Annotated in this window: 113 protein-coding genes and 3 tRNA genes (1 of these 116 only partly in view); 16 read left to right on the forward strand and 100 right to left on the reverse strand. The window is 70.0% G+C overall.

Translation table 11 applies throughout. The features are described 5' to 3' along the window. Both guaB and HF995_RS02645 read right to left on the reverse strand, forming a co-directional pair. Positions 1-621: the start of an IMP dehydrogenase gene (gene guaB, locus HF995_RS02640; protein ID WP_168446246.1), read on the reverse strand. 906 nt of this gene lie to the left of the window's left edge; the window shows 621 of its 1,527 coding nt (coding positions 1-621); its start codon is at positions 619-621; its stop codon lies off the left edge, out of view. A gap of 58 nt (positions 622-679) precedes the next feature. Further along, a complete protein-coding gene (locus tag HF995_RS02645; protein WP_210727062.1) occupies positions 680-1,759 on the reverse strand; it encodes a MerR family transcriptional regulator in 1,080 nt (359 codons plus the stop codon). 313 nt (positions 1,760-2,072) lie between these two features. On the opposite strand from HF995_RS02645, the gene HF995_RS02650 reads away from it, so the two are divergent. After that, positions 2,073-2,387, forward strand: coding sequence for a WhiB family transcriptional regulator (locus HF995_RS02650; protein WP_168446247.1), 315 nt, complete (start codon positions 2,073-2,075; stop codon positions 2,385-2,387). 123 nt (positions 2,388-2,510) lie between these two features. On the opposite strand, the gene groES is transcribed toward HF995_RS02650, so the two are convergent. After that, entirely contained in the window at positions 2,511-2,807 is a 297-nt protein-coding gene (gene groES, locus HF995_RS02655; RefSeq protein WP_168446248.1) for a co-chaperone GroES, read from the reverse strand. Between the two features lie 227 nt (positions 2,808-3,034). Here groES and HF995_RS02660 point away from each other — a divergent pair, with 227 nt between their 5' ends. Both HF995_RS02660 and HF995_RS02665 read left to right on the forward strand, forming a co-directional pair. Continuing rightward, on the forward strand, positions 3,035-4,282 hold the full coding sequence (locus HF995_RS02660) for a class I SAM-dependent methyltransferase (protein ID WP_168446249.1): 1,248 nt from the start codon (positions 3,035-3,037) through the stop codon (positions 4,280-4,282). A 2-nt stretch (positions 4,283-4,284) separates the two neighbouring features. Next, entirely contained in the window at positions 4,285-5,421 is a 1,137-nt protein-coding gene (locus HF995_RS02665; protein ID WP_168446250.1) for a glutamate--cysteine ligase, read from the forward strand. A gap of 9 nt (positions 5,422-5,430) precedes the next feature. On the opposite strand, the gene tsaD is transcribed toward HF995_RS02665, so the two are convergent. Then, positions 5,431-6,474 (reverse strand): tRNA (adenosine(37)-N6)-threonylcarbamoyltransferase complex transferase subunit TsaD, encoded by a 1,044-nt coding sequence (gene tsaD, locus HF995_RS02670; protein WP_434060831.1) that lies wholly within the window; start codon positions 6,472-6,474, stop codon positions 5,431-5,433. A gap of 146 nt (positions 6,475-6,620) precedes the next feature. Here tsaD and HF995_RS02675 point away from each other — a divergent pair, with 146 nt between their 5' ends. Then, positions 6,621-7,259, forward strand: coding sequence for a malonic semialdehyde reductase (locus HF995_RS02675; protein ID WP_168446252.1), 639 nt, complete (start codon positions 6,621-6,623; stop codon positions 7,257-7,259). A 58-nt stretch (positions 7,260-7,317) separates the two neighbouring features. On the opposite strand, the gene HF995_RS02680 is transcribed toward HF995_RS02675, so the two are convergent. The 7 genes from HF995_RS02680 to HF995_RS02710 form a co-directional block, all read right to left on the reverse strand. After that, a complete protein-coding gene (locus HF995_RS02680; protein ID WP_210727063.1) occupies positions 7,318-8,187 on the reverse strand; it encodes a sulfurtransferase in 870 nt (289 codons plus the stop codon). Between the two features lie 40 nt (positions 8,188-8,227). Further along, entirely contained in the window at positions 8,228-8,914 is a 687-nt protein-coding gene (rimI, locus tag HF995_RS02685; RefSeq protein ID WP_168446254.1) for a ribosomal protein S18-alanine N-acetyltransferase, read from the reverse strand. After that, positions 8,911-9,627 carry a tRNA (adenosine(37)-N6)-threonylcarbamoyltransferase complex dimerization subunit type 1 TsaB gene (gene tsaB, locus HF995_RS02690; protein ID WP_168446255.1) on the reverse strand — a complete coding sequence of 239 codons (717 nt, stop codon included), beginning with the start codon at positions 9,625-9,627 and terminating at the stop codon, positions 8,911-8,913. Before tsaB ends, rimI begins: the two co-directional genes overlap by 4 nt. 4 nt (positions 9,628-9,631) lie before the next feature. Next, positions 9,632-10,162, reverse strand: coding sequence for a tRNA (adenosine(37)-N6)-threonylcarbamoyltransferase complex ATPase subunit type 1 TsaE (gene tsaE / locus HF995_RS02695; protein ID WP_168446256.1), 531 nt, complete (start codon positions 10,160-10,162; stop codon positions 9,632-9,634). Further along, complete coding sequence (gene alr, locus HF995_RS02700; RefSeq protein ID WP_168446965.1) at positions 10,159-11,331, reverse strand: alanine racemase; 1,173 nt, start codon at positions 11,329-11,331, stop codon at positions 10,159-10,161. The genes tsaE and alr overlap by 4 nt, the downstream gene beginning before the upstream one ends. Before the next feature lie 88 nt (positions 11,332-11,419). Further along, positions 11,420-12,142, reverse strand: a complete 723-nt coding sequence (locus tag HF995_RS02705; RefSeq protein WP_168446257.1) for a sirohydrochlorin chelatase — start codon at positions 12,140-12,142, stop codon at positions 11,420-11,422. 82 nt (positions 12,143-12,224) lie between these two features. Further along, complete coding sequence (locus HF995_RS02710) at positions 12,225-13,805, reverse strand: NAD(P)H-hydrate epimerase (protein ID WP_168446258.1); 1,581 nt, start codon at positions 13,803-13,805, stop codon at positions 12,225-12,227. Between the two features lie 97 nt (positions 13,806-13,902). Here HF995_RS02710 and HF995_RS02715 point away from each other — a divergent pair, with 97 nt between their 5' ends. Continuing rightward, positions 13,903-14,889 carry an LLM class F420-dependent oxidoreductase gene (locus tag HF995_RS02715; protein ID WP_168446259.1) on the forward strand — a complete coding sequence of 329 codons (987 nt, stop codon included), beginning with the start codon at positions 13,903-13,905 and terminating at the stop codon, positions 14,887-14,889. A 24-nt stretch (positions 14,890-14,913) separates the two neighbouring features. Here HF995_RS02715 and HF995_RS02720 read toward each other — a convergent pair whose 3' ends face one another. Beyond that, positions 14,914-15,267 carry a holo-ACP synthase gene (locus tag HF995_RS02720; RefSeq protein WP_168446260.1) on the reverse strand — a complete coding sequence of 118 codons (354 nt, stop codon included), beginning with the start codon at positions 15,265-15,267 and terminating at the stop codon, positions 14,914-14,916. Between the two features lie 19 nt (positions 15,268-15,286). Beyond that, positions 15,287-17,152 (reverse strand): glutamine--fructose-6-phosphate transaminase (isomerizing), encoded by a 1,866-nt coding sequence (gene glmS / locus HF995_RS02725; RefSeq protein ID WP_168446261.1) that lies wholly within the window; start codon positions 17,150-17,152, stop codon positions 15,287-15,289. Positions 17,153-17,263: 111 nt separating this feature from the next. Here glmS and coaA point away from each other — a divergent pair, with 111 nt between their 5' ends. Further along, positions 17,264-18,214 carry a type I pantothenate kinase gene (coaA, locus tag HF995_RS02730; protein ID WP_350308707.1) on the forward strand — a complete coding sequence of 317 codons (951 nt, stop codon included), beginning with the start codon at positions 17,264-17,266 and terminating at the stop codon, positions 18,212-18,214. 47 nt (positions 18,215-18,261) lie between these two features. Here coaA and HF995_RS02735 read toward each other — a convergent pair whose 3' ends face one another. From HF995_RS02735 to HF995_RS02780, 10 genes are all read right to left on the reverse strand, one after another. Beyond that, positions 18,262-18,972, reverse strand: coding sequence for a DedA family protein (locus HF995_RS02735; RefSeq protein ID WP_168446262.1), 711 nt, complete (start codon positions 18,970-18,972; stop codon positions 18,262-18,264). 241 nt (positions 18,973-19,213) lie between these two features. After that, a complete protein-coding gene (locus HF995_RS02740; protein ID WP_434060832.1) occupies positions 19,214-19,891 on the reverse strand; it encodes a peptide deformylase in 678 nt (225 codons plus the stop codon). Further along, entirely contained in the window at positions 19,888-21,252 is a 1,365-nt protein-coding gene (gene glmM / locus HF995_RS02745; RefSeq protein WP_168446263.1) for a phosphoglucosamine mutase, read from the reverse strand. Before glmM ends, HF995_RS02740 begins: the two co-directional genes overlap by 4 nt. 114 nt (positions 21,253-21,366) lie before the next feature. Further along, positions 21,367-23,370 carry an Ig-like domain-containing protein gene (locus tag HF995_RS02750; RefSeq protein WP_168446264.1) on the reverse strand — a complete coding sequence of 668 codons (2,004 nt, stop codon included), beginning with the start codon at positions 23,368-23,370 and terminating at the stop codon, positions 21,367-21,369. A gap of 132 nt (positions 23,371-23,502) precedes the next feature. Beyond that, positions 23,503-24,426: a hypothetical protein gene (locus HF995_RS02755; RefSeq protein ID WP_168446265.1), complete on the reverse strand. Its 924-nt coding sequence runs from the start codon at positions 24,424-24,426 to the stop codon at positions 23,503-23,505. Then, entirely contained in the window at positions 24,423-25,877 is a 1,455-nt protein-coding gene (locus tag HF995_RS02760) for a dicarboxylate/amino acid:cation symporter (RefSeq protein WP_168446266.1), read from the reverse strand. Before HF995_RS02760 ends, HF995_RS02755 begins: the two co-directional genes overlap by 4 nt. Before the next feature lie 198 nt (positions 25,878-26,075). Beyond that, on the reverse strand, positions 26,076-26,564 hold the full coding sequence (gene rpsI, locus HF995_RS02765; protein ID WP_098457524.1) for a 30S ribosomal protein S9: 489 nt from the start codon (positions 26,562-26,564) through the stop codon (positions 26,076-26,078). A 48-nt stretch (positions 26,565-26,612) separates the two neighbouring features. Further along, positions 26,613-27,056: a 50S ribosomal protein L13 gene (rplM, locus tag HF995_RS02770; RefSeq protein WP_168446267.1), complete on the reverse strand. Its 444-nt coding sequence runs from the start codon at positions 27,054-27,056 to the stop codon at positions 26,613-26,615. Positions 27,057-27,251: 195 nt separating this feature from the next. Beyond that, positions 27,252-28,190 (reverse strand): oxygen-dependent tRNA uridine(34) hydroxylase TrhO, encoded by a 939-nt coding sequence (gene trhO / locus HF995_RS02775; protein WP_168446268.1) that lies wholly within the window; start codon positions 28,188-28,190, stop codon positions 27,252-27,254. A 51-nt stretch (positions 28,191-28,241) separates the two neighbouring features. Further along, positions 28,242-29,924, reverse strand: coding sequence for an ABC-F family ATP-binding cassette domain-containing protein (locus HF995_RS02780; protein WP_168446269.1), 1,683 nt, complete (start codon positions 29,922-29,924; stop codon positions 28,242-28,244). 109 nt (positions 29,925-30,033) lie between these two features. On the opposite strand from HF995_RS02780, the gene HF995_RS02785 reads away from it, so the two are divergent. Continuing rightward, the gene (locus tag HF995_RS02785; protein ID WP_286189142.1) at positions 30,034-30,501 is read left to right on the forward strand and encodes a DUF5709 domain-containing protein; all 468 of its coding nucleotides are present in this window, start codon (positions 30,034-30,036) and stop codon (positions 30,499-30,501) included. A 34-nt stretch (positions 30,502-30,535) separates the two neighbouring features. Here HF995_RS02785 and truA read toward each other — a convergent pair whose 3' ends face one another. Then, the gene (truA, locus tag HF995_RS02790; RefSeq protein WP_168446270.1) at positions 30,536-31,405 is read right to left on the reverse strand and encodes a tRNA pseudouridine(38-40) synthase TruA; all 870 of its coding nucleotides are present in this window, start codon (positions 31,403-31,405) and stop codon (positions 30,536-30,538) included. A 42-nt stretch (positions 31,406-31,447) separates the two neighbouring features. Between truA and HF995_RS02795 the strand changes: the two genes are divergently transcribed. After that, positions 31,448-32,227 carry an ROK family protein gene (locus HF995_RS02795; RefSeq protein ID WP_168446271.1) on the forward strand — a complete coding sequence of 260 codons (780 nt, stop codon included), beginning with the start codon at positions 31,448-31,450 and terminating at the stop codon, positions 32,225-32,227. Positions 32,228-32,372: 145 nt separating this feature from the next. Here HF995_RS02795 and rplQ read toward each other — a convergent pair whose 3' ends face one another. The 46 genes from rplQ to HF995_RS03025 all read right to left on the reverse strand — a co-directional run bounded on the left by rplQ (position 32,373) and on the right by HF995_RS03025 (position 74,181). Next, positions 32,373-32,891: a 50S ribosomal protein L17 gene (gene rplQ, locus HF995_RS02800; RefSeq protein WP_168446272.1), complete on the reverse strand. Its 519-nt coding sequence runs from the start codon at positions 32,889-32,891 to the stop codon at positions 32,373-32,375. A gap of 62 nt (positions 32,892-32,953) precedes the next feature. Next, entirely contained in the window at positions 32,954-33,961 is a 1,008-nt protein-coding gene (locus HF995_RS02805; protein WP_168446273.1) for a DNA-directed RNA polymerase subunit alpha, read from the reverse strand. 165 nt (positions 33,962-34,126) lie between these two features. Next, a complete protein-coding gene (gene rpsK / locus HF995_RS02810) occupies positions 34,127-34,534 on the reverse strand; it encodes a 30S ribosomal protein S11 (RefSeq protein ID WP_098457532.1) in 408 nt (135 codons plus the stop codon). Between the two features lie 76 nt (positions 34,535-34,610). Continuing rightward, positions 34,611-34,985, reverse strand: a complete 375-nt coding sequence (gene rpsM, locus HF995_RS02815; RefSeq protein WP_168446274.1) for a 30S ribosomal protein S13 — start codon at positions 34,983-34,985, stop codon at positions 34,611-34,613. Positions 34,986-35,160: 175 nt separating this feature from the next. Further along, complete coding sequence (rpmJ, locus tag HF995_RS02820) at positions 35,161-35,274, reverse strand: 50S ribosomal protein L36 (RefSeq protein ID WP_098457534.1); 114 nt, start codon at positions 35,272-35,274, stop codon at positions 35,161-35,163. Between the two features lie 81 nt (positions 35,275-35,355). Further along, positions 35,356-35,577 (reverse strand): translation initiation factor IF-1, encoded by a 222-nt coding sequence (gene infA, locus HF995_RS02825; protein ID WP_012867920.1) that lies wholly within the window; start codon positions 35,575-35,577, stop codon positions 35,356-35,358. 251 nt (positions 35,578-35,828) lie between these two features. After that, a complete protein-coding gene (locus tag HF995_RS02830; protein ID WP_168446275.1) occupies positions 35,829-38,231 on the reverse strand; it encodes a LuxR C-terminal-related transcriptional regulator in 2,403 nt (800 codons plus the stop codon). A 529-nt stretch (positions 38,232-38,760) separates the two neighbouring features. After that, positions 38,761-39,594: a type I methionyl aminopeptidase gene (map, locus tag HF995_RS02835; RefSeq protein WP_168446276.1), complete on the reverse strand. Its 834-nt coding sequence runs from the start codon at positions 39,592-39,594 to the stop codon at positions 38,761-38,763. An 11-nt stretch (positions 39,595-39,605) separates the two neighbouring features. Then, a complete protein-coding gene (locus HF995_RS02840; RefSeq protein WP_168446277.1) occupies positions 39,606-40,184 on the reverse strand; it encodes an adenylate kinase in 579 nt (192 codons plus the stop codon). Continuing rightward, a complete protein-coding gene (gene secY, locus HF995_RS02845) occupies positions 40,181-41,464 on the reverse strand; it encodes a preprotein translocase subunit SecY (protein ID WP_168446278.1) in 1,284 nt (427 codons plus the stop codon). The genes HF995_RS02840 and secY overlap by 4 nt, the downstream gene beginning before the upstream one ends. Before the next feature lie 183 nt (positions 41,465-41,647). Beyond that, entirely contained in the window at positions 41,648-42,175 is a 528-nt protein-coding gene (rplO, locus tag HF995_RS02850; RefSeq protein ID WP_168446279.1) for a 50S ribosomal protein L15, read from the reverse strand. A 2-nt stretch (positions 42,176-42,177) separates the two neighbouring features. Further along, a complete protein-coding gene (gene rpmD / locus HF995_RS02855) occupies positions 42,178-42,360 on the reverse strand; it encodes a 50S ribosomal protein L30 (protein WP_098457541.1) in 183 nt (60 codons plus the stop codon). Next, a complete protein-coding gene (rpsE, locus tag HF995_RS02860) occupies positions 42,360-43,028 on the reverse strand; it encodes a 30S ribosomal protein S5 (RefSeq protein WP_168446280.1) in 669 nt (222 codons plus the stop codon). Before rpsE ends, rpmD begins: the two co-directional genes overlap by 1 nt. A 40-nt stretch (positions 43,029-43,068) precedes the next feature. Then, on the reverse strand, positions 43,069-43,440 hold the full coding sequence (rplR, locus tag HF995_RS02865) for a 50S ribosomal protein L18 (RefSeq protein WP_168446281.1): 372 nt from the start codon (positions 43,438-43,440) through the stop codon (positions 43,069-43,071). 2 nt (positions 43,441-43,442) lie between these two features. After that, a complete protein-coding gene (gene rplF, locus HF995_RS02870) occupies positions 43,443-43,982 on the reverse strand; it encodes a 50S ribosomal protein L6 (protein WP_168446282.1) in 540 nt (179 codons plus the stop codon). A 24-nt stretch (positions 43,983-44,006) separates the two neighbouring features. Beyond that, positions 44,007-44,405 (reverse strand): 30S ribosomal protein S8, encoded by a 399-nt coding sequence (rpsH, locus tag HF995_RS02875; protein WP_168446283.1) that lies wholly within the window; start codon positions 44,403-44,405, stop codon positions 44,007-44,009. Positions 44,406-44,481: 76 nt separating this feature from the next. After that, positions 44,482-44,667 carry a type Z 30S ribosomal protein S14 gene (locus tag HF995_RS02880; RefSeq protein WP_098457546.1) on the reverse strand — a complete coding sequence of 62 codons (186 nt, stop codon included), beginning with the start codon at positions 44,665-44,667 and terminating at the stop codon, positions 44,482-44,484. 1 nt (position 44,668) lies between these two features. Continuing rightward, positions 44,669-45,229 carry a 50S ribosomal protein L5 gene (gene rplE / locus HF995_RS02885; protein ID WP_168446284.1) on the reverse strand — a complete coding sequence of 187 codons (561 nt, stop codon included), beginning with the start codon at positions 45,227-45,229 and terminating at the stop codon, positions 44,669-44,671. After that, positions 45,229-45,579, reverse strand: coding sequence for a 50S ribosomal protein L24 (gene rplX / locus HF995_RS02890; RefSeq protein WP_168446285.1), 351 nt, complete (start codon positions 45,577-45,579; stop codon positions 45,229-45,231). The genes rplE and rplX overlap by 1 nt, the downstream gene beginning before the upstream one ends. A 1-nt stretch (position 45,580) precedes the next feature. Beyond that, entirely contained in the window at positions 45,581-45,949 is a 369-nt protein-coding gene (gene rplN / locus HF995_RS02895) for a 50S ribosomal protein L14 (RefSeq protein ID WP_098457549.1), read from the reverse strand. 123 nt (positions 45,950-46,072) lie between these two features. Beyond that, positions 46,073-46,360, reverse strand: a complete 288-nt coding sequence (gene rpsQ, locus HF995_RS02900) for a 30S ribosomal protein S17 (RefSeq protein ID WP_098457550.1) — start codon at positions 46,358-46,360, stop codon at positions 46,073-46,075. Positions 46,361-46,367: 7 nt separating this feature from the next. Continuing rightward, on the reverse strand, positions 46,368-46,607 hold the full coding sequence (gene rpmC / locus HF995_RS02905) for a 50S ribosomal protein L29 (protein ID WP_098457551.1): 240 nt from the start codon (positions 46,605-46,607) through the stop codon (positions 46,368-46,370). Then, positions 46,607-47,026, reverse strand: a complete 420-nt coding sequence (rplP, locus tag HF995_RS02910; RefSeq protein WP_168446286.1) for a 50S ribosomal protein L16 — start codon at positions 47,024-47,026, stop codon at positions 46,607-46,609. The genes rpmC and rplP overlap by 1 nt, the downstream gene beginning before the upstream one ends. A gap of 2 nt (positions 47,027-47,028) precedes the next feature. Beyond that, positions 47,029-47,850: a 30S ribosomal protein S3 gene (rpsC, locus tag HF995_RS02915; protein ID WP_168446287.1), complete on the reverse strand. Its 822-nt coding sequence runs from the start codon at positions 47,848-47,850 to the stop codon at positions 47,029-47,031. 2 nt (positions 47,851-47,852) lie between these two features. Beyond that, complete coding sequence (rplV, locus tag HF995_RS02920; protein ID WP_098457554.1) at positions 47,853-48,266, reverse strand: 50S ribosomal protein L22; 414 nt, start codon at positions 48,264-48,266, stop codon at positions 47,853-47,855. Then, complete coding sequence (gene rpsS / locus HF995_RS02925; RefSeq protein WP_098457555.1) at positions 48,263-48,544, reverse strand: 30S ribosomal protein S19; 282 nt, start codon at positions 48,542-48,544, stop codon at positions 48,263-48,265. Before rpsS ends, rplV begins: the two co-directional genes overlap by 4 nt. Before the next feature lie 14 nt (positions 48,545-48,558). Further along, positions 48,559-49,395 carry a 50S ribosomal protein L2 gene (rplB, locus tag HF995_RS02930; protein WP_098457556.1) on the reverse strand — a complete coding sequence of 279 codons (837 nt, stop codon included), beginning with the start codon at positions 49,393-49,395 and terminating at the stop codon, positions 48,559-48,561. A 32-nt stretch (positions 49,396-49,427) separates the two neighbouring features. Next, positions 49,428-49,730 (reverse strand): 50S ribosomal protein L23, encoded by a 303-nt coding sequence (gene rplW, locus HF995_RS02935; protein ID WP_098457557.1) that lies wholly within the window; start codon positions 49,728-49,730, stop codon positions 49,428-49,430. Continuing rightward, the gene (rplD, locus tag HF995_RS02940; protein WP_168446288.1) at positions 49,727-50,422 is read right to left on the reverse strand and encodes a 50S ribosomal protein L4; all 696 of its coding nucleotides are present in this window, start codon (positions 50,420-50,422) and stop codon (positions 49,727-49,729) included. The genes rplW and rplD overlap by 4 nt, the downstream gene beginning before the upstream one ends. Positions 50,423-50,426: 4 nt before the next feature. After that, positions 50,427-51,086 (reverse strand): 50S ribosomal protein L3, encoded by a 660-nt coding sequence (gene rplC, locus HF995_RS02945; RefSeq protein ID WP_168446289.1) that lies wholly within the window; start codon positions 51,084-51,086, stop codon positions 50,427-50,429. A gap of 16 nt (positions 51,087-51,102) precedes the next feature. Continuing rightward, complete coding sequence (rpsJ, locus tag HF995_RS02950; RefSeq protein ID WP_098457560.1) at positions 51,103-51,411, reverse strand: 30S ribosomal protein S10; 309 nt, start codon at positions 51,409-51,411, stop codon at positions 51,103-51,105. A gap of 490 nt (positions 51,412-51,901) precedes the next feature. Continuing rightward, positions 51,902-53,092, reverse strand: coding sequence for an elongation factor Tu (tuf, locus tag HF995_RS02955; protein ID WP_168446290.1), 1,191 nt, complete (start codon positions 53,090-53,092; stop codon positions 51,902-51,904). A gap of 130 nt (positions 53,093-53,222) precedes the next feature. Next, entirely contained in the window at positions 53,223-55,325 is a 2,103-nt protein-coding gene (gene fusA / locus HF995_RS02960; protein WP_168446291.1) for an elongation factor G, read from the reverse strand. A gap of 93 nt (positions 55,326-55,418) precedes the next feature. Then, entirely contained in the window at positions 55,419-55,889 is a 471-nt protein-coding gene (gene rpsG / locus HF995_RS02965; RefSeq protein WP_098457563.1) for a 30S ribosomal protein S7, read from the reverse strand. Next, complete coding sequence (gene rpsL / locus HF995_RS02970) at positions 55,889-56,263, reverse strand: 30S ribosomal protein S12 (RefSeq protein WP_098457564.1); 375 nt, start codon at positions 56,261-56,263, stop codon at positions 55,889-55,891. The genes rpsG and rpsL overlap by 1 nt, the downstream gene beginning before the upstream one ends. 594 nt (positions 56,264-56,857) lie before the next feature. Beyond that, positions 56,858-60,739: a DNA-directed RNA polymerase subunit beta' gene (locus HF995_RS02975; RefSeq protein ID WP_168446292.1), complete on the reverse strand. Its 3,882-nt coding sequence runs from the start codon at positions 60,737-60,739 to the stop codon at positions 56,858-56,860. A gap of 123 nt (positions 60,740-60,862) precedes the next feature. Beyond that, on the reverse strand, positions 60,863-64,372 hold the full coding sequence (gene rpoB, locus HF995_RS02980) for a DNA-directed RNA polymerase subunit beta (RefSeq protein ID WP_168446293.1): 3,510 nt from the start codon (positions 64,370-64,372) through the stop codon (positions 60,863-60,865). Positions 64,373-64,651: 279 nt separating this feature from the next. After that, positions 64,652-65,560, reverse strand: coding sequence for a hypothetical protein (locus HF995_RS02985; RefSeq protein ID WP_168446294.1), 909 nt, complete (start codon positions 65,558-65,560; stop codon positions 64,652-64,654). 83 nt (positions 65,561-65,643) lie between these two features. Continuing rightward, entirely contained in the window at positions 65,644-67,125 is a 1,482-nt protein-coding gene (locus HF995_RS02990) for an FHA domain-containing protein (protein ID WP_168446295.1), read from the reverse strand. Continuing rightward, complete coding sequence (locus tag HF995_RS14035; protein ID WP_168446296.1) at positions 67,125-68,582, reverse strand: WG repeat-containing protein; 1,458 nt, start codon at positions 68,580-68,582, stop codon at positions 67,125-67,127. Before HF995_RS14035 ends, HF995_RS02990 begins: the two co-directional genes overlap by 1 nt. Continuing rightward, positions 68,583-69,269 (reverse strand): prepilin peptidase, encoded by a 687-nt coding sequence (locus tag HF995_RS03000; protein ID WP_168446297.1) that lies wholly within the window; start codon positions 69,267-69,269, stop codon positions 68,583-68,585. It lies immediately after the preceding gene. After that, the gene (locus HF995_RS03005) at positions 69,266-69,832 is read right to left on the reverse strand and encodes a hypothetical protein (protein WP_168446298.1); all 567 of its coding nucleotides are present in this window, start codon (positions 69,830-69,832) and stop codon (positions 69,266-69,268) included. Before HF995_RS03005 ends, HF995_RS03000 begins: the two co-directional genes overlap by 4 nt. A gap of 1 nt (position 69,833) precedes the next feature. After that, positions 69,834-72,272, reverse strand: a complete 2,439-nt coding sequence (locus HF995_RS03010) for a DUF5702 domain-containing protein (protein ID WP_168446299.1) — start codon at positions 72,270-72,272, stop codon at positions 69,834-69,836. Positions 72,273-72,295: 23 nt separating this feature from the next. Then, a complete protein-coding gene (locus HF995_RS03015; protein WP_168446300.1) occupies positions 72,296-72,928 on the reverse strand; it encodes a hypothetical protein in 633 nt (210 codons plus the stop codon). 109 nt (positions 72,929-73,037) lie between these two features. Continuing rightward, entirely contained in the window at positions 73,038-73,256 is a 219-nt protein-coding gene (locus tag HF995_RS03020) for a Flp1 family type IVb pilin (protein ID WP_168446301.1), read from the reverse strand. Between the two features lie 58 nt (positions 73,257-73,314). Next, entirely contained in the window at positions 73,315-74,181 is an 867-nt protein-coding gene (locus tag HF995_RS03025) for a hypothetical protein (protein ID WP_168446302.1), read from the reverse strand. A gap of 182 nt (positions 74,182-74,363) precedes the next feature. On the opposite strand from HF995_RS03025, the gene HF995_RS03030 reads away from it, so the two are divergent. Genes HF995_RS03030 through HF995_RS03045 form a run of 4 tightly spaced genes read left to right on the forward strand, consistent with a single transcriptional unit; the run spans position 74,364 to position 78,437 of the window. Further along, entirely contained in the window at positions 74,364-75,449 is a 1,086-nt protein-coding gene (locus HF995_RS03030) for a P-loop NTPase family protein (protein ID WP_168446303.1), read from the forward strand. Continuing rightward, positions 75,446-76,684: a TadA family conjugal transfer-associated ATPase gene (locus tag HF995_RS03035; RefSeq protein WP_168446304.1), complete on the forward strand. Its 1,239-nt coding sequence runs from the start codon at positions 75,446-75,448 to the stop codon at positions 76,682-76,684. Before HF995_RS03030 ends, HF995_RS03035 begins: the two co-directional genes overlap by 4 nt. A 23-nt stretch (positions 76,685-76,707) precedes the next feature. Then, the gene (locus HF995_RS03040) at positions 76,708-77,568 is read left to right on the forward strand and encodes a type II secretion system F family protein (protein WP_168446305.1); all 861 of its coding nucleotides are present in this window, start codon (positions 76,708-76,710) and stop codon (positions 77,566-77,568) included. Positions 77,569-77,570: 2 nt separating this feature from the next. Then, on the forward strand, positions 77,571-78,437 hold the full coding sequence (locus tag HF995_RS03045; RefSeq protein WP_168446306.1) for a type II secretion system F family protein: 867 nt from the start codon (positions 77,571-77,573) through the stop codon (positions 78,435-78,437). A gap of 216 nt (positions 78,438-78,653) precedes the next feature. On the opposite strand, the gene rplL is transcribed toward HF995_RS03045, so the two are convergent. The 11 genes from rplL to HF995_RS03100 form a co-directional block, all read right to left on the reverse strand. Continuing rightward, entirely contained in the window at positions 78,654-79,040 is a 387-nt protein-coding gene (rplL, locus tag HF995_RS03050) for a 50S ribosomal protein L7/L12 (RefSeq protein ID WP_168446307.1), read from the reverse strand. 84 nt (positions 79,041-79,124) lie between these two features. Beyond that, on the reverse strand, positions 79,125-79,649 hold the full coding sequence (gene rplJ, locus HF995_RS03055) for a 50S ribosomal protein L10 (RefSeq protein ID WP_168446308.1): 525 nt from the start codon (positions 79,647-79,649) through the stop codon (positions 79,125-79,127). A 246-nt stretch (positions 79,650-79,895) separates the two neighbouring features. Next, positions 79,896-82,517, reverse strand: coding sequence for a CHAT domain-containing protein (locus HF995_RS14040; RefSeq protein WP_168446309.1), 2,622 nt, complete (start codon positions 82,515-82,517; stop codon positions 79,896-79,898). A 97-nt stretch (positions 82,518-82,614) separates the two neighbouring features. Beyond that, positions 82,615-84,441: a S8 family peptidase gene (locus HF995_RS14045; protein ID WP_168446310.1), complete on the reverse strand. Its 1,827-nt coding sequence runs from the start codon at positions 84,439-84,441 to the stop codon at positions 82,615-82,617. Positions 84,442-84,451: 10 nt separating this feature from the next. Further along, positions 84,452-84,940: a hypothetical protein gene (locus tag HF995_RS03070; RefSeq protein ID WP_168446311.1), complete on the reverse strand. Its 489-nt coding sequence runs from the start codon at positions 84,938-84,940 to the stop codon at positions 84,452-84,454. Between the two features lie 11 nt (positions 84,941-84,951). Then, on the reverse strand, positions 84,952-85,587 hold the full coding sequence (locus tag HF995_RS03075) for an RNA polymerase sigma factor (protein WP_168446312.1): 636 nt from the start codon (positions 85,585-85,587) through the stop codon (positions 84,952-84,954). Positions 85,588-85,796: 209 nt separating this feature from the next. Then, positions 85,797-86,516 (reverse strand): 50S ribosomal protein L1, encoded by a 720-nt coding sequence (gene rplA, locus HF995_RS03080; RefSeq protein ID WP_168446313.1) that lies wholly within the window; start codon positions 86,514-86,516, stop codon positions 85,797-85,799. Between the two features lie 107 nt (positions 86,517-86,623). Further along, complete coding sequence (rplK, locus tag HF995_RS03085) at positions 86,624-87,055, reverse strand: 50S ribosomal protein L11 (protein ID WP_168446314.1); 432 nt, start codon at positions 87,053-87,055, stop codon at positions 86,624-86,626. Positions 87,056-87,122: 67 nt separating this feature from the next. Then, a complete protein-coding gene (nusG, locus tag HF995_RS03090) occupies positions 87,123-87,881 on the reverse strand; it encodes a transcription termination/antitermination protein NusG (RefSeq protein ID WP_168446315.1) in 759 nt (252 codons plus the stop codon). 91 nt (positions 87,882-87,972) lie between these two features. After that, a complete protein-coding gene (secE, locus tag HF995_RS03095; RefSeq protein WP_168446316.1) occupies positions 87,973-88,251 on the reverse strand; it encodes a preprotein translocase subunit SecE in 279 nt (92 codons plus the stop codon). Between the two features lie 110 nt (positions 88,252-88,361). Continuing rightward, positions 88,362-88,434 (reverse strand) — tRNA-Trp (locus tag HF995_RS03100). Between the two features lie 148 nt (positions 88,435-88,582). Here HF995_RS03100 and HF995_RS03105 point away from each other — a divergent pair. From HF995_RS03105 to HF995_RS03115, 3 genes are read left to right on the forward strand one after another with little or no spacing between them, the layout of a single operon-like run. After that, a complete protein-coding gene (locus HF995_RS03105; protein WP_168446317.1) occupies positions 88,583-89,626 on the forward strand; it encodes an adenosine deaminase in 1,044 nt (347 codons plus the stop codon). Beyond that, entirely contained in the window at positions 89,623-91,230 is a 1,608-nt protein-coding gene (locus tag HF995_RS03110; RefSeq protein ID WP_168446318.1) for a sensor histidine kinase, read from the forward strand. Before HF995_RS03105 ends, HF995_RS03110 begins: the two co-directional genes overlap by 4 nt. Then, positions 91,208-91,870, forward strand: a complete 663-nt coding sequence (locus HF995_RS03115) for a response regulator transcription factor (RefSeq protein ID WP_168446319.1) — start codon at positions 91,208-91,210, stop codon at positions 91,868-91,870. Before HF995_RS03110 ends, HF995_RS03115 begins: the two co-directional genes overlap by 23 nt. A gap of 39 nt (positions 91,871-91,909) precedes the next feature. Here the strand turns inward: HF995_RS03115 and HF995_RS03120 are convergent, their stop codons facing one another. From HF995_RS03120 to pstC, 19 genes are all read right to left on the reverse strand, one after another. Next, the gene (locus tag HF995_RS03120; RefSeq protein WP_168446320.1) at positions 91,910-92,395 is read right to left on the reverse strand and encodes a hypothetical protein; all 486 of its coding nucleotides are present in this window, start codon (positions 92,393-92,395) and stop codon (positions 91,910-91,912) included. 391 nt (positions 92,396-92,786) lie between these two features. Beyond that, the gene (locus tag HF995_RS03125) at positions 92,787-94,043 is read right to left on the reverse strand and encodes a phosphotransferase (protein ID WP_168446321.1); all 1,257 of its coding nucleotides are present in this window, start codon (positions 94,041-94,043) and stop codon (positions 92,787-92,789) included. A 109-nt stretch (positions 94,044-94,152) separates the two neighbouring features. Next, positions 94,153-95,340 (reverse strand): UDP-N-acetylmuramate dehydrogenase, encoded by a 1,188-nt coding sequence (locus HF995_RS03130; RefSeq protein ID WP_168446322.1) that lies wholly within the window; start codon positions 95,338-95,340, stop codon positions 94,153-94,155. Next, positions 95,337-96,587 (reverse strand): MFS transporter, encoded by a 1,251-nt coding sequence (locus tag HF995_RS03135; protein WP_168446323.1) that lies wholly within the window; start codon positions 96,585-96,587, stop codon positions 95,337-95,339. Before HF995_RS03135 ends, HF995_RS03130 begins: the two co-directional genes overlap by 4 nt. Next, a complete protein-coding gene (locus HF995_RS03140; RefSeq protein WP_168446324.1) occupies positions 96,584-97,975 on the reverse strand; it encodes an MFS transporter in 1,392 nt (463 codons plus the stop codon). Before HF995_RS03140 ends, HF995_RS03135 begins: the two co-directional genes overlap by 4 nt. A 144-nt stretch (positions 97,976-98,119) precedes the next feature. Continuing rightward, positions 98,120-99,205 carry a LacI family DNA-binding transcriptional regulator gene (locus HF995_RS03145; protein WP_168446325.1) on the reverse strand — a complete coding sequence of 362 codons (1,086 nt, stop codon included), beginning with the start codon at positions 99,203-99,205 and terminating at the stop codon, positions 98,120-98,122. A 67-nt stretch (positions 99,206-99,272) separates the two neighbouring features. Then, complete coding sequence (locus HF995_RS03150; protein ID WP_168446326.1) at positions 99,273-99,701, reverse strand: MaoC family dehydratase; 429 nt, start codon at positions 99,699-99,701, stop codon at positions 99,273-99,275. Further along, positions 99,698-100,153: an FAS1-like dehydratase domain-containing protein gene (locus HF995_RS03155; protein WP_168446327.1), complete on the reverse strand. Its 456-nt coding sequence runs from the start codon at positions 100,151-100,153 to the stop codon at positions 99,698-99,700. The genes HF995_RS03150 and HF995_RS03155 overlap by 4 nt, the downstream gene beginning before the upstream one ends. 29 nt (positions 100,154-100,182) lie before the next feature. Next, positions 100,183-100,353 carry a 50S ribosomal protein L33 gene (rpmG, locus tag HF995_RS03160; RefSeq protein WP_098457602.1) on the reverse strand — a complete coding sequence of 57 codons (171 nt, stop codon included), beginning with the start codon at positions 100,351-100,353 and terminating at the stop codon, positions 100,183-100,185. 81 nt (positions 100,354-100,434) lie between these two features. After that, a tRNA-Met gene (locus HF995_RS03165) sits at positions 100,435-100,511 on the reverse strand. Between the two features lie 101 nt (positions 100,512-100,612). Continuing rightward, positions 100,613-100,684 (reverse strand) — tRNA-Thr (locus tag HF995_RS03170). Between the two features lie 78 nt (positions 100,685-100,762). Continuing rightward, entirely contained in the window at positions 100,763-101,629 is an 867-nt protein-coding gene (locus HF995_RS03175) for an MYG1 family protein (protein ID WP_168446328.1), read from the reverse strand. A gap of 52 nt (positions 101,630-101,681) precedes the next feature. Next, entirely contained in the window at positions 101,682-102,566 is an 885-nt protein-coding gene (locus HF995_RS03180; RefSeq protein WP_168446968.1) for a phosphate ABC transporter ATP-binding protein, read from the reverse strand. An 80-nt stretch (positions 102,567-102,646) separates the two neighbouring features. After that, a complete protein-coding gene (locus HF995_RS03185) occupies positions 102,647-103,555 on the reverse strand; it encodes a sortase (RefSeq protein ID WP_168446329.1) in 909 nt (302 codons plus the stop codon). Positions 103,556-103,574: 19 nt separating this feature from the next. Further along, positions 103,575-105,611 (reverse strand): Ig-like domain repeat protein, encoded by a 2,037-nt coding sequence (locus tag HF995_RS03190; RefSeq protein WP_168446330.1) that lies wholly within the window; start codon positions 105,609-105,611, stop codon positions 103,575-103,577. A gap of 161 nt (positions 105,612-105,772) precedes the next feature. Then, on the reverse strand, positions 105,773-108,394 hold the full coding sequence (locus HF995_RS03195) for a hypothetical protein (RefSeq protein ID WP_168446331.1): 2,622 nt from the start codon (positions 108,392-108,394) through the stop codon (positions 105,773-105,775). Further along, positions 108,391-110,082, reverse strand: a complete 1,692-nt coding sequence (locus HF995_RS03200) for a phosphate ABC transporter substrate-binding protein PstS (protein ID WP_168446332.1) — start codon at positions 110,080-110,082, stop codon at positions 108,391-108,393. The genes HF995_RS03195 and HF995_RS03200 overlap by 4 nt, the downstream gene beginning before the upstream one ends. Further along, entirely contained in the window at positions 110,079-111,482 is a 1,404-nt protein-coding gene (pstA, locus tag HF995_RS03205) for a phosphate ABC transporter permease PstA (RefSeq protein ID WP_168446333.1), read from the reverse strand. Before pstA ends, HF995_RS03200 begins: the two co-directional genes overlap by 4 nt. Positions 111,483-111,492: 10 nt before the next feature. After that, positions 111,493-112,530 (reverse strand): phosphate ABC transporter permease subunit PstC, encoded by a 1,038-nt coding sequence (pstC, locus tag HF995_RS03210; protein WP_350308709.1) that lies wholly within the window; start codon positions 112,528-112,530, stop codon positions 111,493-111,495. Between the two features lie 223 nt (positions 112,531-112,753). Here pstC and HF995_RS03215 point away from each other — a divergent pair, with 223 nt between their 5' ends. Beyond that, a complete protein-coding gene (locus HF995_RS03215; protein ID WP_210727064.1) occupies positions 112,754-113,680 on the forward strand; it encodes an AEC family transporter in 927 nt (308 codons plus the stop codon). Positions 113,681-113,686: the final 6 nt, after the last annotated feature.

The raw sequence follows: 113,686 nt of genomic DNA on the forward strand, positions 1-113,686 counted from the left end.
GAGGCCCTGGAGGCGGCCGTCGGCGTCGACCAGCGGAAGCTTCTCGATGCGGTTCTTGCCGAGCAGCGCCGCGGCGTCCTCGCGAGAGATGCCGACGGGGCCCGTGATGAGCGGCATCGACGTCATGACCTCGTGGACCTTGCGGTTCGGGAAGTCGGCCGGCGGGACGAACCGCAGGTCGCGGTTCGTGATGATGCCGACCAGGCGCCGGTCAGCGTCGATGACCGGCAGCCCCGACACCCGGTACTGGCCGCACAGCGCGTCGAGCTCCGCGAGCGTCGCGTCCGGCCCTACCGTGACCGGGTCCGTGATCATGCCGGACTCGGAACGCTTGACCAGGTCAGCCTGCTTGGCCTGCGCCTCGATCGACAGGTTGCGGTGCAGGATCCCGATGCCGCCCTGGCGCGCCATGGCGATCGCCATGCGCGCCTCGGTGACGGTGTCCATCGCGGCGGAGAGCAGCGGGACCTTCATCGTGATCTCGCGCGTCAGGCGCGCGGTCGTGTCCACCTCGGAGGGGATCACGTCGGTCTCGTTCGGAAGGAGCAGGACGTCGTCGTACGTCAGTCCTTCGAATCCGAAGGGGTTGTGCGGGGCGGCGGCGGAGAGAGGCTCAGTCACGCGGCCATCCTACGACCGGCGCGTGAGAGCGGGCCGGGCGCCCGAGGACTGGGCACCGTCACGGCTGCGTCGCGACCGCGCACACCTCGTGGAACAGACCGGAGAAGCTGCGCACACGCTGGACCTGCGAGGACCTCGGCAGGTCCTCCGCCGCCGTGTCGTCTGCGACCGCCACGAACACCGGGAGCTCCGGATTGCCGTCGCAGAGCTGGCCCACGACCGCAAGGTCCGGCCGCACCATCTGCGTGATGAGCACGACCGCAGCCGGACGCACCATCGTGACGACCTCCTGGGCGCGGTGCGCGCCCGCGGGACCCATCACGATGCGAGCCATGACGCCCTTGGACATGAGCGCGGCGGCGAGAGCGTGCGCGGCGAGCGGCTGCGGCTCGTCCGGCGGCGTGAAGATCAGGACGATGCGACGCATCTGGCTCGGGTGCGGCGTGCCTGCCTCGTGCTCCTGCGCGGACTGGCGCACGCGGATGGCACGCATCGCGGCGCTCGACAGCACCTGGAGCGGAGCCTCCCCCGGCTTGGCGAGGACGGTGCGCTCCCCGAGCTTCGTGAGGGCAGGGACGACGAGGTGGGTCCACCACGTGAGGATGTCGGAGCCGGGCGAGATCATCAGGAGCTCGGCGGTCGCGTCAGAGTCGTGCGCGAGCGCCGCGTCGACGACGTCGGCGGGCGTGGACGTCCGGGCGGGCGCCGCGGGCCGTGAGAAGTGGACGACCTTGGAGCCCGAGGGGCCCTGCTCCGCCTCGTGCTGCGTCGCTGCGGAGCGTCGGGCCTCGTGCTGCGCAGAGACAGCGCTCGCGCGGCGAGCCCGCTCGACCTCGATGTCGGCCTCGAGAGCGGCCTTCGCCGCATCGGCGGGTGCGACACCCTCGAGCGTCAGACGCCTCATGACCATCAGCCGCAGGACGTCGTCCCGCGTGTAGCGGCGGTGCGAGCCTGCCGAGCGCTCCGACGGGCCCAGCCCGTAGCGCCGGTCCCAGGTCCGCAGGGTGGCCGGAGCGACACCGAGACGCTTCGCCACGACGGCAACCGCGACGCCCGGCTTGGCACGGGCCGCAGCCAGCTCCACAGGCTCGGCAGGGTCTCCGTCGACCGACGTCTCGCCGTACTGCTGGGGTGCCATGCCCCGATTCTGCCCATCTAGGAGCCAAAACTCCACCGGAGCGCCCCGAGACGCGCCGGGAGGCCCGAAGTGAGCGTTTCGTCCCCTGACCTCGCACTCGACCCGGGTGAACAACTCTTGGACATACCTGACGCGATCCTGCCCGCGAGCACGTTCTGACACGTCAAGGGCCATTTTTGGCGGATGTCCGCCAACCAGAGATCACCCGCTCGACACTTGAACAACCTCTGAATCGGTTGGTACGGTTCACGACGTCCGGTGCACGGCCCAACAGGGGGGCCCGCCGCGTTCGTTTCGTAAGGGGAAGATGGGTATGACAGAGGTCGCTCGCCTGCCAGGTCCGGTGATGGAGCTGTGGGAATGGCAGTACGAGGGCTCGTGCCGCGACATCGACGACACGCTCTTCTTCCACCCCGAGGGTGAGCGAGGCGCGGCGCGCCGACGCCGCGCCGACGCCGCCAAGGCGATCTGCGCGGGCTGCCCCGTCCTCATGGAGTGCCGCGAGCAGGCGCTCGCCATCCGCGAGCCGTACGGCGTGTGGGGCGGGCTGAGCGAGGAGGACCGCGCCGCGATCTTCAGCGACCCGCGCCGCACCGAGGCCGCCATCCGCCGCTCGCAGGTCGGCTGAGCGCGCCACCCGACCTGCCTCGCGGCTCGCCGCACGGGCCGCACCGCCCGGCACGACCGTTCAGAGACACGACGAAGCCCCGCAGCCTGAGGCTGCGGGGCTTCGTGCCGTGCGGAGGTCGGGTCAGCCGACCACGACAGCGAGGACGTCACGCGCGGAGAGCACGAGGTACTCCTCGCCCGCGTACTTGACCTCGGTGCCGCCGTACTTGGAGTAGATGACCTTGTCGCCGACAGCGACGTCGAGCGGGACACGGTTGCCGTTGTCGTCGACGCGGCCGGGGCCGACAGCGAGGACCTCGCCCTCCTGCGGCTTCTCCTTGGCGGTGTCCGGGATGACCAGACCGGACGGCGTGGTGAGCTCAGCCTCGATCGCCTTGACGACGATCTTGTCCTCGAGCGGCTTGATGGGGACCGACACTGTGCGGACCTCCCCCTTCGCTAGGGTGCTTCGGATGTGTGAGGGACGAGCGAGCGCCTTCCCGGGCGTCGTCGCGGGTGCCGACCGGGCGCTGTCTCGCTCCACCTCCAGGTGAGAGGTGTTCCACCGCCAAATCTAGGACGCCCTTAGCACTCGGTCAAGGCGAGTGCCAACGCCCTGGGTGAACACGGAGCACGCGCCCGGCGTGCCCGTGGAAAGATCGGTCCATGGATCCTGAGGCGCTCACCCGGCTGCTCCAACCCGACGGGTGGGCCATGCTCAGCGCGATGCCCCCGTACGAGGAGAAGCTGGCGATGGCGATGTCGCAGCGGCTGCGCTCCCAGGGCGTCGACCCGGGCCTCGTGGCCGCCGTCCTCACGCAGTCCCGCCTCCGCACGAAGGCCCGCGACAAGTTCGGCGAGTTCGCCGACGGCATGCTCTTCACCCCCGACGGGCTCGAGCAGGCGACCCGCCTGCCCGTCGCCGCCCGGCACGCCCAGCGGTTCGTCGCCGCGGGCGTCACCAAGGTCGCCGACCTCACGTGCGGCATCGGCGCCGACGCGATGGCGTTCGCCGGCGTCGGCCTGAAGGTCCTCGCGACCGACATCGACGAGGCGACCGCCGCGATCGCGACCGTCAACCTCCGTTTCTTCCCCGAGTCCGAGGTCCGCCTCGGCGACGGCCTCGCGACCGACCTTGCCGCCGAGGGCGTCGAAGGTGTCTGGGCAGACCCGGCCCGTCGCAAGGGTGGCGCCCGCATCTTCGACCCGCGCGCGTACGAGCCCCCGCTCGACGCCGTGTGGGCCCTGCGCTCGCAGGTGCCCGCGATGGGCATCAAGGTGGGCCCGGGCATCCCGCACGCGGGCCTCCCCGACGATGCCGAGACGCAGTGGGTGTCCCTCGACGGGCACGTCCTCGAGGCGACGCTCTGGTTCGGCCCCGTCGCCCCCGCGGGCCCGGGACGTTCCGTCCTCGTCCTCACGTCGCAGCCCGACGGCGGCCTCGCGTCCCGGGAGCTCGCGCCGGTCACGTCCGACGACGACGTCGAGGTCGGCCCCCTCGGCGCCTACCTGTTCGAGCCTGACGGAGCGGTCATCCGCGCCGGTCGTGTCGCGACCGCCGCACGTGAGCTCGGCGGCCGGCTCGTCGACGCGACGATCGCGTACGTCACGACCGACACGCTCCCGCCTGGCTGGTCGGCACCGCTCCCTCGCGGCGACGCCGCCCTCGCGACCGGCTACCGCGTCCTCGACGTCATGCCGTTCCACCTCAAGAAGCTGCGCACCTACCTGCGCGAGCGCGGCGTCGGGCGCCTGACGATCAAGAAGCGCGGCACCGCCGTCGTGCCCGAGCAGCTGCGCAAGCAGCTCGACCTGCGCGGACCGAACGAGGGCCACGTCGTCCTCACCCGCATCGCGGGCGCCCAGCACGTCATCGTCGTCGAGCCGCTCCCGCGGCCGGGCTCGGAGGTCTGAGCATGCACATCCCCTTCGCACGGTCCGAGCGCTCCACGATCGGCATCGAGTGGGAGCTCGCGCTCGTCGACAAGGACTCGGGCGACCTGCGGCAGGTCGCCCAGACCGTCCTCGACGCCGTCGCCCCGCCGGACGGCTCCCAGCACCCGTACATCCGCCAGGAGCTGCTCCTCAACACCGTCGAGGTCGTCTCCGGTGTCGCGACGACCGTGCGCGGCGCAGGCGACGACCTCGAGCGCGCGATCGACGAGATCCGCGACGTCATCGACCCGCTGCGTGCCGAGCTCATGTGCGCGGGCACGCACCCGTTCGCGCGGTGGGCGCAGCAGAAGGTGACGGACAAGGAGCGGTACGCCACCTTGATCGACCGCACCCAGTGGTGGGGCCGGCAGATGCTCATCTACGGCGTCCACGTCCACGTCGGCATCGAGGACCGCGACAAGGTCCTGCCGATCTCGAGAGCGATGCTCGCGTACTTCGGGCACCTGCAGTGCCTCTCGGCGTCGAGCCCGTTCTGGGGCGGCAAGGACACCGGCTACGCCTCGAACCGTGCGCTCATGTTCCAGCAGCTCCCCACGGCCGGGCTGCCGTTCCAGTTCGAGCGGTGGGAAGAGCTCGAGGGCTACGTCGCCGACATGATGCACACGGGCGTGATCGACCAGTTCGACGAGGTGCGCTGGGACCTGCGGCCGTCACCGCGGTTCGGCACGCTCGAGACGCGCATCGCCGACGGCGCCTCGAACATCACCGAGGTCCTCGCCCTCGCGGCGCTCAACCACTGCCTCGTGGAGCACCTGTCGACTCAGCTCGACGAGGGCAAGGAGCTCCCGACGATCCCGCCGTGGTTCGCCCAGGAGAACAAGTGGCGCTCGGCGCGCTACGGCATGGACGCGATCCTCATCCTCGACAAGGAGGGCGACGAGGAGCTCGTGCGGGACTCGGTCACGAAGCTCCTGAAGGAGCTCGAGCCGGTCGCGGCGCGTCTCGGCTGCCTCGACGAGCTCGACGGCGTGCACACGATCTTGCGCAAGGGCGCCGGGTACCAGCGGCAGCGGGCCGTCGCGCGGCGCAACGGGGGGGAGCTCGACGCCGTCGTGCGGTCGCTCGTCGCGGAGATGCGGGCGGGGCGCCCGATCTAGCGCGTCAGGTCAGACGTGCGTGATCGTCAGGGGCATCGACGAGTCGACCGGGATGTCGAGGCTCGACGGCCCGACGCCCGCGCGCACGAGCGCCGAACCGAGCGCGGCGATCATCGCGCCGTTGTCCGTGCAGTAGCGGATGGGCGGGATGCGCAGCTCGATTCCCGCCTCCGCGCACCGCTCGGCCGCCATGTCGCGCAGCTGCGAGTTCGCGGAGAACCCGCCACCGATGACCAGCGTGTCGACGCCGTGGAGCTGGCACGCGCGGATCGTCTTCGCGGTGAGCACGTCGGCGACGGCCGCGGCGAACGACGCCGCGACGTCGTTGAGCGGGATCTCCTCGCCCGCGTCCTGCTTCGCCTCGACCCAGCGGGCGACAGCAGTCTTGAGACCGGAGAACGAGAAGTCGTAGGCGTGCTCCGCCTGGTCCTTCGGGAGCGTCAGCGCCCGCGGGAACCGGATCGCGTCCGGGTTCCCCTCGCGCGCGAGCCTGTCGATGTGGGGGCCGCCGGGGTACGGCAGCCCGAGCAGCCGGCCGACCTTGTCGAATGCCTCGCCCGCGGCGTCGTCGAGAGTCTGGCCGAGCTCCGTGACGTCCGTCGCGATGTCGTCGACGAGCAGGAGCGACGAGTGACCGCCGGAGACGACGAGCGCGAGGGCGCGCTCGGGGAACTCGCCGTGGACCAGCTCGTCGACAGCGGCGTGACCGATCACGTGGTTCACGCCGTACAGGGGCTTGTTCAGCGCGACCGCGAGCGCCTTGGCAGCGGAGGCGCCGATCGTCAGCGGGCCGACGAGGCCAGGGCCCGCCGTCACCGCGATCGCGTCGACCTCGGACAGGTCCACGTCGGCCTCGCCGAGCGCCTTGCTGATCGTGGGGACCATCGCCTCGAGGTGGGCGCGGCTCGCGACCTCCGGGATGATGCCGCCAAAGCGCGCGTGCTCGTCCATCGACGACGCGACGGCGTCGACGAGCAGCTCGCGGCCGCGGACCAGGGCGACGCCGGTCTCGTCGCAGGACGTCTCGATACCAAGGACGAGGGGTTCGCTCACGACGCCCATCCTAAGCGTGGCGCCCGGGCGTCCTCGCGGCGGGCGCGGGGCGCGGACCGTTGACCTGCCGCGCCGTCGGCGCGAATGTGCTGCACGCCACAGGTCGCGCAGGAATGCCCACCCTCACGTTGTCGGTTCAACCAAACATGAGCCTCGACACCGCAGACACCCTGGCCGACGACCTCGTCGCCCCCCGCACGATCGACGACGCCACCGCGGACCTCCTGTTCCGCGAGGCCCGCACCGTCAAGGTCTTCGCCGACGCCCCCGTCACGGACGAGCAGGTGCACGCCGCGTACGAGCTCGCGAAGTGGGGCCCGACAGCCCTCAACACGTCTCCCCTGCGCTACCTGGTCGTGCGCACCCCCGAGGCCCGCGAGCGCCTCGTGCAGCACCTCGCCGAGGGCAACCGTCCGGGCGTCCTCGCCGCGCCGCTCACGCTCGTGCTCGCCGCGGACACGGAGTTCCACACCCTCCTGCCCCGGCTCGCGCCCCACGCGGCCGCGATCGCAGACGGCCTCGCCGGGCAGCCCGACACGCGCGAGGCCATGGCCCGCATGAACGCGACGCTCCAGGCCGGCTACCTCCTCACCGCGCTGCGCGCGACCGGCCTGCACGTCGGGCCGATGGGCATCGCCGACGCCGCAGGCCTCGACGCCGACCTCCTCGCCGGAACCGGCTGGAAGTCCCTCTTCATCGTCAACCTCGGCCAGCCCGCCGCCGAGGGCGCCACGTACCCGCGCGCCGAGCGCCTCGCCCCCACCGAGGTCTCGACGACCCTCTGAGCCAGCAGGAACGACAGACGCCCCGGTCCGCACGGACCGGGGCGTCTGTCATGCCACCTCACGCACCCGTCGCCACCTCGCGCGACGAGTCGTTCGACCACTGCGACCACGACCCCGGGTACAGGGCGGCCGTGACACCGACCGCGGCGAGCGCCGCGATCTCGTGGCTCGCCGTCACACCCGAGCCGCAGTACACCGCGACCTCCTGGTCCGGACCAGGGACGCCCGGCTGGTGCGACGCGACGTCGACCCCCAGCCCCTCGAAGTGCGGGCGCAGCAGGTCGTCCGGCAGGAACGCGCCGTCGACCAGGGCGCTCGACGTCGGGGCGCTCACCGCGCCCGGGACGTGCCCCGCACGCGGGTCGACCGGCTCGACCTCGCCGCGGAACCGCTCGGCAGCCCGTGCGTCGAGCAGGATCCCGTCACCCGCGGCGACCGCGGCCGCGCCGTCGGCATCGACGACAGGCATCTGGTGCCCCACGAGCTCGACGTCACCGCGCACCGGGTCGGGCACGTCCGTCCCGAGCACGCCGCCCGCGGCGAGCCACCCTGCGAGACCACCGTCGAGGATGCGCACGTCCGCGTGCCCACCCCAGCGCAGGAGCCACCACGCCCGAGCCGCGCTCAACCCACCGACGGCGTCGTACACGACGACGGCGCTCTCGGAGCGCACCCCCCAGCGCCGCGCGTGGTCCTCGAGGTCCTCTAGCGTCGGCAACGGGTGGCGCCCCTCCTCCGGCGACGGCGGCCCGGCCAGCTCCGTCTCGAGGTCGACGAAAACCGCCCCAGGAAGGTGCCCGTCCAGGTAGGCGTGCTGGCCGTCCGTGCGTCCCAGCTCCCAGCGCACGTCGAGCAGCACGACGTCGCGCCCCGAGTCCAGGAGCCCGCGCAGCTGCACAGGCGTGATCAGCACGGCGTCACGGTTCATGTCGGTCGACCTCCATCCGGACGACCCCGCGGCCGTCTGGCTAGACGCTATCGCCAGACGCCGCCGTCGGCGCTGCGACATCGTCCAGCAGGTCGTCCTCGTGCGGCGGCACGACGACCGGGTCGAGGACGAGCTGCATCGTGAACGCGTCGACGTCCTCCGGCTGGTAGTACCGCTTTCGCAGGCCGATCTGCGCGAATCCGCGCGAACGGTACATCGCGATCGCCACGTCGTTGTCGACCGCGACCTCGAGGATGAGCGACTCCGCGCCGATCTCGCGGGCGCGCACCACGAGCGCGTCGAGCATCGTCTTGCCGACTCCGTGGCCCTTGACGACCGGGTCGACGCCGATGGTCATGAGGTGGGCGTGCTCGCCGTCGAACCACAGGCCCGCATAGCCGACGAGCGGCGCCGGGACTCCTTCACCGTTCGGCTGCGCCGCGACGTACCAGCGCCCCTGGCCGCGCAGCTCCTCCGTGAGCATGCCCATCGTCCAGGCGCTGCGCCCGAACAGCTGGACCTCGAGGGCCGCCACACGAGTGATGTCCGCCCACGCGAGCGGCCGCAGGTGGTAGCCGAGAGCGATCGGGCTGTCCTCGGGAAGCTCGCTGCCGCGCCGCTCCTCGAGCTCGGCCGCCGCCTCGACGAGCGCGCGGTGCGTCGACAGGTCGAGCGTCTGCTCGAGATCGACGGACGCGTCCTCGACCGGCTGGTCCGCGCCCGTCATCCGGTCGCCCGCTTCCGAGCTGCGGGCGCCTGCGCGTCCGGACGACGCAGGTACAGCGGCGCCGTCGGGAGCTCGTCGCCGTGCGCGAGCCGCGCGGCAGCGATCTCGACGAGGAGCGAAGCGTCCGGCGTCGTCGGGCCGTCGGTCGCGACGCGCGCAGCGGTGGAGGAGAAGACCTCGACGTGAGCCTCGGCAGCCGGACCAGCGACGACCGCGCCGGAGATCGAACCGTCCTCGACGAGCGCGGCAGCCGCCGAGACGCCCGGACCGGCGACGGTGGACACACCGTCGGCCGTGACGCGGTAGCGACCCCAGTAGACCTCGCGACGCTTCGCGTCCGTCACGACGACGACCTCGTCACCGACGGCGAGCGCGAGCGACCGGGCCGCGCCGAGCGCGAGAGCGTCGAGGCTGCACACACCGTGCGCGGGCACGCCGGCGGCGAACGCGATCGTGCGCGCCGTCACGAGCCCGACCCGCAGGCCGGTGAACGGGGCAGGTCCGGTGCCCACGACGACGGAGCCCAGGTCCTGAGCGGTGAGCCCCACCTCGCGGAGCGCGTCCTCGACGAGCGGGGCGAGCTGTTCTGCCTGCTGACGCGGGGCGTCGACCACGTGCGAGACGAGGGTCCCCCCGTCGCTGCCGACGACGCTCACCGCCACCGACACCGAGGTGTCGATCGCCAGGACAGGCGCTTTGTGCGTGTCTGCCATGCCCTCAGCCTACGTGCGGCATCGGGATCGTGACGCCCGCCCAGCGGTCGCCGTGCGTCGTGATCGTCACACGCCGCACCCCCGCCGCCGGGTCCTCGTCGTCGCCCGCAGCCGCCGCGTCGGGGCCCGCCGGGCCAGCGCCGCGCGGGCGGTCGAGCACGATCTCGAGCCGGTCGGCGGCGAGCGACTCGACAAGACCCGAGCCCCACTCGACGATCGTCACCGAGTCCTCGAGGGACTCGTCGAGGTCGAGCGCGTCGACGTCGTCGAGCGACTCGAGCCGGTACGCGTCGACGTGCACGAGCGCAGGCCCGTCGTCCAGCGACGGGTGCACGCGCGCGATCACGAACGTCGGCGACGCGACCTGACCGCGCACACCGAGACCGACCCCGATGCCCTGCGTGAGCGTCGTCTTGCCCGCGCCGAGCTCGCCGGTGAGGACGACGAGGTCGCCCGCGCGCAGCACGGCCGCGAGCTCACGGCCCCACGCGCGGGTGGCCTCGGCGTCAGCCAGCGGGAAGGTGTGGGTGCTCATGCGACCGGGTTCTCCTCGTCGTTCAGGTAGACGCGCGGCACCCGCGCGCCCAGCCGGGTGGTGATCTCGTAGCTGATGGTCCCCGCAGCCTCCGCCCAGTCCTGCGCCGTCGGGACGCCGAGGCGGTGGTCGCCGAACAGGACGACCGTGTCCCCGGCCTGCTCAGCCGCGCCGGGCCCGAGGTCGAGCATGAACTGGTCCATGCAGACGCGCCCGGCGATGCGCAGGACGCGCGCGGCGGACCCGTCCCCGACCCGGACCGGCGCCCCCGGGGCGCCCGCGCCCGACGACGCGTGCCGCGGGATGCCGTCCGCATACCCGAGCGGGACGTCGCCCAGGACGGTCGCGGCGGGCGTCGTGTACTGGTGGCCGTACGACACGCCCTGCCCGGCCGGGACCTCCTTGACGGTCGCGAGGCGCGCCTCGAGCGTCATCGCGGGCCGCAGACCGAAGTCGCCGGGCCCGCCGAGCTGCGGCACGGGCGACAGCCCGTACACCGCGAGGCCGGGACGCACGAGGTCGTAGTGCACGCGCGGGTTGGTGAGCGTCGCCGCCGAGTTCGCGAGGTGCCGCACCTCGAGCGCGCAGCCCAGGCGCTCGGCCGTGCGTACAGCGTCCTCGAACACGCCAGCCTGCGCGAGCACCGTCGGGTGCGTCGGCTCGTCCGCGAGCGCGAAGTGCGACCAGATGCCGACGACGGAGATCGCGCCCTCCGCCTGGAGCCGCACGGCCTCGACGAGGACCTCCTCGAGGTGCTGCGGGAGGATCCCGTTGCGCCCGAGCCCGGTGTCGACCTTGACGTGCACGCGCGCGGTGCGGCCAACGGTACGCGCGGCAGCGGCGACCTCGTCGAGCGCCCACGGCGCCGCGACCGACACGTCGACGTCCGCGCGCACGAGGTCGGCGAGCGGCGCTCCCGGCGCGTAGAGCCACGTGAGGATGCGTCCGCCGATGCCCGCCGCACGCAGCTCGAGGGCCTCGGAGACCTGCGCGGTGCCGAGCCACGTGGCGCCGCCTGCGAGCGCGGCGCGGGCTGCCGGCAGGAGACCGTGCCCGTACGCGTCCGCCTTGACGACGGCCATGACCTCGGCGTGCTGGGCGCGCTCGACGAGGCAGGTGACGTTGCCGCGGATGGCTGCGAGGTCGACGACGGCGCGGGCCGGGTGCATGAGCTCGTCAGGGTTCACGCCGACGATTGTCTCACCGCGCCCCGCCCGAGGGGCGTCGTCACGATGCCGCCGCACGTCGCGCACACGGTCATCGCAGGGTCGCACGCCCCGCGACGGCGTCGTCGTAACGGTCGAGGACGACCTGCGTGAGCCGCGCGTCGGGCGCGAGCGGCGCCGTGACGACGTCGGCCCCCGACTCGTGCAGGCGGTCGAGGAAGAACCCCGGGGCCAGGAGGTACGACGCGACGACGACGCGTCGCGCGCCACCGGCCCGGGCCTGCGCGACGGCATCCGGGACGCGCGGCTGGGCGCCCGCGCCGTAGCCGAGCGTCACCTCGCCGGCCCAGCGCTCCCGCACGAGCGCGAGCATCTCCACGACCGCGGCGGCCGCGCGCGGGTCGCTCGACCCTGCCGCCGCGAGGACGACCGCGTCGTCGGGGGTCGCGCCCGCAGCGCGCAGCCGTTCGACGAGGATGTCCGCGAGGCGCGGGTCGGGCCCGAGCGTGCCTGTCGCGACCGCACCGTCCGGCTCGGCGGCCGCGGCGATGTCGACGTACGTGTGGAACCCCGCAGACAGCAGCAACGGCACGACGACGACCCGGGCACCACCCTGAGCCGCACCCTGCTCGAGCTCCTGCGCGACGACGTCGGCCACCTCGGGCTGCTGGACGTCGACGAACGCCTCCCGCACGGTTAGGCCGGGGCGTGCGGCGCGGACACCGGCGACGATCGAGGCGACGGCGGCGCGGCCGTCCAGGTTGTCGGTGCCGTGGGACGTCGCGACGAGGGCGGGACTGGCGGGAGTGCTCATCCCGCCATTGTCACGGCGCCCGGGCCGACGCCCAAGCGCGTGCCACACCGTGGGCGGCGCAGCCGCGTCGACCGGGGGCCCCTCAGTCGGCAAGGAGCCGCGCGATCGTGCGCGGCAGCGCCTCGACGACCATGCTCGCGCTCACCGGCCCGCCAGGGTTCGCCTGCGTCGCGGCACGCCCGTGGACGAGCGCCGCGAGCGCGGCGAGGCGCGCGACGAGGTCAGGGCTCTGCACGGCCTCGCGCGAGCGTCCGGCGAGCAGCGTGCCGAGCAGGCCCGCCAGCACGTCGCCCGCACCCGCCGTCGCGAGCCACGCGGGTGCCTCTGCCTGGCTGAGGACCTGGCCCGGCCCGACGACGACTGTCGTCGCGCCCTTGAGCAGCACCGTCGCGCCCGTCAGCCGCTGCGCGGTCGCTGCGTGCTCGGCGGGCGCCGACTCGACCTGCTCGCGGTCGACCGCGACCCCGCGCTCCGTCAGCAGCCGCGCGAGCTCGCCCGCGTGCGGTGTCAGCACGATCCACGGCGCGCAGCGTTCCGGGAGCCGCGTGAGCGCCCCCGCGTCGACGACGACAGGGACGATGCCGTCGCTCCCGCCGTCGCCCCACACGCCCGCGCCCGAGAAGTAGGCGCCGGGTCCAAGGCCGGCCTCCGCGAGCGCGACGTCGACCTGCCGCAGCTGGTCCGTGTCCTCGGCGTCGAGCCCGGGCCCGACGACCCACGCCTGCACACGACCCGTGCCGTGCACGACCTCGGGGTGCGCGGCGAGGACCGTCCGCGTCACGTCGCCGGAACCGACGTAGCGGACCATGCCCGCGCCCGAGCGCACGGCGGCGCCCGTGGAGAGCACGGCGGCACCGGGATAGGCACGCGTCCCCGCGACGACGCCGACGACGCCGCGCCGGTACTTGTCGTGCTCCGGCAGCGCGCGAGGCCACAGCGTCGGGACGTCCGTGTCCTCGAGACGCAGCACCTTGCTCGTGGCACCGGACAGGTCGAGGCCCGTGTCGATCACCTCGACGTCCTGCGCGAGGTGCGCTGCCGGCGGCAGGAGGAGGCCCGGCGCGGGCGAGCCGCACGCGAGGGTGAGGTCTGCCCGCAGGACGGGCCCGGGCACCGTGCCGTCGTCGACGCCGATCCCGCTCGGGACGTCGATCGCGACGACGAACGGGCCGCCGCGGCGTGGGCGCTGCCGGTTGACCGCGCGGACGATCGCCGCGCCGGCGCCGCGCAGGGCGTCGCGCGCGCCGATGCCGAGCATCGCATCGACGACGACGTCGGCGGCGAGGGCTTCGCGTGCGGCCGCACCGGGAGACAGGGCGCCCAGACCCGCGCGGCCCGACGAGGCGCTCGACACGAGGACCACGCCCGCCCGACGCGCCGCCTCGAGCCCTTCCGCGTGGATCTTGGGGGTGGTCGTCACCGCGAGCGTCCGCACCCCAGCCCGTGCGAGGTGCGCGGCGGCGAACAGGCCGTCCCCGCCGTTGTTGCCCGGGCCCACGAGGACGACGACGCGTCGCCCCGCGACCGCACCCGCACGGTCGGTCAGCTGCTGGCGGACGCGCTGCGCGACCGCGAACGCGACGTGCGCCATGAGCGGGACGCCTGCGTCCAGGAGAGGTCGTTCGGCATGACGGATGTGCTCGGTCGCGACGGCCTCGATCATCTCTCCATCCTGCCGCAGCACCAGGCCTGCGGCACGGCGTGCAGCGACGGCGGCGCGCGGCGGGCGCCCGAGCGCGGGGCGCGCGTACGTTGGACCTATGCAGATCGGACTCTTCATCCCTCAGGGCTGGCGCCAGGACCTCACGGGCATCGACGCCGCGGACCACTGGGCCGTCATGAACGGCCTCGCCCAGCACGCCGACACGGGCGACGTCTTCGACTCCGTGTGGGTCTACGACCACTTCCACACCGTCCCCGAACCGACGACCGAGGCCACGCACGAGGCGTGGAGCCTCATGGCGGCGTTCGCCGCGTCGACGAGCCGGGTCAAGCTCGGCCAGATGTGCACGTGCATCGCCTACCGCAACCCCGCCTACCTCGCGAAGGTCGCCGCGACCGTCGACATCATCAGCGGCGGACGCGCGCAGATGGGCATCGGCGCGGGCTGGTACGAGCACGAGTGGCGCGCGTACGGCTACGGCTTCCCCCGCGCGGGCGAGCGTCTCGCCGCACTCGACGAGGGCGTGCAGATCATGCGCCAGATGTGGGAGACGGGCTCGGCGACCCTCACCGGCGAGCACTTCCAGGTCGACGGCGCGCTGTGCTACCCGCAGCCGCTCCAGGACGGGGGCGTGCCGCTGTGGATCGCCGGCGGAGGCGAGCGCAAGACGCTGCGGATCGCCGCGCAGCACGCCGCGTACACGAACTTCGACGGCAGCCCCGAAGGGTTCGCGCACAAGTCGCGGGTGCTCGCCGACCACTGCCGCGACCTGGGCCGCGACTTCGCGGAGATCACGCGCTCGGCCAACTACAACGTCGTCATCGGTGCGACGGAGGCCGAGGTCGAGGACCGCTTCGCGTGGATCCACGAGCACCTGAGCCGGACGGTGCCGACCCGCGCCGACGACCAGGTCGCCGACCTGCGCAAGGGCCCGCTCGTCGGGACGCCCGAGCAGATCGTCGACAAGCTGCGCGAGCTCGAAGGCCTCGGCATGACGTACGCGATCACCTACTTCGCCGAGGCGGCCTACGACCGCTCCGGGATCGAGCTGTTCGAGCGCGAGGTCGCGCCCGCGCTCCGCTGAGCCCCCAGCCCACGGTCTTCGTCGTCACGCCTCCGCGACGACGAAGGCCGTGGCGATCCCGCCGTCGTGACTGAGCGACAGGTGCCATCTGACGACGCCCGCCTCGGCGGCTCGGCGCGCGACGGCGCCGCTCACCGTGATGACAGGCGGGTGCCCTGCGACGCGGCGCACCTCGACCTCGTGCCAGCCGAGATCACCGGGCGAGCCGAGCGCCTTCGCGACGGCCTCCTTCGCCGCGACGCGACCCGCGAGCGAGCGCACCGGCAGGCCGCGCTCCGCCTCCGTGAAGAGACGCTCCGCGAGCCGCGGGACGCGCTCGAGGCGCTCCGCGAGCCGGGCGACGTCGACCACGTCGACGCCGATCCCCACGATGCTCATCGCACGACCGGCCGGCCGGTCACTCGACCGTGACGGACTTCGCGAGGTTGCGCGGCTGGTCCACGTCCAACCCCTTCGCCGTGGCGAGCTCGCACGCGAAGATCTGCAGCGGCACGACCGCGAGCAGCGGCGTCAGGAGCGTCGACGACACGGGGATCCGGAAGATCTCGTCGGCGAACGGCACGACCGCGTCGTCGCCGTCCTCCGCGATGACGAGCGTGCGGGCGCCGCGAGCGCGGATCTCCTGGATGTTGGAGACGACCTTCGAGTGCAGCGAGTCGCGCCCACGCGGGGACGGCACGACGACGAAGACCGGCTGCCCCTCCTCGATGAGCGCGATCGGCCCGTGCTTGAGCTCCCCCGCCGCGAAGCCCTCCGCGTGGATGTAGGCGAGCTCCTTGAGCTTGAGCGCGCCCTCCATCGCGACCGGGTACCCGACGTGACGTCCCAGGAACAGGACCGACGTCGCGTCCGCCATCGACACCGCGACGTCACGCACGTGGTCGGCGCGGTCGATGACCTGCTGGATCTTCGCGGGCATCTCGCGCAGGTCGGCGAGGACCTCACGGATCTCGTCGGGGAACTTGTTCCCGCGGAGCTGCGCGAGGTAGAGCCCGAGCAGGTAGGCCGCGGTGATCTGCGACAGGAACGCCTTCGTGGACGCGACCGCGACCTCAGGACCGGCGTGCGTGTACAGGACGGCGTCCGACTCGCGCGGGATCGTCGACCCGTGCGTGTTGACGATCGACAGGACCTTCGCACCCTGCTCCCGCGCGTGGCGCACGGCCATGAGCGTGTCCATGGTCTCGCCCGACTGCGAGACGGCGACGACGAGGGTCTTCTCGTTGACGATCGGGTCGCGGTAGCGGAACTCGTGCGCGAGCTCGACCTCGACCGGGATGCGGCACCAGTGCTCGATCGCGTACTTCGCGACGTGGCCCGCGTACGCGGCCGTGCCGCACGCGATGACGATGATCTTGTCGACGGCGCGCAGCACCGACTCGTCGATGCGCAGGTCGTCGAGCTGGAGGCGGCCCTGCAGGTCGGTGCGACCCAGGAGCGTGTCCGTGATGGCCTGCGGCTGGTCGTGGATCTCCTTGTCCATGAAGGAGCGGAAGCCGCCCTTCTCGGCTGCGGAGGCGTCCCAGTCGACCGAGTACCGGCGCCCCTCGGCGGGGTTGCCGTGGAAGTCGGTGACCGTGACGGACGTCGGCGTGATCGACACGACCTGGTCCTGGCCGAGCTCGAGCGCCTCGCTCGTCTGCGAGATGAACGCGGCGACGTCCGAGCCGAGGAAGTTCTCCCCTTCGCCGAGCCCGACGACGAGCGGGGAGTCGTGACGGGCACCGACGACGAGGTGCGGGTGGTCGGCGTGGACGGCGAGCAGGGTGAACGTGCCCTCGAGGCGGCGCGCGACGGCGCGCATGGCCTCGGCGAGGTCGCCGACCTGGGAGTGCTCGCGTGCGAGGAGGTGGGCCGCGACCTCGGTGTCGGTCTCCGAGAGGAACGTGACGCCGTCGGCCTCGAGCTCGGCGCGCAGCGCCACGAAGTTCTCGACGATGCCGTTGTGGATCAGCGCGAGACGCCCGTCGTCAGCGAGGTGCGGGTGCGCGTTGAGGTCGGTCGGCGCGCCGTGCGTCGCCCACCGGGTGTGCCCGATGCCAGCGGTCGCAGCCGGGAGCGGCTGCTCCTCGAGGGCCGCTCGCAGGTTGCCGAGCTTGCCCGCGCGCTTGGCGCTCGCGACCCGGTCGCCGCCGGTGCCGACGAGGGCGACCCCAGCCGAGTCGTACCCGCGGTACTCGAGACGACCGAGGCCTTCCAGCAGCACGTCGAGCGTGCGCGACGACGGGGCGGCTGACGTGACGTGAGCGACGATTCCACACATAGCCTGGGAGTCTAGTTCGCCGCCTGCGCCGTGGACCGTTCTGGGCGGTGACGTTCACCTCCTCCACACCTCGGTTTCGCCCCGGGCGTGCTCAGGGGGGAGAATCAGCCGGTGACCTCGCAACCACCGGTCCCCCCGTCCCCGTACCGCGAGATGGACCGGGAGACCTGGAGCAGGTTGTCGGCGTCGACGCCGCTCCCGCTCACCGCCGACGACCTCGTGCGCCTGCGCGGGCTCGGCGACCCCATCCAGCTTCCCGAGGTCGAGGCGATCTACCACCCGCTCTCACGCCTCCTCAACCTCTACGTGAGCGCGACGCGCGGTCTCCACGAGGCGTCGTCGACCTTCTTGCGGGAGAGCACGGCGGTCACGCCGTACGTGATCGGCGTCGCTGGCTCGGTGGCTGTCGGCAAGTCGACGACGTCGCGCGTCCTGCGGCACCTCATGGCGCGGTGGCCCGAGACGCCCCGCGTCCAGCTCGTGACGACCGACGGCTTCCTCCTGCCCAACCGCGAGCTGGAGCGGCGTGGGCTCATGGAGCGCAAGGGCTTCCCGGAGTCGTTCGACCGCCGCGCGCTCGTGCGCTTCCTCACGAAGGTGAAGGCTGGCCACCAGGAGGTCCGCGCGCCCGTCTACTCGCACCTGACGTACGACATCGTCCCGGGCGAGGAGATCGTCGTGCGCCAGCCGGACGTCCTCATCGTCGAGGGCCTCAACGTCCTGCAGCCGGCACGCCCGTCGATCGACCACTCGAACCTCGCGGTGAGCGACTTCTTCGACTTCTCGATCTACGTCGACGCGCGGACGTCCGACGTCAAGCAGTGGTACGTCGACCGGTTCCTGTCCCTGCGGGACTCGGCGTTCGCCAACCCTGACTCGTACTTCCGCCGGTACGCCGACCTGTCGGACGACGACGCGATCTCGACCGCCGAGCGCATCTGGGACACGATCAACGCCCCGAACCTCCAGCAGAACATCCTGCCGACGCGCTCGCGCGCGACGCTCGTGCTCACGAAGGGCTCGGACCACTCGATCCAGCGGGTCCGGCTGCGCAAGCTGTGAGCGTCTGCAGACGCCGGAGCGCGTGAGGGCGCCGGTGCGTGCGGCGATCAGAGCTCGGCGAGCTCCGGGCGCTGGCCCGACGCGGCGGCGTCGTCAGTCCCCGCAGTACCGGTGCCACCCTGACCTTCCGCGCGCGCCTCGCGCCGCGCGGCGATCTGCGCCATGACCCGGTCGAGCACGAAGCCTGCGAGGACGCCGAACGCGATCCCGACCGCCATCGCGGCGAGCGTCGAGTGCCCCAGCCACGTGGCCGCGGCGAAGCCGATGAGGACGGAGTATCCCGCCCACAGGACGGCAGCGGCTGCCGTGACGAACACGAACCGCTCGCGCTTGTAGCCGAGCGCACCGGCCGTCATGTTGACTGCGATGCGACCGATCGGCACGTAGCGCGCCGCGAGGATGAACGACGCACCACGCCGCTCGAGCGCCTGGCGTGCCCACGCGACCGCCTTGCGACCGCGCGCGGAGCGCAAGAACGGTACCCGGTCCGTACCGACCCACCGGCCGATCAGGTAGGCGATCTGGTCCCCGGTCCACGCCGCGACGGCCGCGATCAGGAGGACGAGCCACATGTTGGGGCTCCCCGTCGCGTAGGCGGCGACCGCGAGCGTGATGACGACGGACTCGCTCGGCACAGGCGGGAAGAACCCGTCGATCGCGGTGAACGCGAAGAGCACGAGGTAGATCCAGGGGCTGGCCGCGAACCCGAGGATCCAGGACTCGGCGGAAGCCGCGACGTCGGTCACCAGCTCGAGCATCCGTCCCTCTTCCTGTCACCGCGGTCGGCGTGCGGCACCACGGCGTGGCACCGGTCTTGTCGACGCGACCAGCCTACGGGCCGGGCGCGTGCGCAGGAATCGGGGATTCCCCCCACCCTTCCCTGACTCCTTCATCGTCGCCCGGCCGCGAGGCGCGCCGCATCATCCTCGGGTAGCGACAAGGCCCGGGGCGGTCGTCCGTGAGGATGACCTTCCCGGGCCTCGTCGTTCTGCCCGTGCGTCAGGCGAGGTCGAAGCCGAGCATCGCCGCAGCCCGCTCGGGTACGTCCTCGTCCGCCCACAGTGCGCCGTATGTCGCGGTCGCGCACAGGGAGCGCGTCTCGGCGCGGTCGACATAGAGCATCCCGGCCAGGTGGTCCGTCTCGTGCTGGACGATCCGTGCGGGCCAGCCGCTGAGCGTCTCGTCGACAGGGTCGCCGTGCTCGTCCTGCCCGCGCAGGCGGACGGTACGCGGCCGCGTGACGACGGCCTGGTATCCCTCGACGCTCAGGCAGCCCTCGTAGAACGAGCGCCGCTCGTCGCCGACCGCGTCGTACGTCGGGTTGACGATCGTGCGCAGCGCGAGCGGGCTCCGCTCGCGCGCGTCCGCCGTCTGCTCCCACCCCGCGGGAAGGCCCGGGTCCTCGAGGACGGCGATTGCGAGCCCGACGCCGATCTGGGGCGCCGCGAGCCCCACGCCCGGAGCCGCGTGCATCGTCGCGACCATCGCCTCGAGCAGGCGCGGCAGGACGTCGCCGAGCTGACCCGTGTACCGGGCGCACACGGTGCGCAGCACCGGGTGCCCCGCCTGGACGATCGGCAGCACCCCGTCGGGGTGCCGGTCGAGCAGCGCGGCGACCGCCGCGCGCAGCTCCGGCGCGACGGCCTCCGCCGGCCACGCCGACCGGGTGCCGCTCACAGCGCGGGCTGCTCGCGGACGACGTCGGCCAGGCGCTGGGCGACGCCGTCGGCCTGGTCCTGGGTGGCGGCCTCGACCATGACGCGCACGAGCGGCTCCGTCCCGGACGAGCGCAGCAGCACGCGGCCCGTCGAGCCGAGCAGCCGCTCGGCATCCTCGACCGCCGTGGTCAGCACCGGGTCGGTCGTGACCCGCGACTTGTCGACGCCAGAGACGTTGATGAGCGTCTGCGGCAGGCGCGTGACGACCGACGCGAGGTCGCGCAGCGACATGCCGGACGACTGGACGCGCGCCGCGAGCTTGAGCGCCGTCAGGACGCCGTCGCCCGTCGTCGCGTACTGCGACAGGATGATGTGGCCCGACTGCTCGCCACCGAGGCTGTACCCGCCCTCGTTCATCGCCTCGAGGACGTAGCGGTCCCCCACCCCGGTCTGGACCGTCGTGATGCCGGCCTTCTCCATCGCGAGGATCAGCCCGAGGTTGCTCATGACGGTCACGACGAGGGTGTCGTGCGCGAGCTGCCCGGCGTCCTTGAGAGCGAGGGCGATCACGCCCATGATCGCGTCACCGTCGACGAGAGCCCCCGTGTGGTCGACCGCGAGGCAACGGTCCGCGTCACCGTCGAACGCGACACCGAAGTGAGCCTCCGACGCGACGACGACAGCCTGAAGCTGTTCGGGGTGCGTCGACCCGCACTTCTCGTTGATGTTACGGCCGTCGGGCGACGCGTTGATGACGACGACGTCTGCGCCCGCCGCCCGCAGCGCAGCAGGCCCGACCTCGCTCGCCGCGCCGTTCGCGCAGTCGACGGCGATGCGCAGGCCCGCGAGCGGCTGGGCGGAGCCGCTCGCCCCGATCGAACCGACGAGGTGCTCGACGTACGAGTCGCCGGCCTTGCCGGTGTCGGACTGGATGTGGCCGACGGCCGCGCCGAGGGGCCGCTCCCAGGCCTCGTTGAGGCGGCTCTCGATCGCGTCCTCGACCGCGTCGGGCAGCTTGACGCCGCCGCGGGCGAAGAACTTGATGCCGTTGTCCGGCATGGCGTTGTGCGAGGCGGACAGGACCACACCGAGGTCGACGTCGGCCGTCGCCGTCAGGTACGCGATCGCCGGCGTGGGCAGGACTCCGAGGTTGAGCACGTCGACGCCCGCGCTCGCGAGGCCCGCAGCGACGGCGGCAGAGAGGAACTCGCCCGAGACGCGAGGGTCACGGCCGACGACCGCACGCGGTCGGTGACCCTCGAACGTTCCGGAGGTGCCGAGCACGTGCGCCGCAGCGACACCGAGGTCGAGCGCAAGCTCAGCAGTGACGTCCCGGTTGGCGAGCCCTCGCACGCCATCGGTCCCGAAAAGTCGCGTCACAGGTGTTCCCTTCGCTGAAACGGCGCGCCTGCGGGCGCGCCTCGTCCGGGACGACTCTAGCGTCCGCGGACGACCGTGGCCCGGTCCGGGCAGACCGGGCCACGGGTGAGAACGTCAGCGGACGGTGACGGTGATGGTGCGGTTCGCCTTGGCGACCTGCGGCGATCCCTTGTAGGAGAACTGCACCTCGTGCTTGCCCGCAGCGAGCTTCGGGAGGCGGGCCGTGCCCGTCCCGTTGGTCAGTCGCCCCTTCGCGACGACCGTGCCACGGACCTTGACGACATAGCTGCCGCCCGCCCGCACCGAGCTGCCCTTCGCGGTGACGGTGACGCGCACGGACCCGCTCTTGCCCTCCGTCGGCTTCTTGACGACCTTGACCGCGGTCTGGGCCTTCGCCCTCCTCACCGTGAATGTCGCCCTGGCCGACGTCGACGACTTCGCCTTGGCGGCGCTCGCCGGGGTGAACTGCGCGGCGACCGTGTGCTTGCCGATCCCGAGCTTGGCGGGGAGCTTCGCGACGGCGCGGCCCTTCGCCGGGACGGAGACCGTCGCGAGGATCTTCTTGCCCTCGCGGACGGTGACCTTGCCCGCGACGCCACCCGTGACGGCGATAGTCGCACTAACGGGTGTGCCGTAGGACGGCTTCGTGGTGGACAGCGTGAGCTTCGTCGTCGTCGCGACCGGGGTCGACGCGGTCGGCCGCGGGACCGGCTTTGGCGTGGGCTTTGTCGTGGGAGTCGGCGTCGGCTTCGTGGTGGGCGTCGGCGCAGGCGTGCGGTCCGCCTTGACGGCGGCGAAGAACTCGACGAGCTTCACGACGGCCTCGTCTGCGAACGCATAGTTGTTCGCGAGCGTGGTCTCGTTGGTCACCCCACCGGGCAGGTGGTTCCGGTACCACCACTCGGTCATGTACTCACGGAACGTGCCGTCGCCGTTGTCACGGATCCACTGCCGCTTGATCGGCGCCGCAGCACCCCCGACCTTGCGGTCCTTGCTGTACTCGAGGACGTACGGGACCTGAAGCTTCTTCGCGACGAGCGGGGTCGCGCTCGTGTCACCGCCCGGGTAATAGGTGACCCCGTTGCTCTCGGGTGCGTACTGCGTGACGAGGTTCGGGAAGTACGTGCGCACGAGGTCGCCGTAGAGGTGCGCGAGCTTCGAGCCCGTGTCGCGGATGTGCAGGTTGCCCGCCGACTGGCCGTCGAGCCGGTTGTCGAACACGTACACGGTGTCGGTGCCGCTCGCGATCGCCTGGTCGTTGACGTCCTTGATGACGGCACGCGTGTTGTGGCACCACGTCCCGCCGAAGAAGACCACGTGGTCACCGGGTGAGCCGAGCAGGTGCTCGAGCTCGGGGTACGAGACGTTGACGAGGCGGAAGTCCTGGTCGGCGTCCGTGAAGACGTCGGGGCCGTAGTTCGGGCGGCCGAGGTACTGCACGGCGTGCTTGCGGTTGACCTCGGTCGTGTAGAACTCGCGCTGCGTGCTCTCGTCGAGCTCCCCGCCGGACGTGAGGACCTCGCGGACCTGCGCGTCGAACGCGGCTGGGCCGTCGGAGGTCGCGAGCTCGCCGGCCGACGGGAGCGTCGTGAGCGATGCGGCGATGCGGTCGGCAGAGCCGTCCTCCTGGCGGTCCCGGTCGTAGACGAAGAGGAACGGGTCGGCGCCCGCGCCGAACTCCGGCGTCGTGTCCTCGTTGAGGGTCGCGGCAATACGCGTGTAGAGCTCGGCGACGTCCGTGAGCGGCGACGTACGGATGTCGACGCTCGCGCCGTCGAGCACCGGGTCGAACGTGTAGACGGTGTCCACGCCGAGCTCTCGGGCCACGGCTTCGATGCGCGGGGCGGCCCGGCGCAGGTCCGCGTCCGTCGGGCTCCCCAGGAGGAAGGCATATGTGCCCTCGCTGCCGAGCAGGAACTCGAACCGCTCGAACGTGAGGTTCTCGAGGACGTGCCCGGCGGGCAGCCCGTAGGCGTCGGCCAGGTAGTCGACCGGCGCGGCAGGCGGCGTCGTGGAGCTCGCGGCGCTCGGGACGAGCACCGCGGCTCCGGAGAGTGCGACCGCGGTGGCGAGGCTCGCGCTCCACCTGGTACGGGCGCTGCTGGTCAGGAGTCTCATGTCTCTTTCTCTTCTCTGGTGAGGGCGTTGCGAATCAGTTCCGGGCACGGCGAAGCAGCCCTGGGACGTAGGTTCCGTCTGGGGTCGGGGTCGTCCACCGCCGCCGGCGTACGGCGTGCGGGGCGGGTGGGGTCAGCTGGTCGCGCGTCGTCCGCGTACGGCATGGACGCCGAGCAGGGCGGCTCCGGTCGCGGCAAGCGCACCCAGGAGGCCAAGTCCGGCGCCCCGGGCCGCCGCGGCGTCCTGAGCGGCAGCCGTCGCGGTCGCGTCCTCTGCGGACGCGGGGACGGCCCCGCCGTCCGCGGCGCCGACGACCGTCACGTCTGCCGGGGCCAGCGGTGACGGGGACGTGAGGTCGCTGCCGGTCGCGGCGACGGGGGGAAGCTCGTCGACGAGCGGCCCCTCGGCGACCGGGGGTTCAGCCTGTTCGTCGACCGTGGTGCCCTTCGCTGCGTCAGCGGGCGGCTGCGTCACGGTCGGGACGGTGCCGGGCGCGGTCCCGGTCGGCTGCGCGGTCCCGGTCGCCTGCGAGCCGCCCGTGCGCGGGGCCTGGGTCGCTCTCGGCTTCGACGTCGGCTTGCTCGACGTCTTCGGACCGCTCGTGGCCTTGGGCTTCGTCGGCGTCGACGACCTGGGGGCCGTGGTCGCTGCAGGCTTCGGTGCTGTCGTCGCTGCAGGCTTGGGCGTAGCCTTCGGGGCGGTCGTAGCGACTGGCTTCGGGGCAGGCTTGGCGGTCGGCTTGGCGGTCGGCTTGGTGGTCGGCTTGGTGGTCGGTACCGTCGGGGTGCCCTGTGACCCGCCAGGGTTGGAGTCGTACGGCTCGCCGCCTGACTCCTCGCACGCGAGGAGATCGAAGTTGATCGAGCACAGGTCGCACACGTCGCCCGCCGAGAACGCGGGTGCCGCGGTGGACACCCCACCCAGGTGGGCGCCGCCTGCGACGGCGGCGATGAGCAGGATGCGGCGCAGCGCGCGGGGGCGGATGGTGGTGGCGCTCATGGGGTTCTCCTGGTGCTCCGGGTCGAGGGTGAGGCGGGACGTGGTGGCGGTGGTCATCTGGGCTCGCACGCCCCGACCGGGACCGTGTCGAGGGTGATCGTGCCGACAGGTGCGACGCCGGCCCCTGCAACGCTCGAGGCGCGCGCGCTGTGCGCGGCTCCTCCGGCGCGCCCGAGGGCGCCCACGTCCGGCGTGTGCGCCTCGCCAGCGAAGACGCCGTCGTCGAGCTCACCGCGCCGGCGGGCGACGATCACCGCCGAGACCGCAGCCGCAGTGACGTTCGACGACGTGGAGAAGGTGCCGGCGACCGCGTTGATCGGAATGAGCAGGACCATGACCTCGACCGGGAGACCGGTCGCGTTGAGCACCGCGGTCGCGGTGATGATCGCAGTCCCTGGTACACCTGCGGTGCCGAGCGATACGACGAGGCACAGAAGGGCGAGCAGCGCATAGTCGCGCACCCCGTAGTCGATGCCGAGCGCGTTGATCCCGAACACAGCGACGACGATGGGCCAGATGCCCGCGCAGCCCGGCATGCCGATCGTGGTGCCGAGCGGCGCGGTGAAGTGAGCGACCTGCTCGGGCACACCCACCTTGTCCGTGAGCGCGCTCGTCGTCACGGGGAGCGTGCCGACGCTGCTCTGCGTCGTGAAGGCGGTGAGCTGGGCGGGACTGATCTTCCTGAAGAACGCAGCGGGCGATACGTCAGCGAAGACGCGCAGCAGGACCCCGTTCACGAGGTACATGTGCACCAGCGCAGCGACGACGGTGACGCCGAGCACCGATGCGAGCGACCACACGGTCGCCAGTCGCGTCACGGCCGTCGACGCGGACGTCGCGGTCAGGGCGAGGACGGCAAAGGGCGTCGCACTGATGATGAACCCGACGACCTTGAAGACCACTGCCTTGAGCGCCTCGACCAACGAGCGCAGCGGGGCGACGCGCGCGGCGTCGTCCTTGGCGACGAGGAGGTAGGCGACGGCGACGGCCCCTGCGGCGAGGATCACCGGGATGATCCTGTTGCCCTGGACGTCGCCCGCGACGTTCGAGGGGAAGAGACCGACGAGGACCTCGTCGAACGGCGTGAGCAGCCCGGTCAAGGTCCCGCCGTCGATGCCCGCGATGTCGAGGTTGACGCCACGTCCCAGCCCGAGGGCGAGCGCGAGCCCAAGAGTGAGGACGATCGCGACGGCGTTGCTCAGCAAGAGCCAGAAGGTCGAGCTGAGCCCGATCGTCCGCAGCGCGGTGACGCTGCCGAGGGCGGTGACGGACGACAAGATCGAGATCGCGATCAGAGGGACGACGGCGGCGGTGATGACCTGGACGTAGATGGCACCGATCGGGTCGATGTAGCTGGTGTGCCCACGGAAGAGAACACCGACGCCCGCCCCGAGGACGAGCGCCGCGAACGTGAGCGTGGCGAAGCCTGCCCCCGTTCGTCGCAACCGGTACAGGCCGTAGAACAGCGCGACGGTGACTGCGAAGGCTCCCACGTCGTTCCAGCTCATGCTCATCCCTGCATCTCCCGCGCTCGCAACTTGTCGATCGTTTCGGTCAAGTTAGCGGCCATGGCACCAGGCGCCGAGCAACGGGAGCATCGTCTTGCATCGTGGACACAACAGCGTCCTAGTGAGTCGCCGCAGGTCACGGAGACGCCGAGAGGCCCGACGGAAATCCGTCGGGCCTCTCGGTAAGCAGCTGAAGGATCAGCGCTTGGAGTACTGCGGTGCCTTGCGCGCCTTCTTGAGTCCAGCCTTCTTCCGCTCGACGACGCGAGCGTCGCGGGTGAGGAAGCCGGCCTTCTTCAGGGCCGGGCGGTTGGCCTCGACGTCAACTGCGTTGAGCGCACGGGCGATGCCGAGGCGCAGCGCGCCGGCCTGACCCGAGATGCCGCCGCCGTTGATGCGCGCGATGACGTCGAAACGACCCTCGACGTCGATCAGCTTCAGCGGGGAGTTGACGAGCTGCTGGTGCACCTTGTTCGGGAAGTAGTCCTCGAGCGTGCGCCCGTTGATCTTCCACTGACCGGTCCCGGGGACGATACGCACGCGGGCGATCGCCTCCTTGCGACGGCCCAGGGCCTGCGCGGGAGCGGTGATGCTCTGACCGCGGCCCGTGGGCGCAGCGGTCTCGGAGGTGTAGCTGCTGGGCGTCTCTTCGTCCAGCACGTCGGTGTCGACGGTGTTCTCGGCCACTGGTGTGTCCTCGCGTCCTTAATGCTTCCGGTTCAGCAAGGCAGAGCCTTACTGAGCGACCTGGGTGATCTCGAAGGGCTTCGGCTGCTGCGCAGCGTGGGGGTGCTCAGAGCCGCGGTAGACCTTGAGCTTGCCCAGCTGCTGGCGGCCGAGCGTGCTCTTGGGGAGCATGCCGCGGACGGCCTTCTCCACAGCGCGCTCGGGGTTGTTCTCCAGGAGGTCGGAGTACGCAACCGCCCGCAGACCACCCGGGTAGCCGGAGTGGTTGTAGGCCAGCTTCTGCTCGCGCTTGTTGCCGGTGAGGGCGACCTTGTCGGCGTTGATGACGATGACGAAGTCACCGCCGTCGACGTGCGGAGCGAAGGTGGGCTTGTGCTTCCCACGCAGCAGGGTAGCCACGTGGCTGGCAAGGCGGCCCAGGACGACGTCGGTCGCGTCGATGACGTACCAGTTGCGCTGGATGTCGCCGGGCTTCGGGGTGTACGTACGCACGGTCGTAGCCTTCGTTTCGTGTTCGTGTGTCTTCTCCGGCGCAGGATTCTGCGACCGGTGAGGTCGGTGAGGGCTTCACTGAAGACCTAGCGAGTGGGCGCACCGGTCACGAGAGGAAGCACAACGACTGCCAAGGCTATCTTCTGAGGCACCCCCCGGTCAAAGGGAGACGGGAGGCGCTGCGTCACACCCCGTTCAGACGGCCGCAGGCACCCCCGGCCGGGCCGTCGGCCGCGGCACGAAAGAGCCCGGCCGTTCGGCGACGCACGCCTCGCAGCGCCCCGCCGTGACAGCGGGGGTGCACTCCGCACAGGCCAGGCGCAGCGTCCGGCACGACGCGTCCCCGCAGTTCTCGTAGCGCGCCGCAGGCGCCGAGCAGACGACGCACGAGCCGAGCGGCTCGACACCGTCCGCGAACTCGACGTGGCGACGCTCATCGAACACGTACAGCGACCCCTCCCACAGGCCGTCCGCACCGCGCGCCTCCGCGTAGCGGACGATCCCGCCCGCGACCTGGTACACCTCCTCGAAGCCGCGCTTGCGCATGAGCGCCGAGAGCACCTCGCAGCGCACACCGCCCGTGCAGTACGTGACGATCGGCCGGTCCTTGAGGTGGTCGAACGTCCCCGAGTCGATCTGCTCGATGAAGTCGCGCGTCGTCCGGACGTCAGGCACGACGGCGCCCTTGAAGCGCCCGATCTCCGCCTCGAACGCGTTGCGCCCGTCGAAGAACACGACGTCGTCCCGCTCGGCCACGAGCGCGTCGACCTCGTCCGGGCCCAGCGGCACGCCGCCACCCACGACACCTCGCTCGTCGACCTCGACCTCGTCCGGCACGCCGAAGCTCACCAGCTCCGGGCGGACCTTGACGCTCAGCCGCGGGAAGTCCGCACCCGTGCCGTCCGACCACTTGACGTCGATGTGCTCGAGGCCCGGGTGCTGCCGCGTCGTGCGGACGTACTGCTTGAGGTTCTCCACGGTGCCACCGAGCGTCGCGTTGATCCCGTGCCTCGACACGACGACCCGACCCGTCAGCCCCCAGCGCTCACCGAGCGCCTGCTGCCACAGCCGCACCGACTCCGGCGCCGCGAGGGGCGTGAAGCCGTAGAACAGGACGATCTTGTACGTGGCCATGCCCCGATCCTACGGACCGCGCCGCCGCGAGCCGGACGTCGCGCCCACGCCTCACCGCACCCGCTCGACCCGGCTCACGTCCCAGACAGCGTCGGGCGAGTCGGCGACATGCCCGTCCCCACCGAAGACGAGGAAACGGTCGAAGCCGCGTGCGAACCACCGGTCGTGCGTCACCGCGACGACCGTCCCCTCGAACGCCGCCAGGCCCCGCTCGAGCGCCTCCGCCGAGTGCAGGTCGAGGTTGTCTGTGGGCTCGTCCAGCAGGAGCAGCGTCGCACCCCCGAGCTCAAGCAGGAGGATCTGGAAGCGCGCCTGCTGCCCGCCCGAGAGCGTCTCGTAGCGCTGCTCCGCCTGCTCGACCAGCTCGTACCGGTCGAGCGCCTTCGACGCCGGCTCGCGCCCCATCCCCGCACGGCGACCGTCACCCCGGTGCAAGATCTCCAGGAGCGTCCGCCCCACGAGCTCCGGATGATCCTGGTTCTGCGCGAACCAGCCCGGACGCACCCGAGAGCCGAGCACCACCCTGCCCGTGTGCCGCACCGGCTCGATCGAGACGCCGTCGACCGGCTGGTGCTCGACGTCCGGGTCCGTGCCTCCCGCCGCCAGGAGCCGCATGAAGTGCGACTTGCCGGAGCCGTTCGACCCGAGCACCGCGACGCGCTCGCCGAACCACAGCTCCGTGCTGAACGGCCGCATGAGGTCCGTGAGCTCGAGGTCCTCGCACACGACTGCGCGCTTCGCCGTGCGCCCGCCGACCAGACGCACCTTGACGTCCTGACGCTGCGCGACGGCCTGCGGAGGCCCCGCCTCCTCGAACTTGCGCAGCCGCGTCTGCGCCGCCTGGTACCGGCTCGCGAGACCGTCGTTGAAAGCAGCCTTCGTACGGAGCGTGTGCACGAGCTGCTTGAGCTTCGCCCGCTCCTCGTCCCACCGTCGACGCAGCTCCTCGAGCCGCTCCGTGCGGTCCTCGCGCGCCTGCAGGTACGTGCTGAAGCCGCCCCCGTGCACCCACACGTCACCGCCCGTCGCCGTCTGCTCGACCGTCGCGACCGCCGTCGCCGTCTGCGCGAGCAGCTCACGGTCGTGCGACACGAAGAAGATCGTCTTGGGCGTCTCGCGCATCCGCTCCTCGAGCCACCGCTTGGTCGGCACGTCGAGGAAGTTGTCCGGCTCGTCGAGCAGCAGCACCTCCTGCGGCCCGCGCAGGAGCGCCGTCAGGACGAGCCGCTTCTGCTCACCGCCCGACAGGGTCCGCAGCTCGCGGTGCTGAGCCTTCTCGTACGGGATCGACAAGACCTCCGTCGTGACGTCGTCCCACGCCGCCTCGGCCTCGTACCCGCCGACGTCCGCCCAGTCCGCGAGCGCCTGCGCGTACCGCATCTGCGACGGGGTGTCGTCGACCGTCATGATCGCCAGCTCGGCGGCGTCGAGCTCACGCGCGGCCGCGCGGATCGACGCGTCGCCGAGGTCGGCAAGGACGTCACGGACAGTCCGGTCGTCGTCGACCCGCCCGATCATCTGGTCCATCACGCCCAGCCCGCCCGATCGCGACACCGTGCCCTCGTGCGGAGCGAGGTCACCGGCGACGATCCGCAGGAGCGTCGTCTTGCCTGCGCCGTTCGGGCCGACGAGCGCGACCTTCGCGCCATCACCCACCCGCAGGTCGACCGACGTCAGGAGCGCCCTCCCGTCCGGCAGGAAGTACGAAAGACCGGAGACGTCGACATGACCCATACCCCCATCCTCCCGTACCGGACCCCGCGGAGGCGCTCCTTTTTCACCCCGCGCGTGGCGGTCCGAGCCGGGACGTGCCACGGTGAGAGGAGACGAGAGGAGACCCACGATGAGCACGACAGACGACCCCGGCGAGCGCGACTCCGACCAGCTTCCTGCAGAGGACATGCTGGTCGACCGCGGCGTCGACGACCTCCTGGACGAAGGCATCTCCCCGCCCGAGCACGAGCACCGCCACCGCCCGACGACGGAGTACGAGGTCGCCCGCGGCGAGCACCTCGACGAGCGCCTCGCCCAGGAGGAGCCCGACGTGTGGGAGGCCGGCGCACGTCCGACCGACTCCGACCGCGCAGGCAGGCTGCAGGTCGACGTCGACGCGGAGGGCAAGGAGAACGACGTGTTCGCCGTCGACACCGGCCTCGCTGGCGGCGCATCGTCGGCCGAGGAGGCCGCGATGCACGTCGTCCCCGACGTCGACGCCCCGGGCACCGAGGACGACGACCTCGACGAGACCCCCGACCCGGTCCCCTCGGACGACGACGACGTCGACCTGGAAGACCGCGACGAGGCTCGCTGAACCGAGAGAGGATCGACGCTGCGGTCGCCGGGCCTCAGCCCGGCTCGACCTCTTCGTCCATCCGCCGCGCGCGGATCCTCTCCGCGCGCGCGGCCAGCTCGTCGTCAGCCGGGTAGACGACCTCCTCGAGCACGAGCCCGTGCGCAGGCACGACGCCCGCACCCGAGTCGCGCCGTCTGCCCTCGAGGACCTTCGCGGGCCAGTCCTCGTCCCGGCGCCCCTCGCCCACGGCGATCGACGCCCCGACGAGCGCGCGCACCATGTTGTGGCAGAACGCGTCCGCCTGGACCGACGCGACGACGAGGCCGCGCTCAGGCCCGTCCTCGACGCGCGTCCACCGCAGCTCCTGCAGCTCGCGGATCGTCGAGGCCCCCTCACGCGGACGGCAGTACGCCGCGAAGTCCCGCAGCCCGAGGAGCGGCTGGCACGCGCGGTCCATCGCCGCGACGTCGAGCCCGGCCCGGTTCCACAGCACCCAGTCGCGCGTGAGCGGGTCCCTGAGCTCCGGCCGGTCGGCGACCCGGTAGGAGTAGCGCCGACGCAGCGCGCTGAAGCGCGCGTCGAAACCCTGCGGCGCGGGTGCGGCACGGTGCACGACGACGTCGGTCGGCAGGACCCCCGCGAGGCGCGACACGAGCGCATCACCCGGCGCACGCCCGGACCGGCCTACGACGGCCTCCCACATCTCGATCGGGACGTCGACGTGCGCGACCTGGCCACGCGAGTGGACGCCGGCGTCGGTCCGCCCGGCGACCGTCAGGCGTACCGACGGGAGGCGGAGGACGCGCGCGAGCGCCTCCTCCAGGGTGCCCTGCACGGTGCGGAGGCCCGGCTGGGTCGCCCAGCCCGAGAAGTCGGTCCCCCGGTAGGAGAGGTCGAGGCGCAGACGGATCACGCGGACCATCATCCCGCACGCAGCGCCGCGCTCGGTCGGTACCGTGGCCGCATGGAAACCACAGCCCGCGACGTCCTGACCCTGAGCGTCGACTGCGGCGGCTCAGGCATCAAGGCGGGCGTGCTCGACGCGTCGGGTACCGCGCACGCGCCCGCGGTGCGGATCGAGACGCCCTACCCGCTCTCCCCGGAACGTCTCGTCCGCACGGTCGCCGACCTCGCGGCTTCACTGCCGCCAGCGTCGAGGCTGAGCCTCGGCATGCCGGGAATGATCCGGCACGGCGTCGTCGTCGCGACACCGCACTACATCAACCGCGCCGGGCCGCGCAGCCGTCCCCTCCCCGAGCTCGTCGCGGCGTGGGCCGATCTCGACCTTGCGGCCGCGCTCGAAAGCGAGCTCGGGATCCCGACGATCGTCGTCAACGACGCCGAGCTCCACGGGGCGGGAGTCATCGCGGGCGCGGGCCTCGAGCTCGTCCTGACGCTCGGTACCGGCCTCGGCTCAGCGCACTACGACGGCGGGCGGCTCGCCCCGCACCTCGAGCTGTCGCACGCGCCCGTCCGGCGCGCCACGACCTACGACGCGTACATCGGCGAACCTGAACGACGACGCCTCGGGGACGCCCTATGGTCCCGCCGGGTGCTCCGGGTCGTCGAGGGGCTCGCGCCTGTCTTCCGCTGGGACCGTCTCTACCTGGGCGGCGGGAACTCGGGCCGCATCACGGCGCAGGTGCGCGACCGGCTCGGGCCGGAGGTTGTCGTCGTGCCGAACTCGGCGGCGCTCGTGGGCGGGGCGCGCGCCTGGACGCTGTGGGGCGACGACAGGCCCTGAGCCTGCAGTCAGGGACCCGCCACGCGGTGCGACGCTGTGCCTGCCCCCCCGCGCCGGCCTGTCCCTCTCGAGCCGATCGATGCCGTGAAGAACGACGAGGCCCGCGCACCATCGGTGCGCGGGCCTCGTCATGAGAGGGGAAGGCTCAGGCCTTCTCCTCCGTGGTCTCCTCGGCGGCGGGGGCGTCCTCGACGACCTCGGCCTCGGCGGACTCCTCGACGACCGGCTCAACGGGCTTCTCAGCCTTCGGAGCGGACTTCTTCGCGGCCTTCTCAGCCTCGCGGACGACAGCCTGCTTGGGGCTCACGGGCTCGGTGACGAGCTCGATGACCGCCATGGGGGCGTTGTCGCCCTTGCGCGGCGCGACCTTGATGATGCGGGTGTAGCCACCCTGGCGCTCGGCCATCTGCGGAGCGATCTCGGTGAACAGGACGTGGACGATGCCCTTGTCCGTGATCGTGCGCAGGACGCGACGACGGTTGTGCAGGTCGCCGCGCTTGGCGAACGTGATCAGACGCTCGGCCTCGGGACGGAGGCGCTTGGCCTTCGCCTCGGTCGTGGTGATGCGACCGTGCTCGAAGAGCGCGGCGGCCAGGTTGGCCAGGATCTTGCGCTCGTGCGACGGGCTACCGCCGAGCCGCGCGCCCTTGGTGGGGGTAGGCATTGTTCTTGCTCCTAGAGAAATTGGGGGGCTGTCCGGCGCTCAGCGCGACGGGCGTGCCAGCGTCAGTACTGCTCGGTCTCGAAGTCGCCCTCGTCGCCGTCGCTGTAGTCGACGGTCGACGGGTCGAAGTCCAGGGGGGAGTCCTTGAGGCCCAGACCCAGGCCCGCAAGCTTCTCCTTGACCTCGGTGATCGACTTGGAACCGAAGTTCCGGATGTCGAGCAGGTCGGCCTCGCTGCGGGACACGAGCTCACCCACGGTGTGGATGCCCTCGCGCTTGAGGCAGTTGTACGACCGGATCGTCAGCTGCAGCTCTTCGATCGGCAGAGCCAGGTCGGCGGCGAGCGCAGCGTCGGTCGGCGACGGGCCGATCTCGATGCCCTCGGCCTCGACGTTGAGCTCACGGGCGAGCCCGAACAGCTCGACGAGCGTCTTGCCTGCGGACGCGAGAGCGTCACGGGGCGAGATCGCCGGCTTGGTCTCGACGTCGACGATCAGCTTGTCGAAGTCGGTGCGCTGCTCGACACGGGTCGCCTCGACCTTGTACGTCACCTTGAGCACGGGCGAGTAGATCGAGTCGACCGGGATGCGGCCGATCTCGGCGTCGAACGACTTGTTCTGGCTCGCGGACACATAGCCACGCCCACGCTCGACGGTCAGCTCGATCTCGAGCTTGCCCTTCTCGTTGAGGGTCGCGATGTGCAGCTCAGGGTTGTGGACCTCGACACCGGCCGGCGGGACGATGTCCGCTGCGGTGACGACACCGGCGCCCTGCTTGCGCAGGTACATCACGACCGGCTCGTCGTTCTCCGACGAGACCACGAGGTTCTTGATGTTGAGGATGATCTCGGTGACGTCCTCCTTGCCACCCGGCACGGTGGTGAACTCGTGGAGCACACCGTCGATGCGGATGGAGGTCACCGCAGCGCCCGGGATGGACGACAGCAGCGTGCGACGCAGCGAGTTGCCGAGCGTGTAGCCGAAGCCCGGCTCGAGCGGCTCGATGGAGAAGCGCGAACGGTTCTCCGAGATGACCTCTTCGGTCAGGGTGGGGCGCTGTGCGATCAGCACTGGTTCTGTCCTTTCAGTGCGCGTCCGCCATATGACGCGTCACAGACGAAGAGCCCCGGCGGGAAGCTTCCGGCCTGGGATTTCGGCATGGGTACTGGTGCCGCACCGTGGTGCGGCGTCAGGCCGCCGGCAGGGCACATGCCCTGGCCGGCGGCCTGGAACCGATCACACGCGGCGGCGCTTCGGCGGACGGCAACCGTTGTGGGCCTGAGGCGTGACGTCCTGGATCGAACCGACCTCGAGGCCAGCGGCCTGGAGGGAACGGATCGCGGTCTCGCGGCCGGAGCCCGGACCCTTGACGAAGACGTCGACCTTCTTCATGCCGTGCTCCTGGGCGCGGCGAGCCGCAGCCTCGGCAGCGAGCTGCGCGGCGAAGGGCGTCGACTTGCGCGAGCCCTTGAAGCCGACCTGGCCGGAGGAGGCCCACGAGATCACGGCGCCCGACGGGTCCGTGATCGAGACGATGGTGTTGTTGAAGGTGCTCTTGATGTGCGCCTGGCCGAGGGCTACGTTCTTCTTTTCCTTGCGGCGAGGCTTGCGCGCACCGGAGGCGGCGCGAGTCTTGGGAGGCATGTCTTTGATCTCTCCTGGTCTGAGGTAATCGGACCGCGCGGCGGGGCGAGACCCCTGCGCGGACTGCTGCTACTGCTTAGCGGGCCTTCTTCTTACCGGCCACGGTGCGCTTCGGGCCCTTGCGGGTACGCGCGTTGGTCTTGGTGCGCTGACCGCGCACCGGGAGGCCGCGGCGGTGACGCAGGCCCTCGTAGCAGCCGATCTCGACCTTGCGGCGGATGTCGGCAGCAACCTCACGACGGAGATCACCTTCGAGCTTGTAGTTGCCCTCGAGGAAGTCGCGCAGCGCGACGAGCTGAGCCTCGTCGAGGTCCTTGACGCGGACCTCCGGGCTGATGCCGGTCGCGGCGACTGCCTGCTGGGCGCGGGTACGGCCGACGCCGTAGATGTAGGTGAGCGCGATCTCGACCCGCTTCTCGCGGGGGAGGTCTACGCCGACAAGACGTGCCATGTGTGGCTCCTGTACTGCGTTCGGAGGTCTTCCGCACCATCTTCCCGCTGTTGCGGGCCCCAGCCTCCGAGCCGAGGGTTCGCGACGCCACGAGGGCGTTCGGTGGTGGTGCGCTGATGCCCCTGCAGGGGCAGATCTGCGGCGCGTGACTGCACGTGCCAGCGGACAGGCTGTGTCAGCCCTGGCGCTGCTTGTGCCGCACGTTCTCGCAGATGACCTGGACGCGGCCGTGGCGACGGATCACCTTGCACTTGTCGCAGATCTTCTTGACGCTGGGCTTGACCTTCATCGTGGTTCCTTCGCCGCCGTACGGCGGGCCGTCCGATCGTCGATCGTCCGGTGGCGCGCCGGCAGGTTGTCGGTGACGTGGTTACTTGTAGCGGTAGACGATACGGCCGCGGGACAGGTCGTACGGGCTCAGCTCGACCACGACCCGGTCCTCAGGGAGGATCCGGATGTAGTGCTGACGCATCTTGCCCGAGATGTGAGCGAGCACCTTGTGACCGTTGGCCAGCTCCACGCGAAACATCGCGTTCGGCAGGGCCTCGACCACGCTGCCCTCAATCTCGATGACACCGTCCTTCTTCGCCATATCCTCCGCTAACTCCTGGTTGAACATCCCACCCGGATGGATCACGCTCACGAGGCGCCGAGAGGCGCCCACGCACACGTCACCGCGGCACCGGGTCTGCTGGGCGGCATGCAAGACACATACCAACGCAACATCGTACGGCATCGGGCAGGGCGGGTAAACCCGGGAAGGGCCGCAGCAGGCCCGTGCCGTGCGTCACAGCACACGTCCGCCCCGTGAGGCAGGGGCATCACGGGGCGGACGTGGGCTCGTCAGGCGTGAGGCGCCTCAATCAGCCCGCACTCGATGGCGCGCTGGATCGTCTCAGCACCCGAATGGGTGCCGAGCTTGCGGTAGATCGACCGCAGGTGCGTCTTGACCGTGTTGGTCGTGAGATAGAGACGCTTCGCGACCGCCCCGAGCGAGTCGCTCACGGCGAGAGTCTCGAGGACCTCGCGCTCACGCTCGCTCAGCTCTGCCACGACTGACGGCACCGGGAACACGTCGGCGCGCACACCGGCGTCGTCGAGCCTCGCGAGCACCGCTGCGAGCTCCGGGACGGCGGGGACCATCGCCTCGAGGAGCGGCCGCGGGAGCAAGGCGAACGGCTGGAACAGCTCGCTGTCGGTCGCGACCGCGATCGCCTCACGCATCGCACGGACGGCCTCGGCCTCGCGGCCCCGCGCGTTCTCCGCGAGCGCGGCGACGAGCTGCAGACCGAGACGCTGGCGGGCAGGCCGGTGGGTCGAGTGCGCGCCTTGCGACGCGAGGAGCGCCGCCCGGCCGTAGTCGCCGGCCATGAACGCTGTCCGGACCCGCGGCAGCAGCAACCCGTCCTGGTCGCCCTCCCACCGCGTCAGCACGGCACGCGCGCGCAGCACCTGCCCCATGGACAGCAGCAGGTCGACCCGCGCCGCGACGAGCAGGTTGGTGATGAGGTCGTCGGCAGGCAGGCCCGAGCTCATCACCCACTGGCTCGACTTCTCGAACTCCTCGAACTCCTCGTACTGCCCACCCTCCAGGAGGGAGAGCTGCGCTCGCGCCAGGGCCCCGAGCGACATCACCTCGGCGTCACCGCCGATCGCGTCGACGACTGCCGCGCGCGCTGCCGGGAGGTCGACTCCTGCGATCGCCGCGAGCGCCCTCGCGCCGGCGAGGACCGGCGCGAGGTCCGCGACGTCGGCTGGGTCAGCCGATGCCGCCGCACGGGTTGCCTCGTCGATCCAGGCACGCGCGTCCTTGATGCCCCCCGTCACGGTGCACGTGAGCGCCGCGCCGACGGCGGCACGCGCCTCGGCGGCGGCGGCTCCGGACGCGGCCGCGAGCCGGTGCGCGTCCGTGAACACGGCACGAGCGCCGTCGGTGTCCGTGCGGGCCAGGCGCGTCGCGCCCAGCTCGCACAGGACCGCGGGCAGATCGGCGCGCACGTCGGGCGCCAGGTCGGCATAGCGCTCAGCGACGTCACGCGTACGTTCGCGCACGGACCGAGCGGCTCCGTGCCGCCAGCCAGCAAGGCGACCGAGCTCTGGCGTCCCCGGCGCGCTGGCGGCCGTGCCCTCCGTCGTCGCGGGCTTCGCCACGTCGTTCGAGTAGTCACGCAGGACGACGAGGCGCGGGCTGCGTGCGACCACGTCGGCGGGAAGCCGGTCGACGAGCTTTAACAGCTCGCTCTCCCCCTGTGCAGCGAGCATGTGCCACGAGCTCTCGACGCACTCGACGACCTCGTCCCACAGTCGCGCACGCACGAGGTGCACGAGCGCCTGCCCGGCGCGCCCCTGGTCGAGGAGGACACCGGCCGACACCTGCGAGAGCTCTCGAAACTGCTCCGGCGCCTCGCTGCGCAGCCGCTGCACGCACTCGCGGCGCACAGCAGGCAGGTGCGCGTAGACCGCGTCCTCACCGGAGCCGTGGACGCGCAGCAGGCCGGCCGCAAGCAGCGTGTCGATGTGTCCGTCGACGTCAGCATCGCCACACACGCGGGCGGCGAGTGCACGCGTGAACTCGACGAGCACCGACGTGCGGGTGACGAAGTCGGCGAGACCGGGGACGGCGAACTCGTCCCAGACCGTCCGCAGGAACCAGCGGCCGGAGTCGAGGTTGAGCGCGAAACCCGCGCCCGGCACCTGGTCGGCGGCGGAACCGGCGAGGATGACCCTGACGAGCGCGGGCCATCCGGCCGTCTCGTCGCACAGGGTCTGCGCCTCGTCGCGACCGAGCACGATCCCCTGCTGCGCAGCGAGGCCGAGCACGTCCTCCACCCCGAGCGCGAGGTCGGCGGGACGCACGACGACGGAGTCGACGACGGCCGCGCCGACGACCTCGAGGCTCGTGACGGTCCGGGTGCAGACGATCAGGTAGAGGTGCTCCATCGTCTGGACGAGATCGAGCAGCGACTGCTCGATCCCGAGCCGTCCGGACGTCGACTCGAACCGGTCGAGCACCACGTAGACGGGCCGGGTGCGCTGGCTGAGCAGCTGGACGACCCGCTCCCGGCCCCTGGCGGACGACGCGGCGACCTTGCGGTGCGTGGTCGTGAACTCCTCGAGCCTGCTGCCCAGGACGTCCCAGAACGCCTCTGCGCCGGGACCCTCGACGAACGACAGGGCGTCGGAGCCGAGCCACAGCACGTCGACGTCGTCATCCTGCATCGAGCGCAGCCACTGGGCGGCGAGCATGGACTTACCGAAACCGTGCGGAGCCCGGATGACCGTGAGCGGTTCCGGCCGGGCGAACCGTGCGAACGACCTGTGGGTCGTCGCGCTGGCCGCGTGGACACGCGGCAGACCCCTGAGATTTGCCCTCGCGGGCTGGCGTGCGCGATCTGCGCGCACGGGCAACTCAATAGACATGTGACAGACGCTCCCCCGAGACGTGACTGAATGACTCGGTACACCCGAGACGGGCTACTCGTACCGACGTCGGTCACGATATTCCGAATCACCCTCGTTCTGACAGGGGGTTTACACCAGGAGGGCGGGTGAAGTCCCGGGTGAGGCGTTGACGAGGGACCAAGGGTCCTACTTGATCAGAGGCGTCTCGTGGAGGTGCCTGTTTGCCATCATGCGTCGCCCCCTTCCGGGGACGCGCGGGAGGGAGGCTGTCCTCGACCAGGTTGCGCCGACGATGACTCGCACGAGCGCGTGCAGGGGCTTCAACGGCCGCGCGGGCGGCTCGGAGCTGGGCGCTGCGAGCCTGCCAGCGAGGTCAGCTGCCGAGCGACGTGATCTTGATGCCCCGGTCTTCGAGCTTGGCCCGGCCGCCGTCGGTGGCGGTCAGGACCCAGATGCCGTCCTCGAGGACGGCGACGGTGTGCTCCCAGTGCGCGGCTCGTGCGCCGTCGTCGGTGACGACCGTCCAGTCGTCCTCGCACACCTGCGTGAACCTCTCGCCCCTCGTCACCATGGGCTCGATCGCGATGCACATGCCGGGACGCACACGAGGGCCTCGGTCGCGGACCCGGAAGTTGGGGACGTCGGGCGACTGGTGCATGGCAGAGCCGATGCCGTGGCCGACGTACTCCTGGACGATCCCGTACGGGGCGAGCGGGTCAGAGGCGGCCACGACGCTGTCCTCGACGGCAGCACCGACCTCGTGGAGGCGCTCCGCGCGGGCGAGCGCAGCGATACCCGCCCACATGGCTTCTTCGGTGACGGCGGACAGCCTCGCGTCCGCTGGGTCGACGTCTCCGACGAGGACCGTGACGGCGCTGTCCCCGTGCCAGCCGTCGACGATAGCGCCGCAGTCCACCGAGACCACGTCGCCGTCCTGGATCACACGGTCGCCCGGGATGCCGTGGACAACCTCGTCGTTGACGCTGATGCACGTCGTAGCCGGGTAGCCCTGGTAGCCGAGGAACGAGGACCGCGCCCCGCGACCCGCGATCACCTCAGCAGCGATGGCGTCGAGCTCAGCGGTCGTCACGCCGATCGCCACAGCCTCCTGTACGGCGGCGAGCGCGTCAGCGACGACGAGCCCGGCCTCCCGCATCCGCAGGATCTCGTCGATCGACTTGATCTCGATCCGGTCCAACCCGAACACAGCGCCCCTTGTCAGGCCAGGATCGACTCGATGGCCGCGACCAGGCGGGCCGTGACGTCGTCGATGTCACCGAGACCGTCGACGCGTACCAGATCGCCGTCCGCCTCGTACTCGGCGCTGACGGGAGCGGTCTGCTCCGCGTAGACCTCGAGGCGGTGACGGATCACGTCCTCGTTGTCGTCCACGCGTCCCTCGATCTCGGCCCGCTTGAGGAGGCGTGCGACGACCGCCTCGGCGTCAGCCGTGATCTCGACTGCACCATCCAGGGTGACGCCGAGCTCACCGAGGATGACCTTGAGCTCTGCGACCTGGGCGACGTTCCGCGGATATCCGTCGAGCAGGAAGCCCTCGACGACGTCGGCCTGAGCGAGGCGGTCGCGGACCATGTCGTTCGTCACGGAGTCAGGGACGAGCTCGCCCTTGTCCGTGTAGCTCTGTGCGAGCTTGCCCAGCTCCGTGCCGCCCTTGATGTTCGCGCGGAAGATGTCGCCGGTCGAGATCGCCGGGACGCCGAACCGCTCGGCGAGCCGGACAGCCTGGGTGCCCTTGCCCGCTCCGGGCGGGCCGAGAAGGACGAGACGTGCGCTCAACGGAGGAACCCTTCATAGTGACGCTGCTGAAGCTGCGAGTCGATCTGCTTGACCGTCTCGAGGCCGACACCGACGACGATGATGATCGACGTGCCACCGAACGGGATGTTGTTCCCCACGTTGAGCGCGATGAACACCAGCGTCGGCACGAGGGCCACGAGAGCGAGGTAGATCGACCCTGCGGACGTGATGCGTGTGATCACGTAGTCGAGGTACTCGGCGGTCGGCCGACCGGCGCGGATGCCGGGCACGAAGCCGCCGTACTTCTTCATGTTGTCCGCGACCTCGTCCGGGTTGAACGTGATCGCCGTGTAGAAGAACGAGAAGAAGATGATCATGACGATGAACAGGGCGAGGTGCAGCGGCGCCTGCTGGGTCGCGAGGTTCCGGCCGACCCAGACGACCCAGTCAGCGCTCTGGTCCCCGAACTGCGCGAGCATCGTCGGGATCGCGAGGATCGACGACGCGAAGATCACCGGGATCACGCCAGCCATGTTGATCTTGATCGGGATGTAGGTGCTCGTGCCGCCGTACATCTTCCGGCCGACCATGCGCTTCGCGTACTGGACCGGGATGCGTCGCTGGGACTGCTCGACGAAGACGATGAGGCCGACGACGAGGACGATCATGACGATCACGCCGAGGAGCTTGGAGATGCCGTTGTTCGAGCCGCCGATCGAACCGAGCGCGGACGGGAAGCTCGCTGCGATCGACGTGAAGATGAGGAGCGACATGCCGTTGCCGATGCCCCGCTCGGTGATGAGCTCACCCATCCACATGATCACGCCGGTACCGGCGGTCAGGACGAGGATCATCAAGGCTGCGGTCCACCAGGAGTCGTCCTTGATGGGGTCAACGCCCGGGAGCAGCTGGCCGGTACGGGCGAGTGTCACGATCGTGGTCGCCTGCAGCACGCCGAGGGCGATCGTCAGGTAGCGGGTGTACTGGGTGAGCTTCGCCTGACCGGACTGGCCGTCCTGGTGCAGGGTCTCGAACCGAGGGATCACCACGCGGAGAAGCTGGATGATGATGCTGGCCGTGATGTACGGCATGATCCCAAGCGCGAAGATCGACAGCTGGAGCAGTGCGCCACCGCTGAACAGGTTCACGAGGGCGAGCAGGTCGTTGTCACCCATGCTGTAGCTCTGCACGGCGCCGTAGTCGACACCGGGCGCCGGGATGAAGGAACCGACGCGGAAGAGCACCATCATCATGATGGTGAACAGAATCTTCTTCCGCAGGTCGGGAGTGCGGAATGCCCGTCCGAATGCGCCAAACACCAGATCCTCCTGCCCCGCGTGCTGCGGGTGAGTCGCGCCGCACGCGGCGACGTAGATGGGGGGCGACCACGAATGGTCGCCCAGCGCACTCTAGCGTCCCTCCAGGGCGCTGTGCGCGAAGTACCACGCATCAAGCACGACGGGGCCGGGTGTGCAGTGCACACTCGGCCCCGTCGATGGCTGTCAGCTGTCCGAGACGGACCCACCGGCGGCGAGGATCTTGTCCTTCGCCGACGCGGAGAGGGCGTCCACCGTGACATCAAGCTTCACGGTGATCTCGCCGGTGCCGAGCACCTTGACGAGCTGCCCACCACGAACCGCGCCCTTGGCCACGAGGTCCTCGACGGTGACCGTGCCACCCTCGGGGTACAGCGAGCCGAGCTTCTCCAGGTTCACGACCTGGTACTCGGTGCGGAACGGGTTCTTGAACCCGCGGAGCTTGGGCAGACGCATGTGCAGCGGCATCTGCCCACCCTCGAAGCGGGTCGGGACCTGGTAACGAGCCTTCGTGCCCTTGGTACCACGACCGGCCGTCTTACCCTTGGACGCCTCACCACGACCCACGCGGGTCTTGGCGGTCTTGGCGCCCGGGGCGGGACGAAGGTGGTGGACCTTCAGGGTGCCGCCGGCACCCTCGGTCGCTGCCGGAGCAGCGGCCGTCTTCTTGGCAGCCGGCTTCTTGGCCGGAGCCTTCTTCTCGGCGTCAGCCATGATCAGTCGACCTCCTCGACGGTGACGAGGTGCGCCACCGTAGCGACCATGCCGCGAATCTCGGGACGGTCCTCCTTCACGGCGGTGTCACCGATCCGCTTGAGGCCGAGCGAGCGCAGCGTGTCGCGCTGGTTCTGCTTGCCGCCGATGGCGGACTTCTTCTGGGTCACCTTGAGACGTGCCATCATGCACCAACCTCAGCTGCCTGGGCGGCCTTGCCGGCCGCCTGCGCACGGAGGAGAGCCGCCGGAGCGACCTCCTCGAGCGGCAGACCGCGACGCGCTGCGACAGCCTCAGGCCGCTCGAGCGCACGCAGACCGGCCACCGTGGCGTGCACGATGTTGATCGCGTTCGAGGAACCGAGCGACTTCGACAGGACGTCGTGGATGCCCGCGCACTCGAGGACCGCGCGCACCGGACCACCGGCGATCACACCGGTACCCGGAGCGGCCGGACGCAGGAACACCACGCCGGCAGCAGCCTCACCCGTCACCGGGTGCGGGATCGTGCGCTGGATGAGCGGGACGGAGAAGAAGTTCTTCTTCGCCTCCTCGACGCCCTTGGCGATGGCCGCGGGAACTTCCTTGGCCTTGCCATAGCCGACGCCGACGGTGCCGTTGCCGTCACCCACCACGACGAGCGCGGTGAAGCTGAAGCGGCGGCCACCCTTGACGACCTTCGAGACACGGTTGATCGTGACGACGCGCTCGAGGAACGCGTTCTTGTCAGCTGCCTCGTTGCGACGGTTGTCGCGGCGACCGTCACGGTCGTTGCGACGACCGCCCTGGCGGTCGTTCTCGTTGCTGGCGCCGCCCGTGGGGGCGCCGGTGTTGCTGCGCTGCCCTGCAGCCATCAGTTCGTCCTTTGCTTCCGTGCGGAGATGGATCGCGTCGTCACAGGGTCAGACCGCCTTCGCGGGCCCCGTCGGCGACAGCTGCCACCCGGCCGTGGTACTTGTTCCCACCGCGGTCGAAGACGACGGTGTCGATGCCAGCGGCCTTCGCACGCTCGGCGACGAGCTCGCCGACCTTGCGCGCCTTGGCGGACTTGTCGCCCTCCAGAGCGCGGAGGTCTGCCTCGAGGGTCGAGGCGGACGCGAGCGTGCGGCCGACAGCGTCGTCCACGACCTGAGCCGTGATGTGACGGGCGGAGCGCGTCACGACGAGACGGGGACGCACGGCGGTGCCGGCGACCTTCTTCCGCAGACGCAGGTGACGGCGCTTGCGAGCAACGGCAGTGCCCTTGCCCAGAATCTTGATCGCCATGGTCACTTACCAGCCTTTCCGGCCTTGCGGCGGACGTTCTCGCCGGCGTAGCGCACACCCTTGCCCTTGTAGGGCTCAGGCTTGCGGATCTTGCGGATGTTCGCGGCGACCTCGCCGACCTGCTGCTTGCTGATGCCACTGACCGAGAACTTCGTGGGGCTCTCGACCGCGAACGTGATGCCCTCAGGGGCGGACACGACCACAGGGTGGCTGAAGCCGAGGGCGAACTCGAGGTCCGAGCCCTTCGCCGCGACGCGGTAACCCGTGCCGACGATCTCGAGCTTCTTCTCGTAACCCTCGGTCACACCGGTGATCACGTTCGCGAGGAGCGTGCGGGTGAGACCGTGCAGGGCACGAGACTCGCGCTCGTCGTTGGGACGGGTCACGACGAGCGCGCCGTCCTCGTCACGAGCGATCTCGATGGGGGCGGGCACGACGTGCTCGAGAGTGCCCTTGGGGCCCTTCACGGTCACGAGAGCGCCGCTGATGGTGACGTCCACTCCAGCGGGAACCGGGACGGGAATCTTGCCAATGCGAGACATGGTGTTCTCCTCTCCGTCTTCCGGTTACCAGACGTAGGCGAGGACTTCCCCACCCACGCCCTTCTTTGCGGCCTGCTTGTCCGTGAGAAGACCCGAGGACGTGGACAGGATCGCCACGCCGAGCCCGCCGAGGACCTTCGGCAGGTTCGTGGACTTCGCGTAGACGCGGAGGCCGGGCTTCGAGATGCGGCGGATGCCCGAGAGGGCGCGCTCGCGGCTGGAGGTGTACTTCAGCTCCAGGATGAGGGTCTTGCCGACCTGAGCGTCCTCAACGGACCAGCCGGCGATGTAGCCCTCGGCCTTCAGGATCTCGGCAATGTTCGACTTCAGCTTCGAGAACGGCATGGAGACCGTGTCGTGCTGAGCCGAGTTCGCATTACGCAGACGCGTGAGCATGTCTGCGATGGGATCGGTCATCGTCATTGTGGGCTTCAGCCCTTCCTCGCCGGGGTATCCACGACGTCCGCCTCAGCGGCGCCGCAGACCTGCGACGTAGTTGTTACCAGCTGCTCTTCGTGACGCCCGGGAGCTCACCGCGGTGAGCCATCTCCCGGACGCACACGCGGCAGAGTCCGAACTTGCGGTACACGGAGTGCGGACGACCGCACCGCTGGCACCGGGTGTAGGCACGAACCGCGAACTTGGGCTTTGCGGCAGCCTTGTTGATCAGGGCCTTCTTAGCCATGTCAGTTCTCCTTGAAAGGGAAGCCGAGGAGACGGAGGAACGCACGGCCCTCGTCGTCGGACTTCGCGGTCGTGACCACGGTGATGTCCATGCCGCGAACCCGGTCGATCTTGTCGGGGTCGATCTCGTAGAACATCGACTGCTCGTTCAGGCCGAACGTGTAGTTGCCGTTGCCGTCGAACTGCTTGCCCGACAGACCGCGGAAGTCACGGATGCGGGGAAGCGCGACCGACAGCAGACGGTCCGCGAACTCCCACATGCGGTCGCCGCGCAGCGTGACGTGCGCGCCGATCGGCATGCCCTCACGGAGCTTGAACTGAGCGATGGACTTGCGGGCCTTGGTGACCTGCGGCTTCTGACCCGTGATCGCAGTGAGGTCGCGGATGGCGCCCTCGATCAGCTTCGAGTCCTTGGCGGCGTCGCCGACACCCATGTTGACCACGATCTTGGTCAGGCGCGGGACCTCGTTGACGTTGCCGTACGAGAACTGCTCGCGCATGGCGGCGACGATCTCGTCGTTGTAGCGCGTCTTCAGACGCGGCTTCGCGGTGGTCTCAGTCATCAGATGTCCTTCTCGGCGTCGCCGTGGCCGCGGGTCACGCGGACGCGGGCGGTGCGGTCGCGACCGTCGCGCTGGACGGTCTCGGTGCGTGCGCCGAGACGCTTGCCGCGCTTGGCCTCGGCGTCGTAGTACTGCACGTTGCTGATGTGGATCGGGGCCTCGACGGTCTCGATCCCACCGGTGCGCGAACCACGCTGCGTCTGGCCGGCCTTGACGTGCTTGGTGACGCGCTGGACACCCTCGACGATGACGCGGTCGGAGTCCTTGAGGACCTCGAGGACGCGACCGGTCTTGCCCTTGTCACGCCCGGCGATGACCAGGACCTGGTCACCCTTCTTGATCTTCGCCATGTCAGATCACCTCCGGAGCCAACGAGATGATCTTCATGAAGCGCTTGTCACGCAGCTCACGACCGACCGGCCCGAAGATGCGGGTGCCGCGCGGCTCCCCGTCGTTCTTCAGGATGACGGCCGCGTTCTCGTCGAACTTGATGTAGGAACCGTCCGGGCGGCGACGCTCCTTGACGGTGCGGACGACGACGGCCTTGACCACGTCACCCTTCTTGACGTTCCCGCCAGGGATTGCATCCTTGACGGTAGCGACGATGGTGTCGCCGATTCCGGCGTAGCGACGGCCCGAGCCACCGAGTACACGGATGCAAAGGATCTCCTTGGCACCAGTGTTGTCGGCGACGCGAAGTCGCGACTCCTGCTGGATCATTTACTGAACTCCTGTCGTCGAGCTGGTTCTCGCGCGTGCGAGCCTTGCCGAACGGATACTTTCTGGAACTGCGGCAGGGCGAAGTCTATCGCGTGGATGGACCCCGCCCCGCCGAAGCACGTGCTACTTGGCCTTCTCGACGATCTCGACGAGGCGCCAGCGCTTGGAGGCGGACAGCGGCCGCGTCTCCATGATAACGACCAGGTCGCCGATGCCGGCCGAGTTCTGCTCGTCGTGTGCCTTGACCTTGCTCGTGCGGCGGATGACCTTGCCGTAGAGCGGGTGCTTGACGCGGTCCTCGACCTCGACCACGACAGTCTTGTCCATCTTGTCGCTCACGACGTAGCCGCGGCGCGTCTTGCGCTGGTTGCGCTCTGCCTCGACCGCCGCTGCGGTGGTGTTGTCGCTCATGTCAGTCTCACTCACTCACGCTCGGGGCGGTACGGATGCCGAGCTCGCGCTCACGCAGGATCGTGTAGATCCGCGCGATGTCGCGGCGGACGGCCTTCAGACGGCCGTGGCTCTCCAGCTGGCCGGTGGCCGACTGGAACCGCAGGTTGAAGAGCTCCTGCTTCGCCTTCTCGAGCTCAGCAGCCAGACGGTCGTTGTCGAACCCGTCGAGCTCCGTGACAGCAAGATCCTTGCTACCGATAGCCATCAGTTCACACCACCCTCGCGCACCACGAAACGGCACTTCATCGGAAGCTTGTGCATCGCACGGCGCATGGCCTCACGGGCCAGGGCCTCGTCGACACCGGCCAGCTCGAAGACGATGCGGCCCGGCTTGACGTTGGCGATCCACCACTCCGGCGAACCCTTACCGGAACCCATGCGGGTCTCGGCGGGCTTCTTGGTCAGCGGACGGTCGGGGTAGATGTTGATCCACACCTTTCCACCACGCTTGATGTGACGCGTCATGGCGATACGAGCGGACTCGATCTGACGGTTGGTGACGTAGGCGGGCTCGAGAGCCTGGATGCCGTACTCACCGAAAGCGATCTGCGTACCGCCCTTGGCAGCACCCGAGCGGTTCGGGTGGTGCTGCTTGCGGTGCTTGAGCCTGCGCGGGATCAGCATGCTCAGGCCTCCGTTCCGGTCTCGACGGCCGCGGGCGCCTCCTGGGCGGGGGCCTCGGCCTGGGCGGGCGCCTCGGCGGTGGCCGGACGCTCCTGGCGACGACCGCCGCGCACGGGACGGTCGTTGCCGCCACGTCCACCGCGGCCACGCGGAGCCTGGGAAGCCTGCTCGCGAGCAAACTCCTTCTCCGTCATGTCGCCCTTGTAGATCCAGACCTTCACGCCGATGCGGCCGAAGGTCGTGCGGGCCTCGAAGAAGCCGTAGTCGATGTTCGCGCGGAGCGTGTGCAGGGGCACACGGCCCTCGCGGTAGAACTCCGAACGGCTCATCTCGGCGCCGCCCAGACGACCGGCGCACTGGACACGGATGCCCTTGGCGCCAGCGCGCTGCGCGGACTGCATGCCCTTGCGCATGGCACGGCGGAACGACACACGGCTCGCGAGCTGCTCGGCGATGCCCTGGGCGACCAGCTGTGCCTCGATCTCGGCGTTCTTGACCTCGAGGATGTTCAGCTGGACCTGCTTGCCCGTGAGCTTCTCGAGCTCGCCGCGGATGCGGTCGGCCTCGGCGCCACGGCGACCGATGACGATACCCGGGCGCGCCGTGTGGATGTCCACGCGGACGCGGTCACGGGTGCGCTCGATCTCGACCTTGGCGATACCAGCACGCTCGAGGCCGGTGGCCATGAGCTTGCGGATCTCGACGTCCTCGCGGACGTAGTCGCGGTAACGCTGGCCAGGCTTGGTGCTGTCGGCGAACCAGCGCGACCGGTGGTCGGTGGTGATGCCGAGACGGTACCCGAGCGGGTGAACCTTCTGTCCCACTGTCAGGCCCCCTTCTTCTCTTCGCGCGGCTCAACGACCACGGTGATGTGGCTCGTGCGCTTGAGGATGCGGCTCGCGCGACCCTGCGCCCGGGGGCGGAAGCGCTTGAGCGTCGGACCCTCGTCGACCATGAGCTTGGTCACGACGAGCTTCTCGCGGACGAGGCCCTGGTTGTTGACCGCGTTAGCCGCAGCCGACTCGATGACCTTGTAGACGTTCTCGGCCGCTGCCTGCGGGGCGAACTGGAGCGCGGTCAGCGCGTCGTCGACGCTCTTCCCACGGACCAGGTCAGCCACGCGGCGGACCTTCTGCGGCGTGGCACGCACGAAGCGTGCGACCGCGAAGTCGCCAGCGACGTCTTCGCCGAGAAGGTTCTTGCGCTTGGCGCTGATCTCCTTCTGAGCTCCTGCGCTCATCGCCTTCTACCCTTCTTGTCGTCCTTCACGTGACCGCGGAAAGTGCGGGTCGGGGCGAACTCGCCCAGCTTGTGGCCCACCATCGACTCGGTCACGAAGACAGGCGTGTGCTTCCGGCCGTCGTGCACGGCAAAAGTGTGTCCGAGGAAGTCGGGCGTGATGACCGACCGGCGGGACCACGTCTTGATGACGTTCTTGGTCCCGGCCTCGTTCTGTGCGTCGACCTTCTTCTGAAGGTGTCCGTCGACGAAAGGACCCTTCTTCAGGCTGCGTGGCATCTGTCAGGCTCCTATCAGCGCTTCTTGCCAGTACGACGGCGACGCACGATGAGCTTGTCGCTCGCCTTGTTCGGACGGCGGGTACGGCCCTCGGGCTTGCCCCAGGGGCTCACCGGGTGACGACCACCGGACGTCTTGCCCTCACCACCACCGTGCGGGTGGTCGATCGGGTTCATCACGACACCACGGACGGTCGGGCGGACGCCCTTCCAGCGCATGCGGCCGGCCTTGCCCCAGTTGATGTTCGACTGCTCGGCGTTGCCGACCTCGCCGACAGTCGCGCGGCAGCGCGCGTCGACGTTGCGGATCTCGCCGGACGGCATACGCAGCTGGGCGTAGGGGCCGTCCTTCGCGACGAGCTGGACCGAGGTGCCAGCCGAACGTGCGATCTTCGCGCCGCCGCCGGGCCGAAGCTCGATGGCGTGGATGACCGTACCGGTCGGGATGTTGCGCAGCGGCAGGTTGTTGCCGGGCTTGATGTCGGCGCTGGGACCAGCCTCGACGAAGTCACCTTGCTTCAGCTTGTTCGGCGCGATGATGTAGCGCTTCTCGCCGTCCGCGTAGTGCAGGAGGGCGATGCGGGCGGTGCGGTTGGGGTCGTACTCGATGTGAGCGACCTTGGCCGGCACGCCGTCCTTGTCATGACGACGGAAGTCGATGACGCGGTAGGCACGCTTGTGGCCACCACCCTTGTGACGGGTCGTGATGCGACCGGTGTTGTTACGGCCGCCGGTCTTCGTCAGCGGACGGACCAGCGACTTCTCCGGCTCCGACCGCGTGATCTCGACGAAGTCGGCGACGCTCGCGCCGCGGCGCCCCGGCGTCGTCGGCTTGTACTTACGGATTCCCATGGGGATATGTCCTCAATCTGCTATCGCCGGCGTCAGCCGACCGGCCCGCCGAAGATGTCGATCGAGCCCTCGCGGAGGGAGACGATCGCACGCTTGGTGTCCTTGCGCTTACCGATGCCGAACTTCGTCCGCCGCGACTTGCCCTTGCGGTTGATCGTGTTCACGGAATCGACCTTGACGCCGAAGACCTTCTCGACCGCGATCTTGATCTCGGTCTTGTTGGCACGGGGGTCCACGACGAAGGTGTACTTACCCTCGTCGAGCAGCCCGTAGCTCTTCTCGGAGACGACCGGCGCGATCAGGATGTCGCGCGGGTTCTTCTGAAGCTCGCTCACTTGGCGTCCTCCTCGATGATCTCAGCGGACGAGGCCACTGCCGTGGCGGACGGACCCTTGGCGGGACCGGCCACGAACGCCTCGAGAGCCGCCTGCGTGAAGACGACGTCGTCCGAGATGAGCACGTCGTACGTGTTCAGCTGGTCAGCGACCAGGAGGTGCACCTGCTCGACGTTGCGGAGCGACTTGAGCGTGAGCTCGTCGCCACGCTCGAGCACGACGAGCACGTTCTTGCGCGAGGACAGGTTCGCCAGCGCAGCCACAGCGGCCTTGGTCGACGGCTTGCCGTCGATACCGAAGCCCGTGACGACGTGCACGCGGCCGTTGCGCGCGCGGTCGGAGAGCGCACCGCGCAGGGCGGCAGCCTTCATCTTCTTGGGGGTGCGCTGCGTGTAGTCACGCGGCGTCGGCCCGTGCACGACGCCACCACCGGCGAAGTGCGGGGCGCGGGTCGAACCCTGACGGGCGCGGCCGGTGCCCTTCTGCTTGTACGGCTTCTTGCCACCACCACGGACCTCGGCCCGAGTCTTGGTGTCGGCCGTTCCCTGGCGGGCGGCAGCGAGCTGCGCAACCACGACCTGGTGGATCAGCGGGACGTTCGTCTGGACGTCGAACACCTCGGCGGGAAGCGCGGCAGTGCCGGACTTCTTGCCCTTGGCGTCGATGACGTCGACGGTCAGCGTGTCAGCCATGATGTCAGGCTCCCTTCACGGCGCTGCGCACGAGGACGACGCCGCCCTTGGGGCCAGGAACCGCGCCCTTGACGAGCAGCAGACCCTTCTCGGCGTCCACGGCGTGGATCGTCAGGTTCTGGGTGGTCTTGCGGGCGTTGCCCATGCGACCAGCCATCTTCATGCCCTTGAACACGCGCGACGGCGTGGAAGCGCCACCGATCGAGCCGGGCTTGCGGTGGTTGCGGTGGGCACCGTGCGAGGCGCCGACACCGTGGAAGCCGTGACGCTTCATGACACCCGCGGTGCCCTTGCCCTTGGTCGTGCCCACGACGTCGACCACAGCGCCGGCGGCGAACGCCTCAGCGGTGATCTCCTGGCCGAGCGTGTACTCGGCCGCGTCGGAGGTGCGGACCTCGGCGACGTGACGGCGAGGCGTGACGCCCGCCTTCTCGAAGTGACCGGTCAGCGGCTGGCTGACGCGGCGGGGGTCAACCTGGCCGTAGGCGAGCTGGACGGCGGTGTAGCCGTCCGTCTCAGCGCTGCGGACCTGGGTGACCACGTTGGTGCCGACGGCGACGACGGTCACGGGCACGAGGCGACCGGCCTCGTCCCAGAGCTGCGTCATCCCGAGCTTCGTGCCGAGCACAGCCGTCACCGGCCTGTTGTTCTGAGGGGTAGTCATCTTCTCTCCTCCCCGATCAGAGCTTGATCTCGATGTTCACGTCCGCAGGAAGGTCGAGACGCATGAGCGAGTCGACCGCCTTCGGCGTGGGATCGATGATGTCGATGAGGCGCTTGTGCGTGCGCATCTCGAAGTGCTCGCGGCTGTCCTTGTACTTGTGAGGCGACCGGATGACGCAAAAAACGTTCTTCTCCGTCGGCAACGGCACCGGGCCCACGACCGTCGCACCAGCGCGAATCACCGTGTCGACGATCTTGCGCGCCGAACTGTCGATGACTTCGTGGTCGTAGGACTTGAGCCGGATGCGGATCTTCTGTCCCGCCATGGCGTCGTCTGACTCTCTCTCTCGAACCGCTACTGTCCGACCCCCGCGCTCGGGCGTGTCGCATGTGCGTCGCACCCGAACCCGATCACCCGGGTGGGTGCTGGGCCGTTGGTGATGTGCTGGTCCGCATCCCGCAGAGCGGGGTGCGCGCCGTCCACAACGTCTTCTTGTCTGACGGGGGCTCATCGCGAAGTATCTCGATCTGTACGCACAGAGAGTCCACCTCGCGATTCCACGCGGATCAACACACTGTTCGATACATGAATGAGCGCGCCCGTAACAGGCAACCTGAACATCTTGCCACGGGACCACCGCCCAGCACAAACCCTCGTCGTAGTGACGTGCGACGCACACGCGCTCGGGCGCGTCGTCACGTCCGCCTGGCACTCCCCAGACGCAGCAAAGCCCGCCTCGCGAGAGACGGGCCTTGCTGTGCTCAGCCGCCGGCGGAGCCGGCGAACCGTGCGTCTAGCTCATCGGTGACCTGAGGTCACTTGATGATCTTGGTGACCTGGCCGGAGCCGACGGTACGGCCACCCTCACGGATGGCGAAGCCGAGGCCCTCCTCCATGGCGATCGGCTGGATGAGCTCGACCGACATCTCGGTGTTGTCGCCGGGCATGACCATCTCGGTGCCCTCGGGCAGCGTGATGACGCCGGTGACGTCCGTCGTACGGAAGTAGAACTGCGGACGGTAGTTCGAGTAGAACGGGTTGTGACGCCCGCCCTCGTCCTTGCTGAGGATGTAGACGCGAGCCTCGAAGTGCGTGTGCGGGGTGATGGAGCCCGGCTTCACGACGACCTGGCCACGCTCGACGTCCTCGCGCTTGATGCCACGGAGCAGAAGACCGGTGTTGTCACCAGCCTGCGCCTCGTCCATCGACTTGTGGAACGTCTCGATGCCCGTGACGGTGGTCTTCTGCGCGGGGCGGATACCGACGATCTCGACGTCGGAGTTCACCTGGAGAGCGCCACGGTCGACCTTGCCGGTGACGACGGTGCCACGACCGGTGATCGTGAAGACGTCCTCGATCGGCATGAGGAAGGGCTTGTCGAGGTCACGGACCGGGTCCGGGACGTTGTTGTCGACAGCCTCCATGAGGTCCTCGACGGACTTGACCCAGGTCGGGTCGCCCTCGAGCGCCTTGAGGCCCGAGACGCGGATGACCGGAGCCTCGTCACCGTCGAAGCCCTGCGAGGAGAGGAGCTCGCGCACCTCCATCTCGACGAGCTCGAGGATCTCCTCGTCGTCGACCATGTCGGACTTGTTCAGCGCGACCAGCAGGTAGGGAACACCGACCTGGCGGGCGAGCAGAACGTGCTCACGGGTCTGAGCCATCGGGCCGTCGGTCGCCGCGACCACGAGGATCGCGCCGTCCATCTGAGCGGCGCCGGTGATCATGTTCTTGATGTAGTCAGCGTGACCGGGAGCGTCGACGTGCGCGTAGTGGCGCTTGTCCGTCTCGTACTCGATGTGCGCGATGTTGATCGTGATGCCGCGCTGCTTCTCTTCGGGCGCCTTGTCGATCTCGTCGAACTTGAACTCAGGGTTCACGTCCGGGAACTTGTCGTGCAGCACCTTGGAGATGGCCGCCGTCAGCGTCGTCTTACCGTGGTCGACGTGACCGATGGTACCGATGTTGACGTGCGGCTTGGTCCGCTCGAACTTGGCCTTCGCCACTGGGGTCCTCCTGGGACTTGGGTAGTTGTGCCGAACGATGCAGGTGCCCGCCCCGAGGGGCGGAGCATCTGCCGGGCGTGCGGGTCGCTACAGGTTGATGGTTGTTACTGGATGGTCGACCTGTGGGGACTCACTCGCCCCGGGTCTTCTTGATGATCTCTTCGGCAACGTTCCGAGGGACCTCGGAGTAGCTGTCGAACTGCATCGAGTACACAGCGCGACCCTGGGTCTTCGACCGCAGGTCACCGATGTACCCGAACATCTCGGAGAGCGGCACCTGAGCGCGCACCACCTTCACGCCGGTCGCATCCTCCATGGACTGGATCATGCCACGACGAGAGTTGATGTCGCCGATGACGTCGCCCATGTACTCCTCGGGCGTACGCACCTCGACCGCCATGACCGGCTCGAGAAGAACCGGGTCCGCCCGCTTGACGCCCTCCTTGAGGACCATCGAGCCGGCAATCTTGAACGCCATCTCGGACGAGTCGACGTCGTGGTACGCGCCGTCGAGCAGGATCGCCTTGACGCCCACGAGGGGGAAGCCGGCGAGCACACCGAGCTGCATCGCAGCCTGGATGCCCTGGTCGACGGACGGGATGTACTCACGCGGGATACGACCACCGGTGACGGCGTTCTCGAACTTGTAGAGCTCGCCCTCGGAGGTGTCGAGCGGCTCGAAGGTCACCTGGACCTTGGCGAACTGACCCGAACCACCGGTCTGCTTCTTGTGCGTGTAGTCGATCTTCTCCGCCGCGCGGCGGATCGTCTCGCGGTACGCGACCTGCGGCTTGCCGACGTTGGCCTCGACCTTGAACTCGCGACGCATGCGGTCGACGAGGATGTCGAGGTGGAGCTCGCCCATGCCGCCGATGACGGTCTGGCCTGTCTCCTCGTCGAGCTTGACGCGGAAGGTCGGGTCCTCCTCGGCGAGCTTCTGGATCGCGACGCCGAGCTTCTCCTGGTCGGCCTTCGTCTTCGGCTCGATCGCGACGTCGATGACAGGCTCAGGGAAGGTCATCGACTCGAGGATGACGGGCGCGTCGGTAGCGCACAGCGTGTCACCGGTCGTGACGTCCTTCAGGCCGATGAACGCGTAGATGTGACCTGCCGAGGCCTCCTCGACCGGGTTCTCCTTGTTGGAGTGCATCTGGAAGAGCTTGCCGATGCGCTCCTTCTTGCCCTTGGTCGAGTTGAGCACCTGAGCGCCCTGCGCGACCTTGCCCGAGTACACGCGGACATAGGTGAGCTTGCCGAAGAACGGGTGCGTCGCGACCTTGAACGCGAGAGCCGCGAACGGCTCCGAAGCGTCCGGGTGGCGGGTGATGACCTTCTCCTCGTCCTTGACGTCCGTGCCGTCGATGGCGGGGACGTCGAGGGGCGACGGGAGGTAGTCGATGACGGCGTCGAGCATGGGCTGGACGCCCTTGTTCTTGAACGCCGAACCGCACATGACCGGGAAGGCCTCGCCAGCGATGACGAGCTTGCGGATGCCGGACTTGATCTCGGCGATCGAGAGCTCCTCGCCACCGAGGTACTTCTCGAGGAGAGCCTCGTCGGCCTCCGCGATGTCCTCGATGAGCTGAGCGCGGTACTGCTCAGCCTTCTCCTGGAGGTCGGCCGGGATCTCCTCGATCTCGTAGTGCTCGCCGAGCTTCGTCTCGCCACGCCAGACGAGCGCCTTCATCTCGAGCAGGTCGACGACGCCGATGAAGTCGTTCTCGGCGCCGATCGGCAGCTGGATGACGAGCGGCTTCGCCTTGAGGCGGTTGATGATCGTGTCGACGGTGAAGTAGAAGTCAGCGCCGAGCTTGTCCATCTTGTTGACGAAGCAGATGCGCGGGACGTTGTACTTGTCGGCCTGGCGCCAGACGGTCTCCGACTGGGGCTCGACGCCCTCCTTGCCGTCGAACACGGCAACCGCACCGTCGAGGACACGGAGCGAACGCTCGACCTCGACCGTGAAGTCGACGTGCCCGGGGGTGTCGATGATGTTGATCTGGTTGTTCTTCCAGTAGCAGGTCGTCGCGGCGGACGTGATCGTGATGCCGCGCTCCTGCTCCTGCTCCATCCAGTCCATCGTCGACGCGCCGTCGTGCGTCTCACCGATCTTGTAGTTGACACCCGTGTAGAAGAGGATGCGCTCGGTGGTCGTCGTCTTACCAGCATCGATGTGGGCCATGATGCCGATGTTGCGGACCTTGTTCAGGTCGGTCAGCACGTCAAGTGCCACGGTGGTGTTCCCCTTTAGCGGTGGAGGTCGTACGTGGGGGGCTCGCGCCCAGGTGCCCGAAGGCGCCCCGGAGAACCGGGGCGCCGTTCGGAATTACCAGCGGTAGTGCGCGAAGGCCTTGTTGGACTCGGCCATCTTGTGCATGTCCTCGCGGCGCTTGACAGCGGCACCCAGGCCGTTGGAGGCGTCGAGGATCTCGTTCATGAGGCGCTCGGTCATCGTCTTCTCGCGGCGAGCGCGCGAGTAGTCGACGAGCCAACGCAGCGCGAGGGTGGTCGCACGCGTCGGGCGGACCTCGACGGGCACCTGGTAGGTCGCACCACCGACGCGGCGCGAGCGGACCTCGAGCGCGGGGCGGATGTTCTCGAGCGCACGCTTGAGCACGACGACGGGGTCACCGTCGACCTTGCCGCGAACACCCTCGAGGGCACCGTAGACGATCGCCTCGGCGGTCGACTTCTTGCCGTCCAGGAGGACCTTGTTGACGAGCTGGGTGACGACGGGCGATCCGTAGACCGGGTCGACGATGAGCGGCCGCTTCGGGGCCGGACCCTTACGAGGCATCAGGCCTTCTCCTTCTTCGCGCCGTAGCGGCTACGCGCCTGCTTGCGGTTCTTGACGCCCTGCGTGTCGAGCGCGCCGCGCACGATCTTGTAGCGGACACCGGGGAGGTCCTTCACACGACCGCCGCGCACGAGCACGATCGAGTGCTCCTGCAGGTTGTGCCCGACGCCGGGGATGTACGCCGTGACCTCGATCTGGCTCGAGAGGCGCACACGGGCGACCTTCCGGAGCGCCGAGTTCGGCTTCTTGGGGGTGGTGGTGTACACGCGGGTGCACACGCCGCGCCGCTGCGGGGAGCCCTTGAGGGCCGGGGTCTTCGACTTCCCGACCTTGGACGTCCGCCCCTTGCGGACGAGCTGCTGGATCGTAGGCACTACGTCTCCGTGTCTTCTCGAGCTGTGCGGGTGGTCCCGCAGGTTTGGTCTGTGTCGCGCCGCCAGCATCAGCGCACACCTCCGCCTGCTTCCGCAGACGGAACGCCAACTACCACCGGCTCGATGGTCCAGCTCACCAGGTCTCGCGACCCGGCTTGCCGGAATGCCCGCCACGTCGTCGGTCGCATCCGCTCACCTGGGGCGGTGCCGATCCACGGGAGACCGGCGCGGTCTGGGTCAAGACCCGACGCGCCGACTTCTCGCGAATCGATTCCGCAGGCCGCCGCTCTCCTGGTGTGCAGGAGGCTCCCCGGGCCCAAGGGCGCGGAGCGCTGGCAGCGCATGCGGATGCCCGACGACACGGGCACGAGTGCCAACGTTATCCGCGCAACAGTCGCGGTGTCAAAGGGCTCGCGGCTCGGTACCCGGTGACCTGCCTCACCGCAGCGGCTGCAGACCTGGAGCCCCACCCCTCTCCCCTACGTCGGACAGGAAGCCCTGACGACTCGCCGACCGGTAGTGCTCAGCAGGACGACGAGGGGCCCGCCGCTTACGCGGCGGGCCCCTCGTTCAGAGCTTTCGGCAGCCCTCAGATCACTGGAAGTCGCCGAAGTCGATCTCGTCGAGCGGGATCGCGTCACCCGAGCCCATACCGAGCGTCGGGAAGTCGATCTCGTCGTAGCCGAAGCTCGGGTAGAGCTCCGCCTTCGCCTCCTCCGTCGGCTCGACCTCCACGTTGCCGTAGCGCGGGAGGCCGGTGCCGGCCGGGATGAGCTTACCGAGGATGACGTTCTCCTTGAGGCCGAGCAGCGGGTCGCGGCGACCGCTCATGGCGGCCTCCGTGAGCACGCGCGTCGTCTCCTGGAAGGACGCCGCCGACAGCCACGAGTCCGTCGCGAGCGACGCCTTCGTGATGCCCATGAGCTCCGGACGGCCAGCCGCAGGCGCGCCGCCCTCGGCGACGGCCGCACGGTTCTGGTCCTCGAAGCGCGTGCGCTCCGCGAGCTCACCCGGCAGCAGGTTGGTGCCACCCGACTCGAGGACGGTGACGCGCCGCAGCATCTGCCGCACGATGACCTCGATGTGCTTGTCGTGGATGTCCACACCCTGCGAGCGGTAGACCTCCTGGACCTCGTCCACGAGGTGCTTCTGCGTCGCGCGCGGGCCGAGGATGCGCAGGACCTTCTTCGGGTCCACCGCGCCCTGGACGAGCTGCGTGCCGACCTCGACGTGCTGACCGTCCTCGACGAGGAGGCGAGCACGCTTGGTCACCGGGTACGCGATCTCCTCGGAGCCGTCGTCGGGCGTGAGCACGAGACGACGCGACCGCTCGGCCTCGTCGATCGTGATCCGGCCCGAGTACTCGGCGATCGGGCTCTCACCCTTCGGGGTGCGAGCCTCGAAGAGCTCCGTGACACGCGGCAGACCCTGCGTGATGTCGTCTGCCGAGGCGACACCACCGGTGTGGAAGGTACGCATGGTCAGCTGCGTGCCCGGCTCACCGATCGACTGTGCGGCGATGATGCCGACAGCCTCACCGATGTCCACGAGCTTGCCGGTCGCGAGCGAGCGGCCGTAGCACTTGGCGCACGTACCGACGCGGGACTCGCACGTGAGCACCGACCGGACCTTGAGGTCCACCACGCCGGCCTCGACGAGGGCGTCGATCAGGACGTCACCCACGTCGTCGCCGGCCTCGCCGATGACCTTGCCGTCGACCTCGACGCGGCTCGCGAGCGAGCGCGAGTAGATGCTCGTCTCGACCTTCGGGTGACGACGGAAGACGCCGTCGGGGCCCTGCTCTGAGACCGCGAGCAGCAGCCCGCGCTCCGTGCCGCAGTCCTCCTCGCGGACGATGACATCCTGCGAGACGTCCACCAGACGACGGGTCAGGTAGCCCGAGTCCGCCGTACGCAGCGCGGTGTCAGCGAGACCCTTACGGGCACCGTGCGTCGCGATGAAGTACTCGAGGACGGACAGACCCTCGCGGTAGTTCGACTTGATCGGACGCGGGATGATCTCACCCTTCGGGTTCGCCACGAGACCACGCATACCGGCGATCTGACGAACCTGCATCCAGTTACCACGAGCACCCGAGCCCACCATCCGGTAGACCGTGTTGCGGGCGTGGCTCTCGAAGTTCTCCTTCATGACCTTGGCGACCTTGTCGGTGGCCTGGGTCCAGATCTCGATGAGCTCCTGACGACGCTCGTCGTCAGTGATCAGGCCCTTCTCGTACTGCTGCTGGACCGTGAGCGCCTTGGCCTCGTGGTCGTCGAGGATCTGACGCTTCTCGAGCGGCGTGTTGACGTCGGAGATCGCGATCGTGACGCCCGAGCGCGTCGCCCAGCGGAAGCCCGCAGCCTTGAGCGCGTCGAGCGACTCGGCCACCTCGACCTTCGGGTACTTCTCAGCGAGCTCGTTGACGATCGCGGAGAGCTGCTTCTTGTCGACGACCCCGTTGACGTACGGGTAGTCGACCGGGAGCGTCTCGTTGAACAGCGCGCGGCCGAGCGTGGTCTCGAACAGGATCGGCTGACCCTGCTCCCAACCCTCAGGAGCCTCGAAGTCGCTGACCGGCGGGACGAGGTCCTCCATGCGGATCTTCACGACCGCGTTGAGGTCCAGCGTGCCCTGGTCGAACGCCATGATCGCCTCGGCCACCGAGGAGAAGGCGCGTCCCTCACCCGTCGCACCCTCGCGGTCCGACGTCAGGTGGAACAGCCCGATGATCATGTCCTGCGAGGGCATGGTCACCGGACGGCCGTCCGACGGCTTGAGGATGTTGTTGCTCGACAGCATGAGGATGCGGGCCTCGGCCTGAGCCTCGGCCGAGAGCGGCAGGTGCACGGCCATCTGGTCACCGTCGAAGTCAGCGTTGAACGCTGCGCAGACGAGCGGGTGCAGGTGGATCGCCTTGCCCTCGACGAGCTGGGGCTCGAACGCCTGGATACCCAGACGGTGCAGCGTAGGCGCACGGTTGAGGAGGACCGGGTGCTCGGTGATGACCTCTTCGAGGACGTCCCACACGACCGGCTTCGCACGCTCGACCATCCGCTTCGCGGACTTGATGTTCTGCGCGTGGTTGAGGTCCACGAGACGCTTCATGACGAACGGCTTGAACAGCTCGAGCGCCATCTGCTTCGGCAGGCCGCACTGGTGCAGCTTGAGCTGCGGGCCGACCACGATGACCGAACGGCCCGAGTAGTCGACGCGCTTGCCGAGCAGGTTCTGGCGGAATCGACCCTGCTTGCCCTTGAGCATGTCGGAGATCGACTTCAGCGGGCGGTTGCCCGGTCCGGTCACCGGACGTCCGCGACGTCCGTTGTCGAACAGCGCGTCGACGGCCTCCTGGAGCATCCGCTTCTCGTTGTTCACGATGATCTCGGGAGCACCGAGGTCGAGCAGACGCTTCAGGCGGTTGTTGCGGTTGATGACGCGGCGGTACAGGTCGTTGAGGTCCGACGTCGCGAAGCGGCCACCGTCGAGCTGCACCATCGGGCGCAGGTCCGGCGGAATGACCGGGACAGCGTCGAGAACCATGCCCGTGGGCGAGTTGGTCGTCGTGAGGAACGCGTTGACGACCTTCAGGCGCTTGAGGGCGCGGGTCTTCTTCTGGCCCTTGCCCGTGCGGATGATCTCGTGGAGGTTCTCGGACTCGGCCTCGAGGTCGAAGTCCTGCAGGCGCTTCTGGATCGCCGCAGCGCCCATCGAGCCCTCGAAGTAGTTGCCGTAGCGGTCCTGCAGCTGGCGGTAGAGCAGCTCGTCACCCTCGAGGTCCGCGACCTTGAGGTTCTTGAACCGGTCCCACACCCGCTCGAGGCGGTCGAGCTCGGCGTCCGCACGCTTGCGGATCTGAGCCATCTCACGCTCGGCAGAGTCGCGGACCTTGCGGCGCGCGTCAGCCTTGGCACCCTCGGCCTCCAGGGCCGCGAGGTCCTGCTCGAGGCGCTGGGCGCGGTTCTCGATCTCGCTGTCGCGACGGTCGGTGATCTCCTTCTTCTCCAGGTCGATCTCGTTCTGGAGGTTCGGGAGGTCTTCCTGGCGACCGGCCTCGTCGACCGAGGTGATCATGTACGCCGCGAAGTAGATGACCTTCTCGAGGTCCTTCGGGGCGAGGTCCAGCAGGTAGCCCAGACGCGAGGGCACACCCTTGAAGAACCAGATGTGGGTGACGGGAGCGGCGAGCTCGATGTGGCCCATGCGCTCACGGCGCACCTTCGAGCGCGTGACCTCGACGCCACACCGCTCGCAGATGATGCCCTTGAAGCGCACGCGCTTGTACTTGCCGCAGTAGCACTCCCAGTCCCGGGTCGGGCCGAAGATCTTCTCGCAGAAGAGTCCGTCCTTCTCAGGCTTGAGGGTGCGGTAGTTGATGGTCTCGGGCTTCTTGACCTCACCGTGGGACCAGGTGCGGATGTCCTCCGCGGTGGCCATTCCGATGCGCAGCTCGTCGAAGACATTGACGTCGAGCAAGGTGTTCCTACTTCCTTGGTTCGCCGGGCGGTCGTGGATCCGTCGCCGGCGCTATGGAGGCTGAAGAATGTGTCAGGTCGCGCCGCCCGCATCGCTCACGCGGAGCGGGCGGCGCACCCGATATCAGATCTCGTCGATGCTGGAGGCAGCGTTGGGACGGCGGGACAGGTCGATGCCCAGCTCCTCCGCAGCGCGGTACACCTCGTCGTCGGACTCGCGCATCTCGATCGAGACACCGTCGGACGACAGCACCTCGACGTTCAGGCAGAGCGACTGCATCTCCTTGAGAAGCACCTTGAACGACTCAGGGATGCCCGAGTCGGGGATGTTCTCGCCCTTGACGATCGCCTCGTAGACCTTGACCCGGCCGGGGACGTCGTCGGACTTGATCGTGAGCAGCTCCTGGAGCGTGTAAGCGGCGCCGTAGGCCTCGAGTGCCCACACCTCCATCTCACCGAAGCGCTGACCACCGAACTGCGCCTTACCACCCAGCGGCTGCTGCGTGATCATCGAGTACGGACCGGTGGAGCGCGCGTGGATCTTGTCGTCCACGAGGTGGTGCAGCTTCAGGATGTACATGTAGCCGACCGAGACAGGCTCCGGGAACGGCTCGCCGGAGCGTCCGTCGAAGAGCCGCGCCTTGCCGTCCGTGCCGACCATGCGGTCGCCGTCACGGTTCGGGATGGTCGCGCCCATGAGGCCCGTGAGCGCGTCCTCCTCGAGACCGTCGAAGACCGGGGTCGCGAGCGGGCGGCCGGGGTCGGACGCGTGCGCGACCTCGGGCAGCGACTTGAGCCACTCGAGGTCACCCTCGGCCAACTTGACGTCGTAGCCCTGCGCCGCGATCCACCCGAGGTGGACCTCGAGCACCTGACCGACGTTCATACGGCCGGGGACACCCATCGGGTTGAGGATGATGTCGACCGGCGTGCCGTCAGCGAGGAACGGCATGTCCTCGACGGGCAGGATCGTCGAGATGACGCCCTTGTTGCCGTGGCGGCCGGCGAGCTTGTCGCCTGCGGTGATCTTGCGTCGCTGAGCGATGTACACGCGGACGAGCTCGTTGACACCGGCGGGCAGCTCGTCGCCGTCCTCACGACGGAACTCCTTGACGCCGATGACCGTGCCGGACTCGCCGTGGGGCACCTTGAGGGACGTGTCACGGACCTCGCGAGCCTTCTCGCCGAAGATCGCGCGGAGCAGACGCTCCTCCGGGGTCAGCTCGGTCTCACCCTTGGGCGTGACCTTGCCGACGAGCACGTCGCCCGCGCCGACCTCAGCACCGATGCGGATGATGCCGCGCTCGTCGAGGTCCGCCAGGACGTCCTCGGAGACGTTCGGGATGTCCCGCGTGATCTCCTCAGGGCCGAGCTTCGTGTCGCGAGCGTCGATCTCGTGCTCCTCGATGTGGATCGAGGAGAGGACGTCGTCCTGGACGAGGCGCTGCGACAGGATGATCGCGTCCTCGTAGTTGTGGCCCTCCCACGACATGAACGCGACGAGCAGGTTGCGCCCGAGCGCGAGCTCGCCGCCGTCGGTCGCAGGACCGTCCGCCAGGACGGACCCGGACTCGACGCGGGTGCCCTCGTCGACCAGCACGCGCTGGTTGTAGGACGTGCCCTGGTTCGAGCGGCGGAACTTCGCGATGCGATAGCTCGTCGTGGTGGCGTCGTCGTTGGCGACGACGACGAGGTCTGCAGAGACCTCGCGGACCACACCGGGCTTGGTCGCGACGATGACGTCACCGGCGTCGACCGCAGCACGCCACTCCATGCCGGTGCCGACGAGCGGCGCCTCGGAGCGGACGAGCGGCACGGCCTGGCGCTGCATGTTCGCGCCCATGAGTGCGCGGTTGGCGTCGTCGTGCTCGAGGAACGGGATGAGCGCGGTCGCGACCGACACCATCTGGCGCGGCGAGACGTCCATGTAGTCGACGTTCGCACCGGGGACGATCTCGACCTCGCCGCCCTTCGTGCGGACGAGCACGCGCTCGTCGACGAAGGAACCGTCGGGGTTCAGCGCCTGGTTCGCCTGGGCGATGATGTGGCGGTCCTCGTCGTCGGCCGTGAGGTACACGACGTCGTCCGACACGCGCCCGTTCTCGACCTTGCGGTACGGCGTCTCGATGAAGCCGAACGGGTTGATGCGACCGAAGGACGCGAGCGAGCCGATGAGGCCGATGTTCGGGCCTTCAGGGGTCTCGATCGGGCACATGCGGCCGTAGTGCGACGGGTGGACGTCACGGACCTCCATGCCGGCGCGGTCACGAGAGAGACCGCCCGGGCCGAGCGCGGAGAGGCGACGCTTGTGCGTCAGGCCCGCGAGCGGGTTGTTCTGGTCCATGAACTGCGAGAGCTGCGACGTGCCGAAGAACTCCTTGATCGACGCCACGACCGGGCGGATGTTGATCAGGGTCTGCGGCGTGATCGCCTCGACGTCCTGCGTCGTCATGCGCTCGCGCACGACGCGCTCCATCCGGGACAGGCCCGTGCGGACCTGGTTCTGGATGAGCTCACCGACGGCGCGGATGCGGCGGTTGCCGAAGTGGTCGATGTCGTCCGTCTCGGCGCGGACCTCGATCGGCTCGCCGTCCTTGAGGCCGGGGATCGTGGCGACGTCGGCGTGCAGCGCGGCGAGGTACTTGATCGTCGCGACGATGTCGCCGACGGCGAGGACCGAGTCGTGGAGGTCGGCGTCGCGGCCGAGCTTCTTGTTCAGCTTGTAGCGGCCGACCTTCGCGAGGTCGTAGCGCTTGGAGTTGAAGTAGAAGTTGTCGAGCAGGTTGCGGCCCGCCTCGACGGTGGGCGGCTCGCCCGGGCGGATCTTGCGGTAGAGGTCGACGAGCGCCTCGTCCTGCGTCTGGACGTTGTCCTTCTCGAGGGTGTCGAGGACAGCCGGGAAGTCCTTGAACTCCTCGCGGATCTCGGACTCGGTCAGGCCGAGGGCCTTGAGCAGGACGGTGACGGACTGCTTGCGCTTGCGGTCGACACGGACGCCGACGGCGTCGCGCTTGTCGATCTCGAACTCGAGCCAGGCACCACGCGAGGGGATGATCTTCGCGGAGAAGATGTCCTTGTCGCTCGTCTTGTCGGCGATGCGCTCGAAGTAGACGCCCGGCGAACGGACGAGCTGCGAGACGACGACGCGCTCGGTGCCGTTGATGATGAACGTGCCACGCGTCGTCATGAGCGGGAAGTCGCCCATGAAGACGGTCTGGCTCTTGATCTCACCGGTGTTGTAGTTCACGAACTCAGCCGTGACGAACAGTGGCGCGGCGTACGTGAAGTCCTTCTCCTTGCACTCCTCCGCCGTGTACTTCGGCGGCTCGAAGCGGTGGTTGGAGAAGGAGAGGGACATCGTGGACCCGAAGTCCTCGATCGGGGAGATCTCAGCGAAGATCTCCTCCAGACCGGAGGTGTCGGGGACGTCGCGGCGACCGGCCTCGACAGCAGCGGCGACGCGGGCCTGCCACTTCTCGTTCCCGAGAAGCCAGTCGAAGCTCTCGGTCTGCAGCCCGAGGAGGTCGGGGACCTCGAGCGGCTCAAAGATCTTGGCGAATGACAGTCGCCTGGATGCCGTGCGGTGGGCGATCGCATCGGCGGACGGAGCATTAGGGATGCGCGAGGCAGCCAAGAGGGGTCCTTCCCTGCGGTTCGTGAGCTCTGCGGCGGTCGTGGCTGGTGCGATCCCCCGGCCGCATCGCGCGTCGGTCGCCTAGGCACGACGTTCCGCTACGATGGGTTATCTGAGATTGCAGGCACAGGCCAGCGCAAAGCGCTAGCATAACGGACCCCGTCCCGTCGAGCAAGGGACGCACCTGTGCGCTCCGTCTCCCTCGTCGCAGTGTCCTGCGGCAGTCTCCCACGAGCTGACGCTGCCCTCCGCGGGCCGTCGCCTGAGCTGCCCCAGAACCTACTTGTCGGCGAAGAGGTCGTTGATCTCGGTCTGGTCGGGCTGCAGGTAGACCTTGTACTCGACGACGTCGTCATACGCGCTGAGCGGCACCTGGTTCCGCGTCTCGCCTGAAGAATCGCCCCCACCGACCGGGATCTTCACGTCGATCCGGCCGCCGAACTCCGCCTTGCCCTCGGTCTCGTGGAAGGCCTTGGTCACGACCGCGCCGTCGGCGTCCAGCCCGACGACCGTGAGGAACTCCACGGACCCGGTGTGGCGCGGCATTCCCGCACGCACGGCCCCGAGGCCGATGCTCACCGGCAGCACCGCATCCTTGCCCTCCCCCTCGATCTCCCCGACCTCAGCCTCGAGCTCGTAGTAGTCGTCGATGAGCGGGTTTCGCTGCGAGCCCGTCTGCCCGGTCGTCACCTCGTGCCCGGCTACGCCGTCCTTGGCGTCAGCCAGCTCGACCAGCTCCGTCAGGTCGAACGCCTGGAAACGGTAGGACTGCCCCGGCTGCAGCGGCACTCGGACGTCCTCCCGCCCGGACACGCCGTCGATCGCCACGTCGAGGTTCAGATCGAACATGCAGGGGACGTCGAGCTCGTTCGTCACCGTGACCGGGACGTATGCCCGCCACGTCCGCCCGAGGCTCTCGGCCCACTCGTCGCCGGTCGCGGTGGTCGGCTTCCCGAAGTCGAGCGTGAGGTCCCCGTCCTTCACCGTGCCCGCCGCGCACCACCGGGAGGCGTCGATCGTGCGCTCGGGCGAGGGCGTCGCCGACGGGGACGACGGCGAGGCCGGGGGCGCAGTCGTCGTCGCAGGGATCGTCGGTTCAGCACCTCCCCCGCTGCACGCGCTGAGCACGAGAGAGGCGGCTGCCGCCGTCACCGTCGCTCCGACCATGGCCCAACGACGGCTCAGCACGCGCACTACCTCCACAGGGATCGACAAACCTGGTTGGAAACTACGTTCAGCGCACCCTGCTCGCAACTGCTGGTGTGTCCCTGTCACCATGCGGCACGGTCGACCAGCATGAGCACGACGTCACCCACCCCGACGCGAGCTCCCGGCTGCAGCACGACCGCCTCCATCGGTGCGATCCGCACCCCGTCGATCTCGACGCCGTTGGTCGAGGCGTTGTCGATGATCGAGCATGTGTCCCCGTCCACCTGGACGATCGCGTGCTTCTTGCTCACCGTGTCGCCCGCGACCGCGATGTCCACCCGGGCCCGCCGACGACCCACCACCGTGATCGGCTTCGTGAGCCACACGGTCGCTCCGGTCGAGAGGTCCTGCAGCCCGAACCGCTGCACGGCGGGCTGTCCGGCAGACGGCTCCGCGTGACGGGGGTACCCGAGAGGAGTCTCCTCGGGTACGGCGTGCTCCGGCGTCGGAACACCTGCCGGCGGTGCAGCGGCCACTGCGCCAGCGCCCTGGGGATGGACCGGCCCACCAGCGTGACCAGCCAGCGCGCCCGGGGGCGCAGGCAAGGCCGCCGGGGCGCTGGGGGCTGCAGGTGCTGGCGGGGCCGCAGCGGCTGCCGAGGTGGCGATCGCCGGAACGGCACCAGCAGTCTCCGCGGCCGCGGCGCGCGCCGCCGCCTTGGCCGCGGCGCGCGCCCTCCGACCGCGGTCGTAGCGTTCCTTGTTCTCCTTCGAGTAGTGCTGGAGAAGGTAGGCGAGCGACACGTGGTCCTCGTCCTCCGGCTCGAGCGTCGCAGCCGCGCGCGCCGCAGGGACGGGCTGCCCGGCCGGGACCGTCGCTCCGCCTGGCACCGCGAAACCGGGCCCTGCGGCTCGCGGAGCTGCACCCGACGCGGACTCCGGTGCGCCCCACTCCGGCAGCGGCGCGGACTCGCCCACGGTCTGGACGACGGGACTCGCACCCCCGGGTGCCTGCTGCGGCGCCTGTGTGCTGCTCGTCGCGCCGCGTCCGGCGGCCTCGGAGACGCGGGTGGCCCTGAGCAGACGTGACAGTCGCGAGACGTCCCCCGCAGCAGAGCTCCCCAGGACGTTGATGAGGTCGCTCACGTAGGACGTGTCGTCCTGCGGCGCGTAACGGAGGTTGAAGATCACGCGCTTGAAGAACCCGACAGGATCCCCGTGGTCGGAACCGTCCAGCGGGACGCAGATCATCGTCACCGCACCGTCGGCGGTGACGAAGACCCGTTCCGGGTCGTACAGGAGCGCGCTCGTGGGGATCATGTGGCGGCCCGCAGCGAGAACCGCCTCCACCATCCCGTCGAGGAGCGCGAGGACCTGGTCCTTCGTCAGGGGCGTGTCCATCCGGCTCGCGAGCGACTCGCCTGGCGCAGCGAACGAGAGCTCCACCCGGTCGTCGAGCTGGGTGCGCCGGACCGCAGCCACGCCCGGGATCTCGTTGTGGGTGAGCATGCCCCACGTGACGCTGTCGAGCGTGGCGCCCTCGGGGAGCGTCGTCATGAGTCGGCCTGCGGCGCGGTCGTCGGCCAGCTCGGGGAAGATCGTCATCAGTACCTCTGCAGCTTGATCTGGTACCAGCCGGCGTCGCCGTCCGGCGTCGAACCGGGCTCCTGGTCAGTCTGGGCGGCCGCTCCAGCGGCCGCATCCTGTGCCGGACTCTCGGCAGTCTCTGGGGTTCCTGTCTCTGGGGCTTGCTCCGTCGTGCTGCTGTCGGACAACGACGGGTGCTCGGGAGCGGCCGCCAGGCGGACCAGCGCGGTGCCCTCCGAGCTGAAGCGGGTCGCGTCGAGGAATGTCGGCGCGATGACCACGGTGCCCTCGGCGTCGGCATAGCCCCAGAGCTCCCCTGTGCGGACAGGAGCGAGATCGTGCGCGAACGATCGCGCATCGGCGAACGCAGGCTCGACGACGAGATCGCCGCTCGTGTCGATGAAGCCCCACTGGTCACCGACGCGGACAGCCGCTGCCCCTTCCGCACCGAAAGCGCGAGCGTCGTCGTAGACACCGTCACCGATGCGCTCACCGTCAGTGTCGAAGAGCTGGAACTGGGTGCCGACCTTCGCGAGGTACCGTCCTTGGTTCACCAGCACGCCCGCCTCGTCCACGGCAAGCGCTGCGTAGCCCTCGCCGACGACGGAGCCGTCCCGGCGCACGACGTTCCACGTGTCGCCCGTGCGGGTTCCAGCGAGCCCTCCCGCGAACGACGTCACCTCGTCGAACGTGCCGGGCTCGAGGACCGGTCGGAAGGACTGGTCGAGGAACGTCCAGGCACCTGAGGGTGCCTTCGCCGCGAACACACCGTCCGTGAGGATCCCGTACTCCTCGTACCCTGCCCGGACCGCTGCCAGCGTCTGTCGTCCCTTCTCGTCGACGAACTGCGGCAGTCCTTCGTCGACCACGAAGCGGTTCCCCGCCCACATCGGGCCGACCGCTTCGTAGCGGCCGTTGAGGGAGATCCCCGCCGCGTCCACGTGCAGCCAGCGTCCCTGGTCGTCGCGCACCGCGGCGACGTCGTACCTACCGTACGGAAGCACGTCGGCGAAGTGCGCTAGCCCGGTCGTGTACTGGTAGGCGACGCGGGCATAGATCGCGTCGAGCACCTCGGAGCGCACGTCGCGCGACCGTGCGCTCATCACCGCGGCATAGGCCCCGGCGACGTCCTCTCCGTCGGCATGTGCCTGCGCGAGCCTCTCGTAGCCTTCGGGTGTCTCGGGGTACGCCGCTACGAACTGCGCGAGCTCCTCGACGTAGACGTCTCGTGGGGCGTCGGACGCGAGGAAGGCGACGAGCTCGCGGTGCACGTCGAGGCCAGGCTTCAGCGCGAGCGCAGCACGGTACTCAGCGCGACCTTCCTGGATCGCGCCGATCTCGACAGCGCCCCGCGCAGCCGTGAGGTGCTCTGCATAGGCTGCTTCCGCCTCGGCGCCTGCGCGAGCGAGCGAGAACCACCCGCCCCCCACGAGCAGGACGAGCACCCCCAAGACCAAGAACCGGTACGACTTCACCTAGAGCACACCCCTGATCGAGACGAGAACTACTGCGAGGACCGTACCGGCGGCAATGCTCGGAACCATGGCGAACGAGTCCTTGCGCGTCAGCCTGCGCGTCGCCAGAGCGGTGACGGCGACCGCGAAGGACACCAGCAACGAGGCAAGGATCGAGGCGAGCGCGAGCTGCGTGCCGAGATAGAGCGTCAGTACGCCGAAGAGCTTGACGTCGCCCATCCCGATACCGCCCCGGCCGACGATCGACAGGGTCGCGAAGAATCCGACGATGATCGCGGCAGTGACGACCTCCGCGCGGATCATGTCGACAAAGCTGCCGCCCATGGTCAGCGCCTCCCACACGTAGATGACCGCGCGGCCCGCCAGCAGGGCGAGGATCGCCCGGTTCGGCACGACGTGCTCGCGGCGGTCGATAAGGGCGAGCGGCGCGAGCGACACGATCACCAGCACGAGCCGCACCTGGTACGGAGCGACCAGACCGAGCCGCTGCCACAGCAGGGCTACGACGACGACCACCGCGACCGAACCAGGAAGGACCCACCATCCCGGCGCCGAGGGGGCGAGAACGCGGCCGATGTCACCACGCGAGAGCACAGTGCCGCTGCGGACCCCGAGCGCGACGAGCCACGCGCACGACACGATGATCGCGAGCCCTGTCAGGGCCGCGACGAGGAGCGGGTCGTTCATCCGTTGGCACCCCACACACCCGACTCGGCGTGCGCCTTCATCGACACGTCGATGTCCCAGAAGAACAGGACTCGCAAGGTGTACTCGGCGTCCAGGACGACGCGCTCGTCGTTGATGGCGGTCGCTCCCGTGAAGCTCACACCGTCGGCTCCCCCGACGACGCCCAACGCATTGAGGCTCGAGCTCTCGTCGCCGAGGTGCTTCGCCATCACAGCCTTCGCTCCCGCACGCGCGTCGCTCATGAAGGCTTGGGCGAGCGGGCTGTCGGAGCCGTGGGTGCCGAAGACGTCACCGCTGCCACCGAGCTCGCTCGACAAGGTGTCCAGCGCAGTCTTGACCCGGTTGACGTCCTGACCCACCTGGGTGGTGCGGAGGTACCGGTACTGGGAGATCTCCATGGCCGTCTGGTTGAGCGCGACAGAGATCTTCGCCTGCGCGATGGCCCACGAGGAGATCGACAGGATGATGAGCATGAAGCCGACGTAGAGCGGCAGAGCGACAGCTGCCTCGACGATGAGGTGCCCCTCGTCGCGACGCGCACGTCGCACAGGTGTGCGTGCCATGTCAGAACCCACCCACCGTCGTGAGCCGCTTGAGACCTGCGTCTCCTTCGAACAGCGCGCCGCCAGAGTCGTAGTCGAAGAAGGTGCTGACCAGGGGCGTCATCTGATACTCCGCAGTGACCGTGAACGCCGTGTAAGTGTTCGACAGGTCGAAGCCGTCGTTACCGGCGTAGCCCATGTTGTGCTCGATGATGTCTCCCGCGCGAGTGACCACGCCGTCCGGGTCCACGAAGGTCGTCACGATGAGGAAGATCTGCAGGTAGTTGCGGTAGCTCAGCTCAGGGCCGTCCTTGCCGCCACCGGGTCCGCCTGGTCCGGGGCCACCGGGGCCGGACGGCCCAGGACCGCTCGGTCCCCCAGGACCTGCTCCCGGTCCGGTACCGCCCCCGGTCCCGCCGTCCCACCCTTCGGGCAGCGCCCCGTCCAGAAGGTCCATCAACGCTCCGGTGAAGACGGAGAGCTTCGCGCGATAGAGCGGAACCTTCTCTCCCTTGTGGAGCGCGACGAGGTCGTCGACCGACTGGAGGATGGCCGCGAGCACGGGGACGACGAAGGACAGTGCGGTGCCCACCAGCGGCACGGCAGCGATGGCCGACCTGATCGCCGTGACGACCGGGTCCCGGAACGCGGTGATCATGTTGACGGCCAGCCGCACGAGGAAGACCATCCCGTAGGCGCCGACCGCGCTGTTTGCCCCCGTCAGCACGTACTCCGCCTCGACCGCGCAGGTCGTGTCCTTGCAGTCCGGGAAGGGCTCGTATGTCAGACGGACCTGGTCCGGGTTCTCGTGCTCCACCGTCGAGTAGGTGAACTGGCCCACGACGTACTGCGTGATGAGCGCGGCGTCCCGGACGTCCTTGAGGACCTTCTCGATGTTGCCGAGCAGCCCGATGATCCCGTCGATCGCGTCGTCGCTGTTGTCGGCGAGCTCGTCCTTGTTGCTCGAGCCGCCGAGGTCCCGGCCGGGCCCGGAGTCGCTCGAGCCCCCGCTGCCCGGGAAGGCCGTCTGCGAGGAGAGGTCCTCGAAGAGCTCGCCGTAGGCGGCCCACTTCTCCTTGAGGAGGGCGAAGAACTTGCTGAGAACCTCGAAACCGCCCTCGCCCACCTCGTCCTTGAGCGCCTGGACCAGCAGCTCCTTGAGCTCGCCCACGGCCTTGCGGACCTGGTCGCGTACCAGCTGCTGAACCTCGTCGACGATCCGGTCGTGGAACGCCGCGATACGTCCCTCGATCTTGGTGCGCAGCTCCTGGATCGCTGCGTCGATCGCCTCGGGCGACGTCGTCTCGTCGATCCCACCGAGGTACGACTCGAGATAGTCGGTGCCGAAACTCTTGAGCTTGGCGTACGACGTGATCGACGCGAAGTCCGGCATCTCCAGCTTCAGGGACGCCCGGATGTCTTCGACGAAGTCGTCGACGGTGGTGCTGACGTCGTCGATGACCCCGTCACCGAGCGACTTCACCGCCTCCTCGATCGCATCGATGAACGCGCCGGTCTCCTCGAGCTCTCGGTCAGCCGCCGTGATGTCCTCGGCGACCTGGTCGCCACCCTCTGCCGCATGCTCGTCACGCGCCGCCTCGAGGTCGCTCGTCGGCTTGCCGCGCAGCTCCTTGATCGCGTCGAGGAGAGGTTGCGGGTCCAGTCCCGTGACCTTGGTCCGAAAGGTCGTCGCCGCGTCCGCGAGACCGGTGACCGTGTCGACCACCCGTTTGAGGTCTGTCGACGCCCGATCCTTGTCGCTCTGCGGGACGTCCTCTCCCGAGAGATCACGCGCCAGCGTCTCGAAAGCGTCGGCATAGATGTCGACGATGTCCGGGTCGCCGGTCAGAAGGTTGACCATGGCGTCGATCTTCGCGAGGAGCGCATCGAGCTCCGCGAGGACCGCATCGACGTCCTCCATGAGGTTGGTCGCCTCTTCGAGGACGTCAGCAACCTTGTTGAGGTACAGGACCCGGGCCCGGATGAGCTCCATGTTCGTCTTGATGGTCTGAAGCCATGTGAGTGTCTCGGTCAGCTCTCCCACGAAACCTACGGGCGCGCGGTACTTCATGAACTCGACGATCTGGTTGTTGAGCACCCGGGGCTCACCGAGGTTGGCGCGAGACACCGGGATCACCTCGGCCGACCCTGGGATGCTCACACGGATGACGTCCCCGCCACCTCCGCCGCTCAGCGCTGCCTTGACGATCTGGTCCGCATCCGCCGAGAGGCCCTCGTCGTCGATGACACCGAGCAGGCCGAACAGCTTGCTGAGCTGAGCGTCGTGCTGCGCGAGCACGTCGTTGAGGGCCAGCTGCTCGGCCGAGCGCACGACAGTGCGGGACAGGTGGCCCCGGCCTCCGTCGACGAAGACGCCTGCCACGACCACCATGGGGACGAGCAGCAGCGTGAGGATGACGGTCACCGAACCCGGTGAGCCGTCCTTGCGGCGCAGGCGCATGACCGCGGGACTCCTTTAGGGGTTCAGCCGATGTTCTCGACGTAGCTACGGAAACGTTCGATCTCTACGGCGAGGCCGGTCACCGCGGACACCTCGTCGTCGAACTCGGCCCGGAGGTCATCGAGAATCTCGACGTTGCGGACGAACTCGCCCATGCTGGTGACGTTGCTCGTCGACTCGGACGCGAAGTCCAGCCCGATCCGGCCGGACGGGACGATGAACGAGGCGACCGGCAGCTGGAACCCGTAGTCCGCGCTGACGACGTAGTCGCCATAGACGAGGCTTGAGCGGTAGTCGACGCCCAGCGCTCGCAGGTTCGGCGCGAGCCCGAAGAAGGAAGCGCGCCCGTCAGCAACCTCGGCCTTGAGTGCCGCCTCGTTTGCCGCAGCGCTCGCCGCGACGTCGGAATCGGCGCCGCCGTTGAAGAGAAAGCGATAGGGGTTGTTCTCGATCCCCCCGACGTCGAGGGACCCAGCACCTGATCCGTTGTCCACGGAGACGTTGGCGAGGGAGGAGTTGGCGACCTCGGCCGCGCCCTCGATCGAGTAGCGCATGACCGCTGCCTCGATCCACGAGCGCTGATAGAACATGTCGCCCACGTAGAGGAGGAGCGCCAGCACCGCGAAGACCACCGGGTAGATGAAGGCGGCCTCCACGATGACCAGACCACTCTCGTCACGTGCCCGACGCAGCCGACGGCGCGGACCGCGGGAGGGACGCGTGCGTGCGGCCCCAGCCGTGTCGCGCCGTCGGCTGGTCACCACGTCAGCCGACCGATCCGATACCCGAGTTGATCTTCTCGAACATGGTCGACAGCCAGCCCTTGATCTGCCCCTGGAAGAGCACGATGAGCGCGACTGCAAGGACGATGAGGAGCACCGTGGCGACGATGTTCACCTCGCCCCGCTCGTCACGGACAGCACGCAGCGCACGTGCTGCCACCGAACGCAGTCCAATCTCGGCACGGATGAGTGCGGTGGTCATTCGGTTCCTCCTGTGTGGTGAGCTGCCCCTGAGGCGCTGCTGATCATCGACGAGCACGTCACTTGTCGAGGTTGGTAAAGACTGGCTGAGCGACGAACGTCCAGCTCTTGACCGAGTCATAGGTCGACATCGGCATGAGCTCACGCGCGTAGCCGCTGGAGCCACCACCTGCGATGGCGAACCAGGTCGTGGTCTCTCCGGGCACCTTGAGCGCCGGCTGCATGTTGCGCGAGACGGTGATGACGTTCCCCTGACCGTCGAGCCCGAGCAGCCAGAAGTCGTCGTCCCGCGCAGAGCTCAGACGCTCTGGCATCCCCTCGGAGACCGCGGTCGTCGTGGCGACGACCGGCACCGTGGCGGCGGAACCGACACCCTCGCGCTCGCCGACCTCGAACGTCAGGTCGTAGTAGTCGCCGAAGTAGCGAGCGCTCTTCGCCTTCGTCACCGAGGGCGCGAGCGCCGCGGGCGCGTCGACCGACTCTGTGTCGGGGAGCCCGAGCGCGACGTCGAGGTCGAACATCTGGCCCGAGAAGGACTGTCCGGGCATCAACGGGACGGAGAAGCCGTCCGTCGCCTTGCCGCCTGCACCGTCGACCGCGAGGTCGACCGTGATCGCGAAGACGCACCTGACGTCCATCGTGTTGGTGAACGTGAACGGGAGATAGTGGCGCCACTTGCGGTCGAGGTAGGACGACCACTCGTCGGACGCTGCACCCATCTCACCGAAGGTGAGCGTGTAGTCGCTCTCTGCGCGGTCTCCCGGCTCGCACCACTCCGCGGTGTCCCCACCCGTGGTGGGGGCAGCCGTCGAGCTGCCACCGCTGGGCGCCGACGTCGGCGTGGGGTCGCCACCGTCCGAGCAGGCGCCGAGCAGGGCCGCCACCGCGAGCACCGCGGCTGCGGTCTTCCATCGATTCACGTTCACGTCCTGTGTCCTTCGTGTCGGCTGCGGCGAGACTAGCTGCGCAGCAAGGGCCCCGCAAAAGATAGCGGGGTGAAGTGTCCGCGACGAGCGGAACCGCATCCGGGGATCATTTCTACCGGTCGACAGCGGTGCGGCAGCACCCTATTCTCCACGTGACCCCTCGCCGACGAACCTGAGGAACGATGCGCATCCAGCTCGCGGTGCTCGACACCGACACCACGTACCTCACCCGGTTGCAGGAGCACCTCGCCGCGAGCTATCCCGGGCGTATCGAGGTCCTCGCGTTCACGTCCCTCGAAGGGGCGCTCGCATCGATCACGTCGACACGCACCCACGTGCTCGTCGCGGCCGAGTCGTTCGACGTCGACCCCGACCAGCTTCCGCCGCGCATGGTGCTCGCACGGCTCGTCGACTCCCCGGAGGTGGCGTCTGTCCGGGGAGTCCCCGCCATCCCGCGGTACGCGCCCGTCGACTCCTTCTACCGCTCGGTCGTCGCACTGTTCGACGACGCCGCCGAGGCGGTGCAGATGCGCCCGTCGCGGGCCGGGGACGCGGGCCACCTCGTCGTCGTCACCTCCCCCGTCGGCGGCGTCGGGACGACCTCGACGGCGATCGCCGTCGCACGCTCGCTCTCGATGCAGGCAGACGGGCCGCGCACCCTCTACCTGTCGCTGGACCCGTGCGAGGACGTCTCTGCCCGCTTCGGTCTCACGAGCGCGCCCCACGGGACGTTCTCCGACGTCGTCTACGCGGTCAAGCGCCGGCGCGGCAACCTCCAGCTCCAGCTCGAGCAGCACGCGTACCGCGACGCCTTCGGCACGCTGTTCTTCGCGAGCTCTCCTCTCGCGAGCGACGTCCTCGAGCTCGCGGACGACGACATCGCACTCCTGACGGAGCACCTCAGCGGCGGCGGCTTCGACGCCGCGGTGCTCGACGTCCCGTTCGACCTCGGCCCGCGAACCCTCAAGCTGCTCGACGCCGCCAGCCAGGTCGTCCTCGTCTCGGACGGCACGCCGTCGGCGAACGCGAAGATCACGCGGGCGCTCGGGGCGCTCGAGCTGCTCTCCGGCCAGCACGACCTCTCGCTCCTGCCCCGCACCGGCCTGCTCTACAACCGGTGGGGCGCGGGCTCGGCACGGCTCGAGAACCTGCCGATCTCTGAGATCGGTGGCATCGCCCGGTTCGACGGCGGCGGCGAGGAGCAGGTCATCAACGCCATCTACGCGTCAGGCAGCCTCGACCGCGTCGTCCAGGCAGTCGCACGATGACGCCGGAGCGGCTCGGGGAGATCGCCGAACGTCTGCGGACGCACATCCTGTCGAACGCGGAGCTCACGCGCCTCGACGACGACGCTCTCGAGGACCACATCCGTGGCGCTCTCGAGGAGCAGGTCTCGGGCGAGTACGTGTCCGTCACCGACCGCGTGCGGGTCGTCCAGCAGGTCTACGGCTCGATCCGTGGCCTCGGCCTGCTCGACTCGCTCCTGTCTGACGAGTCGGTCACCGAGGTGATGGTGAACGGCCCCGACAGCATCTTCGTCGAACGCAACGGCCAGGTGCAGGAGGTTCCAGGGAGCTTTGAGAGCTCGCGCCGCCTCGAGGACATCATCCAGCGCATCGTCGGGCAGGCGGGGCGTGAGGTGAACCAGGCCAACCCCATCGTCGACACGCGGCTGCCGGACGGTTCGCGCGTCAACGTCGTGCTCCCGCCCGTCGCGCTCGACGGGCCTACCGTGACGATCCGTAAGTTCTCACGAGACCCCATGACGATGCGGCGCCTGATCGGGTACGGCTCGGTCACGCCCGAGGTCGCTGACTTCCTCGCGACGCTCGTACGCAGCCGGTACAACATCTTCATCTCGGGCGGGACAGGGTCGGGCAAGACGACCTTCCTCAACGCCCTGACGAACTTCGTCGGGCAGGACGAGCGGCTCATCACGATCGAGGACTCGGCCGAGCTCCAGATCGACGGCGTCGACAACCTCGTGCGTCTCGAGACCCGCAACGCGAACGTCGCCGGGGTCGGTGAGATCTCGATGCGCCAGCTGATCCGTTCGTCGCTCCGCATGCGCCCCGAACGGATCGTCGTCGGTGAGGTGCGCGGCGCGGAGGCTCTCGACATGCTCCAGGCGATGAACACCGGCCACGACGGTTCCCTGTCGACCGGGCACGCCAACTCCACCCGGGACATGCTCAGCCGGCTCGAGACGATGGTTCTCCAGGCCTCGTCGACCCTTCCCCTCGAGGCGATCCGTCACCAGATCGCGTCTGCGCTCGACATCGTGATCCACTTGTCACGACTGCGTGACCACACCCGCCGGACCATGGAGATCGCCGAGGTCGTGGGCTACGAGCACGGGCAGATCGTCCTCAACCCCCTCTACGAGTTCCAGGAGGACCCGTCCTCGACGTTCACCCACGTCGCCGGAGCGCTCGTGCGCACCGACAACCCGATGCTCAACGTCGACAAGCTACGCCTGGCCGGGTACCAGGACGAGTTCTGATGCCGCAGGAAGGACGCCCCGCCATGGCAGAGAAGCGCCCGAAGAAGACGAAGGCTGAACCCCAGTGGCTCCGCTCCCCGATCAACACGAAGGTCTACAACTACCGCGTCTACCACCTCACGCTCGGTGAGCTGGCGCTCTACAGCCTCCTGGCGTTCAGCGTCGCAGGCGCAGTCGGCTACCTCTTCTTCGGCGGCCTGGGCAAGGATGCTGAAGGTGCACGGACGACCGTCACGAACGTGATCGACACGATCGTCGTGCTGGCCAGCGGCGGGTTCGCCACGAAGTACTTCCTCAAGGTGCGCGCCGACCAGATCCGTGACGCGCGCCGCAAGACGCTCGAGCGTCAGTTCCGCGACCTCCTCGAGAGCGTCTCGACGTCCCTCTCGGCCGGGTCGACAGTCATCCGCGCCTTCGACGACGCGCGCAAAGACCTGGCGAACCAGTACGCCGACGACGCTCCGATCGTGCAGGAGCTCAACGTGATCGTCGCGGGGTTCCACAACAACATCCGGATCGAGGAGATGATCCGTGACCTCGGCGAGCGGTCCGGCAGCACGGACATCAAGTCGTTCGCCAACGTGTTCGAGATCGCCTATCTCCGCGGCGCCGACATGAAGGAGGCGGTGCGCAACGCGCACCTCATCATCTCCGAGAAGATGGCGATGAACGAGGAGATCGAGACGAGCTTCGTGGCCTCGAAGAACGAGTCGCTCATCATGGTGGCGCTGCCCGTCGTCCTGGTCGCGGTCCTCAAGTCCAGCGGCGGCTCGTTCGCCACCGCGCTCGCGACCCCTGCGGGGGTGCTCTGCACCCTCGTCGCGGTCGGGATGTTCATCGGCGCCTATGCGCTCTCCCGCAAGATCATGACGATCGAGATCTGACCATGACAACTTCGCAGATCGCACTCATGTCCCTCGGGACTGTCCTCCTCGCCGGCTGGATCGTCCTCTTCGCAGTCGGTCGCAAGCATGCTCCGCTGTTCGAGGGGATCAGCGAGAAGGAGTTCCCGCTCCACGAGCTCTACCCCGTCGGCTACACGTTCCTCGAGATCACGCGGTACTCGTTCCGGTCCCGTGCCGACCTGCAGCTGCGCCAGCTCATGGACGTGCTCTTCACGCGCCAGTACGCGGAGTTCTACATGAGGACTGTGCGTGCCCAGCAGGTGACGGTCGGGCTGACCTGCCTCGTCGCCTCGTTCGGCATCTACGGCATCACACGCTCCGCAGGCTTCCTCGTCATCCTGATCATCCTCTCGGGGCTCGCCGCGTACTACTACGGCGACCAGGTCCGCAACCGCGTGCGCCTGCGCGGCGAGGCCATGTACCGGGACTTCTGCGACATGGTGTCCTCCCTGGCGCTGCTCACCAACGCGGGCATGATCCTGAGGGACGCATGGACCCAGACCAGCCTCGCGGGTGACGGAGTCCTCTACGAGGAGATGCGGCTCGCTGTGAGCGCGATGCAGAACGGCACGCCTGACGCCGAGGCCATCCAGCAGTTCGGCACCAGGTCCATGCTCCCCGAGATCAAGCGGTTCACCTCGACTCTCGTCCAGTCGATCCAGCGCGGCGGCAGCGACCTCCCGACCATCCTCACCGGTCAGTCGACAGAGAGCTGGCACGTGAAGAAGCAGGCCGTTCAGCGGGAGGGAAACAAGGCCGGGAGCAAGCTCCTCTTCCCGATGATCCTGATGTTCGGCGGGATCCTCATCATGGTCGTGGTCCCGATGTTCCTGTCCCTCGGGGTGTGAGCACCACGTGCCCGACGTCCGTCGTCCGGCCCCGTCGACGGGCTCAAGCCGATCGCGGCCGTCGCAGCGTGGTCCTCACCATCGGGCTCGCCGCACGAGACGATCCGGCTAGCTCAGCACCCGAGCGAGCTGATCAGGGAAGGCCGGAGACACGACGAGGCCCGCACCACCGAAGTGGTGCGGGCCTCGTCAGCGATCAGCCCCGAGGGGCAGGGATCACTTGAGCTCGACGGTCGCGCCAGCGCCCTCGAGGGCAGCCTTCGCGGCCTCAGCCTTGTCCTTCGCGACACCCTCGAGAACCGGCTTCGGGGCACCGTCAACGAGGTCCTTGGCCTCCTTCAGGCCGAGGCTCGTGAGGGCGCGCACCTCCTTGATGACCTGGATCTTCTTGTCACCGGCGGCGGCGAGGATGACGTCGAACTCGTCCTTCTCCTCCTCAGCCTCGACAGCGCCCCCCGCGGCGGGGGCCGCAACGGCGACGGCGGCGGGAGCCGCAGCGGTGACCTCGAAGGTCTCCTCGAAAGCCTTCACGAACTCGGAGAGCTCGATGAGGGAGAGCTCCTTGAAAGCCTCGATGAGCTCGGCGGTGGTGAGCTTCGCCATGATCGGCGTTCCTTCCTGTTGTCCTGCGTGAAGCAGAGAAAATGGTGTGAATGCTGGTTGCGCGAACGGTTCCGTGAGGAAACGTCAGGCAGCAGCCGAAGCCTGCTTCTCGCGCAGGGCGTCGATGGTGCGCACGGCCTGCGAGGCAGGAGCCGTGAACAGGTAGGCCGCCTGGAACAGCTTCGCCTTGAAGGCGCCCGCTGCCTTGGCCAGAAGAACCTCGCGGGACTCGAGGTCCGCGAGCTTCGTGATGTCCTCAGCGGTCAGCGCGCGTCCGTCGAGGACACCCGCCTTGATGACCAGCTGGGGGTTCGCCTTGGCGAAGTCACGCAGACCCTTGGCAGCCTCGACCGGGTCACCGGTCACGAAGGCGACAGCCGAGGGCCCGGCGAGCACGGCGTCGTCGATCTCGACGCCGGCCTCCTTGGCCGCGATAGCGGTCAGCGTGTTCTTCACCACGGCGTAGGTTGCGTTGCCGCTGAGCGACCGACGCAGCTGCTTGAGCTGCGCGACGGTGAGCCCGCGGTACTCGGTCAGCACAACAGCGCTGGACTCACGGAAGTTCTCCGTGAGCTCTGCAACTGCCGCTGCCTTGTCCGGCCTCGCCATGGCAATCCTTCCGATGGTGGTACCGCCGGCACCGGCCCCGGGAAAGAGAAAAAGAGCCCCGCGCAGTCGCGAGGCTCTCGGCGGGCTGACGCCCGGACAGTTCGCACCTGCGCCGGCCCCCGTTCTCACGGAGCTTCGGTCACTCGCACCTGGGCACGACTGACGACCTGCGGTCTTTGGTAACCGGATGAGACTAACCGAACCCGGGCCTGTTCGCCAAATCCGCGCCACGACCTCCGGCAGCGCTCACGCGACGTCCGACGTCAGGCAGACGAACGGCGACGCCTCCCCCGCGTCCGCCGTCACCACCGCGAGTGCCCGCGCCGGGTCGAACCCGGCGCGCACGAGCTCGTGGAGACGCGGCATGACGGCGCCCGCATGCTCGTCGGAGACAGGCTCGACAGCCGCGACGACGTGCCGCACCCCGAGCCTCAGGAGCACCGCGGCGAGCCCGAGCGACTGGCCGCCCGGCACCCCCGTCGCGCCGCCGACCTCGCACGCGGACAGCACCACGAGCCCCGCAGAGAGCGGCTCCCCGTCGAGCTCGTACGCGAACAGCGGGCCGTCCGCGAGCAGCACCGAGGAGAAGAGAGGGTTGTCCGCGACGTGCTTGCCGTGGACCGCGAGGTGCACGACGTCGTCGGACCGCAAGGCATGCGCGGTCGCGGCGCACGTCGCCGTGTCCCCGGTCAACGCAGCCGCACCCGGGTACCCCGCGACGACCGCGGCGACCTCCCGCGCCGCGAGCGGGACAGCCGGCCCCGCGACCGCCGTCGTGCGTGACGCCGAGCCGGGGACGCCTCCCGGTCGCGCGCCCAGGAAGATCCCCGGACCGCACGGCGTCGGACGCCCGCGGCGCGACGGGAGCACACCCCACGGGAGCGTCACGAGCCACGCAGGGCCGACCACCCGCAACGTGCCCACGTCCCCGAGCGGCGCGAGCAGCCCGGCGTCGAGGAGGGCGGCCTCGCGCGCGAGCGAAGCACGCGCGACGTCGCGCAGCGGCCCCGGCACGAGCGCGTTGGAGACCATGCGCAGGTCCGAGCGCAGACGCCGGGCCGACTCCTCCCAACGGGTCGCGTCACCCAGGTCGACGAGGCGCTCCACGCCCGCCGAGAGGACGGCGGCGAGCAACCGTCCGCGCACGACGACGAACTGCGCGAGAGTGACCTCCGGCGCGTCCCTCAGCCGCCCGCGCACCTCGGCTGCCGTGAAGGGTCGTGGAGCGCGACCACCGCCCGCCTCCTGCCAGGAGAGCTCCCGCACCTGGTGACGCAAGGCGTTCGCCCGCTCGCGCAGCTCGGCGAGCCGGCCGACCGCCGCGGTCGGCTCCACCGCACGCAGCTGCTCGCTCACCCGCCGCAGCTCGGCGGACAGCGCCGCGAGCGGCCCCGACGCGTCGCGCGGCCGCACCCGCGCAGGCCCCGCGAACACCGAACGCCCACGGTCCACCGCCTCGAGGACCTCCCCCGCATCTCCCGTCCGGCACGCAGCTGCGAGGTCGACCTCCGCGAGCCGGCGACCGTGGATCGCGCTCGCCGTGACCGCCTCGACCGAACCGAACTGGGCCCGGAACTCCCCGAGCACCTCCTGCGCCCTGCGCACGGCCGCCTGCCCCGCCGCGCGGTCACCCCCGTCGAACTTGAGGAGCGCCTCCACGACGGCGCCGTGCACCCTCGACTCCACGGGACCGTCATGTCGTGCGGCCGCAGCCCCCTCGAGGAGCGTCGCGGCAGCCGCACCGTCCCCCGCGACCGCGCGAGCCTCGGCGGCGACCAGCCGCACACGCGTCCCGACATCAGCGGTGACGCGCCCCGACTCGTCGCGCTCGGACGCGTCGAGCAGCGCCTCCGCCTCCGTCGCGAGCTCGACGAGCTGGTCGCGCGGCGGCTCCTCGGCGCCGGTCAGAGCACCCAGGCGCGCCTGCAGCTCCGTCAGGTGCGCACGCGCCGACCACACCACGTTGCCACGGTCGCCGAAGCGACGACGGGCCGACGCCGCGAGCTCGGCCGCGTCGGTGGCACGGCCGCTGAGCAGAGCACACCGTGCACGCAGCACCTCGACCTCAGCGAGGTCCTGCTCGAGGCCGCGCTCCTCGAACAGCGCGCCCGCGCGGGCGAGCCGCTCGTCAGCCTCGCCGACGAGGCCCGCCTCGAACAGCACCTGCGCGCGGTCGAGCAGCGCGATCGGCAGAGCGGACAGGTCGAGCCCGACGTCGGGCAGGTGCGTCTGTGCGGCGCGCTCCATCGCGGCGAGCGCCTGCGGCAGGTCGCCCGCGAGGAACTCCGCGTAACCGAGGTTGTGGCTCGACTTGAACAAGAGCATCGCGTCGCCCATCGCCTCGGCTCGCGCGACGCACGCGCCGAGATCGGCGCGTGCCGCCGCGAGGTCACCACGGTCGAGGTGCAGGCATCCGCGGTTGAGCAGGAGGATGCACGCGTCGCGCGGCTCCGAGTCGTCGATGAGCTCGATCGCGGCGTCGAAGTGCGCCAGGGCCGCGTCGGGGTTGCCCGTGCGCAGCGCGTGCAGCGCACGCTGCCCGTGGACGGCGACGACGACGGACGCGGCGTCGATCCCACGCGCGAGGCCGAGCGCGTCGGCGAGCCGGTTGTCGCACGCGTCACCGTCGCCGTCGACCTCGAACTGCGGCATCGCGAGAGCGAGGAGGAGGCGCGCGCGCACGAGCTCCGTGTCGCCGGAGACGGGGGCCGCGTCCAGGTCGTCGAGCGCGCGTGCGAGGACCTCGGCGGCATCCCGCGGCACCCCTCGGTCGGCGAGCGCGAGGCCGTCGCGGAGCGCGGCCCAGGCGCGGTCCGTGGGGGACGCAGGAGCAGCGAGGTCGTCGGCTCCGTCTGCGCGATCGCGCACCAGTGCACCCCTTGACGTCTGTGCGCGCCGGGTGCTCCCTGCCCCGTCGTCGCCCGGTCAGTGTAGCGACGGCGGGCGACGACGGGCAGGGTTCTTCCTAGTCAGCGGCAGGATGCAGGCCCACGGCGGACCCGACCGCGGTCCAGGAGCGACCCCGCTGGTCCTTCGCCCTGGCGCCTACCTCGCCCGCATCCCCGGTCACGTCGCCAGGACGCTCGCCGAGCAGGTGCGCGGCGATCTGGCCGGCGAGGACCGGTCCGGCGAAGGACGTGCCGCTCCACACCGCGAAGCCCCCCTGGAAGGCGTCGGGGTCGATCGTCGATCGCGGGTTCGGGTCGTAGAAGCCGGGCGCCTCCCGCGTGGCCTGCCACGTCCCGTCGAGCGTGACCGGGGCAGTGCTCACGAGCCCCGCGCCGGGGCGCAGCGTCGTCACCCACGGGCCGTCGTTGCTGAAGAACGCGGTGGTCCCGTCGGGATTGAGCGCGCCGACGGTCGCCATAGGCGCGAACGCTCGCGGGACCTCCCGAGGGTCGACGACCTCGACTCCGCCGGAGCGGTGGTCGACGAGCGGCGCGAACGCGGCCGGGAAGGTCGGGCGCGTGACGCCGTCGTTGCCCGACGACGCGACGACCGCGACTCCCCAGCGGCGCAGAGCCCGAAGTGCGCGGGCGAACGGCTCGTCGAACGCGGCGTCCTCGGGACGCTCGTGGTAGTAGCCGAACGACAGCGCGACGACGTCTACCGGGGCGTACCCCTCGAAGCCGGCGAGGCCGAGGATGTGGAAGCGCAGCAGGTTGCGCAGCGACCGCAAGAGGTCAGACTCCGCGACGACGCCAGCACCCCCGTAGACGCGGCACGAGAGGATCGCCGCGTCCGGCGCCGTCTGGCGAACGAGGCCCGCGATGAACGTGCCGTGGCCCGCGACCGGGTCGAGCGGCCCGGTGAGCGGAGCGAGCGACATGCCCCCGATCTCGGAGTCCTCGACCTGGGCTGCCGGCGGCGTGAAGCAGCCGATCGGCGCGCCGAGCACCTGCGGGTCACGCACGACGACGTCGTCCCTGAGCCACGGGTGCTCGCCGACGCCCGTGTCGAGGATCGCGACGACCGGGCGGCGTGTGCCGTCGGCCGCGCGGTACGGCGAGTCTCCGTCTGCGAGACGGCGCTGCGGGTCGACACCTGCCCACATGACCGGCTGGCGGCCTCCGGACCCGATGGCCGCGTACTCCGCGAGACCCGACGCGGGGTGGGACTGCGTGAACGGGTGCGACTGCGTGAACGGATGGGACTGAGTGAACGGATGGGACTGAGTGAACGGATGGGACTGAGTGAACGGGTGCGACTGGGTGAAGGGGTGCGACTGGGTGAAGGGGTGGGACTGGGTGAAGGGGTGCGACTGGGTGAACGGCACCGCGCTCACCACGTGCTCGAGCCCGTACACCGGTACCGACGACCAGCTCTCCGGGTCGCGCGACGGCCCGTCGCCGACCTCACCCGCCTCGAGCTGCACCTTCTGCAGGATGTCCCACGCCTCCGGCGGAGACTGGACCCGTCCCGGCTCAGGAACGAGCGTCACCGCGTAGGTCTCGTCGCCCAGGTCGACAGCCGCGAGCAGCTCGCGGGCTCGAGGATCGTCGTTCTCGCCTCCGACCACGTCCGGGACGTCGGGCACGACCGCGTACCCCTCCTCAGCGGCGACCTTTCGCAGCAGGTCGAGGCCAGGCAGCGCCGGCTCGCCGTCACCCGGCGTGGAGCCCACGGGACGCGGGCCCGAGACGATGATCCGGTCGTTCACGTACCAGGTGGGCTGGAACCGCACGGCACCGAGCGTCTGGTCGGCGCCCGACGGGTCGAGGAACCTCGTCCGCCACTGCAGCGGGTCGTTGTCACCGTAGGGCAAGGACTGGTCTCGCGGCGGGACGGCCACGTGGCCTCCTTCAGATCTCGATGGTCGGAGTCGTCAGGGTCGCAGAGCCGGACCCGACGTCGTGCAGGACAAACCCGACGAGGCCCCGGTCGACGCGAGGAAACGCGAAGCGACCGCCCTCGTCAGCCACGACCGTGCGTGGCTCGCTCCCAGCCCGCCGGAGCTCCACCTCGAGCTCACGTGGCGGGGAGACCCATCCGTCGACGCGCACCGCGCCGTCGTCGGAGGTCAGCGTGATCATCATGCTCAACGCGCTCGCGGTGAAGGTCACCGTGCGGGCAGCGACCGTGCTGCCGCCCTCGCTGCGCATCGCACCCTCGTATGACGCCAGCTCTTGCAGGCTCATCACCTCGGCGTCGAGCGCCGCGAGAGTCATCGCGAAGAGCGACCGCTCGACGAGATCACGCGGCACGGGGTCGCTCGCCTCGAGCGCGCCGCGCAGGCGACGCATGACCTGTGCGTCCACCTCGTCGAGCAGGCCGCCTGCAAGCTCGTCCACATGTGCTTCTGTCACGACCGAACGCCCCCATCCGACTCGAGCCTGACCCTGAGCTTGGCCAGGCAACGGCCCCTGGTGGGACCGATACTCCCGACCGGCATCCCGAGCGCCACCGATACCGACGCGTAGTCGGGCCGGTCCACGAACGCCACAAGACGCAACAGCCGTTGACACCTCTCGTCCAGAGATCCGACGGCGTCCCAGAGAGCCCGGTCCCGCTCGGCGCGGATGACCGTCTCGCTCGGGTCGACGGATACGCCGGGGATCGGCGCGCCCCCGGCACGCGCCGATCCCTCGGCGTGGACGTCACCATCGAGCTCTGCGAGCCTCCTGCTCCCCCGAACAGTCCGCCACGCCGCACGCCTCGCGGACACCAACAGCCACTGCAGCACGGCCTGAGGATCTCGGATGGTCGTGGCCTTGCGGACCAGCTGCACCCAGACCCCCTGGACCACGTCCTGAGCCTCCTCGGCATCCACGCCCTGTCCCCTGACGATGTGCCAGAGCAACGGGGTGACGTCCCGGACGAGCGTCTCGAGAGAGCCGGCATCGCCGTCGAGGTAGGCCGTCAGCGCGGCGGACGCGCGTCCAGCCAGATCGTCGTCACGGGCCCCCACCCGTGCTCGATCGTCCGCAACGGCGTCCATCCCAGCTCCTTCGGTACGTTCGCCTGAACACCGACAGGAGCTCAGGGTGGTTCGGCCTGATACATCGACATCGTGACGTTCTAGGGAGAGTCGACGTGGCCTCTGTCACAACCTAGCGGTGCGGAGAATACCGCTCTACCCCCGCTCACGCACGAAGGCCGGCCCCCGAACGGGGACCGGCCTTCGTGGCGGTGCGAGGACTGCGAGGCTCAGGCCTCGTCGGTGTCCTCAAGGAGCTTCGTCGTGCGCGACTGGTCGAGCGGGATGCTCGGGCCGTTCGTCGTCGTCAGCGAGGCCTTCGTGATGTAGCGGCCCTTCGAGGAGGACGGCTTCAGACGGAGGATCTCCTCGATCGCCGCAGCGTAGTTCTCCACCAGCTGCGTCTCCGAGAAGGACGCCTTGCCGATGATGAAGTGCAGGTTCGCGTGCTTGTCGACGCGGAACTCGATCTTTCCGCCCTTGATGTCCTCGACGGCCTTGGCGACATCCATGGTCACCGTGCCCGTCTTCGGGTTCGGCATCAGACCACGCGGGCCGAGCACCTTACCGAGGCGACCGACCTTGCCCATGAGGTCCGGCGTCGCGACAGCGGCGTCGAAGTCGGTGTAGCCAGCGGCCACCTTCTCGATGAGCTCGTCGCCGCCGACCTCGTCAGCGCCGGCCGCACGGGCCTGCTCTGCCTTCTCACCGTTCGCAAAGACCAGGACCCGAGCGGTCTTTCCGGTGCCGTGAGGAAGGTTGACGGTGCCACGGACCATCTGGTCCGCCTTGCGGGGGTCGACACCGAGGCGGAAGGCCACCTCGACGGTCGAGTCGAACTTCGTCGACACGGTGTCCTTCGCGAGGCGCACGGCCTCGAGAGGAGCGTAGAGCCGGTCGCGGTCGATCTTCTCTGCGGCGTTGCGGTACGCCTTGCTGCGCGTTGCCATCTGCTTCTCCTGTTTCAGCAGTCGTGGTGCGGGTCCGCGCGGACCCTTCCACTGGGGATTCTGGGGTGCCACGGCCTCTCGGCTGCGGCGGTGACGCTAGGGCGTTCTCAGCCCTCGACGGTGATGCCCATGGAGCGGGCGGTGCCGGCGATGATCTTCGACGCGGCGTCGAGGTCGTTCGCGTTGAGGTCCTCGAGCTTCGTCTGAGCGATCTCGCGGACCTGGGCGGCCGACAGCTTCGCCACCTTGGTGGTGTGCGGGGTCGCGGAGCCCTTGTCGACGCCAGCGGCCTTCTTGATGAGCTCGGCTGCCGGCGGGGTCTTCGTGATGAACGTGAAGGAACGGTCTTCGTAGACCGTGATCTCCACGGGGATCACGTTGCCGCGCTGCGACTCGGTGGCCGCGTTGTAGGCCTTGCAGAACTCCATGATGTTCACGCCGTGCTGACCCAGCGCGGGGCCGATCGGCGGCGCAGGGTTGGCAGCACCAGCCTGGATCTGGAGCTTGATCAGGCCTGCGACCTTCTTCTTGGGAGGCATTCTCGGGTCCTTCTTGTGATGACTGCAGGTTCGGCGCCGTCCGTGCGACGGCACCGGTGGGTTCGACTCAGATCTTGGCGACCTGGTTGAACGAGAGCTCGACCGGGGTCTCCCGGCCGAAGATCGAGACCAGCACCTTGAGCTTCTGACCCTCGGCGTTGATCTCGGAAATCGTGGCGGGCAGCGTCTCGAACGGACCGTCGGTGACGGTCACGGACTCGCCCACGGTGAAGTCGACCTCGATCGCACCGGCGGCCGGCTTCGAGGACTTGGCGGCCTCGGGCTTCGGCGCGAGCGACGGAGCGAGCATCGAGAAGACCTCGTCAAAGGTCAGCGGGACGGGCTGGTGGGTGTGGCCCACGAACCCGGTCACACCGGGCGTGTGGCGAACCGCGCCCCACGACTCGTCGGTGAGGTCCATGCGCACGAGGACGTACCCGGGGATACGGACGCGACGGACGACCTTCTTCTGCGCGTTCTTGATCTCCGTCACCTCCTCCATGGGCACCTCGACCTGGAAGATGTAGTCCTCCATGTTGAGGGACTGGGTGCGGTTCTCGAGGTTGACCTTTACGCGGTTCTCGTAGCCCGCGTAGGAGTGGATGACGTACCAGTCACCGGGCACACGACGCAGCTCGGCCTTGAACTCCTCGACCGGGTCGACCTCGGCGTCCTCGTCAGCCTCGGGCTGAGCGTCCTGGTCAGCAGCGACGTCCTCGCCCTCGGTGGCCGAGACGTCGGGGGCCTCGACAGCCGTACCGTTCTCGTCGGCCTCGGCTGCGGGCGCGACGAACTCCTCCGCCGGCTCCAGCGATTCCTGAGACACGTGGGGACCTGCTTTCTGCTGACTACTGACGAACGATGGAGACGTGAGCGCCGGGCGCTCACCTCGCGGGGCGCCGTGGTGTTCGGCTCGGTCAGGCGCCGAACAGCCAGAGCATGAACTTGCCGACGCCCATGTCGACGACGGTGATGAAAGCCATCACCACGACGAGGAAGACGAGGACGACGCCCGTGTACTGGAGCAGCTCGGAACGCGTCGGCGTCGTGACCTTCTTGAGCTCGGCGACGACCTGGCGGACGAACAGAGCGACGCGGGCGAAGAACGACTTCTTCTTCGCCGAGCCCTTGGCCGACTCAGCGCCGTTCACGCGCGCTGCATCAGCGCCCGTCGCCTCAGGGGCAGTTTCGCTCACGTTCACGTCCCTACGTCGCTGGCCTCGTCACTGCCTGCACCTACGGGGGATCGATCGACCCCTCCGAACCACTCGACCTGCCAGGCGACCCGTGTTCCGAGCACCTCGCGCAGGGTAGACAGGACTCGAACCTGCAACCTGCGGTTTTGGAGACCGCTGCGCTACCAATTGCGCCACTACCCTTCGGGGCTGCTCCCGCTCCGAGCGGTCTGCGGGCGCAGACCATCAGAGTGGATATCAACCACCGACAGGACACTGTACCCGCTGGGTCCCACGACACCCAAACCGGGCTGCCTCCGCACGCAGAGGTGTGCTCTGCGACACTGGGCTGATGCGAGACCTCGCGACCCTGCCGAAGGCGCACCTCCACCTGCACTTCACCGGGTCCATGCGGCCCAGCACCCTCGTCGACCTTGCACAGCAGCACGGCATGCGCCTCCCCGCCGCCCTCCTGAGCGGCACCCCGCTCCAGGTCACCGCGACAGAACGGGGCTGGTTCCGGTTCCAGCGCCTGTACGACGCCGCACGAGCATGCGTGCGCACCGAGGCCGACATGCGCCGGATCGTCCGCGAAGCCGCGGAGGACGACGCCGCGGAAGGCTCGGGCCGACTCGAGATCCAGGTGGACCCGACGTCGTACGCGCCGCACGTGGGCGGCATCACGCCCGCCCTCGAGATCGTCCTCGACGAAGCGCGCACCGCCTCCGCCGCGACAGGGACCGAGGTCGCCGTGATCGTCGCCGCCTCGCGGATGCGGCACCCGCTCGAGGCGCGGACCTTGGCGCGGCTCGCGGTGCGCTACGCCGGGACGGGCGCGGGCGACGTCGTCGGGTTCGGGCTCTCCAACGACGAGCGACGCGGCCGCACCGACGAGTTCGCGCACGCCTTCCGCATCGCCGCGCACGGCGACCTCGCAGCCGTGCCCCACGGCGGCGAGCTGCTGGGCCCCGACCACATCGAGGTCGTGCTCGCCGAGCTCGGGCCTCGCCGGCTCGGGCACGGCGTCCGCGCCGCCGAAGACCCGCGCCTGCTCGACACGATCGTCCGCCAGGGCGTCGCCCTCGAGGTGTGCCCGTCCTCGAACGTCTCGCTCGGCGTCTACGACAAGGCCGCGGAGGTGCCGCTCACGACCCTGCTCGACGCCGGCACGCAGGTCGCCCTCGGCGCCGACGACCCGCTGCTGTTCGGCAGCAGGCTGACCGCCCAGTACGAGCTCGCCCGGCACGAGCACGGCCTCCCCGACGAGGTGCTCGCCGACCTCGCCCGCGCGTCCGTGCGCGCGTCGCGCGCGAGCAGCGCGACCGTCGCCCGGCTCCTCGCCGGCATCGACGCCTGGCTCGCCGCTCCCCCGCCGTCGGGCGCGCCGCGGCCATGACCACCGGCGGCACCACGGGCACTGCGCGCGTCGGCTGGTGGGCGCGCCTGCGCACCGCGGTCGACCGCACGTCGGTACGCGCGCGCATCCTCCTCACCGTGCTCACCCTCAGCGCGGTCGGCATGCTGCTCGCCGCCTCGACCGCCCTCGCCCTGCAGACCCGCGCAGCGGACGACCGCATGGACAGCGACCTCCTCCTGCGCCTCGAGACGTTCACGACGCTCGCCGAGTCAGGCACCGACCCCGGCACCGGTCGCCCGTTCGGGTCGGCTCGCGACCTCGTCTACGCCTCGATGCGGCTCACCATCCCCGGCCCCAACGAGGGCATGGTCGGGCTCGTCGGCGACAAGGTCGCCCTGACCGCCCCTTCGTCCGTCGCACTGCGGCTCGAGGACGACCCCGAGCTCGTCGCCGCCCTCGCAGGCGCGACGACCGCGCCGTCCGCCTCGCTGCGCACGACCCGCACGTCCGAGCGCACCTACCGGTACGTCGTCGTCCCCGTGCACGTGACCCCGCCCGACGGCGTGCCCGCCGAGAGCGTCGACACGACGCACGGCGCGCTCGTGGTCGCGTACGACCGCGACGTCGAGCGCGCACGCTCGACCCAGGTGTTCTCGACGCTCGCGATCATGAGCGTCGTCGCGCTCGCCGCCGTCGGCGCTGTCGGGTGGTTCGTCGCCGGCCGCCTCCTCGCGCCGATCCGACGGCTCGACGAGACGGCGCGCCGGATCTCCGAGTCCGACCTGTCCCTGCGCATCCCTGTCACCGGCGCGGACGACCTCGCCCGCCTCACCGCGACCGTCAACGCGATGCTCGACCGGCTCCAGAACGTGTTCCGGTCGCAGCGCACGCTGCTCGACGACGTCGGGCACGAGCTGCGCACACCCCTGACGATCGTCCGCGGACACCTCGAGCTCATGGACGCCGACGACCCGCGCGACGTGATCGCAGCGCGCGACGTCGCGCTCTTCGAGCTCGCACGCATGAGCCGCCTCGTCGACGACCTCATGACCCTCGCCCGTGTCGACCGACCCGACTTCGTCCGCCCCGCGCCGACCGACGTCGGACGCCTCACTGACGACCTCCTCGACACGCTGCGCCCCCTCGCCGAACGCCGCTGGGTCGTCGACGCCCGGGCCGACGGCGTCGCCCAGCTCGACGCGCAGCGCATCGCGCAGGCAGTCGTCCAGCTCGCCGCCAACGCAGCGAGGCACTCCCCCGACGGCTCCACGATCGCGATCGGCTCCGAGACGGACGCCGACGGCACGTGCCGCATCTGGGTCCGCGACGAGGGCGAGGGCATCGAGCTCGACGAGCAGCCGAGGATCTTCGACCGGTTCCACCGCGGCACCTCCCTGGACGACTCCGAGGGCTCCGGCATCGGCCTGTCGATCGTCTCGGCGATCGCGGCCGCGCACGGCGGCACCGTGACGGTGCGCTCACGACCCGGGGAGGGCGCGACGTTCACCCTGACGTTCCCGGACCGCGCCAGACACCTGGAGGCGGACAACGGGCGCGGGCAGGCCCGCACGCGGGACAATGGGACGCAGGACGCCCAGCACACGGCGGAGGGGGAGGTCGATGGCATCGATCCTCATCATTGAGGACGAGGCGCGCATCGCGTCGTTCGTCGTCCGAGGGCTCACGGCAGCCGGCTTCAGCTGCACCGCTGTCGCGACCGCCGCCGAGGGCTTCGACCACGCCCAGTCCGGCCACTTCGACCTCGTCGTCCTCGACCTCGGCCTCCCGGACGAGGAAGGCTTCGCGCTGCTCGACCGCATCCGCGGCACGGGCAACACCGTCCCCGTCATCATCCTCACGGCACGCGGCTCGGCCGCGGACACCGTCGCAGGTCTCGAGGGCGGCGCCGACGACTACATGACCAAGCCGTTCGGGTTCGACGAGCTGCTCGCGCGCATCCGGCTGCGGCTGCGCACCGACGTCGGCACCGCGGAGCCCACCGTGCTGCGGCACGGGAGGCTCTCGCTCGACCTGCGCTCACGACGCGCGTCGCTCGACGACGTCACGGTCGACCTGTCGGCGCGCGAGTTCACCCTCCTCGAGACGTTCCTGCGCAACCCCGAGCAGGTGCTCAGCCGCGAGCAGCTCCTGTCCCGCGTGTGGGGCTACGACTTCGACCCCGGGTCGAACGTCGTCGACGTGTACGTGCGGTACCTGCGGCAAAAGCTCGGAGCGTCCGTCATCACGACCGTCCGAGGGATGGGCTACCGGCTCGGAGCCTGAGGGCGCCGACGTGGCCCTCCCGGGCATCGATCCGGGCGGTCAGCCCGCCGAGCGCGGGCTCGGGGCCGACGGCGCAGAGACAGGGCTCTTCGCCGACACGGGCGACTTCGTGGAGACGGGGCTCGGCGCGGTCTGCACCGACACCGGCGACGCCGTCGAGACGGGTGAGGGAGTCTCGACCGGCGAGGCCGTCGTGGTCGGGCTCGGGGTCGACTGCGTCGAGACGACGGTCTGCGGCGACGGGGCGGAGACGACGGACACGGGCGACACGACCGTCCCCGGAGTGATCACCGTGACCGTCGTCGTGGTGCTCGCCGGGCCGACGAGGGTCGCACGGTCGGCGACGTCGCTCGCCGCGCGGGTGACCGACGCGACCTCCTGAGCAGCCGCGCTCGCGCCAGCGACCTGGACGGCCGGGGCGACGTCGCGAGCAGGCGCATCCTGGGCGGCCGCTGCTGCCGCCGACGCGCCACCACCGAGCACGCCGATGACTCCGGTGACGATCCACACGCGGGGCTGGCTCATGACTGGCTCCGTTCTCCGGCCGACGCCGGCTTCGCGTCCCCTCACGGGGCATCCTGAGTCGATCATGAACGTCTTGTGTGAGGAGACGGAAAGCCCCGGATGAGACACCTCTCATCCGAGGCAGGCGACCGGTGCCGCGACCGTCCGCAGGCATGAGGAGGGCCCGTCGTCCGGGGGAAACGACGGGCCCTCAAAGCCCAGCCGGCCAGGGGAAACCGGGGGCTACTTCATCCACCGACCCGAAGGCCGAGGTGACCGTTCGACCGAGGCGCGACAGGGAACGCAGCCCCCGATCTCTTCGGACATTTCTATTGTTACGGCACCTGCCAGGTTCTGCGAGCCGAGACGCCATGAGATTGCTCTCATGATGCCCAGGGCGAACACGTGCCGCCTAGTCGCGCACCTCAGAGAGGAGCTGTTCAGCGACAGCGAGCCGCCCGAGCGCGTCGGTCCGAGCCGCCTCGCTCGTGTCGTTCGCCGGCATGCTCGCCAGGAGCGAGAGCACGACCCCGGCCGCACGCACCCGCAGCGCACCCGGGTGGACAGTGCTGTCGAAGACCGACATCCACCGCCGCAGCGTCGTCGGGACGAGGGGATACGTCTCCGGGGCGAGGCACGGGAGGACCGCCATGTGCCCCAGCAGGCACGCGAGGTCGTCGACGCGCTGCCCCGGTCCGATCGTGTCGACGTCGAGCAGCGCCGTCACGGCCGCGCCCGTCATGAGGATGTTCGCCGCGTGGAAGTCTCCGTGCGTCGGCACCACAGGGCCGCGCGGGAAGCGCTCGATGAGCGACGCGATCCGCGACTCGAGATGCCGGATGCGGTCCGCCTGGTCCGGCAGGACGTTGCACGCCGCGTCGGCATAGTGCGCCGAGCGCTCGGCCCACGGCCGACGCAACGGGAGCGTCACAGCGTCCGGGTGGATCGAGTCGAGGCACGTGAGGAGGTCACGCGGGTCGACGCTCGCCGCGCCGTCGCGCGCCAGCAGCTCAGGAAGGGGCTCGCCCTGCGCCTGCGGGAACACGAGCACCGACTCGTCCCACACGTCGAGCACCGGGGGCGCACCCGCCGGCTCGGCGTAACGGTTGCGCGCGAGCAGGCCGTCGAGCTGGTCCGGACGCACGACCTTGAGGAAGACGCGGCGCCGCTGCGACGTGAGGCTCAGCACGGCCCGGCGCATGGGCCGGTAGCCGATCAGCTCGAGCACCGCGGTCCCCGGGTCCTCGTCGAGGCGGGTGCGCGCAGCAGCGCGCGTCACGTCCGACGCGATCGGCAGACCCGGCAGCGCCGGGTCTGCCGGGTGCTTCCACGCGTGCAGGACGCGCTCACCGTTCTGGAGACGCACGATGCCGCTCGCAGGACTGGCAGGCACCTCCACCTGGCCCGTGGTCAGGAGGATGTACTCCGCGCGCTCGAGCGGGTCGGCCGCCGTCGCGACGCGCGCGTCGAAGCCCACCGTCACCCCCGCGCCTGGCCGGTGGTGCACCTCGTGCACGACAGCCGACACGAGGGTCGCTCCGGCCGAACGCACGACCGCCTCGAGCGCAGCAAGTCCTTCGGTACCCGTGAGCCAGCCGATGTCGGCCGCCTCCTGCTCCGCCCGCTGCGCGCGCGTGAGCCGCGGCGCAGAGGTCGCGATCGTCGTCATGTCTCCAGTAGACAACGACTCCCCGGTACCGCGCTCGTCAACAACCCACGCACTCACCCCGATACCGCCTGATGACACCCTCGCCGCGCGACACCGCTCGTACCTCTCGTCACAGCGTGACGCCCACCATGACCGGCTCGGGGACCAGCTCTATCCCGAACGCGTCACGCACGCCGTCGCGCACCGCACGCGCGAGCTCGACGACGTCGGCTGCGGTCGCCTGGCCCCGGTTCGTGAGCGCGAGCGCGTGCTTCGTCGACAGGCGGGCACGGCTCTCCTCCCCGTGCACACCGAACCCCTTGCCGAAGCCCGCACGCTCGATGAGCCACGCCGCGCTCGTCTTGACGAGCGACGCGTCGACCGCCCCGAGGGCCGGCCCCGTCGTGACCTCAGGAAGCGAGCTGCGCACCTCGAAGCGCGGCGCGCCCTCCGGGAGCGACGCAGCGTCCGCCGCGCGCACGACCGGGTTCATGAAGAACGAGCCGGCGCTCCACGTGTCGTGGTCGCTCGCAGGGCCCGCGAGCATCCCCTTGCCCGCACGCAGCTCGAGCACCGCCGCGCGCACCTGCGCGATCTCGGCACGGGTACCGACCTCGACGCCGAGGCGGCGCGCCAGCTCCGGGTACGCGACCTCCGGCGAAAGCGTGCCGAGCCGTGTCTGGAACGCGACCTCCAGCACGACGTAGCGCGGCGACGGCGTCCAGACCCGCCCGTCGTCGTCGGGCTGGTGCATCGAGCGCTTGAGGAGCGACGTCCGGTAGCCGAGGCCGAGCTCGCCCACAGCGAGGAGGCGCGCTCGTCCGAGCACGCGGTCGTAGACGCGCACGGTCGAGATCACCCCGGCGACCTCCTGCCCGTACGCCCCGATGTTCTGCACAGGCGCCGCACCCACCGTGCCCGGGATGCCCGACAGCGCCTCGAGCCCGACGAAACGCTCCGCGACCGCCTGCTCGACCAGCGCGTCCCACGAGTGCCCCGCCGGCACGCGGAAGCTGCCGCCGCCGCACGAGTCGACCATGTCGACCGTCACGCCCGAGCGGACGTCCTGGACGACCACACCGTCGAAGCCCTCGTCTGCGACGAGAAGGTTCGAGCCGCCGCCGAGCACGAGGACCGGGACACCGTCAGCGTCCGCGGCACGCACCGCGTCGATCAGCTCGCCCTCCGTCGTCGCCCTGACGAGCGAGCGAGCCGGACCTCCGACGCGGAGCGTCGTGAGGTCGGCGAGGCGCGCAGAAGCGCCCGCGACAGGGGGCGTCGCAGCGGCAGGGGTCGAGGCGTCGAGCGGAGCGGTCATCCCTCCACGGTATCGCGCGGCTGCCGCGCGAGCGGCGTGGCGGCACCCGCGATGACGAGCCCGAGCGCGACCGGGACGAGGATCGTCGCGAGCGCGTGCCGGTACCCCAGGTGCTCCGCGAGCAGGCCGATCAGCGGCGGGCCCATGAAGAACGCCGTGTAACCGATCGTCGAGACGACGCTCACGCGCGCGGCCGCGCGCCGCGGGTCGTCAGCCGCGGCGCTCATGCCCACCGGGAAGCCCAGCGCGGCACCGAAGCCCCACAGCACGACGCCGACGAGCGCGAGCCACATCCACGGCGCGAACGCGAACAGCGCGAGCCCTGAGAACGCGAGACCGCCGAGGAGGCGCAGGACCGTGACACGGCCGAGCCGGTCGAGCAGGTTCGTGCCCAGCAGACGCATGCCGGTCATCGCGACGAGGAACACCGTGAGCGCCATCGCGCCCGTGGCCTCGTCCTTGCCGAAGCCGTCGGCGACGGCCAGCCCGACCCAGTCGTTCGCCGACCCTTCCGTGAGCGCGGCAGCCAGGACGATGAGGCCCACCAGGATCGTGCGCGGCTCGAGCCACGCCCCGAAGACCGAGCCTCGCTCCTCCGCGGCGGCGGCCTCGCCGTCGGCCGCAGGAACGTGCTCGTCGAGCTCGCGGCCAGCGGCCGGCAGCAGCGCACGCACCGCGACCATGACGAGCACGAGGCTCAGCACGACGGCGCCGGGGAGGTGCCACGACACCGGGACGCCGAGGCGCGCCATGAGCGCGCCGAGCGCCGAACCGATGATCGTGCCGAGGGAGAACCCGGCGTGCAGCCGCGGCATGATCGTGCGGCCGACCGCCTGCTCGACGATCGCGCCCTCGAGGTTCATCGCGGCGTCCCACACCGCGGTGCCGATGCCGACGACGACGAGCGCGACGCGCAGGACGGCGACGTCGCCCTGAGCGATCGCCCACGCCGCGATGCTGTACCCGACGACGTTGATGGCCGCGAAGACGACGATCGTGCGACGCGCACCGAGACGCTCCATGATCCAGCCTGAGAGCGGGAGCGCGATGATCGAGCCGAACGCGACGAACAGCAGGAGCATGCCCATCTCGGTCTCCTTGAGACCGAGCGAGTTGCGCACACCGACGAGACGAGAGGCCCACGACGCGAAGTTGAAGCCATTGAGGACGAAGATCGCGAAGACGGCCCACGCGGCGACGGTCGCCTTGCGCGCGAGCGCGGCCTCGGACGAGGCAGGTGAGGTCACGGGGTCGTGCACAGGAGCACCTCTTCCTCGTCGTGCGCCGTGTCGGCGTGCGGGGCCACGAGCTGGTCGGTCTCCCCCTCGGCAGCAGGACCGTCGGTCGCAGGCTCGCGGGCTGCGGTCGCGTCACCGGGCAGCGGTGCGAGCGGGGTCCGCACCTCCTGGCGGCGTGCCTGCGCGGAGAGCAGCACGGACACGACGAGCCCGACGACGATGAGCGTGAGCGCATAGCGCGTCGTCAGGTGCTCGGCAGCGAAGCCGAGGAGCGGAGGCGCGGCGATCGACGCGGTCGACGAGAAGGCGGACACGACCGAGACGCGCGACGGCGCCTTGAGCGGGTCGTCCGAGGCAGCGGCGATGCCGATCGGGTACGCGAGCGCAGCGCCCGCGCCCCACAGAGCCACGCCGACGACGGCGAGCACGAAGGACGGCGCCGCACCGAACAGGGCGAGACCGACGATCGACGCGACCCCCGAGACGCGCAGCACGGGCACGCGCCCGTAGCGGTCGATGAGACCCGTCCCGCCCAGCCGCACGACCGTCATCGAGCCGACGAAGACGCCGAACACGATCGCGCCCGTCGCCTCGGTGCGACCGAAGTCGTCGACGACGGAGATCGAGAGCCAGTCGTTCGCGGCTCCCTCGGAGAGCGAGGCCGCCATGATGACGAGCCCGAGGAGGAGGGTGCGCTTCTCGCGCCACCCAGCGAGCGACGCTCCGAGACGCCGACGGGGGCGGAGGAACTCGACGTCACCGTCGGTCGGCTCGGGGCGGGCTGTGACGTGCTCGACGAGGGTGACGTGCGGGATCGCGAGGAGGCGCCAGACGAGCAGCACGCCCGCCGAGATGCCGAACTGGACCGGCACGGACACGCCGCCCCACGACGCGGCGGCACCGAGGAGCGTGCCGAGCAGGGCGCCGATCGAGAAGCAGGCGTGGAACTGCGGGATGATCGTGCGCCCGACGGCGCGCTCGATCTGCGCGGACTCGACGTTGAACGGCACGTTGTTGAGGGCGAAGGACATGCCGTTGAGGAAGATGCCCGCGCACACGAGCGGGAGCGACGAGATGCCGACGCCGATCGCGAGCAAGGTCATGGCCGTGACGAACCCGACGGTCGCAGCCGACATCGTGCGGCGCGAGCCGAAGCGCTGCAGGATCGGCCCCGCGGCGGTGACCATGAGCAGCGACCCGACCGCCCCGACGAGCAGCACGACGCCGAGCTCGGACTCCGCGATGCCGAGGCTCTTGCGGATCGACGGCAGGCGCGACAGCCAGCTCGACATCATGATGCCGAGGAGCGCGAAGAGGCTCATCAGGTACCAGCGCGCGGCGGTGACGGTGCGTGCGGGGACGGCAGCGGCGGGCGCTGCAGGCGGGGACGTGCTCATGGTCTGCTCTCAGGTCGGGGTGTGGACCCCGAAGTTGATCGAATCGTTTCGAGGACGGGTCAAGTCTCCTCGCGGGGAGGGAACCTCGTCAATGCAGATCGGCGTAAATTCTTGGCCACGAGCAGGTAACCCGGGCGACCTTCGTCACAGCGCCGGCGGCGGACCCGTCGTCGTCCCCACGCGCAGCTCGACCGGCAGGACGACCTCCGTCACGCCACGCCCCTGGAGCAGCGCGTCGACAGCGTGCCCGAGCGCCTCCCCCTTCGCCTCGAGCGGCTGCGTGACCGTCGTCAACGAGTCCGTCCCGAGCCACGGCAGGTCCACGCCGTCGAAACCAACGACCGACACGTCCTCCGGGACGCGCAGACCCATCTCGCGCGCAGCGAGCACCACACCTGCCGCCAGGAGGTCCGACTGCGCGACGATCGCCGTCGGACGCTTCGCCGGGTCGGGCCACCGCGCCGGGTCGAGGATCAGCCGCGCCGCGTCGGCGCCGCTCTCCACGAGCGACGCGGGCGTCTCGTACGTCGCGACGACCTCGAGCCGGGACTCCTCGAGCGCCTCGAGACGGTTGCGCGTCGGCGTCCAGTCGATCTCCTCGTCACGCGGGTTCTCGATCCAGCCCGCCTTGCGGCCCATCCGGAACGGGAGGGTCACGTTCGCGACTCGCCGGTGCCCGAGCCCGTAGAGGTGCTCGGCGAGCTCCGCGAAGCCGCCGCGGTCGTCGATCGCCACGAGGGAGCAACCAGGCGCGGCGTTGCCCTCGCCGATGACGACAGGGATGGAGCGGCGGCGCAGCACCTCGAGCCGCGGGTCGTCCACGTGGGCACCCCAGATGAGGACGGCGACATCCATGCCGCTCGTCTCGAGCAGCGGGTCGACCTTCATCGCCCCCTTCTCGTCCGACTCCATGCCCGGGATGAGCATCACGCCGAGACGGAGCTCGCTCAGCGTCGAGACGAGTCCGTCGAGCATCTGGATCGACACCGGGTCACGAAAGCTGCGCTTGACCTTGTCCCCGATCACGACACCGACGATGCCGTGGCGGCCCGAGCGGAGCTGGCGGCCGAGCGCGTTGGGCCCGGCGTACCCGAGCGTGGCGGCGGCAGCGTGGACGCGCTCGCGCGTCTGCTCGGCGATGGGGCCCGCTCCGGAGAACGCGAGCGACGCGGTCGACACCGAGACGCCGGCCTCACGGGCGACGTCCGACAGCGTGGGGCGTCGAGACATCCGGGAACTCCTTCATGGCACGCGCGTCACGGGATGACCGCAGGTGCCTGCACCATATCGTCCCGGCTCAGGCCAGGCGGACGACCGCCTGGCTCTTGGCGAGGACGCGCGCGCCCTCGAAGGTCACCGTCAGGTCGATGCGGGCGGTGCCCGCCTCAGCGTCGAGGGCCCCGACGACGCCGGTGACCTCGACCGTGCTCGCTCCTGGGCTGGGCACGGTGACAGGGCGGGAGAACCGCGTCTGGTAGTCGACGACGGCGCCCGGGTCCTGGGCCCAGTCCGTCACGAGCGCGACGACGGAGCCCATCGTGAGCATGCCGTGCGCGATCACGCCGGGCAGGCCGACCGACTGCGCGACGACGTCGTTCCAGTGGATCGGGTTGAAGTCCCCGCTCGCACCGGCGTAGCGGACCAGGCTGGCGCGGTCGAGCACGACCGTGCGCGTGCCGATTCCCTGGCCGACCTCGAGATCGGCGAGCTGCGGCCGGGCGCTCATGCGTCTCCTCCCCGCACGGCGAGGGTCGACCGGACGGTCGCGACATGGTCGGTCAGCGCGGCGTCGCCGAAGAGCTCGCAGCGGGTGGTGACCATCGCGAGACCCGCGCGCTCGACGACGGCGTCGACGTGCAGGACCGTGGTGATCTCGTCACCGGCGACGATCGGCCGGTGGTGGGTGAAACGCTCGTCCGCGTGGACCACGCGGGAGAAGTCGATGCCCGCGTCCGGGTCCTCGATGAGCTGCGCCTCCGCGCGCTGCGCGATGATCACCGCGAACGTGACCGGCGCGACGATGTCCGGATAGCCCAAACCCCGCGCTGCCTCGGAGTCGAGGTGCGCGGGGTGGGTGTTGCCTGTTGCTGCAGCGAACTCGCGGATCTTCTCGCGCGCTACCTGGTAGGGCGCGTTCGGAGCGTACTCACGGCCGGCGTACGACGCGTTGATCGACACGAGGGCTGGCAGCGGCGAGCTGACGAAGGTCAGCGAGTCTCGCGGTGCGAGGTCTTCTTGCCGCAGCGCGGGCAGAACTTCGCAAGCTCGAGACGGTCGGGGTCGTTCCGACGGTTCTTCTTGGTGATGTAGTTGCGCTCCTTGCAGTCCACGCACGCGAGCGTGATCTTGGGGCGAACGTCAGTGCTCTTGCTAGCCACGGTCTTGCCACCTCTCGCACCCGCAGGGGGTGCAATTGCTCCTGTGTCCGCGCGCCGCCGGCCGGCGTGCGGTGTCGTTCTTGGTAGCGGAGGCGGGGCTCGAACCCGCGACCTCACGATTATGAGTCGTGCGCTCTGACCAGCTGAGCTACCCCGCCTCGAACGATGTCGTGCGACACCACGCTGATGCTCACCGAACCAGGTCCGAGCATCGATCGCGCGGACAATGATCCCACGATCGACGACAAAGCACCAACAGAGCCCCCGATGGGAATCGGACCCATGACCTCAGTCTTACCAAGACTGCGCTCTACCACTGAGCTACGGGGGCAGCGCGGAAAACACTACCTGCTCTGCGGCAGGAAGCGAAATCGGCTCGATACCGCGGTTCCGCGACCGCGGACCGGCGTCAGTCCGCGAGGGCGAGCTCGACGAGGCGCAGCGCTCCCTCACGGCTCTGCGCCGCGCAGATGAAGGCCGCCTTGTGGCAGAACACCGCGTCCTGCACGCCCGTCACCTCGGCGAGCGCCTCGCCGTCGAGCCCGCGCCACGCGTCCGGGAACGGCTTCCGCGAGCCGAACTCCGAGCCCGCAGGCCGCACCGTCTGCACGGTCCAGGCGCCCGTCGCGCCCGGGAACACGGTGTAGAGCAGCTCGGGCTGCGCCGTCGCGATGCCGCCGTGCGGCATGAAGCGGTCGAGCACGACGACACGCTTGTCCGACGACGTGCGGTAGGCAGCGAGGAACTCCTCCTCCGCCGCGAAGCCTGCCTCGTAGGAGCGCTTGAGCCGGGTGAGGATCTGCGTGGCGAAACCCACAGCGACCTCGAACTGCGAGTCGAAGCTCTCCTCCTCGCCGATCGGGTTGAACAGCCCCAGCACGGTCGACACGTCCACCGGCGGCGTGCCGAGGTCGGAGACCGTGTAGAGGTCCTGGCCGTTGTCGACCGCGTCGATCGCCGTCACGAGACGACGGTCGATCTTGCCCCAGACGCGCTCGTCACCACCGCAGAACTCGAGGCCGTAGTGCTGCCACAGCAGCCCGAACGCCGAGTAGAGGATGCCCGACGGCCGTGCACCCGACGTGAGCTGGTGGTGGTCGAAACGGCGCGCAGCGGCGTCGTACGTACCGCCCACGTCCAGCACGACGTCCGCGCCGTCGAGCACCTCCTTGTCGCGCGAGCGCACGACCTGTGCGTCGGGGAACAGCTGCGTCAGGAGGGCGACGCCGAACACGTCGTCGGCATGGAACTTCCCGTTGTGGGTGGCGATGATCACCGAGCCACCCTATGCCGCGCACCCGGCACCCCACGCACGGGCGCCCGGCCCGTCAGCCGAACCGGCCCTCCACATAGTCCCGCGTACGCGGGTCCTGCGGAGCGCCGAACATCGCCGCCGTCGGCCCGTGCTCGACGATCCCGCCCGGGGTCCCCGCCTCGGCGAGGAAGAACGCGCACCGGTCCGAGACCCGCGCCGCCTGCTGCATGTTGTGGGTCACGATGACGATCGTCACCTCACCGGCGAGGTCCGCGATCGTCTCCTCGACCCGCCGCGTCGACGTCGGGTCGAGCGCCGAGCAGGGCTCGTCCATGAGCAGCACCCGGGGACGGACGGCGAGCGAGCGCGCGATGCAGAGCCGCTGCTGCTGCCCGCCCGAGAGCCCCCCACCGGGAGCCCGCAGCCGGTCCTTGACCTCGGTCCACAGGCCCGCCTTGGTGAGGCACTCCTCGACGAGCTCAGCCCGCTGCGACGCCGAGGAACGCACGCCCGTCAGGGCGAGCCCCGCCACCACGTTGTCCTGGATCGACATCGCCGGGAACGGGTTGGGCTTCTGGAACACCATGCCGATGTCACGGCGAGCCTCCGTCACCCGCCGCCGCGCGTCATAGACGTCCTGGCCGTCGAGCAGCACCTCACCCGCGAGCGCCGCAGAAGGAACCAGCTCGTGCATGCGGTTGAGGATCCGTAAGAACGTCGACTTGCCGCAGCCGGACGGGCCGATGAGCGCCGTCACCCCACCCGCAGGCATCGTCAGCGACACGCGCTCGAGCACCTTGTGGCTGCCGAACCACGCGGAGACGTCACGCGCCTCCAGCTCGGCAGGCCCAGCGCGCAGCGCCTCGGGAGGGGGCGCCGCGGGTGCGCGCGTCGCGCCATCGGGACGCGGCTCGAGGCCGGCCAGCGCGGGGCGGGGGATCGTCTGCGTCGCTTCCATGGTCACCGGACCAGCGTGCCGGGCCAGCATGACGAGCAGAGGGACGGCGGATGAACACGTGGCCCTGATCGTCGTGGCGGTCAGATCAGGTTGGGCAGCATCACGAGGAGCTGCTCGGAGGCGAGCACGGCAGCGAGGAGCACGAGCGGCGCCCCGACCACCCACGCCGGCCCCACCGTCCACCACCGGCGCAGCAGGACGAGCACCGAGATCGCCAGACCCAGCCCGAGCAGCGCGAGCACCGCCGTCGGCCAGCCCGAGACGTCCGCGCTGAACGCGGCCTCCTGCCCGCCGAGCGCCGCGAGCTGCACCGCCGCGACCGGCGTGGGCTGCGCCGGGGTGACGAGCCGCGCGTCGACCCGCAGGACGTCCGTCGGCAGGTACGCCGTGCCCGACGCCGACACGAGCGTCAGCCGCCCGGCCCCGCTCGCGAGCGGCGCCGGCACCGGGTCCCCGGACCGCCGGACGCCGACGACCTCGTAGACCGCCTCCCCCTGCCCCGTCGTCGTACGGACCTCGTCGCCCGGGACGAGCTCGTCCAGCCGACCGAACGGGCCCCCGGCGACCGCCTGACGCCCCATCACGACGCTGGCCCCCGCCTGCCCTGGCAGGACCGTGTCGCGGCGGTGGCCCGGACCCGACAGGAGGATCGACGAGGTCGTGCCCTCGAGCACGACCTCGTCGATCCCGAGGCGCGGCACCTCGACCGTCGCGACCGCGGTGCCCGGCTCGAGGAGCCGGTCCGCGGCCGTGAGCTGCCCGACCGGCGCGGTGCCGTCGGCCAGCTCGAGGCGGAAGGAGCCGTACGCGACGTGCTGGTCACGCGCGTACCGCAGGGGCGACACGACGGTCGCCTGCAGCACGACGCTCAGCAGGATCAGCGCCACCACGCCGAGCGCGGTGCCGATCCACCGCGCCTGCTGCGCCGGCCCGGCTGACGGCCAGGCGCCCTCCACGTCGGGCAGCAGGGTGTGGTCGATCGTCGTCACGACGGCTCCTTCCGGATGGTCAGCGAGCGGAACGGAGCGTGACCGTCTTGGCCTTCGCCGCGTTGACGGTCTTGCTGCCCGTGTAGGACACCGTGAGCTTGTGCTTCCCCGCAGCGAGACGCGGCAGGGTGACCTTCACCGAGGACTTGCCCCGGGGCAGCGTCTTCGTCGCGAGCGTCCGCTTGCCAGACTTCACGACGATCTTCCCCGCAGGCTTGACGCCCTTCGCGGACACCGACACGGTCACCTGGGCGCGAGCGCCGACCTTGACCTTCTTCGGCGCCTTGACCTTGACCGTGGCCTTGGCCTTGGCCGCCTTGAGCGTCACCGTCGCCGAGGAGGACGCACGGACGACCGAGGCGTCAGCCGGCGAGAACGTCGCACGCAGCGCCGTCGACGTCGCACCCGGGGTGACCGTGAACGTGGCGGAGGAACCTGCGAGCTTGGCCGTGCCGAGCGGCTTGGTCCCCGCGAACAGCGTCACGGTGCCCGCCGTAGCAGCACGGGAGACGACCGAGACGCGCACCGAGGCCTTCGTGCCGACCGTCGCCTTCGCCGGCACGAGCACCGACGTGGACGACGTCGCGGCAGGCGCCGTCGGCACGGCGGTCACGGCGACCGTCGAGGAGGCAGAGCGCGAGGCGCCCACTCCCGGGAGCGTCGGGACGAAGACGGCTGAGACGGCACGCGTGCCGTTCGCCGTCGGGGTCCAGGCGAGCGTCGCGCTCGACGCACCACGGGCGACCTTCGTCGACGCCAGGACCGTCGCGCCGTCGACCAGACGGACGGTGCCGCCGGCGTTGCCGAACGACGTCACGTCGACCTTCGCCGAGACAGCCGTCCCCACCGTCGCGGTCGCGGGGACCGAGAGCGTCGTCGTCGACGTCGAGGGCTTGTAGGCACGGACCGACGTGTCACCGCACTTCGTGGATCCCGTCAGCAGGCCGAAGCCGTACGCCGCGATCGTCGCCGCGTCCTTGCAGACCAGGGAGCCCTCACCCACGAACGTCTTCGCGATCTGCGACGTCGGGTCGTCAGCGAGCGCAGACGGCACGATGTTGTAGACCTGGCGCGTGTACGCGTTGTACGCGGGGTTGAGGGCGTAGGAGCCAGCAGCCCCGGTCGTCGCGACCTGACCTGCGACGCCGCCCAGGAGCGCGCCCGCACGGTGGTCGGTCGACTTGCCGTTGCCCTGCGCGACCCACTGCGCGATCGAGAACGGGACGATCGCGCCACGGTCCTGCTCGTCGGTGCCCGAGACGAGCGCGGCACCCTTGTGCTCCTGCACGCCCGCGCCGGCGTAGTCCGCCGCGCGCAGGTTCGCGTACGTGCCGGCCGCGATGTCGCTCTCGGTGATGCCCATCTGACCGAGCCAGTACGACCGCGTGCCCGACCCGGCCTGCGGGATGAACGTCGTGATGTTGACGACCGTCTCGCCCGCCGCGGGCGCCTCCGCGCCGACGAGCAGACGCGAGACGCCGCCAGCCGTGACCGCTACCTTCGTGATCTCCCCCTTGAAGATCGACGTCAGCTCGGCCTTCGTCAGGTTCGCCGGGATCGCGCTGCCCGGTGCGACCGCGTACGTGACCGCGTCGACCCCGAACGGGATGTACGTCAGCACGCCCTCGGCGTCGGCTGCGGAGCCCGCTCCGCTCGAGGAGCGCGCGAACTGGACGAGGTTCGCGACGTCCGCCGTCGTCACGGTGGGCGACGGCGCACCCGAGACCGGGATCGCCGCCGACTCGACCTGCCCGATCGCGACGCGCAGCAGGTCGCGGCCAGCGCTCGAGCCGTTGGCACGCGGCAGCGCGGCGCTGCCCGCCTTCGTGACGACCGTGGTCGTCGCGCCGCTGGCGTCGTACGACGCGAGCACGTTGCCGCCGACAGAAGCAGCAAGGCCGTTCATGACGTCCTGCGTGGTGTCGGAGCCGAGCCCGGCGAGGGTGCCGAACGTGCCCGGCGCGGGGTCCGCGTGGGCAGGGACGATCGAGGCGGACAGCACGAGCGCGGCAAGGCCGAGCCCGAGGCCGGTCCTGCTGACGTGGGTCACCTTCATGAGGAGTCCTCTCTGGGACGAGTCAGGGCAGCCAGGTCCCTGTGACCTGGCCTTCGGTGTGACGTTCGGCACGCTAACCACGGCGGATGGCCGACCGACGGCCGGGCGACGTCCAGAGGGTGAATGCCAGCCGCCGGTGCGGGTCCCAGCCCCCCCCGACCTCACGAGAGCTCGCCGTCGAGGCCGTCCAGGCGGCCCGCCCGCCGGACCAGCAGCGGACCCGCGAGAGCGCTCGCGGCGCCCACCCCGAGCGAGCCGACGAGACCGAGCCGCGCAGCCCCGACATCGGCTGCGGCCGTGACCTGAACGGGCGCACCCGTGTCCGGGTCCGCGGCGGTCGGCGGGGTCGTTGGCTCCGGCTCCGGCACCGGTTCAGGCGCAGGCGGCACAGGGGTCGGGGCGGTCACGGGAGGCGGCGTCGGCCCGGTGGGCTCGGACGGCTTCTCCGTCGGTGCCGGCTCCGGGTCCGGGGTCGCCGGGGGCTCGTCCGCACGGCACCGGCTCGCGACCGACCCGGTATCCCGCAGCGTCGCTGCGAGCGCGTTCGTCCGCGCACGCTCGGCGTCCGACAACGGCGCGTACCCCGCCGGCAGCAGCCCCTTGGCCTGACCGACGACCTGCCCCGCGCCCGCCGCGTGCTCGAGGAGCTGCGCGTACTGGACACGTGCCGTGTCGTCGGCGCGGCACACCGCGACCGCCGCCGAGCTCACGAGCGTCAACGGGTACGCACCGAGCGTGCGTCGTGACGGGTCCGTCGCGACGACACCCTCCACGCCGCCCGCCGCCTCGACGGTCATCGCGTCGACCGCCTTGCCGATCGACGCGACGTTCGCCGCGACGGGCTGCCCGGCAGCGTTGACCAGCCGGGCGGTGCGCAGCCCGAACCGCTCCGCCGAGGTGAGGTCCGTGATGGCGAGCGCGAAACGCTGCCCCGGCAGCTGCCCGCCGGAGGACGTGAAGCCTGCTGGCACCTTCTCGATGTCCCAGACGATCTTCGCGCCCGAGCTCGCCCGCTGCACGCGCGCCGCGGCGTCCGACATGTCCGTCGTGTAGGGCCGCAGGTCGAGCGTGCCGTAGCCCGGCTCAGGGACGAGGTCCGACTGCCGGTACGTCGACAGGTCCGTCTTGGGGAAGGAGTCCGTCGTGGGGTCGGTCGCCAGGCCGAGATCGGCATACGCGGGGTTGACGACCATCCCGTGCTCGTCCGGCTCCCCCGCGAGGAACGCCGCCGCGTACGGGTCCGACCGCAGCCACGCCCACACCGCAGCGTTCGCGTCCGACGACCCGAGCGCCACCATGAGCCCTTCCGGGGCGGCGGTCCGCACGAAGCTCGCGAGCTCCGGGTTGAGCTCGACGAGCTCCGGGTCGTTCGTGACCGACTGCGGGTTCCCCGCGATCGCCTTGCCGCCACCACCGGGGACGTCGGCGCGGTACGACTGCGTGAGCAGCTTGGCGACGAGCCTCGCGTTGAGAGTCAACGAGTCGAGCGGCGTCCCGGCCCGGCTCTGGTCCGCCCCCGCGGCGGGCTGGCGGTCAATCTGGAACGCCACGACGAGCGCCGAACGCGTCACCGGCGCGTACAGGACCGCGTCCTTCGACCAGCGCGGCGCGTCACCCGCGTCAGAAGGCTCTCCCGGCTGTGCGGGGTCCGCGCTCGCGTCCGCACCGGGCGCGTCGAGGACGGGCCGGTTGAGGACCGCGAAGCTCGGGGCGCTCGGCGACTCGGACCGCAGCTGCTGGCGTGCCTCGGCGTCGCCCACCTGCGAGTAGCCGTACGTCGTCCCCGTGCGGCACAGTGCGCTCTGCCACGACGTCATCGCATGGCTGAACAGCTCGTTGCCGACCAGCCTCCGCTCGGCGGCGCCGATCGCGCACTGGGAACCGATCGGCAGCATGTCGAGCGGGAAGACGAGCCGGTCGTCCCAGACGGACGCCGTCAGGGGCGAACCGCTCACGGACCCCGACGTGACGCTCTCGGCGTCCTCTCCCGCGGGAGTGACACCCGACCGCGGGACGACGACGAGCCAGCAGCGGTTCCCCGCGCCGTCGCGCGTCGGCACGCCGCACCCGAGGTGCGGCGCCTCGAGCGCCGTCTGCACCTCGAGGACCGCGTCACCGGTGCCGTCCGCGCCGGTCCGCGCGGCCGTGATCTCGTTGGTGCTCGCCGGGGTGAAGTACTCGGACACGTCGAACACCCGCGTGCCGTCGACCGTGCGCAGGGGCACTGCGTACGCCTTGAGGTTGGGGTTCGTCAGCGGCGGGGGGAGGCGCACGTCGTCCCCGTAGTCCTGCGCCGGGTCCTCGTTGGCGCGGAGGGCGCGGGTACCGACACGGTCGCCGAGCATCGCCGCGATCGACGAGCTCGGGGCGCCCCACTGGCACTGGTCGGGGGCTGGGCCGGTCTCGGCGTCGCCCCAGCACTGCATGATCTGGACGAAGTCCGTCGCGAACCGTCCCGGCGAGGTCGGTCGTCCTCCCGACCAGCTCACCCGGACGCCCTGGTGCGCGACGTCGGCGGTCTGGGACACGGTGACCTCGAGGCCGCGGAGCGCGGCGCGGGCCGGGTCACCGGGAGCGCGCTCGACGCCGAAGCCCGGCTCCTCCCACGCCTGCGTCATCGCGCTGGCCGTCGCCCCGATCGTGCCGGGGGTCACCGGCACGACGACGCTCGGCGCCCTCGCCGCGAGCGCCTGGGCGCTCACGGCCGTGCCGATCACGGACGAGGTCAGGCCGAGGACCAGGACGAGCGAGCCGGCCCGGCGCAGCGCTGCCGCCCGCCTCACCGTGCACCCGCCGAGCGCTCGCGCCGCGCGCCGATGACGCGCCCGACAGCCGGCGGCAGCACGACCGCGGCGAGGACCGACGCCACGACGGCTGCGAGCCCCCAGCCGCCGACCGGCTTGCGCTCCGTCTCGACAGGCAGGGCGATGACGTTCGTGCACACGCCCGTGTCCGGTTCGCACACGACCGGACCTCCCCCGCTCGTCGCGCCGACCTGCGAGACGTCCGGGCCGCCCGGCACGGTGCCCCCACCATCGGGGGAGCCGCCGTCGGGAGCACTCCCAGGCCCGCCGGTGTCGCCTCCCGGTGTGCCTCCCGGGTCGCTGCCGCCGTCGTCGCCGGGGTTGGCAGGTGTGCCGTCAGGCTGCCCGCCGGGACCGCTGCCGTCGTCCTTGCCGGGGCCGTCAGGTGTGCCTGTGGGCGCTCCCGGCCCACCGCACGTCGCGCCCTTGCGGTCGCACTCCGCAGGCATCGGCGCGTTCTTCGCGAGGGTGTTGGTGCCGTCCTTGGAGAACGTCGGGTTGTTGCACTTCGTGATGTCGACCTCCTGAGCGTCGACACCAGGGATCTTGCGCACCTGCTCGAGCCCGGCCTCGACCAGGTTCATCGGGAGCGGGGAGTAGCCGAGGACGTCGGCCTGCTGCTGGCCCTCGCACAGGAAGTAGTAGGAGAAGGCCCCGAGCGTGCGGCCCTTCGCCTCGGTGAAGCCCGACTGGACCGACGTCGGCACGACCATGTAGCTGTACGAGGACAGAGGGTAGGTGCGACGGTCCTTCGACCCGTACACACCTGTGAGGTCCTGCGTGAGGTACGCCGCTGACTTCTCGTCGTTGTTGATCTTGGCCTCGAGCAGGCCGACCGCGACGTTCTGCGCCGTCGGGCCGACGTAGTACCCGGCCGAGTTGAGGACCTTCGCGACCGGGTACCCGGTCTTGAGGGCGTACGAGTACTCGACGTAGGTGATCGTCCCCTGGTTCGCGTTCTGGGCGACATAGCCGGAAACGCCCTGCGAGTTGGGCTGTGCGACGAACCCCTTTCCCGGGAGCGTCGGGAAGTTCGACGTCATGCCGCAAGGGGTCGCCCGTCCAGCCTTCGCGCAGTAGGCGTCCCACAGCGGCCTGTGCTGGTCGGCCATCCACGCGGTGAACTGAGCCGTCGATCCCGAGCCGTCCGACCGCACGACCGGCACCACCTTGCGGGCGGGGAGCGCGACGCCCGGGTTGTCGGCAGCGATCGCGGGGTCGTTCCACATCGTGATGACACCCGTGAAGATCTTGCTGACCACGTCACCCGAGAGCCGCAGGCCGGTCAGGCGCTTGCCGCCGACCTGGAGGTTGTACATGAAGGCGGTGCCGCCCGCGACGATCGGCATGTAGGCGAACGAGCGGCTCGGCAGGGTGTCGAGGACACCGTTGTCGGTGAGTCCGTAGGGCGTCTCGGTGACCGCGAAGTCGACCGTTCCCGCCTTGAACTGGTTGCGGCCGTCCACCGAGCCGGTCGACGCGTAGTTGACGCGCATCCCGTACTGCTCGACGTTGCGGCGCCACTGGTCGACGGCGTTCGAGCTCCACGACGAACCGCCGCCGTTGACCGGGACGTACGTGGCGGCCTGAGCGGTCGCCGGCGCGAGCAGCGCGAGGACCATGCTGAGGACGAGCACCGCACGCGTGCGGTGGTGGTGCGAGTTCATGACTCCTCCGGGGCGGGGACGACGAGCTCGGTGGCGGGGGTGCCTGACGAGGGACTGCTGTGCGCGGGGACGGGAGCCGGTGTGCCCCTGCCACGTCGACGCAGGGCGCGTGGAACGGCACGACGGCGCAGCGCACCGGCACGACGCCGCAGGACGCCCGCCCTGCGACGCACGCGCGCCGGCATCGACCGCAGACGCGCTCGCCGTGCCGCGCGGGCGAGCCGTCGAGACTCGCGCCGCGCGGGCGTCTGCGCGCCGATCACCCGGGCGACGACGAACAGCAGGACGACGAGCAGCATGAGGACGGCGGCCGTGCCGAAGCCGCGCGCGATCATCGTCGGCTCGGGCGACTTGACGAACTGGAAGATCGCGAGCGGCAAGGAGACCATCGGGCCGGTCGTCGGGTCCGTGTTGAGCGACGCCGTGAAGCCTGAGGTGAGCAACACGGGCGACGTCTCGCCGATGCCGCGCGCCGTCGCGAGGATGACCGCCGTCGTGAGCCCGGAACGGCTCGTCGGCAGGACGACGCGCACGACCGTGCGCCACTGGCTCGCACCGAGCGCGTACGACGCCTCGGTGAGTGTCGCCGGCACGAGCCGCAGCACGACGTCGGCGGAGCGCACCATGATCGGCAGCATCATGATGCTGATCGCGACCGACGCGGCGAGCCCCGACTTGTCCACGCCGAGCGCGAGGATCACCGTCGCGTAGACGAACAGGCCCGCGACGATCGACGGCAGCGCCGTCATCGCCTCGACGACCGTCCGCACGAACCGTGCGAAACGTCCCGGGAGCTGCGTGAGCAGCAGCGCCGTCGCGAGGCCGAGCGGCACCGTGATGACCAGCGCGATCGAGATCTGGACGAGCGTCCCGACGATCGCGTGCACCACGCCACCGTCCGAGAGCGGGTCGAGCGGCCCGGCCAGCGACATGTCCTCGGTGAACAGGTTGAGGTGCGCGAGCGCGGGTGCGCCGCGCACGATCGTGAAGACCACGATGAACACGAGGGTCCCGACGACGGCCGCGGCGAGCAGGTGCACGACGACGGTCACGAGACGGTCGCCGACCGCGATGCGGTCCTCCGCGTAGGACGCGAGCAGCGCGTAGAGCCCGAGGAACAGCACGAGGCAGATCGCTGTCGCGCCCAGCAGGCTCGTCACCGGGAGGATCCGCGTCGTCAGGAGGACGGTGAGCGCGAGCGACGCGAGCGCCGCGCCGCCGAGCGCGAGCACGTCCGTGACCCGCACACCGTGCAGCTCGCGGCGCGGCTGCCGCGGCGTCCGGCCGGCCGACGGGCTGCGCGGCGGGGGCACGGTCGTCGCGGGCTCGGCGAGCGGCGTCTGGACGTCGCGCGGGGGCCTGGTGCGGAGCACGGGACGGCGCTCAGGGGCGATGGTCATGTCGGGGCCCCTAGCTCGACGCGCCCGAGCGCGACCGTGCCGCGATCGTCGACGCCGCGAAGTTCACGACGAGCGTCATGAGGAACAGTGCGAGGCCGGCCGCCATGAGCGCCGCCATGCCGAAGGGTGTCGCCTCGCCGTAGCGCAGGGCGATCAGCGACGACACGGAGCTCGCGCCGTTCTGCAGGATGTGCGGCTGGATCACGAAGACGGGCGAGATGATCATGTAGACGGCGATCGTCTCGCCGAGCGCGCGGCCCAGGCCGAGCATCGTCCCGCCGACGATGCCGCCCGTGCCGTACGGCAGCACGACCGAGCGGATCATCCCCCACCGCGTCGAGCCGAGCGCGAGCGCCCCCTCCCGCTCGCCGACCGGCGCCTGGGAGAACACCTCCCGCATGATCGACGTCATGATCGGAGTGATCATCATCGCGACGACGATCCCCGCGACGAACGTCGACGACGTGAACACGGTGACGGTCTGCAGCGGGTCGCCCGGCGTGAAGCCGTCGACGCGCAGGAACGGGAGCACCGGGCCGAACGTCTCCGAGAGCCACCGCGCCAGCCCGGTGACCGCGCCCTGCAGGAAGAAGAAGCCCCACAGCCCGTACACGACCGAGGGGATCGCGCTCATGAGGTCGACGAGGCTGACGAGCGTCGGCCGCAGGCGGGCCGGGACGTACTCGCTGATGCACAGTGCCGTGCCGAGCGCGAGGGGCAGCGCGAGCCCCACGGCGACCGCCGCGATGAGCATCGTGCCCACGATGATCGCGGCGATGCCGAACCGACCTGCGTCCGGCTCCCACGCCTGCGTCGTCACGAACGACCAGCCGGCCTGCCGCAGCGCGGGCCACGCCCGCACGCACAAGAACACCCCGACGAACAGCATGATCGCCAGGACGGACACTCCGCCCACCCGCAGCACGCCCCGGAAGACGCGGTCTGCGGGAGCGCGTCGGGTACCGAGGCGGCGCGGCCGGTCGGTCGACGGGAGCGTCGCCGCCGGCACGGAGCCAGGCAGGAACGTCAGGGGTGGTGCAGTCGTCACGGGGTGACCTGTCTCGTCGGCGCGCGCAGCGGTTCGCGGACCGGCCCCGCACGGTGCAGCCGAGCGCGGTCCGGCGTGCCCACGCACGCCAGAGCCAGGGTGGGGCGCGTCACAGGCGCAGCGGCGTCGTCGGCCGTAACGGGTGGTGACGCGTGCGTGAACCTTTGCCGCTGCTCCCGGCGATCCCTCTCGCGCCTGCCTGCCCGGGCGCAGAACAGGGACAATGGGCTGCGTGACCGACATCCTGCAGGGCTTCACGATCATCGCCGTCGTGATCCTCGTGGGTTTCGTCATCGGTCGCATCGGGCTGCTCGGGCCTGCGGCCCGTCCGGTGATCGCGCGCCTGACGTTCTTCGTGCTGACGCCGTCCCTGCTGTTCACGGTCATGCTCGACGCCGACCCGGGCGACCTGCTCACACCGCTCGTCCTCGCGTCCGTGACCGCGGCAGCCGTCGTCTTCGTCGTGTTCGCGCTCGTGGCGCGGCTCGTGTGGCGCCGCTCGGTCGCGGACACGGTCGTCGGTGCGCTGAGCTCCGGGTACGTCAACGCGAACAACATCGGCCTGCCCGTCGCCGCCTACGTGCTGGGTGACGCGACGCTCATCGCGCCCGTCATCCTCGTCCAGCTCCTCGTGATCTCCCCGGTCGCGCTCACGCTCCTCGACTCGTCGACCTCGGGGGTCGTCACGCTGCGCAGCGTCGTCGCCCAGCCTGTGCGCAACCCGATCATCATCGCGTCGGCGCTAGGCCTGGGCGTGTCGCTCCTCGGCATCGACCTGCCTGACGCCGCGGTCGAGCCGTTCCGGATCATCGGGGGCGGCGCGGTGCCTCTCATGCTCATCGCGTTCGGCATCTCCCTCGCCGGCGGCCACATCCTCGAGCCGGGGCCGCAGCGCCGAGACGCGTTCCTCGCGTCCGCCCTCAAGCTCCTGCTCATGCCCGCTGTCGCGCTCCTCGCAGGGCTCGCGCTCGGGCTGCACGGCGACGACCTGTTCGTCGTCGTGACGCTCGCAGGGCTGCCCACCGCGCAGAACGTCTTCAACTACGCGCAGCGCTACGAGGCGGGCGAGGTGCTCGCCCGCGACACGATCGCCGTGACGACGCTCGGCGCGCTGCCCGTGCTCATGCTCGTCGCGGCGACGCTGCACTGAGGCCAG

The sequence above is a fragment of the Sanguibacter hominis ATCC BAA-789 genome (genome assembly GCF_012396185.1).
GTDB lineage: Bacteria > Actinomycetota > Actinomycetes > Actinomycetales > Cellulomonadaceae > Flavimobilis > Flavimobilis hominis.

Coding starts and splice junctions, on each gene's coding strand:
- HF995_RS02645 (WP_210727062.1), bottom strand. CDS start 1,759: ATGGCACCCCAGCAGTACGGCGAGACGTCGGTCGACGGAGACCCTGCC.
- HF995_RS02650 (WP_168446247.1), top strand. CDS start 2,073: ATGACAGAGGTCGCTCGCCTGCCAGGTCCGGTGATGGAGCTGTGGGAA.
- HF995_RS02660 (WP_168446249.1), top strand. CDS start 3,035: ATGGATCCTGAGGCGCTCACCCGGCTGCTCCAACCCGACGGGTGGGCC.
- HF995_RS02665 (WP_168446250.1), top strand. CDS start 4,285: ATGCACATCCCCTTCGCACGGTCCGAGCGCTCCACGATCGGCATCGAG.
- HF995_RS02675 (WP_168446252.1), top strand. CDS start 6,621: ATGAGCCTCGACACCGCAGACACCCTGGCCGACGACCTCGTCGCCCCC.
- HF995_RS02680 (WP_210727063.1), bottom strand. CDS start 8,187: ATGAACCGTGACGCCGTGCTGATCACGCCTGTGCAGCTGCGCGGGCTC.
- rimI (WP_168446254.1), bottom strand. CDS start 8,914: ATGACGGGCGCGGACCAGCCGGTCGAGGACGCGTCCGTCGATCTCGAG.
- tsaB (WP_168446255.1), bottom strand. CDS start 9,627: ATGGCAGACACGCACAAAGCGCCTGTCCTGGCGATCGACACCTCGGTG.
- tsaE (WP_168446256.1), bottom strand. CDS start 10,162: ATGAGCACCCACACCTTCCCGCTGGCTGACGCCGAGGCCACCCGCGCG.
- alr (WP_168446965.1), bottom strand. CDS start 11,331: ATGCACCCGGCCCGCGCCGTCGTCGACCTCGCAGCCATCCGCGGCAAC.
- HF995_RS02705 (WP_168446257.1), bottom strand. CDS start 12,142: ATGAGCACTCCCGCCAGTCCCGCCCTCGTCGCGACGTCCCACGGCACC.
- HF995_RS02710 (WP_168446258.1), bottom strand. CDS start 13,805: ATGATCGAGGCCGTCGCGACCGAGCACATCCGTCATGCCGAACGACCT.
- HF995_RS02715 (WP_168446259.1), top strand. CDS start 13,903: ATGCAGATCGGACTCTTCATCCCTCAGGGCTGGCGCCAGGACCTCACG.
- HF995_RS02720 (WP_168446260.1), bottom strand. CDS start 15,267: ATGAGCATCGTGGGGATCGGCGTCGACGTGGTCGACGTCGCCCGGCTC.
- glmS (WP_168446261.1), bottom strand. CDS start 17,152: ATGTGTGGAATCGTCGCTCACGTCACGTCAGCCGCCCCGTCGTCGCGC.
- HF995_RS02735 (WP_168446262.1), bottom strand. CDS start 18,972: ATGCTCGAGCTGGTGACCGACGTCGCGGCTTCCGCCGAGTCCTGGATC.
- HF995_RS02750 (WP_168446264.1), bottom strand. CDS start 23,370: ATGAGACTCCTGACCAGCAGCGCCCGTACCAGGTGGAGCGCGAGCCTC.
- HF995_RS02755 (WP_168446265.1), bottom strand. CDS start 24,426: ATGACCACCGCCACCACGTCCCGCCTCACCCTCGACCCGGAGCACCAG.
- HF995_RS02760 (WP_168446266.1), bottom strand. CDS start 25,877: ATGAGCTGGAACGACGTGGGAGCCTTCGCAGTCACCGTCGCGCTGTTC.
- trhO (WP_168446268.1), bottom strand. CDS start 28,190: ATGGCCACGTACAAGATCGTCCTGTTCTACGGCTTCACGCCCCTCGCG.
- HF995_RS02780 (WP_168446269.1), bottom strand. CDS start 29,924: ATGGGTCATGTCGACGTCTCCGGTCTTTCGTACTTCCTGCCGGACGGG.
- HF995_RS02785 (WP_286189142.1), top strand. CDS start 30,034: ATGAGCACGACAGACGACCCCGGCGAGCGCGACTCCGACCAGCTTCCT.
- truA (WP_168446270.1), bottom strand. CDS start 31,405: ATGGTCCGCGTGATCCGTCTGCGCCTCGACCTCTCCTACCGGGGGACC.
- HF995_RS02795 (WP_168446271.1), top strand. CDS start 31,448: ATGGAAACCACAGCCCGCGACGTCCTGACCCTGAGCGTCGACTGCGGC.
- rplQ (WP_168446272.1), bottom strand. CDS start 32,891: ATGCCTACCCCCACCAAGGGCGCGCGGCTCGGCGGTAGCCCGTCGCAC.
- rpsK (WP_098457532.1), bottom strand. CDS start 34,534: ATGCCTCCCAAGACTCGCGCCGCCTCCGGTGCGCGCAAGCCTCGCCGC.
- rpsM (WP_168446274.1), bottom strand. CDS start 34,985: ATGGCACGTCTTGTCGGCGTAGACCTCCCCCGCGAGAAGCGGGTCGAG.
- rpmJ (WP_098457534.1), bottom strand. CDS start 35,274: ATGAAGGTCAAGCCCAGCGTCAAGAAGATCTGCGACAAGTGCAAGGTG.
- infA (WP_012867920.1), bottom strand. CDS start 35,577: ATGGCGAAGAAGGACGGTGTCATCGAGATTGAGGGCAGCGTGGTCGAG.
- HF995_RS02830 (WP_168446275.1), bottom strand. CDS start 38,231: ATGCTCGCCGCCCAGTGGCTGCGCTCGATGCAGGATGACGACGTCGAC.
- rplO (WP_168446279.1), bottom strand. CDS start 42,175: ATGGCTGACGCCGAGAAGAAGGCTCCGGCCAAGAAGCCGGCTGCCAAG.
- rpmD (WP_098457541.1), bottom strand. CDS start 42,360: ATGGCACGTCTCAAGGTGACCCAGAAGAAGTCCGCCATCGGCGGCAAG.
- rpsE (WP_168446280.1), bottom strand. CDS start 43,028: ATGGCTGCAGGGCAGCGCAGCAACACCGGCGCCCCCACGGGCGGCGCC.
- rplR (WP_168446281.1), bottom strand. CDS start 43,440: ATGGCGATCAAGATTCTGGGCAAGGGCACTGCCGTTGCTCGCAAGCGC.
- rplF (WP_168446282.1), bottom strand. CDS start 43,982: ATGTCTCGCATTGGCAAGATTCCCGTCCCGGTTCCCGCTGGAGTGGAC.
- rpsH (WP_168446283.1), bottom strand. CDS start 44,405: ATGACGATGACCGATCCCATCGCAGACATGCTCACGCGTCTGCGTAAT.
- HF995_RS02880 (WP_098457546.1), bottom strand. CDS start 44,667: ATGGCTAAGAAGGCCCTGATCAACAAGGCTGCCGCAAAGCCCAAGTTC.
- rplE (WP_168446284.1), bottom strand. CDS start 45,229: ATGACTGAGACCACCGCGAAGCCGCGTCTGAAGACGCGCTACAACGAC.
- rplX (WP_168446285.1), bottom strand. CDS start 45,579: ATGGCGAAGATCAAGAAGGGTGACCAGGTCCTGGTCATCGCCGGGCGT.
- rplN (WP_098457549.1), bottom strand. CDS start 45,949: ATGATCCAGCAGGAGTCGCGACTTCGCGTCGCCGACAACACTGGTGCC.
- rpsQ (WP_098457550.1), bottom strand. CDS start 46,360: ATGAGCGACAACACCACCGCAGCGGCGGTCGAGGCAGAGCGCAACCAG.
- rpmC (WP_098457551.1), bottom strand. CDS start 46,607: ATGGCTATCGGTAGCAAGGATCTTGCTGTCACGGAGCTCGACGGGTTC.
- rplP (WP_168446286.1), bottom strand. CDS start 47,026: ATGCTGATCCCGCGCAGGCTCAAGCACCGCAAGCAGCACCACCCGAAC.
- rplV (WP_098457554.1), bottom strand. CDS start 48,266: ATGAGCGCAGGAGCTCAGAAGGAGATCAGCGCCAAGCGCAAGAACCTT.
- rpsS (WP_098457555.1), bottom strand. CDS start 48,544: ATGCCACGCAGCCTGAAGAAGGGTCCTTTCGTCGACGGACACCTTCAG.
- rplB (WP_098457556.1), bottom strand. CDS start 49,395: ATGGGAATCCGTAAGTACAAGCCGACGACGCCGGGGCGCCGCGGCGCG.
- rplD (WP_168446288.1), bottom strand. CDS start 50,422: ATGGCTGACACGCTGACCGTCGACGTCATCGACGCCAAGGGCAAGAAG.
- rplC (WP_168446289.1), bottom strand. CDS start 51,086: ATGACTACCCCTCAGAACAACAGGCCGGTGACGGCTGTGCTCGGCACG.
- rpsJ (WP_098457560.1), bottom strand. CDS start 51,411: ATGGCGGGACAGAAGATCCGCATCCGGCTCAAGTCCTACGACCACGAA.
- rpsG (WP_098457563.1), bottom strand. CDS start 55,889: ATGCCTCGTAAGGGTCCGGCCCCGAAGCGGCCGCTCATCGTCGACCCG.
- HF995_RS02990 (WP_168446295.1), bottom strand. CDS start 67,125: ATGACGATCTTCCCCGAGCTGGCCGACGACCGCGCCGCAGGCCGACTC.
- HF995_RS03000 (WP_168446297.1), bottom strand. CDS start 69,269: ATGAACGACCCGCTCCTCGTCGCGGCCCTGACAGGGCTCGCGATCATC.
- HF995_RS03005 (WP_168446298.1), bottom strand. CDS start 69,832: ATGGCACGCACACCTGTGCGACGTGCGCGTCGCGACGAGGGGCACCTC.
- HF995_RS03010 (WP_168446299.1), bottom strand. CDS start 72,272: ATGCGCCTGCGCCGCAAGGACGGCTCACCGGGTTCGGTGACCGTCATC.
- HF995_RS03020 (WP_168446301.1), bottom strand. CDS start 73,256: ATGACCACCGCACTCATCCGTGCCGAGATTGGACTGCGTTCGGTGGCA.
- HF995_RS03030 (WP_168446303.1), top strand. CDS start 74,364: ATGCGCATCCAGCTCGCGGTGCTCGACACCGACACCACGTACCTCACC.
- HF995_RS03035 (WP_168446304.1), top strand. CDS start 75,446: ATGACGCCGGAGCGGCTCGGGGAGATCGCCGAACGTCTGCGGACGCAC.
- HF995_RS03040 (WP_168446305.1), top strand. CDS start 76,708: ATGGCAGAGAAGCGCCCGAAGAAGACGAAGGCTGAACCCCAGTGGCTC.
- HF995_RS03045 (WP_168446306.1), top strand. CDS start 77,571: ATGACAACTTCGCAGATCGCACTCATGTCCCTCGGGACTGTCCTCCTC.
- rplL (WP_168446307.1), bottom strand. CDS start 79,040: ATGGCGAAGCTCACCACCGCCGAGCTCATCGAGGCTTTCAAGGAGCTC.
- rplJ (WP_168446308.1), bottom strand. CDS start 79,649: ATGGCGAGGCCGGACAAGGCAGCGGCAGTTGCAGAGCTCACGGAGAAC.
- HF995_RS03075 (WP_168446312.1), bottom strand. CDS start 85,587: ATGGACGCCGTTGCGGACGATCGAGCACGGGTGGGGGCCCGTGACGAC.
- rplA (WP_168446313.1), bottom strand. CDS start 86,516: ATGGCAACGCGCAGCAAGGCGTACCGCAACGCCGCAGAGAAGATCGAC.
- rplK (WP_168446314.1), bottom strand. CDS start 87,055: ATGCCTCCCAAGAAGAAGGTCGCAGGCCTGATCAAGCTCCAGATCCAG.
- HF995_RS03105 (WP_168446317.1), top strand. CDS start 88,583: ATGCGAGACCTCGCGACCCTGCCGAAGGCGCACCTCCACCTGCACTTC.
- HF995_RS03110 (WP_168446318.1), top strand. CDS start 89,623: ATGACCACCGGCGGCACCACGGGCACTGCGCGCGTCGGCTGGTGGGCG.
- HF995_RS03115 (WP_168446319.1), top strand. CDS start 91,208: ATGGCATCGATCCTCATCATTGAGGACGAGGCGCGCATCGCGTCGTTC.
- HF995_RS03120 (WP_168446320.1), bottom strand. CDS start 92,395: ATGAGCCAGCCCCGCGTGTGGATCGTCACCGGAGTCATCGGCGTGCTC.
- HF995_RS03125 (WP_168446321.1), bottom strand. CDS start 94,043: ATGACGACGATCGCGACCTCTGCGCCGCGGCTCACGCGCGCGCAGCGG.
- HF995_RS03130 (WP_168446322.1), bottom strand. CDS start 95,340: ATGACCGCTCCGCTCGACGCCTCGACCCCTGCCGCTGCGACGCCCCCT.
- HF995_RS03140 (WP_168446324.1), bottom strand. CDS start 97,975: ATGAGCACGTCCCCGCCTGCAGCGCCCGCCGCTGCCGTCCCCGCACGC.
- HF995_RS03145 (WP_168446325.1), bottom strand. CDS start 99,205: ATGTCTCGACGCCCCACGCTGTCGGACGTCGCCCGTGAGGCCGGCGTC.
- HF995_RS03150 (WP_168446326.1), bottom strand. CDS start 99,701: ATGAGCGCCCGGCCGCAGCTCGCCGATCTCGAGGTCGGCCAGGGAATC.
- HF995_RS03180 (WP_168446968.1), bottom strand. CDS start 102,566: ATGGAAGCGACGCAGACGATCCCCCGCCCCGCGCTGGCCGGCCTCGAG.
- HF995_RS03190 (WP_168446330.1), bottom strand. CDS start 105,611: ATGAAGGTGACCCACGTCAGCAGGACCGGCCTCGGGCTCGGCCTTGCC.
- HF995_RS03200 (WP_168446332.1), bottom strand. CDS start 110,082: ATGAACTCGCACCACCACCGCACGCGTGCGGTGCTCGTCCTCAGCATG.
- pstA (WP_168446333.1), bottom strand. CDS start 111,482: ATGACCATCGCCCCTGAGCGCCGTCCCGTGCTCCGCACCAGGCCCCCG.
- HF995_RS03215 (WP_210727064.1), top strand. CDS start 112,754: ATGGGCTGCGTGACCGACATCCTGCAGGGCTTCACGATCATCGCCGTC.